This is a genomic window from Flavobacterium zubiriense, assembly GCF_041729725.1.
Lineage (GTDB): Bacteria > Bacteroidota > Bacteroidia > Flavobacteriales > Flavobacteriaceae > Flavobacterium > Flavobacterium zubiriense.
Genome location: NZ_JBCFQL010000013.1, coordinates 57,672 through 147,138 on the forward strand (window position 1 = coordinate 57,672; position 89,467 = coordinate 147,138).

At 34.5% G+C, this 89,467-nt stretch carries 88 protein-coding genes (1 of these 88 running past the window's edge); 43 read left to right on the forward strand and 45 right to left on the reverse strand.

What is annotated here, in order from left to right; all coding sequences use genetic code 11:
• The 20 genes from AAGV28_RS12580 to mobA all read right to left on the reverse strand — a co-directional run.
• A protein-coding gene (locus AAGV28_RS12580; RefSeq protein WP_103913867.1) for an efflux RND transporter permease subunit crosses the window boundary here: on the reverse strand, positions 1-2,831 show its 5' portion. Its footprint begins 346 nt before the window's first position; 2,831 of the gene's 3,177 nt are visible here — the first part of the coding sequence; the start codon lies at positions 2,829-2,831; its stop codon lies off the left edge, out of view.
• Positions 2,832-2,841: 10 nt separating this feature from the next.
• The gene (locus AAGV28_RS12585; protein ID WP_041516046.1) at positions 2,842-4,224 is read right to left on the reverse strand and encodes a TolC family protein; all 1,383 of its coding nucleotides are present in this window, start codon (positions 4,222-4,224) and stop codon (positions 2,842-2,844) included.
• A gap of 112 nt (positions 4,225-4,336) precedes the next feature.
• Entirely contained in the window at positions 4,337-4,756 is a 420-nt protein-coding gene (locus tag AAGV28_RS12590) for a hypothetical protein (RefSeq protein WP_041516045.1), read from the reverse strand.
• Between the two features lie 108 nt (positions 4,757-4,864).
• On the reverse strand, positions 4,865-6,340 hold the full coding sequence (locus AAGV28_RS12595; protein WP_041516143.1) for an MBL fold metallo-hydrolase: 1,476 nt from the start codon (positions 6,338-6,340) through the stop codon (positions 4,865-4,867).
• A 70-nt stretch (positions 6,341-6,410) separates the two neighbouring features.
• Entirely contained in the window at positions 6,411-7,139 is a 729-nt protein-coding gene (locus AAGV28_RS12600; protein WP_373407134.1) for a DUF2490 domain-containing protein, read from the reverse strand.
• A 27-nt stretch (positions 7,140-7,166) separates the two neighbouring features.
• Entirely contained in the window at positions 7,167-7,664 is a 498-nt protein-coding gene (locus AAGV28_RS12605) for a DUF6691 family protein (RefSeq protein WP_373407135.1), read from the reverse strand.
• Between the two features lie 12 nt (positions 7,665-7,676).
• On the reverse strand, positions 7,677-8,240 hold the full coding sequence (locus AAGV28_RS12610; RefSeq protein ID WP_041516042.1) for a YeeE/YedE family protein: 564 nt from the start codon (positions 8,238-8,240) through the stop codon (positions 7,677-7,679).
• A 181-nt stretch (positions 8,241-8,421) separates the two neighbouring features.
• Positions 8,422-9,039 carry a class I SAM-dependent methyltransferase gene (locus AAGV28_RS12615; protein WP_041516142.1) on the reverse strand — a complete coding sequence of 206 codons (618 nt, stop codon included), beginning with the start codon at positions 9,037-9,039 and terminating at the stop codon, positions 8,422-8,424.
• Between the two features lie 40 nt (positions 9,040-9,079).
• On the reverse strand, positions 9,080-9,313 hold the full coding sequence (locus tag AAGV28_RS12620) for a hypothetical protein (protein WP_041516041.1): 234 nt from the start codon (positions 9,311-9,313) through the stop codon (positions 9,080-9,082).
• Between the two features lie 2 nt (positions 9,314-9,315).
• The gene (locus AAGV28_RS12625; protein ID WP_084607907.1) at positions 9,316-9,573 is read right to left on the reverse strand and encodes a heavy-metal-associated domain-containing protein; all 258 of its coding nucleotides are present in this window, start codon (positions 9,571-9,573) and stop codon (positions 9,316-9,318) included.
• On the reverse strand, positions 9,570-9,779 hold the full coding sequence (locus AAGV28_RS12630) for a YgaP family membrane protein (protein ID WP_084607906.1): 210 nt from the start codon (positions 9,777-9,779) through the stop codon (positions 9,570-9,572). The genes AAGV28_RS12625 and AAGV28_RS12630 overlap by 4 nt, the downstream gene beginning before the upstream one ends.
• A 4-nt stretch (positions 9,780-9,783) precedes the next feature.
• A complete protein-coding gene (locus tag AAGV28_RS12635) occupies positions 9,784-10,413 on the reverse strand; it encodes a methyltransferase (protein WP_041516040.1) in 630 nt (209 codons plus the stop codon).
• A complete protein-coding gene (locus AAGV28_RS12640; protein WP_041516039.1) occupies positions 10,406-10,720 on the reverse strand; it encodes a rhodanese-like domain-containing protein in 315 nt (104 codons plus the stop codon). The genes AAGV28_RS12635 and AAGV28_RS12640 overlap by 8 nt, the downstream gene beginning before the upstream one ends.
• 11 nt (positions 10,721-10,731) lie before the next feature.
• Positions 10,732-12,150: an MBL fold metallo-hydrolase gene (locus AAGV28_RS12645; RefSeq protein ID WP_373407136.1), complete on the reverse strand. Its 1,419-nt coding sequence runs from the start codon at positions 12,148-12,150 to the stop codon at positions 10,732-10,734.
• 119 nt (positions 12,151-12,269) lie between these two features.
• On the reverse strand, positions 12,270-13,544 hold the full coding sequence (locus AAGV28_RS12650; RefSeq protein ID WP_045753430.1) for an NAD(P)/FAD-dependent oxidoreductase: 1,275 nt from the start codon (positions 13,542-13,544) through the stop codon (positions 12,270-12,272).
• 12 nt (positions 13,545-13,556) lie between these two features.
• On the reverse strand, positions 13,557-14,354 hold the full coding sequence (locus tag AAGV28_RS12655; RefSeq protein ID WP_045753429.1) for a sulfite exporter TauE/SafE family protein: 798 nt from the start codon (positions 14,352-14,354) through the stop codon (positions 13,557-13,559).
• Positions 14,355-14,414: 60 nt separating this feature from the next.
• Entirely contained in the window at positions 14,415-15,044 is a 630-nt protein-coding gene (locus tag AAGV28_RS12660) for a Crp/Fnr family transcriptional regulator (RefSeq protein ID WP_041516034.1), read from the reverse strand.
• A gap of 132 nt (positions 15,045-15,176) precedes the next feature.
• Positions 15,177-17,177 carry a conjugal transfer protein MobC gene (mobC, locus tag AAGV28_RS12665; protein WP_373407137.1) on the reverse strand — a complete coding sequence of 667 codons (2,001 nt, stop codon included), beginning with the start codon at positions 17,175-17,177 and terminating at the stop codon, positions 15,177-15,179.
• 105 nt (positions 17,178-17,282) lie between these two features.
• Positions 17,283-18,569, reverse strand: a complete 1,287-nt coding sequence (gene mobB, locus AAGV28_RS12670) for a conjugal transfer protein MobB (RefSeq protein ID WP_373407138.1) — start codon at positions 18,567-18,569, stop codon at positions 17,283-17,285.
• Positions 18,570-18,577: 8 nt separating this feature from the next.
• Positions 18,578-19,009 carry a conjugal transfer protein MobA gene (gene mobA / locus AAGV28_RS12675; RefSeq protein WP_041516032.1) on the reverse strand — a complete coding sequence of 144 codons (432 nt, stop codon included), beginning with the start codon at positions 19,007-19,009 and terminating at the stop codon, positions 18,578-18,580.
• A gap of 699 nt (positions 19,010-19,708) precedes the next feature.
• Here mobA and AAGV28_RS12680 point away from each other — a divergent pair.
• From AAGV28_RS12680 to AAGV28_RS12695, 4 genes are read left to right on the forward strand one after another with little or no spacing between them, the layout of a single operon-like run.
• Positions 19,709-20,476 carry a ParA family protein gene (locus AAGV28_RS12680; RefSeq protein WP_055133802.1) on the forward strand — a complete coding sequence of 256 codons (768 nt, stop codon included), beginning with the start codon at positions 19,709-19,711 and terminating at the stop codon, positions 20,474-20,476.
• A 12-nt stretch (positions 20,477-20,488) separates the two neighbouring features.
• Positions 20,489-20,893, forward strand: a complete 405-nt coding sequence (locus tag AAGV28_RS12685) for a DUF3408 domain-containing protein (RefSeq protein WP_373407139.1) — start codon at positions 20,489-20,491, stop codon at positions 20,891-20,893.
• Positions 20,893-21,198, forward strand: coding sequence for a DUF3408 domain-containing protein (locus AAGV28_RS12690; protein WP_373407140.1), 306 nt, complete (start codon positions 20,893-20,895; stop codon positions 21,196-21,198). Before AAGV28_RS12685 ends, AAGV28_RS12690 begins: the two co-directional genes overlap by 1 nt.
• Before the next feature lie 12 nt (positions 21,199-21,210).
• Positions 21,211-21,846: a conjugal transfer protein TraD gene (locus AAGV28_RS12695; RefSeq protein ID WP_373407141.1), complete on the forward strand. Its 636-nt coding sequence runs from the start codon at positions 21,211-21,213 to the stop codon at positions 21,844-21,846.
• Between the two features lie 30 nt (positions 21,847-21,876).
• On the opposite strand, the gene AAGV28_RS12700 is transcribed toward AAGV28_RS12695, so the two are convergent.
• The 5 genes from AAGV28_RS12700 to AAGV28_RS12720 are packed head-to-tail and all read right to left on the reverse strand — an operon-like array spanning position 21,877 to position 25,601.
• Positions 21,877-22,485, reverse strand: coding sequence for a toll/interleukin-1 receptor domain-containing protein (locus AAGV28_RS12700; RefSeq protein WP_094771423.1), 609 nt, complete (start codon positions 22,483-22,485; stop codon positions 21,877-21,879).
• A gap of 1 nt (position 22,486) precedes the next feature.
• Complete coding sequence (locus tag AAGV28_RS12705; protein WP_332656091.1) at positions 22,487-23,371, reverse strand: DUF4231 domain-containing protein; 885 nt, start codon at positions 23,369-23,371, stop codon at positions 22,487-22,489.
• Positions 23,371-23,955, reverse strand: a complete 585-nt coding sequence (locus tag AAGV28_RS12710; RefSeq protein WP_373407142.1) for a TIR domain-containing protein — start codon at positions 23,953-23,955, stop codon at positions 23,371-23,373. Before AAGV28_RS12710 ends, AAGV28_RS12705 begins: the two co-directional genes overlap by 1 nt.
• A 7-nt stretch (positions 23,956-23,962) precedes the next feature.
• Positions 23,963-24,367: a TIR domain-containing protein gene (locus AAGV28_RS12715; protein ID WP_373407143.1), complete on the reverse strand. Its 405-nt coding sequence runs from the start codon at positions 24,365-24,367 to the stop codon at positions 23,963-23,965.
• Between the two features lies 1 nt (position 24,368).
• Positions 24,369-25,601: a TRAFs-binding domain-containing protein gene (locus tag AAGV28_RS12720; RefSeq protein WP_373407144.1), complete on the reverse strand. Its 1,233-nt coding sequence runs from the start codon at positions 25,599-25,601 to the stop codon at positions 24,369-24,371.
• 233 nt (positions 25,602-25,834) lie between these two features.
• On the opposite strand from AAGV28_RS12720, the gene AAGV28_RS12725 reads away from it, so the two are divergent.
• The 17 genes from AAGV28_RS12725 (at position 25,835) to AAGV28_RS12805 (ending at position 39,284) form a co-directional block, all read left to right on the forward strand.
• Entirely contained in the window at positions 25,835-26,140 is a 306-nt protein-coding gene (locus AAGV28_RS12725) for a DUF4134 domain-containing protein (protein WP_373407145.1), read from the forward strand.
• 11 nt (positions 26,141-26,151) lie between these two features.
• Positions 26,152-26,484: a DUF4133 domain-containing protein gene (locus AAGV28_RS12730; RefSeq protein WP_113667130.1), complete on the forward strand. Its 333-nt coding sequence runs from the start codon at positions 26,152-26,154 to the stop codon at positions 26,482-26,484.
• The gene (locus tag AAGV28_RS12735) at positions 26,481-28,985 is read left to right on the forward strand and encodes a TraG family conjugative transposon ATPase (RefSeq protein WP_373407146.1); all 2,505 of its coding nucleotides are present in this window, start codon (positions 26,481-26,483) and stop codon (positions 28,983-28,985) included. The genes AAGV28_RS12730 and AAGV28_RS12735 overlap by 4 nt, the downstream gene beginning before the upstream one ends.
• A gap of 27 nt (positions 28,986-29,012) precedes the next feature.
• Positions 29,013-29,645, forward strand: coding sequence for a DUF4141 domain-containing protein (locus AAGV28_RS12740; RefSeq protein WP_131910543.1), 633 nt, complete (start codon positions 29,013-29,015; stop codon positions 29,643-29,645).
• Positions 29,646-29,647: 2 nt separating this feature from the next.
• Positions 29,648-30,643, forward strand: coding sequence for a conjugative transposon protein TraJ (traJ, locus tag AAGV28_RS12745; RefSeq protein WP_373407147.1), 996 nt, complete (start codon positions 29,648-29,650; stop codon positions 30,641-30,643).
• A gap of 21 nt (positions 30,644-30,664) precedes the next feature.
• Positions 30,665-31,288: a conjugative transposon protein TraK gene (gene traK / locus AAGV28_RS12750; RefSeq protein WP_131910545.1), complete on the forward strand. Its 624-nt coding sequence runs from the start codon at positions 30,665-30,667 to the stop codon at positions 31,286-31,288.
• An 11-nt stretch (positions 31,289-31,299) separates the two neighbouring features.
• The gene (locus AAGV28_RS12755) at positions 31,300-31,731 is read left to right on the forward strand and encodes a hypothetical protein (protein WP_131910546.1); all 432 of its coding nucleotides are present in this window, start codon (positions 31,300-31,302) and stop codon (positions 31,729-31,731) included.
• A 21-nt stretch (positions 31,732-31,752) separates the two neighbouring features.
• Entirely contained in the window at positions 31,753-32,040 is a 288-nt protein-coding gene (locus AAGV28_RS12760; protein ID WP_131910547.1) for a nitrogen regulatory IIA protein, read from the forward strand.
• Entirely contained in the window at positions 32,027-33,343 is a 1,317-nt protein-coding gene (gene traM, locus AAGV28_RS12765; protein WP_131910548.1) for a conjugative transposon protein TraM, read from the forward strand. Before AAGV28_RS12760 ends, traM begins: the two co-directional genes overlap by 14 nt.
• 24 nt (positions 33,344-33,367) lie before the next feature.
• Positions 33,368-34,261 carry a conjugative transposon protein TraN gene (traN, locus tag AAGV28_RS12770; protein WP_074590715.1) on the forward strand — a complete coding sequence of 298 codons (894 nt, stop codon included), beginning with the start codon at positions 33,368-33,370 and terminating at the stop codon, positions 34,259-34,261.
• Positions 34,262-34,282: 21 nt separating this feature from the next.
• Complete coding sequence (locus tag AAGV28_RS12775) at positions 34,283-34,843, forward strand: conjugal transfer protein TraO (protein WP_074590717.1); 561 nt, start codon at positions 34,283-34,285, stop codon at positions 34,841-34,843.
• A gap of 12 nt (positions 34,844-34,855) precedes the next feature.
• Positions 34,856-35,305, forward strand: a complete 450-nt coding sequence (locus AAGV28_RS12780; RefSeq protein WP_074590719.1) for a DUF3872 domain-containing protein — start codon at positions 34,856-34,858, stop codon at positions 35,303-35,305.
• Between the two features lie 125 nt (positions 35,306-35,430).
• Positions 35,431-35,703: a molybdenum ABC transporter permease gene (locus AAGV28_RS12785; RefSeq protein WP_373407148.1), complete on the forward strand. Its 273-nt coding sequence runs from the start codon at positions 35,431-35,433 to the stop codon at positions 35,701-35,703.
• A 96-nt stretch (positions 35,704-35,799) separates the two neighbouring features.
• Positions 35,800-37,848 (forward strand): ATP-binding protein, encoded by a 2,049-nt coding sequence (locus tag AAGV28_RS12790; RefSeq protein ID WP_373407149.1) that lies wholly within the window; start codon positions 35,800-35,802, stop codon positions 37,846-37,848.
• Positions 37,849-38,021: 173 nt separating this feature from the next.
• A complete protein-coding gene (locus tag AAGV28_RS12795) occupies positions 38,022-38,330 on the forward strand; it encodes a helix-turn-helix domain-containing protein (protein WP_373407150.1) in 309 nt (102 codons plus the stop codon).
• Positions 38,314-38,610: a helix-turn-helix domain-containing protein gene (locus tag AAGV28_RS12800; protein WP_373407151.1), complete on the forward strand. Its 297-nt coding sequence runs from the start codon at positions 38,314-38,316 to the stop codon at positions 38,608-38,610. Before AAGV28_RS12795 ends, AAGV28_RS12800 begins: the two co-directional genes overlap by 17 nt.
• Before the next feature lie 281 nt (positions 38,611-38,891).
• Positions 38,892-39,284 carry a DNA-binding response regulator gene (locus tag AAGV28_RS12805; RefSeq protein WP_229941484.1) on the forward strand — a complete coding sequence of 131 codons (393 nt, stop codon included), beginning with the start codon at positions 38,892-38,894 and terminating at the stop codon, positions 39,282-39,284.
• Positions 39,285-39,314: 30 nt separating this feature from the next.
• Here AAGV28_RS12805 and AAGV28_RS12810 read toward each other — a convergent pair whose 3' ends face one another.
• The 12 genes from AAGV28_RS12810 to AAGV28_RS12865 form a co-directional block, all read right to left on the reverse strand.
• A complete protein-coding gene (locus tag AAGV28_RS12810; RefSeq protein WP_229941483.1) occupies positions 39,315-40,364 on the reverse strand; it encodes a PIN domain-containing protein in 1,050 nt (349 codons plus the stop codon).
• Between the two features lie 369 nt (positions 40,365-40,733).
• Positions 40,734-41,540 (reverse strand): PRTRC system ThiF family protein, encoded by an 807-nt coding sequence (locus tag AAGV28_RS12815; RefSeq protein ID WP_132109799.1) that lies wholly within the window; start codon positions 41,538-41,540, stop codon positions 40,734-40,736.
• Positions 41,540-42,262 (reverse strand): PRTRC system protein B, encoded by a 723-nt coding sequence (locus AAGV28_RS12820; RefSeq protein WP_229941482.1) that lies wholly within the window; start codon positions 42,260-42,262, stop codon positions 41,540-41,542. Before AAGV28_RS12820 ends, AAGV28_RS12815 begins: the two co-directional genes overlap by 1 nt.
• The gene (locus AAGV28_RS12825; protein ID WP_229941481.1) at positions 42,259-43,434 is read right to left on the reverse strand and encodes a hypothetical protein; all 1,176 of its coding nucleotides are present in this window, start codon (positions 43,432-43,434) and stop codon (positions 42,259-42,261) included. Before AAGV28_RS12825 ends, AAGV28_RS12820 begins: the two co-directional genes overlap by 4 nt.
• A 16-nt stretch (positions 43,435-43,450) precedes the next feature.
• Complete coding sequence (locus AAGV28_RS12830) at positions 43,451-43,669, reverse strand: PRTRC system protein C (RefSeq protein WP_074590740.1); 219 nt, start codon at positions 43,667-43,669, stop codon at positions 43,451-43,453.
• A 17-nt stretch (positions 43,670-43,686) separates the two neighbouring features.
• Entirely contained in the window at positions 43,687-44,301 is a 615-nt protein-coding gene (locus tag AAGV28_RS12835) for a PRTRC system protein E (RefSeq protein ID WP_229941480.1), read from the reverse strand.
• A gap of 11 nt (positions 44,302-44,312) precedes the next feature.
• Complete coding sequence (locus AAGV28_RS12840; RefSeq protein WP_074590745.1) at positions 44,313-44,507, reverse strand: hypothetical protein; 195 nt, start codon at positions 44,505-44,507, stop codon at positions 44,313-44,315.
• 10 nt (positions 44,508-44,517) lie between these two features.
• Positions 44,518-44,853: a molybdenum ABC transporter ATP-binding protein gene (locus AAGV28_RS12845; RefSeq protein WP_229941479.1), complete on the reverse strand. Its 336-nt coding sequence runs from the start codon at positions 44,851-44,853 to the stop codon at positions 44,518-44,520.
• Positions 44,854-44,864: 11 nt separating this feature from the next.
• Complete coding sequence (locus AAGV28_RS12850) at positions 44,865-45,347, reverse strand: DUF1281 family ferredoxin-like fold protein (RefSeq protein WP_229941478.1); 483 nt, start codon at positions 45,345-45,347, stop codon at positions 44,865-44,867.
• 52 nt (positions 45,348-45,399) lie between these two features.
• Positions 45,400-46,473: a DUF932 domain-containing protein gene (locus tag AAGV28_RS12855; RefSeq protein WP_373407152.1), complete on the reverse strand. Its 1,074-nt coding sequence runs from the start codon at positions 46,471-46,473 to the stop codon at positions 45,400-45,402.
• Positions 46,474-46,508: 35 nt separating this feature from the next.
• Entirely contained in the window at positions 46,509-46,886 is a 378-nt protein-coding gene (locus AAGV28_RS12860; protein ID WP_373407153.1) for a single-stranded DNA-binding protein, read from the reverse strand.
• A gap of 674 nt (positions 46,887-47,560) precedes the next feature.
• The gene (locus AAGV28_RS12865; RefSeq protein ID WP_132109790.1) at positions 47,561-48,826 is read right to left on the reverse strand and encodes a site-specific integrase; all 1,266 of its coding nucleotides are present in this window, start codon (positions 48,824-48,826) and stop codon (positions 47,561-47,563) included.
• A 789-nt stretch (positions 48,827-49,615) separates the two neighbouring features.
• On the opposite strand from AAGV28_RS12865, the gene AAGV28_RS12870 reads away from it, so the two are divergent.
• Positions 49,616-50,878 carry a glycosyltransferase gene (locus tag AAGV28_RS12870; protein WP_373407154.1) on the forward strand — a complete coding sequence of 421 codons (1,263 nt, stop codon included), beginning with the start codon at positions 49,616-49,618 and terminating at the stop codon, positions 50,876-50,878.
• Here the strand turns inward: AAGV28_RS12870 and AAGV28_RS12875 are convergent.
• Together AAGV28_RS12875 and AAGV28_RS12880 are read right to left on the reverse strand one after the other, a co-directional pair.
• Positions 50,861-52,111, reverse strand: a complete 1,251-nt coding sequence (locus AAGV28_RS12875; RefSeq protein WP_373407155.1) for a glycosyltransferase family 4 protein — start codon at positions 52,109-52,111, stop codon at positions 50,861-50,863. The genes AAGV28_RS12870 and AAGV28_RS12875 overlap by 18 nt on opposite strands.
• Before the next feature lie 23 nt (positions 52,112-52,134).
• Complete coding sequence (locus AAGV28_RS12880; protein WP_373407156.1) at positions 52,135-53,967, reverse strand: ABC transporter ATP-binding protein; 1,833 nt, start codon at positions 53,965-53,967, stop codon at positions 52,135-52,137.
• Positions 53,968-54,246: 279 nt separating this feature from the next.
• Here AAGV28_RS12880 and AAGV28_RS12885 point away from each other — a divergent pair, with 279 nt between their 5' ends.
• The 7 genes from AAGV28_RS12885 to AAGV28_RS12915 all read left to right on the forward strand — a co-directional run bounded on the left by AAGV28_RS12885 (position 54,247) and on the right by AAGV28_RS12915 (position 59,194).
• The gene (locus AAGV28_RS12885) at positions 54,247-54,816 is read left to right on the forward strand and encodes an L-threonylcarbamoyladenylate synthase (protein WP_373407157.1); all 570 of its coding nucleotides are present in this window, start codon (positions 54,247-54,249) and stop codon (positions 54,814-54,816) included.
• 46 nt (positions 54,817-54,862) lie between these two features.
• Entirely contained in the window at positions 54,863-55,237 is a 375-nt protein-coding gene (locus AAGV28_RS12890) for a GxxExxY protein (protein ID WP_373407158.1), read from the forward strand.
• Between the two features lie 75 nt (positions 55,238-55,312).
• Positions 55,313-56,734 (forward strand): CCA tRNA nucleotidyltransferase, encoded by a 1,422-nt coding sequence (locus AAGV28_RS12895; RefSeq protein WP_373407159.1) that lies wholly within the window; start codon positions 55,313-55,315, stop codon positions 56,732-56,734.
• A gap of 58 nt (positions 56,735-56,792) precedes the next feature.
• Positions 56,793-57,059: a hypothetical protein gene (locus AAGV28_RS12900; RefSeq protein WP_373407160.1), complete on the forward strand. Its 267-nt coding sequence runs from the start codon at positions 56,793-56,795 to the stop codon at positions 57,057-57,059.
• A complete protein-coding gene (locus AAGV28_RS12905; RefSeq protein WP_373407161.1) occupies positions 57,044-57,337 on the forward strand; it encodes a type II toxin-antitoxin system RelE/ParE family toxin in 294 nt (97 codons plus the stop codon). Before AAGV28_RS12900 ends, AAGV28_RS12905 begins: the two co-directional genes overlap by 16 nt.
• 12 nt (positions 57,338-57,349) lie before the next feature.
• Positions 57,350-58,369 (forward strand): COX15/CtaA family protein, encoded by a 1,020-nt coding sequence (locus AAGV28_RS12910; protein WP_373407162.1) that lies wholly within the window; start codon positions 57,350-57,352, stop codon positions 58,367-58,369.
• 54 nt (positions 58,370-58,423) lie between these two features.
• The gene (locus AAGV28_RS12915; RefSeq protein ID WP_373407163.1) at positions 58,424-59,194 is read left to right on the forward strand and encodes a CDP-alcohol phosphatidyltransferase family protein; all 771 of its coding nucleotides are present in this window, start codon (positions 58,424-58,426) and stop codon (positions 59,192-59,194) included.
• A gap of 174 nt (positions 59,195-59,368) precedes the next feature.
• Here the strand turns inward: AAGV28_RS12915 and AAGV28_RS12920 are convergent, their stop codons facing one another.
• Both AAGV28_RS12920 and AAGV28_RS12925 read right to left on the reverse strand, forming a co-directional pair.
• Entirely contained in the window at positions 59,369-59,974 is a 606-nt protein-coding gene (locus AAGV28_RS12920) for a thioredoxin family protein (protein WP_373407164.1), read from the reverse strand.
• Positions 59,975-59,986: 12 nt separating this feature from the next.
• Positions 59,987-60,463, reverse strand: a complete 477-nt coding sequence (locus AAGV28_RS12925; RefSeq protein ID WP_373407165.1) for a TlpA family protein disulfide reductase — start codon at positions 60,461-60,463, stop codon at positions 59,987-59,989.
• Between the two features lie 1,147 nt (positions 60,464-61,610).
• On the opposite strand from AAGV28_RS12925, the gene AAGV28_RS12930 reads away from it, so the two are divergent.
• From AAGV28_RS12930 to AAGV28_RS12960, 7 genes are all read left to right on the forward strand, one after another.
• Positions 61,611-62,168, forward strand: a complete 558-nt coding sequence (locus AAGV28_RS12930; protein ID WP_373407166.1) for a sugar O-acetyltransferase — start codon at positions 61,611-61,613, stop codon at positions 62,166-62,168.
• Between the two features lie 19 nt (positions 62,169-62,187).
• Positions 62,188-62,577 carry an SMU1112c/YaeR family gloxylase I-like metalloprotein gene (gene gloA2, locus AAGV28_RS12935; protein ID WP_373407167.1) on the forward strand — a complete coding sequence of 130 codons (390 nt, stop codon included), beginning with the start codon at positions 62,188-62,190 and terminating at the stop codon, positions 62,575-62,577.
• Positions 62,578-62,689: 112 nt separating this feature from the next.
• Positions 62,690-63,967 (forward strand): chloride channel protein, encoded by a 1,278-nt coding sequence (locus AAGV28_RS12940; protein WP_373407168.1) that lies wholly within the window; start codon positions 62,690-62,692, stop codon positions 63,965-63,967.
• 10 nt (positions 63,968-63,977) lie between these two features.
• Positions 63,978-64,580 carry an HPP family protein gene (locus AAGV28_RS12945; protein ID WP_373407169.1) on the forward strand — a complete coding sequence of 201 codons (603 nt, stop codon included), beginning with the start codon at positions 63,978-63,980 and terminating at the stop codon, positions 64,578-64,580.
• Positions 64,581-64,683: 103 nt separating this feature from the next.
• The gene (locus tag AAGV28_RS12950; RefSeq protein WP_373407170.1) at positions 64,684-65,223 is read left to right on the forward strand and encodes an IS1096 element passenger TnpR family protein; all 540 of its coding nucleotides are present in this window, start codon (positions 64,684-64,686) and stop codon (positions 65,221-65,223) included.
• Positions 65,224-65,393: 170 nt separating this feature from the next.
• The gene (locus AAGV28_RS12955) at positions 65,394-66,452 is read left to right on the forward strand and encodes a nucleoid-associated protein (protein ID WP_373407171.1); all 1,059 of its coding nucleotides are present in this window, start codon (positions 65,394-65,396) and stop codon (positions 66,450-66,452) included.
• Between the two features lie 140 nt (positions 66,453-66,592).
• Positions 66,593-68,953: a GAF domain-containing protein gene (locus tag AAGV28_RS12960; RefSeq protein WP_373407172.1), complete on the forward strand. Its 2,361-nt coding sequence runs from the start codon at positions 66,593-66,595 to the stop codon at positions 68,951-68,953.
• On the opposite strand, the gene AAGV28_RS12965 is transcribed toward AAGV28_RS12960, so the two are convergent.
• Positions 68,950-70,140 carry a Pycsar system effector family protein gene (locus tag AAGV28_RS12965; RefSeq protein ID WP_373407173.1) on the reverse strand — a complete coding sequence of 397 codons (1,191 nt, stop codon included), beginning with the start codon at positions 70,138-70,140 and terminating at the stop codon, positions 68,950-68,952. The two genes, AAGV28_RS12960 and AAGV28_RS12965, sit on opposite strands and share 4 nt — an antisense overlap.
• A 25-nt stretch (positions 70,141-70,165) precedes the next feature.
• On the opposite strand from AAGV28_RS12965, the gene AAGV28_RS12970 reads away from it, so the two are divergent.
• Positions 70,166-73,891 (forward strand): metallophosphoesterase, encoded by a 3,726-nt coding sequence (locus AAGV28_RS12970; RefSeq protein WP_373407174.1) that lies wholly within the window; start codon positions 70,166-70,168, stop codon positions 73,889-73,891.
• On the opposite strand, the gene AAGV28_RS12975 is transcribed toward AAGV28_RS12970, so the two are convergent.
• Both AAGV28_RS12975 and AAGV28_RS12980 read right to left on the reverse strand, forming a co-directional pair.
• On the reverse strand, positions 73,888-74,760 hold the full coding sequence (locus AAGV28_RS12975; protein ID WP_373407175.1) for a hypothetical protein: 873 nt from the start codon (positions 74,758-74,760) through the stop codon (positions 73,888-73,890). The two genes, AAGV28_RS12970 and AAGV28_RS12975, sit on opposite strands and share 4 nt — an antisense overlap.
• Positions 74,761-74,769: 9 nt before the next feature.
• Positions 74,770-75,834: a hypothetical protein gene (locus tag AAGV28_RS12980; RefSeq protein WP_373407176.1), complete on the reverse strand. Its 1,065-nt coding sequence runs from the start codon at positions 75,832-75,834 to the stop codon at positions 74,770-74,772.
• 347 nt (positions 75,835-76,181) lie between these two features.
• Here AAGV28_RS12980 and AAGV28_RS12985 point away from each other — a divergent pair, with 347 nt between their 5' ends.
• From AAGV28_RS12985 to AAGV28_RS13000, 4 genes are read left to right on the forward strand one after another with little or no spacing between them, the layout of a single operon-like run.
• Positions 76,182-77,987: a PAS domain-containing sensor histidine kinase gene (locus tag AAGV28_RS12985; protein ID WP_373407177.1), complete on the forward strand. Its 1,806-nt coding sequence runs from the start codon at positions 76,182-76,184 to the stop codon at positions 77,985-77,987.
• Complete coding sequence (locus AAGV28_RS12990; RefSeq protein ID WP_373407178.1) at positions 77,977-78,381, forward strand: response regulator; 405 nt, start codon at positions 77,977-77,979, stop codon at positions 78,379-78,381. Before AAGV28_RS12985 ends, AAGV28_RS12990 begins: the two co-directional genes overlap by 11 nt.
• A 57-nt stretch (positions 78,382-78,438) precedes the next feature.
• The gene (locus AAGV28_RS12995; RefSeq protein WP_373407179.1) at positions 78,439-80,286 is read left to right on the forward strand and encodes a choice-of-anchor L domain-containing protein; all 1,848 of its coding nucleotides are present in this window, start codon (positions 78,439-78,441) and stop codon (positions 80,284-80,286) included.
• Positions 80,287-80,316: 30 nt separating this feature from the next.
• Positions 80,317-84,738, forward strand: coding sequence for a T9SS type B sorting domain-containing protein (locus tag AAGV28_RS13000; RefSeq protein ID WP_373407180.1), 4,422 nt, complete (start codon positions 80,317-80,319; stop codon positions 84,736-84,738).
• A gap of 112 nt (positions 84,739-84,850) precedes the next feature.
• On the opposite strand, the gene typA is transcribed toward AAGV28_RS13000, so the two are convergent.
• Positions 84,851-86,647, reverse strand: coding sequence for a translational GTPase TypA (gene typA / locus AAGV28_RS13005; protein ID WP_373407181.1), 1,797 nt, complete (start codon positions 86,645-86,647; stop codon positions 84,851-84,853).
• A gap of 166 nt (positions 86,648-86,813) precedes the next feature.
• On the opposite strand from typA, the gene AAGV28_RS13010 reads away from it, so the two are divergent.
• Together AAGV28_RS13010 and AAGV28_RS13015 are read left to right on the forward strand one after the other, a co-directional pair.
• Positions 86,814-88,526, forward strand: a complete 1,713-nt coding sequence (locus AAGV28_RS13010) for a PAS domain-containing protein (RefSeq protein WP_373407182.1) — start codon at positions 86,814-86,816, stop codon at positions 88,524-88,526.
• A gap of 1 nt (position 88,527) precedes the next feature.
• On the forward strand, positions 88,528-88,926 hold the full coding sequence (locus AAGV28_RS13015) for a response regulator (RefSeq protein ID WP_373407183.1): 399 nt from the start codon (positions 88,528-88,530) through the stop codon (positions 88,924-88,926).
• Positions 88,927-89,467 lie beyond the last annotated feature (541 nt).

An 89,467-nucleotide genomic window follows, 5' to 3' on the forward strand; every position in this document is an offset into this window, starting at 1 on the left:
AATAATACTGCATTAGAAACCGATACACCAAGCGACATAATAATACCCATATAGGATTGCAGGTTAAGCGTACTACCTGTGAGGAATAGAATGATAAGACTACCGGCAATCACGGCAGGTAATACCGATAGAATAATAAGCGGTACTTTGAACGATTGATAAAAAGCCGACAACATAAGGAATATAGCTATAATTGCCACACCTAAACCTGCCAAAAGACTACCCAAAGTATCATCTAAAAGCTGTAGTGTACCTTCTGTCCAAACAATAGTTCCACGAGGTGGCTCTCCAGCATTTTTGATAGCTTGTTTAACTGCTCGTGAAGCTGTACCTAAATCTTTTCCGTAAAGGTTAGCCACAATGGTAACGTAACGGTTAGGCCCCTTTCTGTTTACTTGTGCAGGAGAAGTAACCCTTCGTATGGTTGCTACATCTTCAAGTACCGGGCGAAGACTTCCAGCTTTCAAGGGAAGTGACCGAAGTCTTTCTTCCGACATAATGCCCTCTGGAATTTGTACTTGTGTTTGAAAAACCAGTCCTGATTTAGGATCAATCCATAGGTTCTTATCCGTAAAGCGTGTAGATGATGTAGCCGTAACAAGGCTACGTGTAATATCCTGCATCGTCAGTCCAAATTGTCCAGCAAGGTCACGGTTTACGTCAATTTCCATTGTTGGATAGGCAATAGGTTCGGCAATACGCACATCCCTCAGATATGGAACTTTTTTTAAATTGGCTTCAATTTTTGATGCATGGGCAAAAGCACCTTTTATCTGATTGGCTCCAACTTTAACTTCAATAGGCGTCATCGCTCCTTGACCCATAATCTTTTCGGTCAGTTCCATTGGTTCGAAATTAAATGCGACTTCGGGGTACTTCTCTATAATCTTTTTACGGACTTTCTCTTTGAATTCTTCCATTGATCCATCATACACTTCTTTATTGACAGATATTTGCAGTATAGCTTCGTGAGAAGAATTACTGAAAAGGAATATCGGATTTATCGGAGACCCTGCGGGGTGCATACCTACAAATGCAGAGGTAATATTTAAACCGTTGTCAGGCAGTTCTGCTTTGATATCTCCTGTAATATCTTTAACAATCTGTTCTGTTTTTTCTATTCTGCTTCCCTGTGGAGCCTGTATGCGTATCTGAAAATCTCCATTATTGGAAACTGGCATTACATCAGTGCCAACAACTGTTAATAAAACGCCAGCAATTACACTCGCTACCAGCACATACACAACAAAAAGTGGGATAGCCTTGGTTGACCATTTACGCATCCTGTAAGAATAGTTTACCCGGAATTTTTCAAAAAAAGCTCGCTTTCTTGGAGTATTGGCTGCTGTGTTGTGCTTGTTCTTCATCATCCAGTTGGCCAGTATCGGTACAAAGGTCTGTGAAGCCAAAAAGGATGCAATCATTGCAAAGGCAACCGCCATCGACAGAGGCATAAACATATCTCTAGGAATGCCTGTCATAATGAAAGCAGGGGTCAATACAGCAAGAATACATAGTAAGATCAATAATTTCGGTATAGAAATTTCGATTAAAGCATCTATAATTGCCCGTTGCTTGGGTTTACCCATTTCCATATGTTGGTGGATATTCTCTATGGTTACTGTGGCTTCATCAACGAGAATACCGATGGAAAGAGCAAGACCACTCAATGTCATGATATTTATGGTTTGCCCTAAGAGATATAAAACAGTAACTGCTGTAAGAATGGCAATTGGAATAGTCAATACCACAATGATAGCTCCACGTGTGTCTCCCAAGAACAATAGTATGACCAATCCCGTGAAAACAGCTCCTAAAATACCTTCGTGTATAAGGTTGGAAAGGGAACGTTCGATATAATTTGATTGGTCAAATTCATAACTGACTTTTACATCTTCAGGTAATTGGTCTTTCAGCATCGGAATGGCAGCTTTTAGGTTCTCCACGGCATCCAATGTGGAGGCATCTGCTTTTTTGATAATAGGCAGGTAAACAGAACGTTTTCCGTTTATCAAAGCGTAGCCTACTGTTTGATCTGCTCCGTCCTCCACACGGGCTACATCGCCAACATATATAGTACGGTTGTCGCTTGTTTTTACAGGGGTCTTCAATAGTTCTGCAGGTCCTTTAGCGATAGAGTTTATAGGAGCCATCAAGTTTTCATCTCCTATGCGAATACTTCCAGCAGGAGATGGAAGACTATTTTTAGTGATGGCAACGGTAATATCTTCGGGGCTTAATCCATTGGCTTGCATTGCGTCAGGATCGATATTGATCACAATGGAACGTACATTTCCGCCAAAAGGAGCGGGAGAAGTAATGCCTGGGATTTGTACGAACATTGGTCTGATTTTGGTCAATGCCAATGTCTGTATTTCATTTACGGAACGCTGGTCGCTTTCAAAAACAAGGTTACCTACTGGAAGCGAACTACCGTCAAATCTTACTACCATAGGTGGAACTGCTCCGGGCGGTAGGAAACCCATTGCCCTTGAGACCGATGTTGATACCTCTCCAGCAGCTTGTGCCATATCCGTTCCGGGATAAAAGGTCAGCTTCATCAGGGTTAGCCCCTGTACGCTTTTAAAATCAATGTTTTTTACTCCACTCACAAAAAGAAGTACCTTTTGGAACTCGTTAGCCATAAACCCGTCCATATAAGCTGGGGACAGTCCACCGTAAGGCATAGCAACATACATCGCAGGCAATTCCACTTCGGGAAAAATGTCTACGTTTATTTTTTTTACGGTATTATAGGAAAAGAAAGCTATTGCTAGTACGACAACCATAATCGCAATTGGTTTTCTTAACGCAAATCTTATAATGTTCATATACGATTATTTAAAGGTTGTTGAATAAAAAGTCGAAATCTGCAGTTAGCTCCGCTTCATAAGCTAGCAATCCCCAATATTCACGGGAAGCCTCGATATGTACATTCTCTGCCTGTTCAAGCAAAATGCGTATCTGTAAAAGTTCGCTTAGCGTAATTAAACCGCTTTTGTACCTTGCGAGGTACATATTGTACGCATCTTGCGACTGCTGTACGGCCAGCTTCGTTTTCTGAAGCTGTTGGTATTGCTGAACAATTTTTGCCTGCGAAGCAGATAAATCTGCTTGCATTGCCAGCTGGTACTGTGATTGAAGTAGCTTCGTACTTTCGGCTTCTTTAAACAGTTGTTCGCCTTTCATCCGGTTAGTATGCAGATTAGTCAAATTCCAGGTAATGCCGACACCTGCCAAAAAATTATTGGTGGTATTGCTGAACCCGTCTTTCCATGCTCCCGATACGTTTCCGTTAGGGCTGATGCCAGTGCCCCGATAAGCATAACCACCCAGCAAGTTGATCGAAGGCAGAGAAGCTCTTTTTTGTGCCTCACCACTTAAAGTATAATACTCCGACTGCTTGTCTAGCGCATCTAATATGGGGTGCGAAGGATTAATGGTATTTAATTTATTTAAACCATTTTCTGTGGGATTACCGAAACGGTCGATTGATGCTGTGAAATCTATGGTATCATTGGCATACAACTCCAATAGTTTAATATAAGAAGCATTTTTAAAGCCATACCATTTGTCATGCTCGCCCATTGCCTGCACATACGATGATGAAGCAAGCAAGCTGTCTGCCGCAGGTCTTAGGCCTGATGCTGACAATCCCGAAGTTATTTTCCGGATGTCGTCAAGACGTTCGGCATTCTTTTGGGTCCATTGCAGCTTAGCATTATTGTAAAGAAGAATGATGTACCTTTCAGATAATGTCTTTTTTAGGTTGAGCAGGTAAGCATCTTTATCGCTGACCGATTTGTTATATAAAGCACCCGCAGCCTCGTTCTGCTTACGGAGCTTTCCGAAAGAGAACATTTCAAAATTCACAATAGCGGAGCCAAAGGTATTGGCTGCGGTAGAACTACCATCTAATGGTACTGGGCCATTTACGTTAAAAAAACCAGGCTGTGGGAAAAAACCACCTGCACTACCTTCGTAAGTTCCATAAGTATTTTGTGCCTGTGCGTTAATTTGGGGAAGCATATTGCCCTTAACTGCCCGTTGGTTGAATTTTGCGGCATCAATCTCCGATGTTTTTGCACTAATACCCGGATAATTTTCTTCAACTTTAGGCCACAAACTGCCTAAGGTGTGTTCCTTGTGTTGCTGCGCATATAGCGGAAAAGCAACAACAACGGCTAGCCACAACAAAGTGACCGCCATAATATGTTTTATCATATTGATGTACGATTTTTAAAAGCCGTCATGACGACTTCAGTTTATTTTTTAAAAAGGGAAAAAATAGAAATACATCCTAAATGAGACATTGCGTTCAAATTAGGAAAAGAAACTAAAGGGAGAAATGAATGAGAAGTTTTCGGTATTCTAAAAAGATAGAGATAGAATTACGAATTTTTCCACTACCACCATAAAGTGGGTGTTTAGTTTCTTTTCTTTCTTGGCGGATACCAAAAAAGAAAATAGTAGTAACTGCAAGAAGAATTACTGGTAATAAATCGTGAGGACTATACGATGATTTATGATCAATTTGGCTATCGACAAAATCAATCTGTGAACATTTTTCAAATGTATTTACAGATAAATTATGGTTGCCTTTAGGTATACCTTGTTCAGTTTTTGGAGGGAAACCAGCAAGTGTTTTAATACTAGCCTTAACTGAGCAAGATGAAAGAAACATCACAAGAAATGCAGCGAATACAAAAAGGTATCGCTGAAAACTTTTTAGACTATGTGATATTTTATTATCCATCAATATGCTAAAATACTTTAATTAAACTAACAATCCAAACGAAAGCCTGTGTTTTAATATTTTTTAACATCCACTACTATTTTAATTTGACGCTTTAGATAGTTTAAATTACCTGGTTAATTCATTCTTTTGTTCTGTCCACTCGTTAATACCACCTAAATAAATACTTAGGTTTTTAATTCCGTTTCTTCTCAATATAGAGTATGCCATTGCAGCTCGCACTCCGCTTTGGCAATGAACAATGACAGGCTTATCTTTACTGATTTTTTGAATATTTTTTTCTAATGAAGTAAGAACAATATTTTCTACACCTTTGATATGTCCGTTGTCGTATTCGCTTTCGGTTCGCACATCTATGATTTGAACATCTTTCTTGTTCAAGTGCTTTTTCAGTTCCTCAATGTTAACGAGATCGGATTTTTCCAGTGCCACATTCATCTTATTTAAGCTGATCACAAACCCGTAGATGTTGTCCATCCCGATACGCATCATCTTACGTGTCAGATCCTCCATGTGGTTTTCATCAGTTATCAATACAATTTGATGTTGATAATCTATCAAAGAACCTACCCAAGTGGAAAATGATTTTCCGTTTTCTATATGCAGGCTTCCCGGAATGTGAGCTTTGGCAATCTCGTTTTTATTGCGGGTATCAATAATCAGTAATTTGTTATCTATTGCTTTTTGAAAAGAGGTCGGGTTAAGTGTTGGATGAATAGGAACCTGTATCAGCAACGGTCGATCTACTTTATTCAAGTGCTTCATCATAGCAAAATATTTTGGTGGTGTTGGCTGCCCGTTCAAGATGTAGTGCACAAACCCCTTTTCATCATTTTTAAATTGGAATGCTTTGCTGTTCTGCTTTTCTTCCCTTAGTGTAGAATGAGGAATGGTACTTAGGCTCTTACCGCAGAATGATCCAGCCCCGTGTCCAGCCCATATCTCCAAATCATCAGGCAATTTTGAAAACTTCTGTATGGAAGCATAAAGCTGTTTTGCGCCAAGCTCCTGTGAGCCTTCTTGCCCAGCTGCTTTTTCCAGTAGGTCAGGACGACCAACATCGCCCACGAAAATAAAATCTCCCGTAATGGCTCTTTGTGGTGTTACAGGAACTTTCGTATCTCTTACCAAAAAAGTGATGCTTTCAGGTGTATGTCCGGGTGTGTGCATTACGCTAATTTCTACCTGTCCAATGAAGATTATACTGCCTTCCTTCAATCCCGTATGTGGAAATTGATATTGCCAATCTGTTCCTCCCTCATCAGATAGTAACAACTCTGCACCTGTGGCAGCAGCCAATTCACGGGAGCCACTTAAAAAATCTGCATGGATGTGCGTTTCAGTTGCTTTAATTATTTTGAGATTGTTAATTTTGGCAATTTCCAAATAGGTATCTATGTCGCGTTTGGGGTCAATAACAATAGCTTCTTTGGTATTCAGATCACCGATGACAAAACTTGCCTGTGCAAGTGTTTCATCATATACCCGCTCAAAAAAATAGCTTTGGGCTTGTAATTTATTTCCGTGAAAGAACAAGATTATAAATACAACCATAATAGTCGTAAACTTTCCTTTGATTAGCATAATCAACATTATTTAGAAATTCTTAACTCGCAAAGTTAGGCTATCTGTTTTCATTACACTGTAACTTTTGTTACATTGGTGGAATTGATGTTTTGTTATTCTTCTTTTTTAGTTGATAGGTAAAATTGAGATAGAGATTATTTTCATGCAGTTTTGTTGTACTATTCAAAGGTAAGCGAGTAATGTGCATATAACCAATGTCAAATTTTACATTTGGTACAAGTTTGTATTCGATATTCAGCCCTAAACGATCGTGATCAAAGAAATGATGGTATGTTGTGCCAGAAAGATTAAAAAGCAATTCGTCAAAAACACCAATCTTTAGTCTTCCAGTAAAGTCGTAGCGAAAGCCAAAACGGTTTCGAAGCCGGATGATGTCTGCTTGATTGTTGTCAAATATTCGATATTCGGCAGCTGACCTATCTACTATATAAAATTTTTTCAGTATCTCGTGTTGTAATTCAACTGCCGCCGAAAAACGAATTTCACTGCTTGGTATAGTAGTTTCGTCTAAATGTTTTTGAATAATCTTGTAGTTCTTAAAATAAGCTAAGGGAGATAAGGAAAATTTCACATCTTGACTGTGTTGATAATGTAACCAATTCCTGAAAGCAAACATCAAGTTTTCACCTAACATATTCTCGTTTTCAAAGCCGTTTTGTCTCCTGTGCTGAAGCTCGTTATCTATTTTAAATTTTTCGCCGACTGGAATGCTCAAGGTACCTCGAAACCAAGCGTTGTAATGATCTTGTGCCTGTAAAGTTTGAGCAATAGATATCCATATCGCTGTTACCAGCAATCTTTTAAACCAATACATAAACGTTAATTAATGAGGTAGCTTATTTCTAAAATAACCATACACCCATGTGCCAACAATCGCAAAGAATAAAGTTATAATCATCACAGTCACTCCAGTTCCAATTTGTGCGAAAATAGATCCAGGACACGCACCTGTAATAGCCCAGCCTAAACCAAAAATAAGTCCACCAATGATCTGACCTTTATTAAATTTCTTATCATGAAACTCTATTTTTTCGCCATAAATGGTTTTTATATTAAGTTTTTTAATCATAAATACCGAAATTGCACCAACTATAACAGCACTACCAATAACACCGTACATATGAAAAGATTGAAAACGAAACATTTCTTGTATGCGGTACCAACTGATTATTTCGGCTTTTATAAATACTATTCCGAATAATAAACCTACTATTAAGTATTTGATATTGTGGTACCATTTGTGCTCTAAATGGCTTTCATTTATGCATACTGTGTCTAATGAGCGGGTTTCGAAATCTTTGTTTTTATCTATATTTTTCATTTGTATTATAATTTAAAGAGAGAGAATTATTGGAAGTATAATGTTTGCCATAATTAATCCGCCAATAAAAAAGCAGCAAGTAGCAATTAGCGATGGCAATTGCAGATTTGATAATCCAGAAATTGCATGTCCACTTGTGCAGCCACCTGCATAACGAGAACCAAAACCTATCATAAAACCACCGACAACCATCATTAAAAATCCTTTTATTGTAAAGAGATTTTCCCAAGAAAAAATTTCTTGTGGCAACATTCCGTTGATATTTTTTATACCGTAGCTTGCTAATTCAGTTCTCAAATTCTCATTAATGATTATAGGGTTTGGATTGGCTAAAAAACTAAAAGCGATTACACCTCCAATTAGTATTCCAACTACAAAAAATATATTCCAAATTTCTTTTTTCCAATCATATTTAAAAAAAGAAATATTAGCTGGCAAACAAGCTGCACAAGCATGACGTAAATTGGCACTAATGCCAAAATTTTTATTTCCTAAAATTAATAATGCTGGTACTGTAAGCCCCACTAACGGACCGGCTACGTACCAAGGCCAGGGTTGTTTCAAAAATTCTAACATTTATTTTTATATATTTTCGTTAATTAATCTTTCCAATTCGTTTAAGGGGACTATGCCCGACTGACGCCAAAGCTGTTTACCATTTTTAAATAATAATAAGTGGGTACACTTCGTACTTTATGTGTTGTTGCTGCTTGAGGTTAATTGTCAACATCAATATTAATAATGCTTGCATCATCTCCTACATATTTCTTTTGAAGCTGCAGAATAAAAAATCTTGAGTTGTATCGAAAGGTGTCGTATGGCTTTCTGAAATGCAAAGGATTTTGTCGAAGCCATTTTCAAGTGTTTTGGTTAAACTTTGTTCAGAATATTGTTCGATTTCAAGACCACTGCATTTTGTTGGTCCGCTTTCGGAAAAAGTTCCAATCATCATGAAGCCAGTTACAGACATCCTTGCTATGTGCAAATATTTTTCAATTTGTTCTGTTGTTGTTAGGAAGTGAAATGCTGCTCTATCATGCCAAATATCATATTGTGTATTGGGTTGAAATTCTGTAATATCACTAACTATCCAATTTACTTTTTTAGCTTTGTCTCCTAAGCGATTTTTAGCTTTTTCAAGTGCTTTTGCTGATATATCAAGAACACTAATGTTCTCATACCCCTGATTAAGTAAATGGTCAACTAATTTGCTGTCGCCACCTCCTATATCAATAATTTTTGCCTGTTTCTCCAATCTGAACGAAGAAATAAAATCAAGAGATGTTTTAGGCATTTCCTGTGTCCAGCTTACCTGGTTAGGGTTTTTAGTTTCGTAAACGTTTTCCCAATGCTGTTTTTTGTTATTTGTATCCATAATCACTAAATCTTTAATTTCCAACATTAAATTTGTTTAACTAACATACTTCTTCATAGGCTGTATTCTCCAATTTTTTGTTGTTTTTTGATATAGATGTATTGCAAGCCGAAACACCATAACATCCTATATTAAGTATAGGCATTAAAGAAAATAATCCACCCATTACCACAAACCACCATTCTTTTGACTGAATACCCTGTGCTATCACGAAAATGCCTAATGCCAATCGCAATACACGCATAAAATTCCAAGTTCTTAGATAGTTTTTCATAATCAATTTATTTTTCCAATAGCACAGCTCACATACGATTTTGCTTTTTTTAATAGGTCATTATTTCCTTTTTCGGGATAACCCATTTTTGAAAGAGCATTTATAAGAAATATTTTTTCAACCGTAGCATCAATAGTTACGGTTTCGGTGTCTTTGTCAATACTTACATTTTCAACACCATTTATTTTCATTAAAGCGGTTTTTATGCTGTTCATACAGCCACCACATTTAATGTTTTCTACTGCTATATTGTGTATCATCTTATTTTCTTTCTAAAAGTGCTAATGCCAAATGGCAAATACAAGGGGCAAAAACTAATGAATGATGTAAGCACAAATACTACTGCTAATATGCCTAATATGATTGCCAATGTTCCTGAAATGACATTTGTAAAGTACAAAACACCTATAACTACAGCAACTAGTATTCTGATTACTTTATCGACTGTTCCCATGTTCTTTTTCATTTCTCTATTTTTTTATGAGGTTAATAAACACTTCCGAGTTGGCTCTTGAAGGAATGCTGTTATAACATTCATCCATTGTTTTGATGAAATAATGCGGTTCAAAAACAGGTTTGTATTCGCAAGGGCAACCTCCAAAAGGTGGAAACGGTTGGTTAAATTGTTTGTCGAATAGCACACCTATTATTTTACCGTTTCCGTTGAGTATTGAAGCTGTTTTTTTTGAATATTCAATTCTTCTAGCAGGTGGAATGGCACAAAAAAATGTTTGCTCAATGATCAAATCGTAACTACCCTGATGATTGAAAAAGTCTTCGCACAAAACGTTTATCTGTGTTTTGTCAGCAAACTTTTCTTTTAACGCTTCAACTGCTTTTGGTGCAATATCTATTAGTGTAATGTTCGTAAATCCATTCGCTATCAAAAATTCTGCTTCATAGGCATTGCCACAACCCGGAATAAGAATAGCTGCATTTTTATCATGGTATTGTGTCATATACTCCGTAATAGCGGGCGAAGCCTGTCCCATATCCCATCCTGTTTCATTTTTCTGCCACCGTTCATTCCAATAGTTTTGGTCAAGTGGGTTTTCGCATTGTGTTACGCAACAGGCTATATTATTTTCTTCTTTACTCATTTATCAACTGATTTACATTTTCCCAAGTGCCACCGTTTATAACATTCTGAAAACCGCTCTGCTCCAAAATACTTTTTGCCTGTCCGCTTCTATTTCCACTTCTGCAAAAAACAACGATATTTTTCTTGCCCTTGAATTTTGGTAATTCCATTGGTACTTTATCCAATGGAATATTTACCGCTCCTTTTGCACTGCCTGCCGAAAACTCGTCAGGTGTGCGAACATCTACTAAAAACGCACCGTCTTTTATAGCTTCTGATAATTGACTGTTATCTGTTTTGCCAAATATTGCTGAAAAAAGTCCCATAGTTTTAAATTTTAAGCTTTTGTACAAGATGTTTCATTACATCCAATTGTTTTACCATTTTCTGCTAACCACTCTTTCATTCCTCCAGAAAAGTTTTTCACGTTTTTAAAGCCGTTTTTGGCAAGGATCGAATAGGCAATGGCTGATCGGTCGCCTGCCTGACAATGTATAACCACCTGTTTGTCTTTGCTGATTTTACCCAAGTTGTCCATTAATGTTCCAACAAAAACGTTTTCTGCACCTTGAACGTGTCCTGCTTCATATTCCGATGCACCACGAACATCTACTATCTGCACATTATCCTTTCCTATCTGGGTTTTAAATTCTTCCAAAGAAATGACATCTGAAGTATGGAGCTCAATTCCTGTAGCATTTACATCCGAAATGTATCCGAAAATGTTGTCCAAGCCGATACGCATCAATTTACGGGTCAAATCTTCCATCTGACTGTCTTCGGCTACCAAAATAAACTGCTCTTGGTAATTCAATAACCAACCGCACCAAGTAGCGAAAGAATTATTACCCTGAATGTTTAGCGAATTAGGAATAAAACCTTTGGCAAATTCTACTTTATTGCGGGTATCTATTACCTTCATGCCTTTTTCATAGGCAGAAATAAACTGCTCTTTGGTTAGCTCTGGATGTTTCGGAACATCTATAAGTAACGGACGATCAACTTTGTTTAAGTGCTTCATCATCGCAAAGTATTTCGGTGGTTCAGGCTGGTCGGCTAAAAGGTAGTCGATGAACCCTTTTTCATTTTCGCTGTATTGAAGCGCCCAGTTTCTAATTTTCTCATAGCCAACTGTAGAACTTGCTACGGCTCCTAAAGCCTTGCCACAAGCAGAACCTGCGCCATGTCCCGACCATACCTGCACATATTCTGGAAGTGCCGCAAACTTTTTCAAGGACTGGAACATTTGTTTGGCTCCATCTTCTTTTGTACCAGCAAGTCCAGCAGCTTTTTCGAGTAAGTCAGGACGGCCTATATCACCCACAAAAACAAAATCACCTGTTAGTACTATAACGGGCTTATCTGTCGCCGGATGATCAGTTAATAGAAAGCTTATACTTTCTGGCGTATGGCCTGGTGTATGTATTACTTCTAATGTGAGGTTGCCCACTCTGATAATATCCCCTTCTTTTAGCCCTTTGTGAGGGAACTGGTATTGCCAATCTTCGCCTCCTTCGTCTGAAAGGTACATTGTTGCGTTTGTTACTGCTGCAAGTTCCCTTGAACCACAAAGAAAGTCTGCATGAATGTGAGTTTCAGCTATGTGTGTAATACGGAGGTTATTTTGTTTTGCGATGTCGATGTATATATCAATATCACGTTGCGCGTCAATTACTATGGCTTCTCCAGTTTTTTGACAGCCAATAACATAACTGCCTTGTGCTAAACTTTTATCATAAACGTGTTGAAAAAACATATTCTTTAGTTTTATAGTTATTATTCTTTTTAATACTGCAAATTTGAACTAATTTTTCCGTCTGTACAGCTACTTTGGTTACACAAGAAAAATAATTTCAGGCGATACAACCTAAATAGCTAAGCTGTGCCTTTTAAAATTTTGTTCCAATACAACCATGGTAATACCTTTATTTTTAGTAACCACATTGTCCAACGCGGTTTTGCTTGGTCAAATGGGAATGTCATTTTGGGTTTGTTGTTATAGTCAAACTCTGCCAGCATTAATTTTCCGTATTGTGTAGGTATTGGGCAAGCACTGTAGCCATCATATTGAGCGGTTACTGGTTGTTTATCCATTACTTCTAATAAGTTCGTAACTACAACTGGCGCTTGTTTGCGTATTGCCGCTCCGGTTTTACTGCAGGGTGCATTGGTACAGTCTCCTAAAGCAAAAACATTGGGAAACCTTGAATGCTGCATTGTGTTCTTATTCACCTCTACATAACCATAAGGATTTGAAGCATCTGCTAAGGGGCTTTTTTTAATAAAATCTGGCGCAGATTGGGGAGGTACTGCATGGCATAAATTAAATGAAAGTGTAACTTTATTTGCTAAATCAGCTTGTGATGCCTCGTTAATACTATAACAACTAGCTGTAGTTTCTGATAATGACTGCTTTATTGTACTTGGACTGCTTTTGGTTTCAAACTCGATCGTTTTACTATTAGCATCAATTCCAATTGTATTAGCACTATAATGTACTTTAATATTACCTTTCTTTAATACTTCTTCTAATGTTACTTTATATTCAGGCACACCAAATATAACCGTTGCCCCAGAAATATAATGTATGTCACATTGATCTAAAATACCTTTCTTACGCCAATAGTCTACAGCCAGATACATGATTTTATGTGGGGCACCACCACATTTAATAGGCGTGGATGGGTTAGTAAAAACGGCTATCCCACCTTTGAAATTTTTAATCATTTCCCAGGTATATGGAGCTGAACTAAAATTATAATTACTGCTTACATTGTTTTTACCTAAAGTATCCTTTAATCCTTTTATTTTATTCCAATCTAATTGGATACCCGGACAAACAATTAAATAATCGTATAAAATTTCTTTTCCAGAACTGCAAATTACTTTGTTGGAAGTAGGATTAAATTCAGCAACTGCCTCTTTTATCCATGTCGCATTTTTTGGAATAAACTCCTTTTCATTACGGATAGTCTTTTTAATATCAAAAATTCCTGCACCAACTAATGTCCATGCAGGTTGATAATAATGATTTTCTGAGGGTTCGATAATACCAATATTTAATCCCTTTCTTTTGCGAAGTAATTGTGATGCAACAGATAATCCGGCATTTCCACCGCCAACGATAAGTATTTGATAATGCTTTTCCATATTATTATGATTTTAGTGTAATAAAGTTTCTTTTATGATAATGTAAATACCCATAAGTAGCACAAACCAGCCGAAAGCAGGCTTTAGTTTTTTACCATCTATTTTTTTAGAGAGATAGCTTCCGATAAGCACTCCCGTAATGGCTAGAGCTAAAATTTTGAAAAGAAATATCCAGTCTATTGTATAATGTGTAACGGAAATGACAAAGCCAAAAAGTGAATTAAGAGCAATGATAACTAGCGAAGTACCTATTGCTTTTTTAAATTCTAAACGCAATAAATTGACTAGGGCAGGAATGATTAAAAAGCCTCCGCCAGCGCCGATTAATCCGGTAACAAAGCCCACAAATATTCCCTGAATAACGATTAATAATGTACTTGCGGCGGGCGTGTCGGTAGGTAAACAATCTTCTCCTTTACATTTTTTTATCATGCTGTATGAAGCGAAAATCATCAGTACAGCAAAAAGCAACATCAAAAGAATGTTTTTGGTAACGGTAAAAGCTGCAATACTGAAAACTTCTTCAGGAATAGCAGGAACGATATAAGCTCTTGTTAGAAAAACGGCTACAATTGATGGAATACCAAAAATAATAGCTGTTTTGATGTTTACCAATCCTTTTTTGAAATAAGAAAAAGAGCCGACGACGCTTGTGGAGCCAACTATAAAAAGAGAATAAGCTGTAGCTAATAATGCATCAAGACCAAATAGATAAACAAGAACTGGAACAGTAAGGATGCTGCCTCCGCCGCCTATTAACCCTAAAGAGATACCTATAAAAATTGATGCTATATACCCTGTTATGTCCATAGATTTTTAAATTGTTACAACAAATTTGCATCAATTCAAAAACCTGCACAGCTACTTTTGTTACATAAGGGTTATTTTATTTCTACCTAGCCTAACCTTACCTATTTCTTCTAACTGTTTGAGTAACCTTGACACCACTACACGGGCAGTCCCAAGTTCATTAGCTAATTGTTCGTGGGTGATGTGCAGAATATTATTTTCAGTAAGTTCACGCTTTTTAATCAACAAATTCAATAAACGTTCATCTATTTTCTTAAAAGTGATGGCATTAACAATTTCCAATAATTCTTCAAAACGTTTATGGTATAAACGAAAAATATAATCTAGCCATTGCGGATATTCCTTGATGAATAAGGATACTTTATCCATGGGCAAAAAAAGTATTTCCGCATCTTCTTCCACTTCAGCTTTTACCTTACTTGTTTCATTGTGCATACCGCCTAAGAAAGACATGATACAGCTTTCACCAGCTTTGATATAGTAAAGCAAAATTTCTCTACCATCTTCTTCTGTCCGGATTACTTTCAGCGTACCTTTGGTTACAATTGGAATAGAACGGATGGAAGCATTTTCATCTAGTATAACACTTCCTGCTTCATATTCTTTTCTTATGCTATATTCATAAAGTTTGCCTATCAATTCAGGAGAGGTCTTAAATTCTGTTATTTGTTCTAATGGTTCCGTCTGCATTTGTTTAAGGCTTACTAATTAATAATATTTGTTGTTGCGGTGTTGATTTATTCTGTAATAGAAAAACGTAACCTACAAACTTACGTTATCTTCCTTTAATACTTTGTGACTTTTGTTACAAAGTTAATAGTTTCATCCCTTTTGTATCAAATGCTGCAAGTCGGGATCATTTTTAATTCGTTCCATTTCGTTTTCAACAATACTAAGAATATCTGATTTTATTTGACGGTAATTGCTTTCAATTTCTTGTTTCATTTTGTCCTCTCCTTGGTCATTGACAAAGGATAGGATTTCTGGTATCTTCTGATAGACTTTAGTTTCTGTGGCTACCTTTTCATTATCCACTACAATTTCAGCGTGGAAAATCTTTTGTTCGATACGCTCATCAAAATTATCCGAAACGGAACCCACAAACATACCCTGTGTAAGTGTTGAAATTTTGGAAGCCGGAATAAGGCTATCTAACTGTGTTGAAATAGAGGTAGATTTATCATTCCTGTTAATCGTCATACTCTGGCGTTTCTGTAAAACCTTCCCGAAACGTTCCGAAAGGCTTTTTGCCGTTTCACCAACTACCTGTCCACTGAAAATATTACCAACGGTATTTTGTATAACCTTAGCTTCTTTATCTCCGTAATCACGGATAAGCTGGGAAAAATCTTGAAAACCTAAGCACACGGCTACCTTATTACTTCTCGCCGTTGCAATCAAATTATCCAATCCCCTGAAGTAAATAGTGGGTAGCTCATCAATGATAACAGAACTCTTCAATTGTCCTTTTTTGTTGATGAGCTTTACAATTCTTGAATTATACAATCCCAACGCTGCTGAATAAATATTTTGACGGTCGGGATTATTACCAACACATAAAATTTTTGGCTCTTTTGGATTGTTGATGTCTAAAGAAAAATCATCGCCAGTCATTACCCAGTACAACTGCGGGCTAATCATTCTTGACAACGGAATTTTTGCAGATGCGATTTGTCCCTGTAATTGGTCTTGTGCTCCGCCTTGCCACGCATCCATAAAAGGCGATAAGTAATTTTCCAAATCAGGATATGAAGTTAAAATCGTGAATACGTCCGAATACTTTTTATTAAGCAATTCAATGGCGTGTGGGAAAGTACAATACTTACCGTCCTCATAGATTTTCAGATACCAAATAATGGCAGCCAATAAAATGATTGGACTTTCTACGAAAAAATCCCCTTGTTTCTGTATCCAGCTTCGATTGAGGTTCAACATTATGGTATAAGCCGCTTCGTAAGCATCTGAAATGTCCGTCATAAAATCGGGATTGAGTGGATTACAGCGGTGGCTTTTGCGTGGGTCATCGAAATTTATCACATAAAATTTCGGCTGTATCTTGTACTTATCCCTGTGCTTCAGCAAATGGTTATAGGCAATGGTAGAGAGATCGTCAAACTTGAAATCGTAGATGTACATTGAAAAGCCTTTCTCAATCTGCTGTTTGATGTAATTGTTGACGATGGCATAGGATTTACCAGAACCTGGCGTTCCTAAAACAATCGTTGCTCTGAAAGGATTGACGATGTTAATCCAACCGTCATTCCACTTGTTTTTATAATAAAACTTTGTGGGAAGATTGACAGAATATTCGTTTTCCATCAGCTTGGTTTCCTGCTGAAAACTCTCATTTTCATTATTGAAAACATCATCCATCAAATTGGTGCGAAGCAATCGGCTCATCCAAACTCCGGCTACCATTAAAGCAACATAACCTAAACCTGTGGTAAGAATATAAAGAAATGTAGCAGTAATTAGAGGTAACTTTAATAACGGAAAGTTCAGAAAGAACAACACAAAGCCAATGCCCAAAGCCACGTAAATTTTAGACCAGGTTATCTTCTCATTCTTTACGCCTTTCGTTCCTAAACAACTTAAAGCAAGCAATACCAAAGCAAAGGTTTTAGTATATAAGGTATGTGAAAACAAACCTGCTGTTTTATCGAAGTTGCCTAATATTTTGTTGATTACTTCCAACGTCCAGCCACGTTCCATAAAGAAACCGTAGCAGAACCAATAAAGGTGCATCAGTACCAAAAGAATACTTACTGCCCTCATAAAAGCCATTATTTTGGCTAAACCTCTTAAATCGTCTTCTCCCTGCATTATTTAAGTTTTAATGTTCGGGCGTGAATTTAAAGGCTTTTGCTATCGGCTCTTAAAATGTGGAAGTTATTGGCGGTATTTGGCGGTATTTGACTAACATGTTTATTACTGACTTCTTTTGCGTTTACGCTTCTTCTTCATTTTATTAGCAAAATCTTGTTCCTCATAATCTTCGCCCTGTGCTTCGTGAAGCAAACCTCCTAATGCTTCAATCAAACCGTCTTCGTGTTTTTCAATAGTATTTAGGAAGTCGAACAAGTGATGAGGTTTTTCCGCAAAAAGATCTGCATCATTTGGTCTTGATATTTTCGATTGTAATTCAACTGGCTCTTTTATCCCAGATTTGATATTATTATTCGAATAATCATTAAAGGTATTGGCAGAAAGTTCCTTGCCCAAACGTGAACCGTTCCAAACCGTTTTAGAATTGTGGTCTATAAAAGTTATACCATAAATTCGACCTGTGTCATTTCTACGAACCACAACGTTAATGCCCTGTTCGCTCAACTGATTTTTAAAAGCCTGTTCGTTATTTGTAGATTGCAGGGCAAAGGTAACGGCAGCTTTAATGGTTGGTTTTGTCGGGTGGTTTTTTAAAACCTCTTTGCTTTTGGCAAAATGCAATTCCAAAGCTGGAAGCCCTGCGTTTTTTCCGAATAAGGAAGCCTTGAATGGATGTCCGGCTCTTTCGCCTTTCTCATTTAACGGGATGTACAATAAACCCTGTCGTACCTGTCCCCGCAATTCGCCTTCCACTTTTTCGGTGGTAATATTAAACAGGGAAAGCAAAGCATTGTATTCGCCCAAAGTCTGAAATTTATAATAATTCGGTAGATGTCGAACCACTGAAGCTATCTGACTTTTTACATCTCCAGCTTTGTAATTTACAGGACAGAAAATCTTATCGTTCTGTTTATGTTCCTTATCCGTTGCAGGGATCAACCCGTGTTTTCTTTCCAGTTCACGGCAAATATTCATAGACCGCATTTTTTCGAATTTGTCCGAAATCTTTTTGCCCTCTTCGTCCACGCAAACCGATACGATATGAATGTGACTGCGGTCAATATCGGTATGTTTAAATACCACAAAAGGCTGTTCGCCGTAACCCATTTCCCGCATATACTGCTCTGCCATTACCCGATATTTATCATCGCTTACCTTATCTTTCGGGTCAGGATTGAGCGAAATATGCAACGTATGTTTTTCTGTATTTCGGTTCGCTATCAAATAAGGCGCAAAAGATTGGGCTAATTGTGCCACGGAATAATGCCCGTTAGCAGTTTCAATCATCTTATTGGCAAACAAAATTTTTCCATTTTCATTCTCCACTTTGAGCTGATTGTATGCCAATGCTCCGTATACATTTCCACTTCTGCCGATTTTTGCTATCATTTCTAAGACTATTTTTTCAAATGTTTTGCCTCAAATTCTTCAGTTATCTGAATGATTTTTTGGCATAGCATCGCCATTTCAGCCGTCTGTTTTTCTAATTTGTAAAGGAACGCTGCGGCTTTTTTCTCGGAAAAATTCTTGTACAATAGTTTTACAATCTGGTTATAATTTACTCCTACGGAGCGAAATTGACTGTGAAACGAGGTCAATCGCATATAAAAATCAACCGTTCCCTTGTCAATTTTAACCGATTTCATTTCCTTACTGAACAGCAGGGAAATGATAAACTTTGCTTTATTGGGCATTCCCGATGCTTCAAAAAGCGATAAAAGTTTGGCATTTTCTTCGTCTGTAAGACGGAAAACGTGGCGGTGGATGCTTGGATCGGTTTTCGGTGTCCGTCCGCCCTTATTCTGTTTTTTGTTACTGTTCTCGTTCATCACTAATCCATTTTTAATCCACACAAAACCTCGACTTCGGAGAGCGTTTTCTGCCCCCTGCTAAGGGCAAGTTGTTTTGAGGCACTAACTCGGTTTCGAGTGCCTCAAAACACAACTTGCCGTGTTCCGTTGAACACAAAAATCCGCCCTGCGGGACGGATTAAATGTAACAGGGAAAAACGGCTCGATGCCGTTCCCGTTACCCTCCGATTTGTCAAAAGAATTTTGCATAAATCCATTAATAAAAATCATTGTACAAAGTAAAGCCCTGTTTACGAAAGCATTGTATTGTATAGCAGTGCCAAACACTGCCTTTGAACGCCAAACACTGCCACACCGCAATCAGCGGGCAAATCAATCGCTTTATTTGCCGTATAATTTTAGTGCAGGTAGTAAAAAATGTATCTAAACAGAGAAGAAAATCAAGTTTGCAAACAAGCGGTTTGGAATAAAAGCATAGGGTTTTAAAAGCATAAAACAATAAAAGTGTAAAAGCATAAAAGCGGTAAAGCAATTTACCTGTTGCAAGGTTTGCCACTTACCAAAGAATGTACCTGACAAGGCAAAAATGAAAGCAGATACCTGTGCAGGAAAGTACCCAAAAGGGAATGCAGGAATATAGGAATGAGGTAATAATCAGATAAACCAATATTCAATCCTGCAAAACAAATAAAGTGTGTAACAATAAATTTTTAAATAATGGAAACAACAAAGAAAACTTTAAAAATCAGCTTCTCCACCCAAAAAGGCGGTGTGGGAAAATCTACAATGACCACTTTGCTGGCAAGTGTGCTTCACTACCGTTTAGGTTTTAATGTGCTGGTGATGGACTGCGACTTTCCGCAACACAGCCTGACCAATATGCGTGAACGGGATAAGAGAACCATAATGCAGAACGACTACCATAAAAAGGCGGCAATGAAGCAGTTTCAAGCCATCAACAAAAAAGCGTACCCGATTATTAAATGCAAAGCTGAAACAGCTTTGGAGAAAGCATCGGAATACAGAAGCCAGTCGGTGGTTGTACCGGATGTTATTTTCTTCGACCTGCCGGGAACAGCCAATACCAAAGGCGTACTGACTACCTTAAAAAAAATGGACTTCATCTTTTCGCCCATTACTGCCGACCGTTTGGTAGTGGAAAGTACATTGGGCTTTACCAAAGCCTTTCTCGGACTTCCCCAAACGGACGAGGGCAATCCCGAACAAGAGATGTGGCTATTTTGGAACCAAGTGGACGGCAGGGAAAAAACAGGTTTGTATGATGCGTATCAAAGTGTCATCAAAGAACTCAACCTGCCTATAATGGAAACAAGAATAATGGATAGCAAGCGTTTCCGAAAGGAAACAGACGATACAGGTAGTTATGTATTCCGGTCAAGTTTGCTGCCTGCCGAACCACAGTTAATGAAAGCAACTAAAATGGATTTGTTTGTCGAGGAATTTTTAAAAATCACTCATCTATAAAAATAGTAAACTATGGCTTCAGATAACAAAAACAATGATTTTGAAAAGCCCAATGTTGATGAGGAATACCTTATGAACGTCATAAGCGGCGATGAGCTTGTTGCTCCACTGAGCAATAACAAAAAGCAGGATGTACCAAAGGAAACAAAGCCCAGAGAAAAAGCCCGAAACAGTTCATCAAAGAAAGCGGACTACGAGGAAACATTTTTGGTCAATCGATTTCCATCGGGACGTAACGGCAAGGTCGTTTACATACGCCCTGAATACCACGAAAGATTACTCCGCATCGTTCAACTGACAAGGGAAGAAAGAACTACGCTCTACTCTTACATTGACAACATTCTTGAAAATCATTTCAGGGAGTACGGGGACGATATTACCGATTATTTCAATGAACATTTTAAACCCATTCTATAATGAAAAAAGAAAAAAAGTACAGGAAAGGCGTTGCATCTGGCAACAGCTCCGATACAGTTAGCAGTAAGGCTAAAACAACCTATGAACAAGCATTTATGCAAATGAATAGAATGCAGAAAAGAGGCAATAAAAGCATATACCTAAGCCCTGAACATCACGAGCGTTTAACCCGTATAGTCCAGATTATAGGCGATGATAAAATACCCTTGTTTGCCTATCTCAATAATATTCTTGAACATCATTTTAAAGTGTTTGAAGATATGATTACAAAAGAGTTCAACGAAAAGTATAAAGGCTTGTTTTAAAAACCCTACGTTATGGAAACAGTAATTGTGATATGCCTGCTGATTGTCATTGTCCTGCTTTTGCAGGATAAGATTGTCATTCATAAAAGGTCAAAGCAAGAACCTTCGCAGAAGAAAGTCAATCTGAACCTGCCCGATATTATGGGGCAACCTAAACCCGTAGAACGCCTTTCAGTGCCAAACACTGCCAATGAACGCCAAATTGAGGAACCGGAGATAAACCCTGCTAATTTAGACATTGAATACGACGAAAATGAAAACGTCGGCATTCAAATCCGCAAGGAAGAGCTGGACGAAGTTTTCAGAAATATGCCTGATTTGGAGGAAGAGGAAGAAGAATGGAACAGGTACGGAATATTTGGTGGCGATAACAGTCTTGCCCAAGGGGTTACCTATGAAGAACTAAGCTCCGTAGGTGTTTTGCTCCAAAAAGAAAATTTGGAACAATCTCAAAAGGAAACAGCGGTAGCGATAGTTCAAAGATTGCAGGGTACTGAATTATTCAGTTTACTGGAAAATTCCATCGAGGGTGCTTCCCAAAAAATTGCCGAGCTTTTGGATAGCACGCTCTCATCTGAAACGGAAGCCGGTTCTTCCATTTTGCGGAAAAATGATTTGAGTGATTTTGACATTGGGGAGTTTTTATAGACTTCCCAGTGTCAAAATTTTATGTACTTTTTAAAGTTGCCAATTTAAGACATTGTCTAACGGATGTTGTGCTTGGGAATTTGAAAAAACTCTATGCTCAATAATTAATGATTTCTCTAGTCTATCAGTAATCTTTGAAATGTATTCATTTAGACTTTTCGTGCCTTTTATTACGTAACCAACCTGTAAGTAATCGGGTAGACTTTTTTCAGCGATATCTTTTAAAGTCAACACCGACAATTTAATACGGTCTTCCTTAGATACTAATTTCTCTTGATCAAGAATTGAAGCATGACCATAACCAACTTCAAAAGGTACCCACTGAGATTTATATGTTTTGTCGGAAACAACTACCATCATATGAGTACTTTCTTTAATTCCATTTTTAATACTTTCAGTAATTTTAATGGGATCTCCTACTGATGAGGCATATTGTAATTTACTATCCTCTTCGTCAAGATAATAATCAATACCTGCATTTTTTAAATAATTCGCTATTTCTTTGCAAGCATATTTATCCTCTCTTTTATGGCTTAGAAACACACAAGGTCTTTTACTTAATGTATCATCCCTTAATGATTTTAATAGCCAAGAAATATTTTCATTTAAGTTTGCTTTATTAAATCCTTTTTCTAACATTTTACATCCTTTTTTGAGCTAACCACATAGTATGTTCCCTTGACATTGCATTTTCTGAATCCAAAACATATTCAGAAAATTCATTATCTGATAAATCTCTATTCCCTTCAGCCTTAATTAAATTCAATTCAGAGTTTGCAGTAGTATAAGCTTCTTTATTCTCTTGGTATTTTTTTACTTGTAACCAACTAAATCCACTTGCTGCTATAGTCGAGAATACTCCAACAAAATTAAAGTTGGAAGACGGAAATTTCACTAAAAAAGCTATAGAAATTAAGGCTAAAAATTGAAGAATAATTATTGCAAAAAACCAAATATCATATTTCAATTTACTGTCATCTGCCTTTGAAGAATACCAGTCAATCTGATTTTGAATTCTATTATCTAAATAATATTTCTTTTTGTCATTCAAAGACAAATTACGTATTCTCTTCATTTCACCAGTAATAATTGGTGAACTTAATTGTTTTGAACTTAATACGTTATTGAGGTCGCTAAACTCGTTGTTGATTTCTCTAATTCTTTGAATAAATCTTCTATCTGCTTCTTCGTCTGAAATATGATTTTCAAAATATTCAGAAGCCATAATAAATCTCCAAGTCAAAGTTTTACATGACTCAGCGAGTGCACGACCTCTATACCAAATATCTTCATATTTTCTTACTTTTAGGAAAATAGATATGAGCATTGCTCCAAGAAGTAATATTCCTGATATTATATAGATAATGGTTTTAGATTCATCAGTTTGATAATTGTAAACGGAGATAATAGCTGACAAAACCATTAGCAACAAATCCAATCCAAACAAACGGATATACCAAAATTGTGCTTTTTTAGAAGCATTGTCTCCTGCAACAAAATAATTGGGGTAGTTATTATCATTCATTATGGTTTTACTTTTGTTTTTTCTGAGATAGGTTGATTTCTTTTATTAAACGCTCTGTCTATATGCGTTTCTGGATTGGAGCAGAAATCATCCCATTTAACAAGAACACAGTATCTGTCATCTTCTCCCCAAGCACATTTATCGTTAGGAATATAGTAATTGTGCGAAAATTCTTTTATGACAGTATTTCCATTGATTCGAACAGTATTATGGTGACTTCCACACTTAGAGCACGAATAACTCCCTCCATATATCTTATCTGTCATTGAGGGCAGAACAACACCTAAAATGCCGTTTTTTGTGTTACCAACGCCATTGTATAAAGAAGCTTGTAATTCTCTTTTAAGGAAGTTTTGATTTTCATAAGGTAAGTTCTCTGCCGATTTTTCACCAATCAAAAAAATTGTAACAGTAGAATCAGATAAATAATTTTCACGAATTTTTCTCATTATGTAATCTTCATCTTCAGAATCGATAGGTTCATGCAAAGATTTATCAATCATATCTACATCTAGATGGTCGTGGATATACTTTTTATAAGGCATATCTTCAGTTTTAAACGAAATAAAGCATTTATGAGCCATAGAATATTTATTTAGCATGATTTCTAATTGCCTCAACTATGCTCTCGGTACTCCATTTTACATCCACGACAGATCTTGAATAAACCTCTTGGGATATTCTTTCCTGTCCTCTAGGTATAACTCCAATGATTGGGATACCCAAAGATTTTGCTGTGTCTAATTCCCAAGGCATCCAATCACTATGAGATGCATATATTCCTGCTAATGCTAGCACAACATCAGAAGTTGAAATTTTAGCTCTCAATTTAGCTTTTATATAGCTGGCATTTGTAGAATTTATTGGGACATCTTTTGATGCTTCAGTAAATTCAACATTAAAATAACCTCTAGAATTTAAGAGGTTTTGTAAATCTGTTAGGTCACTAGAATAAGACCAAGAATGACTGATGAAAATTTTGTAGTTTTTTGCCATATTAATTGTTTAAGTTTTGAATATGTTTTTTTGAATTATTATATGTTTCAAGTTCCCAGTCTAATGGGGATTTTTCCATAAACAATGCTTCATTCTCTTTAAATTCAGCATCATTATTTAGAGCTAGATGACAATTTGCAAGGGTCGCATAGATCCACTTTAAATCACTCCTAATTAAAAAATCTTCATCCAATTGTAAATTATCAATAATATCAATAATCTTTCGACGAGCTTTTTTAGCCTCTAACTTACAATATATTTTCTCTTCCTCATCAGCAATATAAGCTCCTTTTAAATCCAGACATAGTGCATAGTTTTCACCTGTATAATAATCTGAATTTATAGCAAATCCTTTATCATAATATTTTATTGCTCTGTCCAAATATTCAATTTCATTATTGTCAATTAACCACAATCTTTTGTAGATTGCACCTGTAATTCCTAATGTCTCAGGGTCATTTGTAGTTCTACCATCAGGTTCTAACTGGGTTATAATAGTTAGAGCATCTTGTAAAGCAATTTTTTCAGAGGGTACTTTACTCTTATAGGTACACAAAGCAAGTTGTTGAATAAAATACGAATCATTATTAATTTTATCACTTGCTTTTTTCCAATATTTAATAGCTTCAATAAAATTATTTTTTGCCATTTCAACCTTAGCTTGCTCAACTAATGCGAAAATTAATTTTTCCTTTTCAGCAAGCTCCTTGATCAATTGGATATACTCATCTTCAGGGAGTACATAAGGTTTGACAGATTGAATGTGTTGAAATAAAGGACTGTCAACTTCTTGTGACTTCTCAATACTCAAAATTAGTCCCGTAAGAGCTCCTTGACAGCGTGTTGCTTCAGTTGCAGAAATATCTTCTCCCATATGAGAATATGTAAAAGTCTTGTTGTGATTAATATCGAATGGAATATTTCCATCTTTTTCTTTCATAACAATTGTTGAAAAAGGTTTGGCTGCGTGTCTAATTCCTAATTCGTAGATAGCATTTGGATTAAACGTTGTTATATCGGCGATTACTAAGTCTGAATAGATTAGTAAGCCATACATACTCCTATCAATTAAACCAGATTCTTGGACTTCATCACCTCTTACACATTCATATCCCGCGGCAATAACGGCAGGTTTTATTATATTATGATAAGTCTTATCAAGATCAAAGGTCTTTCCTAGAGTGGGATCTGTTTTTTTTCCATAGCCCATTATTACAAAACATATTTTCTTCATTTGGTTTTGGTTTGTTTATATGTGATTTCTTATCAAAAAGATAACCAATGTTTTAACACTGTCATTATGTCGGTATTGAGGTTTTTGATGCAGATTTTTTGTCTGCAAAGCCACCCACCGCCAAACAATTCCTTTGACTGCCACTTTGTTATAACGCCCTGATTTATGAAACACCTTTGTCCCGAAAGTCCGCAAGGTGCGGGAAAATAGTAACAAAATAATGTGTTTCAATTATGAAAAAACAAAGAAGAAAAGTTTTGCTGGCAGCCGTGGCTATGCTGTCAGGAATTGGTGCGTTCGCACAGGGAAACGGTACAGCAGGTATCAACGAGGCTACCCAAATGGTAACCTCTTATTTCGATCCTGCCACACAACTCATCTACGCCATTGGTGCCGTAGTAGGTCTCATCGGAGGTGTTAAAGTGTACAACAAGTTCAGTTCGGGTGATCCTGATACGAGCAAAACGGCGGCTTCGTGGTTCGGTGCGTGTATTTTCCTCATCGTAGCGGCAACCGTCCTTCGTTCATTCTTTCTTTAATCCCTTGCCTTATGAGTAATTATAACATCAATAAGGGTATTGGAAGAACGGTGGAATTTAAAGGGTTGAAAGCACAATACTTGTTCATTTTCGCAGGTGGATTGCTCGGCACCCTAATCCTCGTGATGATATTATATATGATCGGGGTTAATTCTTATATCTGTCTTTTTCTTGGAGCAGGTGGTGCTTCGCTGATTGTGTGGCAAACCTTCTCACTAAACAGAAAATATGGCGAACACGGATTAATGAAAATAGCGGCTAATAAACGGCATCCTCGTTACATCATTTGTCGCAAGCCTGTACATCGTTATTTAAAGTTTACCACTAAATCCAATGTACGATGATAAATACAGCAAAATCAACAACACTGGAAAGCAAGTTTCCATTATTGGCGGTAGAGAACAATTGTATTCTGTCAAAGGATGCGGACATTACTGCCTGCTTTGAAGTACGTCTGCCGGAGCTGTTTACCGTGGCTTCTGCTGAATATGAAGCTATCCATTCCGCTTGGCATAAGGCTATCAAAACCTTGCCAGATTTCACGATAGTCCATAAACAGGATTGGTACATCAAAGAAAATTATGCGCCAGATCTGGCAAAAGATGACCAAAGTTTTCTAGCAAAATCCTACCAACGCCATTTCAATGAACGTCCTTTTCTGAACCATTATTGTTATCTATTTCTAACTAAAACGAGCAAAGAGCGTATGCGAATGCAGAGTAATTTCAGTTCGCTTTGCAAAGGAACGCTGATACCGAAGGAAATCAGGGATAAGGAAGTGATACATCGCTTTATGGAAGCCATTGCACAATTTGAACGTATCGTAAACGATAGCGGGTTTATCAAACTGCAACGGTTGACCGAAGACGAAATCATAGGTACAGATGGAAAGCAGGGATTATTGGAGCAATACCTAACATTATCAAGAGAAGTTGGAACACCGATGCAAGACATTGCATTGGGTGGCGAAGAAATTCGTATTGGTAACAAAAGATTGTGCCTGCACACTTTATCTGATACCGACGATTTACCCGGAACAGTATCTGCTGATACCCGTTTTGAAAAACTATCTACCGACCGAAGCGACTGCCGTTTGTCGTTTGCTGCACCTGTGGGATTGCTGTTAAGCTGTAATCATATTTACAACCAGTATTTGTTTTTGGATAATAGCGAAGCCAACCTGCAAAAGTTTGAAAAGTCTGCAAGAAATATGCACTCGTTGGCTCGCTACAGTCGGGCAAATCAAATCAACAAAGAGTGGATAGAAGAATACCTGAATGAGGCACATAGTTTTGGACTGTCATCCATCAGAGCGCATTTCAATATTATGGCTTGGTCAGATGATGCCAACGAACTAAAACAAATAAAAAATGATAGTGGTAGCGCTTTGGCATTAATGGAATGCAAACCACGCCACAACACTACGGATGTAGCAACACTATATTGGGCAGGAATGCCGGGTAATGCAGGCGATTTTCCGAGTGAGGAAAGTTTTTACACGTTCATTGAACCTGCTTTGTGTTTTTTTACAGAAGAAACCAATTACGACAATTCGCCATCGCCATTTGGCATTAAGATGGCTGACCGATTGACCGGAAAGCCTATTCATTTGGATATATCGGATTTACCGATGAAACGGGGTATCATCACGAACCGGAACAAGTTTATACTGGGTCCTTCGGGAAGTGGAAAATCGTTTTTCACTAACCATATGGTTCGCCAATATTATGAGCAAGGTACTCACGTTTTGTTGGTTGATACTGGCAATTCTTATCAGGGTTTATGCGAACTCATCAAAGGCAAAACCAAAGGCGAAGACGGCGTTTACTTTACTTATACCGAAGATAATCCTATTGCCTTTAATCCTTTCTACACCGATGATGGTGTGTTTGACATTGAAAAAAGAGAAAGTGTCAAAACCTTGATACTTACCCTTTGGAAACGTGATGATGAACCGCCGACCCGTTCGGAAGAAGTTGCATTATCAAATGCCGTAAGCGGTTACATCGAACGCATTAAACAAGATGATATTTTTCCATCCTTCAATGGTTTCTATGAATATGTGAAAGGCGATTATCGTAAGGTATTGGAAGAAAAACAAGTAAGGGAAAAAGACTTTGACATTGCCAATTTTCTCAATGTTTTGGAACCTTATTACAAAGGTGGCGAATATGATTATCTGTTGAATTCCGATAAACAATTAGATCTGCTTTCCAAACGCTTTATTGTGTTTGAGATTGATGCCATCAAAGACCATAAAATCCTCTTTCCAATTGTGACCATCATCATTATGGAAGTCTTCATCAACAAAATGAGAAGGCTAAAAGGTATCCGAAAACTCATCCTGATTGAAGAAGCCTGGAAAGCCATCGCCAAAGAAGGAATGGCTGAATACATCAAGTATTTATTCAAAACGGTAAGGAAGTTTTTTGGCGAAGCCATTGTGGTAACACAAGAAGTGGACGATATCATCCAATCGCCCATTGTAAAGGAAAGTATCATAAACAACAGCGATTGTAAAATCCTGCTCGACCAGCGAAAGTATATGAACAAGTTCGATGATATACAGGCAATGCTAGGACTTACAGATAAGGAAAAAGCGCAAGTACTTTCTATCAATATGAACAACGACCCATCACGACTTTACAAGGAAGTATGGATTGGCTTGGGTGGAACACACTCTGCGGTATATGCCACAGAAGTTAGTTTGGAGGAATATCTCGCATACACCACCGAAGAAACCGAAAAACTGGAAGTGATGCAACTCGCATCTGAACTGGATGGCAATGTAGAACTCGCCATTAAACACATCGCTATGCAACGGCGTGATAGTGCAAATCAATAATTCATTAACAATTTAAAATTTAAGAAAATGAAAAAAATCATTTCTATGGTGTGTATGGCATTAACGCTTGCCGTAGCACCGTCCGCAAAAGCACAATTCGTGGTTACAGATCCTGCAAATCTGGCTTCAGGCATCCTCAATAGTGCGAACGAAATTATACAGACTTCTTCCACTGTAAGCAATGTGGTTAAGAATTTTAAGGAAGTGGAAAAAGTGTATAAGCAAGGCAAAGAGTATTACGACAAACTACAGGCTATAAACAACCTTGTAAAAGATGCTCGTAAAGTGCAACAAACTGCTTTGTTGGTAGGTGATGTTTCGGAAATGTATGTGCAGAATTTTGGCAAGATGATGAACGATCCAAATTTTTCGCCACAGGAATTGGTAGCCATCGGCAACGGTTATTCTTCATTGCTAAATGAAAGTACGGAACTGCTAAAGGAATTGAAGCAGATTATAACGTCGTCCAGCCTTTCGCTAAATGACAAAGAGCGTATGGATGTTATCGACCGTGTGTACAAAGAGGTAAAGGATTATCACAGTCTTGTTCGCTATTACACCAACAAGAACATATCTGTAAGCTACCTGAGAGCGAAAAAGAAAAACGATGCCAAACGAGTGCTTGACTTGTATGGAACTTCTAACCAAAAATACTGGTAAAAATGGAATGGAATAATCTTCACGAAGAACTGCGTTCGCTGTACGATGATATGATGCCACTTGCCGGTGATATGGCAGGAGTAGCTAAAGGTGTGGCCGGATTAGGCGCTTTGTTCTATGTGGCATTAAAGGTTTGGCAGGCTTTAAGCCGAGCCGAACCAATTGATATGTTTCCATTGTTACGTCCGTTTGCTTTGGGACTTTGCATTATGTTTTTCCCAACAATCGTGTTGGGAACCATCAATGCAATTCTCAATCCGATAGTAACAGGAACCCATTCCATTCTCGAAGACCAGGTACTTGACCTCAATAAATTGCAACAGCAGAAAGACCAATTGGAATACGAAGCAATGGTAAGAAATCCCGAAACCGCATATATGGCATCGGATGAGGAATTCGATAAGAAATTGGAGGAATTGGGCTGGTCGCCTTCTGATGTGGGAACAATGGCAGGAATGTATATGGACAGGCAAGCCTACAAGATTGAGAAAGCAATAAAAGAATGGTTTCGCAATTTACTGGAAATACTTTTTCAGGCGGCAGCATTGGTTATTGATACTATAAGAACATTTTTTCTGATAGTGTTGTCCATACTCGGACCAATTGCCTTTGCTATTTCCGTGTGGGACGGTTTTCAATCCACGCTCTCGCAATGGTTTACAAGGTATATAAGTGTTTACCTCTGGCTTCCTGTTTCAGATTTGTTCAGTTCAATGTTGGCAAGGATACAATCGCTGATATTGGAACGGGACATCGAAATGCTTGCCGACCCAACCTATATACCCGATACTTCCAATACTGTGTATATCATTTTTATGATAATTGGTATCGTGGGGTATTTTACAATTCCAACGGTAACGGGCTGGATTATTCAGGCAGGGGGTGCCGGAAACTTTACCCGTAATGTTAACCAAGCTGCAATGAAATCGGGAAATCTTGCCGGAGCCGGAGCTGGTTCAGTTGCAGGAAATATTGGTGGCAGGCTAATCAATAAGTAAACAAAATTAATCATTTAAGAAATGGAATTTAAAACACTCAGAAATATCGAAAACAGCTTTAGACAGATAAGGTTGTATGCCATTGTGTTTGCCGTTCTATGCATTAGCGTTGTAGGATATGCCGTATGGCAGTCCTACAGCTTTGCAACAGAACAACGCCAAAAAATTTATGTACTGGACAATGGAAAATCATTGATGTTGGCTCTTTCGCAAGATGCGTCCATCAACCGCCCGGTTGAGGCAAGGGAACACGTAAGACGTTTTCACGAACTCTTTTTTACACTTGCACCCGACAAAAATGCCATTGAAAGCAATATGAAACGGGCGTTCAATCTTGCCGATAAAAGTGCCTTTGATTATTACAAAGATCTTTCCGAAAAAGGCTATTATAACCGTATCATATCGGGTAATGTACAGCAACGTATCGAGGTGGATAGTGTGGTCTGCAATTTCGACAATCATCCTTATGCAGTGCGTACTTACGCTAAGCAATTCATCATCCGTTCCAGCAATGTGACAAAGCGAAGCTTGGTAACGTCCTGTTTCCTTGTAAACTCTGTCCGTTCAGACAATAACCCGCAAGGTTTCAATATTGAAAAATTTGCCGTGGTAGAGAATAAGGACATTGAAGTTATTCAACGTTAAAATCAAAGATTATGAAACAGTTACTTGATTTAGACACATTCGTGAAAACACTGACAGATAAAGGATACAACGGTTACTTCCAAACGGAAGCATCTTATCCTGGCAAGTTAAAAGAAAGCATTAGTGAATACTTGGAAGCCTCTCACAACGGTACAAAAAAACCGAATAGACACGAACTTTTTTTATTATCGACTTACCTCCAATGGAATGGAGATGACAAGCCGAGGATTGAATGTAATATGTGGATAAGACATGAAAACGGCATTTTCGATGTACAAAAGATGGACATTGAAAGGACAGACCGCTACGGACAACTATTGAAGAAATCAGAACTAACAAATCTTTCAACAGGTTCGGTTCCTATATTAAAGGAAGCCGTAGCCGAAGTGTCTGAAGATCCTAAACAACACATTTCTTCCCAAAAAAGAGGGTTTAAAATGTGATAGCCAATAATAATTTAAGACATGAAAAAATTAAGAGCAAATATGGATAGGTATTTTAACAAGTTGGACGAACGATGGCTGGCATTACCCGTTGGAAAACAGCATAAATACACCTTATACTTTTTTATAGGCTATCTACTTCTTACCGCAGGAGTTATTTTAAAAGTATGGTATGATGCAGGCAAAGCCGATAACAATTTGGTCATTGAGCATATCGAAAATCCTGTTCTCAAAAAGAAAGAAAGTCCTGAAAAACTGAAGGACACATTGACAACAATTTTTAAAAATAAATTTTATGAAAGAAAATGAAAAAAGGGTCAGCATTCTGGTTGAGGAAGGCGACCAAAACAAAGTATCCAACCTTACGGAGGATAAAAAGAGTGCCATTGAACGATTTAAAAAACCACTCATTTTTGGTTTAATGGGGATTGTTTTTATTGGTTGTTTATACCTGATATTTAAACCCTCGGCAGATAAAAAAGAAATGGAAAACATCGGACTAAACGATGCTTTTCCACAGGCTACCGAAGCAGGAATGCAGGATGATAAACAAAAAGCTTATGAGCAAGATATGCTGGAACAGAAAGACCAGGAAAGCCGAAATGCCCTAACTACGCTATCGGATTATTGGAATACCGATAGCACACAGCAGACTAAAGAAGAATTGCCCGAAGAAGACCAAAACAATGGTATGATGACTGGAAAATCGGGCACTTCTACACTAAACAGTTACCGAAATGCACAAAGCACATTAGGTTCATTTTATCAGGATAATAACAGCGAAACACAAGAACTACGCAGGCAATTGGACGAACTAAAAGAAAAATTGGCTGAAAAAGATATACCTGTCGGTGTAACTGTAAATGACCAATTGACGTTGATGGAAAAATCGTATCAGATGGCTTCAAAGTATCTGCCTTCGGGAGGAAATACCGAAAAACCTGTAAGCACCGACAGTGCTAGCCGAGGTTCTTCTTCAAATTCTCAGAAAGAATATTTTGTAGCATTCACACCTACAAGAAAGAAAGCTGTATCGGCTTTGTACAGAGAACCTACGGATAGTGCTTTTTTAGCCGACTGGAGCGAAAAAAAAAACCGAGGTTTCTATACTGCTGGAACAGTAGAGCAAGTCGCTCAACCAAAAAATAGCGTAAAAGCCAGCATACAGGAAACACAGACCATTATTGGCGAAAGCGGTGTACGACTGCGTTTGTTAGAACCTGCACAAACGCCAAACCGTACCATTCCGCAGGGAACAATTTTAACGGCAATCGGAAAGTTTCAAGGTGGCAGGTTACAGTTAAAAGTTACATCTATTGAGCTTGAGGGCAATATTATCCCAGTAGATATAACCATCTACGACCTCGATGGTCAGCAGGGTTTGTACGTTCCCTATTCGCCAGAACGTAATGCAGTTACCGACATCGTAGCCAATATGGGAAATGCCACAGGTTCAAGCTTCAGTATGAACTCGTCAACAGGACAACAGATTGGTTCCGACCTCAGTAAAAGTGCCGTACAAGGTATTTCGGGTTATTTCGCCAAAAAAATACGAACACCAAAAGTTACGCTAAAAGCAGGACATCAAGTTTTCCTTGTTTCTAAAAAATAATATTGAACTCAAATAATTAAGAAAATGAAAAATCATATAAAAACTTTTTGGGCTTTTGCCCTTATCATCGGCTTTGCCGTAAACACTTTTGCACAAGACAGTATAAAAGCACCGCTAAATTTAGGCAAGATAGAACCGTACCAAATGCAAGTAACTTATGACAAGACTACTCATTTGATTTTCCCAACCGCCATACGTTATGTGGATTTGGGAAGCGAATACCTGATTGCAGGAAAAGCAGAAGATGCGGAAAACGTACTTCGTGTAAAAGCATCGGTAAAAGATTTCGAAACGGAAACCAATTTTTCGGTAATTACCAATGACGGTCGATTTTACAGCTTCAATGTATATTATAGTGCTTATCCGGAAGCGTTGAGTTACGATCTGCTGACAATGCAAAAAGCAGTGGATAAGGAAAATGGAAATGATGTGCTTTTTGAAGAATTGGGTAACAATTCGCCATCATTGTCAGGTTTGCTTTTGGAAACGATTTACAAAAAAGACCAGCGAATTGTAAAGCATATCGGTGCTAAAAGTTTCGGTATTCAGTTTATCCTAAAAGGAATTTACATACACAATGGCAAATACTATTTCCATACAGAATTGAGAAACCGTACCAATGTGCCTTTCGGAATTGATTTTATCAATTTCAAAGTAGTAGATAAAAAAGTAGCCAAGCGTACCGTAGTGCAGGAAAGACCAATGATACCATTACGTACTTATAAGCCATTGAATGAGATTGGCGGGAAAGCAATCGAACAAAACGTATTCCTTTTAGACCAGTTTACCATTGCCGATGACAAGGTTTTGCTGATTGAAATCTTTGAGAAAAACGGTGGCAGACACCAAACGCTTCAGGTAGAGAATTCAGATTTAATCAAGGCTCGACTAATTAATGATATGCACCTGAAATTTTAATAACCCTTTTAAAGTAATAATATGAGAAAGTATATCTATACCGTAATGTTCGTATTAATGGGCATTACGATTGCACAAGCACAACGAATGTTACCTAAGCAAAAAGGCTTGGAAGTAAGTGCCGGTGTATTATCTGGCGATAAAATCGGAAACGATTATTATATCAATTTAGCAATGACTATAAATGGCAAAAACGGCAATTACCAATTTTGGGCATTGGAATATACGCACCAATACCATTCTTATAAAGACTTGCATATTCCGCAAGAAACTTACACAGCCGAAGGCGGTTACAGTTTATTCCTCTTGGGTGATGCCCGAAAAAACATAACGCTAAATGCCGGAATAACTGGCGTAATCGGTTATGAAGCCATCAACCGTGGCGAAGCAATGTTGGATGACGGAGCGAAAATAGTGAGTGAGGACAATTTCATTTACGGAGCTGGTGGTCGGCTGACTTTTGAAACGTATCTATCCGACCGATTTGTGTTAGTCCTGCAAGGACGTACAAAGGTTTTATGGGGTACAGATATGAAACAATTCCGTCCGTCCGCAGGTGTGGCATTAAGATTTAACTTTTAAAAACGTATAATAATGACAGCATTTTTCAATCAATTCAAAATAGGATTACTGCCACTATATGTATTGTTGGCAATCCTCACAAGTTCGGTTACTTTGGTATCTTGTAGCAAAGATGACGAACTCGAAATACGGAACGATTTTCCTTTTGAAGTACAGGTTATGCCTGTTCCCAAAGACGTATCGAATGGGCAAACCGTAGAAATAAGGATGACAATAAAACGAAGCGGTAATTACAGCAATACACAATATTTTATCCGTTACTTTCAGTTTGATGGACAGGGAACTTTAAGATATTATAATGAACCTGCGTATCTACCAAACGATTTATATCCTTTACCAACAGAGCAGTTTCGATTGTATTATACTTCTACGTCCACTGTGTCGCAATCATTTGATGTATGGATTTCTGATAGTTTTGGAAATGAAAAGAAACTGAATTTTCAGTTCAATAGTAGTGATTAATAAATAAAATCCTGTCCGCAAGGCAGGATTTTTTTATGCTACCACGCTCACATTTTATATTTTTGTGATGTAGTGAAACAAATATTTTTTGTAAATTCATATGTAGAAATGTAATAGCTATTATTATGGTTGCATCATTAGTTATAGGGATACTATTTTTGGTTTTAGGCATGGCGCTTCGCTACTGGATTAATCGTAGAAAGTTTTACAGGCGAAGCCCTATAGGTGCTGAAAGCTTTTCCTCTTATGAAAAATCGGTTGGCATTAAGTTTATTGAGCGTGTTGGCAAGTGGATAGCTTATGCTCTGATTATCTTCGGACTATTGTCATTATGGGTTTATTCCCGGGAGAAAAACGATAATGAAAAACAGACGAAAGCAGTGGAAAGTACGCGATAAGAAAACAATTAATCATACCTAAACGATGGTTATTTGCCTAACTTTGGCAAATCTAAACTAGATCTATACCTTATCTTTATCAAATATTCGTAATCAATGAAGTCAACAACTAAAAAGATAACTACTAATACGAGGGTAATAAAAGACCTCTTGACTAAGTATAGAGATACATTTCAGGCATTCCGTGAATTAATTAACAATTCATTGCAAGCGGAATCGAAAAATATTAAAATTAACATTGAATACGTAAATGAAGCAAATATTAAGTCGCCAATTAAGAGTATTGAAATAGTAGATGACGGATTTGGAGTTCCGTTCAATGAATTTGATAAAAGGATTTTAGAAATTGGAACTACCTCAAAAGCAAGTGGTCAAGGAATTGGGAGATTTAGTTCTTTGCAGATTGGAGAATTGATGCACATTGAAACCGTTGGATTTGACAAAACCAAAAAACAGTTCTCTAAGACTAAATTCAGTATGGACACACTAGACTTTAATGACGCCCAGTTGGAAGAAACTGAATTTAAAGTTGACTATGAATATCTTGAAGGAGAACACAATCCATATTACAAAGTTAAGATTGAACAACTTCATCATAACAAACAGGAAAAGCTCGCTAAAAGAAATAAAATACACGAACACTTTTTATCCCAAAATATTGATCAAGCAATATTCGAACATTACCCATTTGAGATTTTTCACAATACCGTAAACTTCATAATAAATGGGAATGCTTTAAAAAGAGAACATTTCGTAATAGATAAGCCCTCAAAAAAAACGATTAACTACGTCGATAAAAAAGGTAAAACCCATGAACTAAATTTTTACTTCTATAATATCAATTCAACTTTAAACAAAGTAAAAGTCTTTTTCCAAACTGATAACGCAGGATTAAAGAGTGTCGCACACGAATATACTTATTCTTCTGATTGGTATACGTCAGATTTGGGCACTTGGTTCATTTATATTGAATCCCCAATGTTGAATGCTGATTTGTTTAGGAATTTGGATTTAGAAGCATTAGGAGAGGCAGAAATAAACAACCTGAAAAACACTATTAAGGAAACGATTAATGATTTTTTCAAAGCTAAAAACAAAAGGTTCGAAAAATTTCTAAATTCTTTAGAAAATGACAAGTACTATCCTTATCAAAACAACGAGCAGCCTGCTTCGAAATCTCAAGAAGTCCTATTTAAAAAAGTCGCTTATTTATTAGAAGATGAACATCAACTTATCCAAAAGGATGATAAAATAAGAAACTTCTTGTATCCATTACTCGACAAAGCAATCAGCAATGGAAATATTCAATATATTTTCAATAAGGTATTAAAGCTTTCGGAAGAGAGTTTAGAGAAATTCCAAAATCTATTAGAGAAAACTGATTTAGAAGATGTGGTTCATTTTGCAAGTGTTGTGGCTGATAAAACAGAATTTTTAGAATTTCTCCATGAGTTAACTTATGGTGAACTATCAAAACACTTAAAGGAAAGAAGTCAACTACACAAAATAGTTGAAGATGAACTGTGGCTATTTGGAGAAAACTATAATGGAACACCTAAATTATGGTCAGACAAAAAGATTGGCAATATCTTAAAGGAATTAAGGATAAAATATTTCAATTATGAACCAACAAAAGACGATGAAAATTTAATTGAATTTGATGAAAGCGGATTAAACGACATCACTGATTTATTCTTTTTCAATGAAAAGATAACTGACACTGATGTCAAGGAAATAATGGTTGTTGAATTGAAATCGCCCAAATGTGCAATTAGCAAAAAAGAATTGAATCAAATTGATGATTATGCTTTTACAATTGAACAACATTCTGCATTACCAAACGAAAAAGTAAAATACAAACTGATTTTAATTTCATCTCGTCTAACAAAATATGCTAAATCACAAGTGAAATCTCGAAGATTGAACTTTCCTGACAATCCATTTATGTACGATAAAAAAACTGAAAAGAACATTGAGGTTTATGTAATGGAATGGTCAGAACTGATAGAACAGAATAAACGAAAATTGAGTTATTTAGCGAATAAATTAGAGGTAAAAGATAAATCCGTAAAAACGAAATTTGAAAAAGAGTATGCTGAATTAGTTGATGAAAAAATATCAGCTCAATTAAGACTTGTAAAATAAGTACATTCATAGAACAACAGATAAAAAATCGGATGACCCAAAAGGTTATTCGATTTTTTGTTTATAGCAAAAGTAAACTGCCAAATACTTCCTTTCAACGCCAATCAACTCCAGCTTTTCCAATCCCTTTAAAAGCCTCTGTAAATTCAACTTCCACAGAAAATTGAGAAGAAATGGAAGTGATCGCAATACAAAAATCCGCATTCGATGGAATGAAAAATGAGCTGAAGGATCTTTTGGAAATGACCAAAGATGCTACCGAAAAATATGCCTCTATTTTCAATAAAGAAAAGTGGTTAGATAACCAGGAAGTGTGTTTGATGATGAACATTACCAAACGGACTTTACAGACTTATAAGGATAAGGGTATATTATCATATTCCAGATTAAACCGCAAAAATTATTATAAACTCTCGGATGTAAAGGCTTTGCTCGAAGCCGGACAGCCGTCTAATACCGACACCGATGGATTTAATGACTAATGAAGCAGAAGAGATTATAGACCATCACGAAATGATAATCTTATTGAAAACCCGTATTGAGAAAATACTGAAATATTACCGTCCTGTAATGAACGGTGAGATATACCTGTCAGGTCAGGATGTATGTGAAATGTTGTACATCAGCAAACGTACATTACAGCAATATAGGGATGACAAAATACTGCCCTTTATCCAAATAGGGGGCAAAATCATTTTTAAACAATCAGATATACTCGCTGAACTAGAGCAGAATTATGTAACCAATAAAGCCAGTTATTAATTATTTTTTTGACCCAATTGGCTTTAAAGGTATGGTGAGTATCAAAAGCAGTTTAGTATCTTTGTAACGAAATATAGAAAATCTTAAAGTGTTTTTACTTTAAGTCCCACATTGAAAACTGGTAATTTTTAGACAACGGGACAATAAGAAAGAACACCTATGCCATAGGCGTAGGTGCTCGCTTATTCGTTGTCGGGTATACCAGTACCTCAATGTGCGGTAAGTGTAGTGGCCTGCGCCTTATTTTTTTGCAGGTGTCCACTAACAATAAAATTGATGTTATGGAAACAGATGCCCACCAAAAAGAAATTAGCGTAGCATTTATCAATGATATAAGCCCGGTGCTGGATGAGATTTGCAAAAGTCTTGCTACTTCAGGAATTAAAATAGTTTTTCGTTCAGAGCATATTAAAGACGGATTATTTCAATTATCAGCATTGAAAACACTTCCCAAAGTTTGCGTGATTGACCTTGATTTTTACAGTAAGGAAATCATCCAACAACTTATAGAAATTAGGACACAATATCCTTCCATAAAACTTATTGCCTATAGTGATATTGATGAAGAAAACATAGTATCTTCTCTTGTTAAACTTGGCTTTTCAAGCTATTTACTTGTCGGTAGCGATACAGACGATTTAAAAAAAGCTTTCAAAAGGATATATAATGAATGATATACTTAGTTTTAGTAAACAGTTAAGTTTTTAATCTATATCACCAACTTCAACATCAGTAATTTCAAAATCAGAACATATCTCATCCTTTTTTAGATCAAAATTGAAAAACACCTTAAAAGTTACATTTTTTTCACCAACATTCGAGTATCTATCTTCTCCAGGGTCACGTACTGCATTATATTGTAAAATCTCAACTTCACAACTAGCATAAACTACACCTGAAATAAGAGCTGTGTCACCAAGAATTTCATGTTCAATCTCTTCGCAGTCTAAAATTTCGCATCCATACGCTACCATCTGCCCATCAAAAAAATAATCATCAGAAAGTATATCGGAAGGATGGAGATTATCTATTTTCTTGTGTATTTCGTCTTCAATTGCCTTTTCGAAATTCTCTTTTAGGATATTCAAAACAAATTCTTGGTCAATATCAATTTGATTAATGTATGCTTGGAATTTGTTCTCAGGACCTTCGAGAACAGTTGCATTAGTTTTAATAAATTCGAAAGACTTATTGATTACTGAAAATCTGGTCGTATCTAATTCTAAATCTGGATGGATTTTTGATTTGTCTTGTTTTGAGCAAAAATCCGAAGTATTATTTGTTAACAGGATACAATCCGAAGTATCATTGCTTTCAACATAGTGAGAATATGTTTTCCAAATTATAGCATCTTTCAATTCTGATTTTTCTTCAGTAAATGGTTTCTTTCTATAAATTGCTCTTTCTACAAGATCCGGTAAAAAGTCGTTATAATATGGTAATAAAAAAAAATTATCATTGTAAGTTAGTCTTTTATAGAAAGTGTCAAATTTTTCTAACTGTTCGGAAATAGATATTTCTGTTATTTCTGCCTCAATTTTAAGTCGAATAGCATCTTTAATTATTTTTTTTATTTCCCTATTTTTATCCTCAAGTTCTCTTTGAAACTGTCTTCGCAATTCCAAACGAACAATTTCAGACATATACAGGTTCAACAGACCTTCTTTACAATAATCAAGTATTTTCTTATTTGACTTATTATCAAAAAAATAGTCTTGAAATAGTATATTTGAATCTAGGAAAATATTCATCATAGTGGTAATATTTGATATAGCAAATTGCAAAAATACTTTAAAAGATAATGTAATAGAGTTTGTATGTTGTACTTTTTTATTATCTCACAAATTTGAGAGAGGGAAGTGTTAGTCAAAATCATTCTAAAAAAGCGACGTTCTTTTGCTTCTTTTCTTTGGTCGCAGATATGAAAAGAAAAGAAGTTCGCTAAAAGCAAAAATGGGATAATGAGTATCCCACGCAAATAATAACGCAACCTGTTTGGCAAAATGTAGGGGAAGGGAATTGTGGAGCAGTGCATTTTGACAAAGGGGTTGCACCTAATTAAATGCAAAAATGCGTTTCCGACCGTAGCGAGGAATTGCATTTTTGCCGCCCGATTTTTCGGGTCAGGTGACTTTTATCGGGTGGGTATTAAAATCTTTCAGATTATGAAAAAATCCTCTGTATTCCGTCATTCCATTGCGGAACAAGCCCCAAAGCAAAGAACAACCCATTTGTACCAATGACGAATTAATAAATAAATCCTGCTTTTCTAATGCTTCAGCTAAACTGCAACTTGGCGTGTCGTCCTGCTCTTCAGACTGTTTTAAAAGTTCGCCAAATTCATCAGTAATAAATGGCAGGCTTGCCACCGTTTCGTATTTCTCGGAATTGGGTTGTTTAATTCTTCCTATTGTAGATAGTAGCACTTGTCCTGTGTGCTGGCTGTTACCGAAATCTAACCAATAACGTGGGCGGTTGGAATAGGCTTTACCGTTGTTCAGAATATTCAAAATATCCGCAATCCCAAACCTTGCTTTTACGCTGTCCACGCAAGAAATATAAATACTTGCTCCTGCATTTTCGGGCAATTTATCCAAACGGTCTTTTTCAAATTTTACCGTTTCGGCTTTCCAATTTGTTCCCGAAAATCGGTTGGCTCTGTTAATTAGTGCAACGGATTTGTACAATCCAATTTCACATTCTGCAAAACGCTGTCTGCCCAAATTTGCTTGGGTAATTACATCATCATCCCAAAGGCGGATTTGTAGTCCTGCGTGTCCCAACTCAGTTAAACTGTGGTTCATTTCCATTAAGGCGGTCAAAACCTTTGAACCTGTTCCACCTGCACCGATTACATTTATCAAAATCGGATTGGTAGGATTGATTAAATCTCTGTCTGTAAAATGTATTTTTTGTTTAGCTGTATTCATCACAATAGGTTTTTAAGTGTTTTGTTATTTGGTTTCAATACTTCTTTTGGAAAGGGGGTGTCTGTACCAATTAGGTCTTTCCAAATGGTTACACAATTTCCTTTTATCGGATTGTAATTCCCCAATAAATGGCTGAAATAACTGTTGAAAAAATAGCTTTCCCACGCTTGTATAAATTCTTCCACCGAAGCCGAATTTTGAATATCAATATTTACTGTTCCCATACATACGTTGCCATTTTCGTACACATTAAAAAATGGAGCGTAATGCAAAGGCGTTTTTTCTATGGGTCTTCTATCGCTTGACAAAGCAAATACAGAAAGGCTATTTTTATTTGCAAACCAAAGCATTGGCGGTACTTTAGCCTTGCCGTTGGGAATGCCCAAACCATTTACAAAATACAGTTGTCTTTGCTGTGCTTTGGTGTACCAAAGTACTGTACCTTTTTCACTCGGATTGATGTGTAAAATGTTGGTAGACAAAATTCTCTTTGGCTTTAAAAAGGCTTTGTTCTTTTCTTCATCGGTATGTAATGATTTTGCCAATACATTGGCTTCTTTTACGGTCAAAGGGTGTGCATTGATAGGGTTTCCGTTTCTATCCATATCAAAATGCTCCACATACATATCTATATTTATACCTTTGGTTTCATAAAAAACCAAAGCAGATTTTGGAAAATATAATGTTCCAAAATTCTCGGTGATGTCGTTTAAATTGTTCATTTTGTCGTCATTTTATATTCATCTAATAAACCGCATAAATGGTTCAGTAACGGAAACAAGCGGTTCTCAAAATCAAGGTTGGTTGCGGTTATTTCACTTCCGTCAAAGTGTTTGCTAATGGTGGGTTCTGCCATTGCTCCGTACTCATTAAATTCATTGTTAATGCTATCCGAAAGATTTTCATACAGCCAACCTTTGGTATCTGCTACAAATGAAATGTACTTTTCCATTCCAATGGTTTCATTGTCATAATCATCATTGTAAGGGTCTTGTTCGGAAATGGGTGCGTTTTTGAAAATACTTGTTTTTGGATATTCCGTAAAAAGTTCAAAAACTTTACAAGCCAATTGCCAACATTCTTGGTCAAATTCATCAAGGCTTTTAAAGATGTTTAAACGCTGTTTAAATAGTTGTAAATTGATACGATTGAATAGTTTCTGTTCCATTTTGTCGCCAATTTGTTCGGCTTGCTTCAACTCGCTTTTGTATCTTTCTGTTTCGTCTGTTTCATCGTCCTGTTCCACCCAATCGGTCATCATTTCATACATCCAAAACAGGTAGCTATTTTCTTGTCTGTAATACGGAATATCAGCAATGTGATACAGATAACTGCATACGCAAACCAATAACTGAGCGGTCTTTTTACGCCTTTTGTCGTTGAGCATTTTAAAGAGCGGAACCATAGGAATATAATACAAGGTCGTTCTTGTATCGTACCGTTCCTCACTTACAAAAAAGGTTTTCTTACTATTCTGTACCAATTGCAAACTATCCCAATTTAAATGGATACGTTTTAACTTGGTTTTTATATCCCACATCGCCAAAGCTATATTGTAGGGATAGCCATAAATTTGTGTTTGCATTGGTTCAATACTGTAATGCTCTGCGAGGTTGGAAAGGGATTGATAAAAATTCCGCTCTGTTTTTGCGGTTTCCTTACAAGCCTGTACGGATTGTTCCGTTTTCAGTTTAGGCAGGAATACCGACTTTAGAAAACCATTGGCAACATCGCTATTGGTACTGCTTTCCGCTTGTCTTTCTGCACTTGGTTTGCATCTTTTGGTCTTTGCATCCATTGTGCGAACTCGTTTAGCTGTCGGTGCAATTGCCGTTGTCGTTTCTGTTCGGGTATGCTGATAATTCCCGATAGGATATGTGGTTGCATAATTCATCGTTTTGATTTTTGGTTTAACCCTTTGTACCCATTACGCTTTCAAATTTGTACTCAACTGCATCGTCTTTTATTTGCGGTGCTGATACTTTTGCCGTTGTCAAAATAGGGTACATATTGGCATAAAAATTCATTACGGCTTCCACGCTCCAACGTGGTTCGGGGTCGGTCAGTTTGATGTCCTGTCCTTTATCTTTGAGTATAAAAACTCGCTCTAATTGCGTTGCTAATAACATAAATCTGATTTTTTGGGTTAATACTCTTGTTCTTCTTCTTCGTCCGTTTCATCAGTAGGATAATCTACTGTAACTTTTTCCTCTTGTTGCAGTTCGGGTTTTGTTTCTTCCATTGCTCCAAAAAGGCTCGGTGTTGCAAACTTGTCAGACAATGCTATTTTACGTTTGCGTATCTCGTCCGCTTTTTCGGGAAACTCCGTTATCTCGGGTACTTTCATCCACGCTTCACGGAATTTTCCCTCTTTTTCTAACTCATCCGCCTTTGCCATTCCGTCTTTAAATTTCTTGTCTTTGGCTTCCTGTTCTTTCTTCTGTTTGTCGGCTTTTTCTTTCTCCATAGCCGATTGTTTTTTGACTTCTTCTAATTGTTTTAGAAATTTTTCCATGTCCACCATTAAACCCGAAACGGTTTTGATGGGTGCGGTTATCTGCTCAAAAAAACCATCGTCAAACTCTTGGGGTGTTGCGTTAAATATTAGTGGCGGAATTAGGTTTTTGGCGTTATCTCCGCATTGTTCGTTATTGAGGATAACCGAAACGATTAGGTTATTTTCTGCTCTTTTTGAAATGTTCAGTTGTAATACCCCTGTAAAGTCCAACTGTGCTATCTGATTGAAAAAATTAGTATTCATTGCTGTAAAATTTAAGATGTTGTTAATTGTGCTTTGATTGCTCTTAGTTTCTCGTACATATCCGACCAATAGGTTTTCTGTCTTTTGTCAAACTCCGAAAAATTGCTGTCCTCGTGGCGATATTCTTTATATCGTCTTGCTATTTTTATGGCTTCCTTTAAATCTGTTACTTCGATTTGGCAACCATTTATGTCTGTTATTTTCATAGCTGTTGGATTAATTAATTTGTGCTATTTGTTCAATCCTACCATATACAATGCTTCTAAGGCTTGTCTTGTCGGGTGCATTGTATTCTGACCAATTGCCGTATTGCTTCACTACATAGTTTTTCAAAACATCTTCAAAACCAAACCGATAGCCGTGCAAGGGAACTGCTTTTTTGAAATAGGCATTTCGGTTTACTGCGTCTGCAAGCCAATTCTTTTCGGCTCGGTTCATTTTTTCGCCTTTGTTCAGTTTTTCCCTCAATAGATAAACCTTTGCAAATTGTAGGGTTTCCAATTCGGGTACATCATAGCGGACAAACTTGGTGGCTATTACTTTCGTTTCCATTATTCTTGTTTTTAAGGTTGATGATTGGCTATTTTCTGCTCTAACAAGGTTTCTAATATTTCCCATTCGCTGTCGTATTCTTTACCCTCAAAATGATAAGTATCGGTTTCTTGGTCAAATTGAAATTTTTCAAAATCTTCGTCTTCCAAATAAATATCTGTGAGTAGCTTGTCAGCAAATGTTGCTCTGCCATATATCAAGCAACCCAATTCCTCATAATCCTGTATGAAATTCACTTTATAGTGTTCTGCTATTTTTTGTACCACTTCCATATTAGGCGACCATTTTGTTTCGTATTGAAATACGTCTGTATCGCCTTCATACTGGTAGGTAGCAAAGAAATAACCTCCGTTATCTTCCGAAATAAAGTCGGGTAACTGTCCACATTTTTCTTTTAGTTCCTGTTCTGCCATTAACTTGAATAGCTTCTGTATCTGTTCGATTGCTTTGGGTTTACCCTCGAAAACAACCGTATTACTACACCAATTTGCCATAATGTTTGTTATTAGTAGACTACCACCGATTAAGGCGGTAGCCTGTGGTTATTTAGTTAGGGTTTAAGATTTCCGCACCATCCGTTGCAAAAGAGGTACACAAGTCAAATGCTTTCTGTGATTTGAGTTGGGCAGTACCACCCAATACAATACTCTGCAACTTGGCTTCATCATTTTTGTAATTGCGTACATTCTGATAATAGCCTGTAACGGCATTGTACGCTCCGAACAATGTGCCTTTAGTAGTATCCATTTGTTGCGTGTCGCTTATCATCGCGTAAGAAAAAGCATCATCAACGGTGTTTTTAAACAAGGTTGAAATTTCATCTTCTGCACCTTTTTTAATTAAGTCAAACGTTTCTTTATTCGGGCAAAGTGCCAATTGGATTAGCTTTCTTACTTCTCGGTCTGTTACTTTTACGCTTGCCCATTCATTAAAAATGTCCTCTAATTGGTTGCTCAAAGTGTTCGCCAGTCCCATAATTTTATGGGCGTTTTCGATACGTTGTTTTGCTCCCGAAGTATGTTTGATACGAACTACATTGGTCATACTGCGTAGCGAAGCATTTAGCGTATTTTGGCAAACAATTCTGACAGGTGTAAATGCGGCTGTGATACTTCCGCTACCATCGTGCGAAGTAGTTAGGAAAATGTATTTTTCTGTTACATCATCACCATTACCTACACGGATATAGTCGGGCAATTTGGCTGTGATAAATATGCGCTCTCCGTTGCCTAACGCTCCTGCGGTTTCATACAGAATACCCTCGCCACCGCCTACAATAGCATCAAAGAAATTAAAGGCTTCACGGTTTTGTACGATGTGGTAATCCTTACCAACTACACCTAATACTACATTGTTATCGGTGCGTATGTTGGCGAAATAGTTAGGTACTTCCAATTCACTACTGCCTATCTCTATGCCGTTTGCCGTTTCGATAATACCCGAACTTTTGGTAAATAGTGGTGATTTTACAACTTCGTAATCTAACCCTGCGTGTTTGATAGCTTCTTCGCTTGTTGGGTATTGCTCCACGATTTGCCCTAAACCGTGCCACGCTTTTTGTTGTACGCTAAAGAATGAATAACGTCCTGTTCTCTCGTTAAAATTGATATTATGTGCCATGATAAAATGATTTAAAATTGTTTGAATACTTGTTGTTAAAATGGGAGGTCGTCCTCTGTTTTTTTAGTGGCTGTTTCTACGGTAGCTTGTACAGTTTCTGATTTTTTACCACCTCCGTGCAGTTTGATTTGGGAGGTGTGAAAATTCAGTCCTGCGTGTGCTTCTCCGTCATTGCCTGTCCACGCTCTTGCAGTTACCCTGCCTGATAATTCCACCAACGAGCCTTTTGTTAGGATTTTGGCAACATTGGGCGTTATCCAATAGGAGCAATCAAAATAGGTCGTCTGTTCTATGCGTTCGCCCTGTTTGTTACGGTAGCTGTCGTTGATTGCTACCGAAAAGTTTACTACTTGTTTTTGCTGTGACGTTGTGCGTACCTCTGCATCTCTCGTCAATCTTCCTGTGATGTTCATAATTTCTATTTTTTGCGTTATTGATTTTGTTCTGATTTTATTCTGATTTTATTTTTTTTGATTTATTCGGTAATGAGAGGAGGTGCTGAAGTTTCGTTTCTCTTTTACCATTTCTAATGCTGTATTTTTTCATTTCTGACATTTTTTTTATTCGTTTAAAGAGCCGGAGTATGCTTTGTTTCGTTTCACGAGCATAAAAGGTTCGTGTTTAGCAACAGCAAGGTTTTGACAAAAAATACGACCCGAATGGGTGGAGATTTTTTGGCAAACCCGCAGGGCTTGACCTTGATGCTGCGTTAAGAACACGGAAATACCTTTGCTCTTGAAATGGGACAAAACAGCATACTGGCTCTTGGATAAAAGCCTATGTGGAAGCCAATGGAAAAGGCATTAAGAAATGGTCTATGTGATTACAAAACCAGCATTTATCTGGCAGAATTTTTAACCATTTTTAAGTGTTTGTGGCTATGAAAGCCACCAAAAGGATATTGAAAAATATTGCTTGGAATTTGGCCAGAATTTTTCGATATGTTTTTCAGTATATCCAACCAAAGCTCTTTTATGCGATGGGGTTGAGGAAAGAAAATAAATGTGCTTTGGGGATAAAATATGGGCACAAAAAAAGCAGGATCGTTAAATCCTGCTTCTAAATCTTACCTAAAGGATTATAAAATCTATCCAACAACAAGCTCTTCCTTAGTAGCTAAAAATGCACGTTCCATAGATTGGAATTTATCTGAAACCAAATCCATATCCTTACTGATTTTTTGGCTGGTAATTTTAGCATAAATCTGTGTGGTAGAAATGTTTTTATGCCCCATCATTTTGCTAAGGCTTTCAAGTGGAACACCTTCGGTCAGAAACATTGTTCCGAAAGTATGCCTGGCTGTATGAAAACCAATTTTATGCTCTGGAAAAACCTCTGCCTGCCCTGCAACCTTGCGGATATGGGTGTTGCAAGTAGCATTAGATGGTATAGGGAAAACAAGTTCATTCCTCATAACACCCACGTATTTATTAATTATTCTTTTAGGTATTTCAAGCAAACGCACATTTGATGCAATGTCTGATTTTTTACGCCTGCTTATGATCCATTGATGCCCGTCAAAGAATGATTGGATATTGCTTCGCTTTAACTTCTTAATATCGGCATAAGATAAACCTGTAAAGCAACTGAATACAAATAAATCCCGGACTAAGTCAAACCTTGCATCTACTTTATGAACCATAATCTTCTCCACATCTTCTTTCAGCAGATAACCCCGATCTTTCTCGTTCATCGTAATCTCGTAATCTTCGAAAGGATTTTTTCTGATTAGTCCTTTTTTAATAGCAAGCTCTACCATTCGGATGACAGGCATCGTATAAACCCATACGGTATTATGCGTACATTCCTTATCTACACGCAGAAAGAAGTCGAACTCACGAATAAAATCTGGTGTAAGTTCTCTGAAAGCCATATCGGGTCTGTAATAACGCAATTGGATAAACTCAGCTAAGTGTCTATAAACAATATCATATTTCGCATAAGTGCTTGCAGAACGTTGTTCTTTATCGACCATTTTTTTAAAGTCGCCATTGTGATCTGCAAAAACAGTAAGAATTGTATCGGCCATAACACCGATACCTAAAAAGGAAATCTTTAGTTTTTGTGCTGTAACGAAACCTTCATCTTTAAACATTTCATCATAATGCTGGTCTATGCGCAATCTTATTTTATCCAATTTAAGGTTGATTGCCAATGCTTGGGTACTCTTGCCTAAAACCCTACCGTGTTTTAAATCCCATATTTTAGGATCTATTTCTAATTTTGTACTGAAAGATGTTGGTTTACCATCAACGGTAATACGCCCCATAATTGCAACTGTACCATTCTTCTTCGGTTCATTTTTCTTTAGGTAGAAAAGTAGTTTGAACGTGGATTTTTTTGTCTTCTCCATAACTCAAAAATTTAATGTTTAAAATTAACTTTCATTGAGTTACAAGTAAATATGAAAAATGATGCAAATAACTGAAGTATAAATGGTTATAGTATTTTATTTAGGTATTAACCAGTAACGATTTAGTAACCTAACCTTGTCATTTCAAGCCCAAAAACTAAAGTACACAGTCTTCCAACTTTGTACTACCACTTTATAAACCACTATATAGTAACGGTTTTCGCCGTTTTGCTTACTTTTGCTTTTTATTAATTCTTTTTACAAAAAAACACTGAAAAAACGCATTCAATTATGTTGTTTGAAAACCAGTAGCTGTTCATTGTTAAATTAGTCAAAATTTAGAATTGAGTTTAAAACTCAATGAAAGAATCCGTTTTAATATGCTGAAATTTTATTTAGTCCAGGATTTATTTTTTGCTGTCTTTTTACAATCAAGATTTTTTTTTAACATTCATCTAAGAAATTTAAATTCAATTACATAAAACATAATTAACTAAATAATTTGAATTTAATCAATATCAAACGCAACTATTTTTTTTTTCTCCATCTTTTAATAAATAATCATCTTAAAGTTTTTTTTTACAAACTGAAAATTTTTCTATATGAATTTATTTTAGAAATTAATTAAATAATCTTTGGGATGTAATTAGCTTTTGGCAGTTACATCCCATAGATTACCTAAAATTTATTTGTGTACAGATCTATTTTCTTGATTATATAATATTCTGAAACAGTAAGAATTTTTACAGCATTTTATTTTTTAAATAACCATTAAAGACATATACAAACATGGAAAACACCATTGTCAATTACCATGCTACCTTTTCAAAAACTTCTGGTATTTCTGAGGCTGCTAGAGCAAATTTTACAGCACTAAAAAGCAGTCGTTTTACAGTTAATCAAATTAATTATATTGAGAACAAGCGTCAATTAATTAGAGAACATAATAATGTACTAATTGATATTGACCAAAAAACAATCAACATCTATCATATCAATATTAATGATATTCCCTCTTATATTTTAAACAACAAAATACGTACATTACCAAACACTTACAACATTGCTTATTGGGCCTGGGAATTCAACAAACTTCCAGAAGAGTTTGTTTCATTAATTTCCCTTTTTGATGAAATATGGGTTCCTAGTAGCTTTTGTCAAAATATTTTTACCTCATATTCTTTCAAACCTGTTGTAAAAATCCCTCATTTGATAGAATCAATAGAGATTGAAGAAAGCAAACCTAAAATAGAATTACAAAATAAATTTGTTTTTTTATCCATATTCGATTCACTGAGCACTCCCGAAAGAAAAAACACAGATGGCCTTATCCAATGCTTTTTAGACACTTTTTCTACTAATCCTGACGTTGTACTAATATTAAAAACAGTTAATTTAGAAAAAAACAAACGATTATATAAGAAACTTACTGAAAAGGCAAATCACCATAATTCGATTATACTTATTAACGAGAACTATACTAAAAAAGAAATCATACAGCTCATTGATTCCTGTCATTCTTATGTTTCCTTACATCGATCCGAAGGTTTTGGATTGACTCTTGCCGAGGCTATGTTAAGAAACAAAATCGTAATAGGAACTGGCTATTCGGGAAACTTAGAGTTCATGAATGCCCAAAATAGTTTCTTAGTTCCTTATCAGTTAATCACAAAAGATGAAGATGCTGGTTTTATAAAAAAAGGGTATCAATATGCTGAACCTGATATCGATAATTCAAAGAAGATTTTAAAATTCGTTTATGCTAATTACAATAATCTCGAAGACATAAAACTAAATGCTAAACAATCCATAGAAAACTCATTTAGCAAAAAAGCCATTGGCGATTTGATGAATTCCAGATTAGCTAAAATAAGTTCTTTTATGAAAGAAAGAAGCAATGTCAATTTAGCTAAAAACAGCGAGTTAATCACTGAAAACATACGATTAAAACACGATATTAAGAAATATGAAGGAAATATAATTATAAAATTTAAAACTATTTTAAAATCAAAAACACAAAAAATGGTAGCTTATCTATTTTTTATATTTTGATTTTATGGTTCGTAGTGCTTTCTTGCAACTTAAAACACAGCTAATTAACTTGCTTTTTTGCATTTTTCTTAACTCTGCTTCTAATTCTTTCACTCTACTTTTATAATTGATTAAAAGTATCATGCTTTCATTTGCATTTTTAAAATTACGTTTAATAGATTCTGCTCTAGTAAGCATTTTAGAACCAATGCTTTTATATGATAATTTATTTTGAGTATCAATTTGAGCTTTTTTAGCTTTTTCCTTTGCTAAATTTCTATCATTGTAAGCTAATCTCATTTTTTCAACACTATCTACTAACAAAGGATCAGCCCAAATGGTATTGTTACAAAAATTAACATCAGGGTTTTCTATAGAATTAATTACATAGTCTACAAGAAAACTATTTCCCTTATTCATAAATTCTAAATTTCCTGAATAATTTGTAGCAATTGTCGGTTTCCCTAAACACATTGCTTCTGCAAGTGTTAACCCAAAACCTTCTGAATGATGCAACGAAACATAACAATCACATTGATTTATAAAATGATTTAAATCGTTTTTTTCTAAATCAATGTCAACAATCTTGATATTAGATTTATCTCTAATTTCATTTAGTACTAAAGCATAATCTTTAGGATTGTTTTTTGCATTAGAACATTTGATAATTAACTCAACGTCAGTCTCAACTGGAAAAGCTTCAATAAAAGACTGAATTAAAAACAAGGTATTTTTCCTTTTTATGGAGCTTCCAAAATTAAAGATAAACAAGAAACTGTATTTTTGATTATCGTATATATCTAGAAAGCCTTTTTTTGCCAAAGGAGTTAAATCAACTTCAACAGGATGCGGAACCGTCATAATTGGCCCCAAGAAATGTTGCCTGAAAATATCCCTGCAATACGTTGATGGAGTCCATATTTCATGAAATAAGTGAAGTGTTTTTTGTATTTCCTCAGGAACATATTCTGATTCCCAAACAAGAAACAAAATATTATATCTATTTAAAAAGGAAGTAGTTTGAATTCCTGAAAAAAAATCAGAAATATCATTAAGTGATAATTGAATTAAGTTGATACTATATTTAAAGCTATCTTCATTAATAGTTCCTTTTTTTAATTTCAAATAATCAATCTTAGCACAAGATAAGCCGACTGATTCCATTGCTTTTAGGTTCAATCGAACGGCTTCCCCTAAACCAAATTCTCCATCAATATAACCAACAACATTAACACCTAAATCTAACTTATTCATTTTTAATTTTCAAATATTAAACTCTAATTCACCTCCAAAGACTGTAAACTAACCAAGTTCGCATAATTCCCTTTCATGTTCAATAATTCCTCGTGAGTACCTTGTTCAACAATTCTTCCTTTACTCATTACCACAATTAAATCGGCATTTTGAATCGTTGACAAACGGTGAGCAATAACAATAGAAGTTCTATTCTCCATCATGTTTTCTAATCCCACTTGTACTAATTTTTCCGATTCGGTATCCAATGCAGATGTGGCTTCATCCAAAATCATAATGGGAGGATTTTTCATTACTGCTCTTGCAATCGCCACACGCTGACGCTGTCCTCCAGATAACATTCCACCTCCATCGCCCACAGGACTATTGTATTGCTCTGGAAATTCGGAAATAAAATTATGAGCATTCGCCACTTTAGCAGCACTTACAATCGCTTCTATGTTAGGATTATCAATACTTAACGAAATATTATTAGCAATAGTATCATTAAATAAAATAGAATCCTGAGCCACAATTCCCATTTGTTTCCTTAGCGAATCTGTTGTAACCTCCTTGATATTGACACCATCAAAAGTGATACTTCCTTCGGTAACATCATACAATCGAGTAACTAAATTGGCCAAAGTCGATTTCCCACTACCCGATTCTCCTACTAATGCCACTCTTTTTCCTTTTGGTACCGTTAGATTAAAATCTCTTAAAACATATTCCGAATCGTACTTAAACGAAACATTAGTAAACTTAATTTCATTTTTAAATTCGGTAATCGCTATAGCATCAAGATTGTCTTTTAGCGGATTGGTTGCGTCTAAAATAAAAGCAACTCTCTCATAAGCGGCATTTCCTCCCATTAAAGCTTGGTTTGCCTTTGTAATTGCCTTAGCTGGTGTCAAAATTTGGTAGGCTAATCCCATATAAGCAATAAAAGCACTTCCACTCATAGAACCATCAATTAACACCAAAGATCCTCCATAAACTAACAAAATAGAGATTACAAAAATCCCTAAAAATTCACTCATTGGACCTGCCAAACTCATTCGGACTCCAATTTTATTGTTCAAATTATTTATGTATTCTGTGGAATTAAAATAACGACGTATAAAAAATTGCTCCGAAGTAAAATTTTTAATCACTTTTATTCCTCCAAGAGTTTCTTCAATATCGGATAATAAATGCCCCTCTAATGAAAAAATATCACCCGATTGGCTTTTGATGGATTTACTCATTCTCGATATCAAAAATCCAGAAATAGGTAAAAACAAAAACACGAATATGGTCAATTTCCAACTGATAAAAAACATGGATGCCAAAGTAAAAACAATCGTTAGTGGTTCGCTTACCATCATTAAAATACTTAAAAAAGCACTTTTAATCGTGTTAATATCCGAAGTCATTCTCGAAATTAAATCTCCCTTTCTTTCATTCGAAAAGAAAGAAACTGGCAAACTGATTACTTTTTGATACACATCATTTCTCAAATCTTTTAATATTCCATTATTCAAATACGTCATATAAACTATCGAAATGAAATTGAAAAGATTTTTCAATAAAAAAGTAGTTAAGACAAACACTACCATCCATATTAAAGTACTCAAAGCGCCATTGGTTTCAGTATTATGAGTAATAAAATAGTTTAATGAATTTTCTAAATAGCTTTTATCCAAACTTTTAAAACCTTCATAAACGGGTTTAACATGCACTTTTTCTCCATCAGAAAACAAAACTTTCATTAATGGAAAAAGTGAAAGCATCGAAATAGCCGAAAAAAAGGCATATAAAACATTAAAAATGATACTGATTATTAAATTTCTCTTATGAGGTACTAAATACTTTAAAAAGCGTTTGAAATTTTTCATTGAATGATTTTAGATTAAAGACTAACCTAATTATTTTTGAGGTCAATAATTTTTGTGCAAAGATAAAATTAAAATAGTTTTAAAACTAACAAACCAAAAATGAATAAACTTACAAAAAGCAATGTTTTTAACTCGCTAAATTTCATCTTATCGTAACCAAGACTCATTACCCACACCTAAATTACCCATACAATTACAAGCCCTTTAATAATACAATTTCTAGAAAATTTTTTCGTTCCTTTGCAAGCATCAATTTGTCACTTGAATTTTAAATAAAAAATGGAAAATCTTAACGAAGAAGTCCACAAAGCTTACGAAATAATCCAACAAGGTGGAATCATCCTTTATCCTACCGATACGGTTTGGGGAATTGGTTGCGATGCCACTAATCCTGAAGCGGTAGCCAAAATTTATGCTTTAAAACAACGAGAAGAAACCAAAAGCATGATTGTTTTAATGAATGGCGAAAAAATGATGTACAACGTTTTCAAAGAGATTCCAGAAGTTGCCTGGCAGATTCTAGATTTATCTGAAAAACCAACGACACTAATTCTGGACAATCCTAGAAATGTAGCTCCTAATCTAGTTGCATCAGACAAAACCCTAGGAATTCGATTAATTAAAGAACCTTTTTGTTTTAAATTATTGGAACGAATGAAAAAACCTTTAGTGTCAACTTCTGCTAATATTTCAGGTCAGCCCACTCCAAAAAGTTTCAAAGAAATTAGTCCCGAAATTATAAAAGGCGTGGACTATGTTGTAAATTTGCATCGCGAAAAAATTTGCCAGAATCCGTCAACAATTATAAAATTGACTAATGATTCTCAGGTAAAAGTGATTAGGAAGTAGAAAAGAGCCACGAATTCACTAATTTTATTTTTTAAATGACTCTTCAATGGCACAAATTATTCACAAAGACGAGAGCTTTCAAATTATGGGAATTCTGTTTGATGTTCATAATAATTTAGGAGGAGGTTTTTCTGAAATAGTATACAAAGATGCTTTAGAATATGAGTTTAAAAAACTTAACATTCCTTTCGAAAGAGAAAAAGAATACAATGTCAAATACAAAGACATTATTTTGAATCATAAATTTTATGCAGATTTTGTAGTATTTGATTCAATTATTTTAGAACTAAAATCATGCGAAAAACTAGATTCGAAACATATTGCTCAGTGTATTAATTACCTAAAAGTTTCGTCAAACAAACTGGCTATTTTAGCTAATTTTAATAACAAGTCGCTTGAATATAAAAGAATCGTTTTATAAAAATCAATAAAAAATTTGTGCCATTAAAACCGATAAAAAATATTTTTTAATTCGTGAATTCGTGGCAAACCTAATATGAACTACAAAGACTCCTTACATAATCCCATTTTTGAAGTTATTTCTCAAGCATCCAAAGCACTCAACGTTGAAAGCTATGTTATTGGAGGTTTTGTACGTGATTTAATTTTAAAAAGAGACTTTAAAAAAGACATCGATATTGTTGCGGTAGGCAGCGGAATCAAATTAGCTTTGAAAGTCTCTGAATTACTTCCAAAAAAACCAAAAGTCCAAGTTTTTAAAACTTACGGAACTGCTATGTTGCGTTTTGAAGATACCGAAATCGAATTTGTAGGAGCAAGAAAAGAATCTTACACGCACGACAGCCGTAATCCTATTGTGGAAAACGGAACACTGGAAGATGACCAAAACCGTCGTGATTTTACGATTAACGCATTGGCATTATCATTAAGTGAAAGCAATTTTGGAGAACTATTAGATCCTTTTGGAGGTTTAGTAGATATCGAAAACAAGATTCTAAAAACACCTTTAGATCCAGACATTACCTTTTCTGATGATCCATTGCGAATGTTAAGAGCCATTCGTTTTGCCACGCAACTGAATTTCGAAATTGAAGTAAATTCTTTTCAATCCATCACCAATAATGCTGAAAGAATCAAAATCATTTCTGGAGAACGCATTGTAGATGAATTGAATAAAATCCTTTCTGCAGCAAAACCGTCTATTGGATTTTTATTACTTTATAAAACGGGGCTTTTAGACATCATTTTACCCGAATTAACTGCTTTAAATCAGGTAGAAGAAATTGAAGGACATACCCATAAAAACAATTTTTATCACACTTTAGAGGTGGTTGATAATATTTGTCCCAATACGGATGATGTTTGGTTGCGATGGGCTGCTTTATTGCACGATATTGGAAAAGCACCAACCAAAAAATTCAATAAAAAACAAGGTTGGACTTTTCACGGACATGAATTTTTAGGCGGAAAAATGGTCAAAAAACTTTTTGAACGCTTGCACATGCCATTGAACCAAAAGATGAAATTCGTGCAAAAAATGGTTATGATGAGTTCCCGACCAATTGTTTTATCACAAGATATTGTTACGGATTCGGCAGTGCGAAGACTAGTTTTTGATGCTGGTGAAGATGTAGAAGATTTGATGACACTTTGCGAAGCTGACATCACGACTAAAAATCCAAATAAGTTCAAAAAATACCACCATAATTTTGTCATTGTACGCAAAAAAATAGTTGAAGTGGAGGAACGTGATAGTGTTCGTAATTTCCAACCACCAATTTCTGGCGAACAAATTATGACTATTTTCAACTTGAAACCTTCGCGCGAAATTGGTATTCTCAAAGAAGCGGTAAAAGAAGCTATTTTAGAAGGAGAAATTCCAAATGAATATGAAGCTGCCTATAATTTTGTATTGAAACGAGCCGAAAAATTAGGATTAAATCCAATTGAAAATTAACGTTTGTTTGCTATACCTTAAGCTTAAAAATTCTTAATTTTATAAAAATTTAAGGGAGATGGATATAGCCGAATTAAAATTAGAACTAATAGCAAAAATTATTGCTACCAATGATGTCGTTCTTTTGAATAGAGTTAAAGAAATCATGGATTCTTATGAGCCAAATACTGCGGTTAATGAACCAACATTAGCTTATGAAAAAACAAGATTTTTTTCTACAGAAGAACAGCGAAGAATAAATCTTGCCGTCCAACAATATGAAAATGGTGAATGCATTTCGGATGAAGAAGCTCAAAAAGAAATTCAAGAATGGCTAGAAGATTAATATGTTCTGTAGAAGCCCGGAATTCTAGAAAAAGCATTTTTGACTACTGGAATAATCGAAATAAATCAAAAGTTTATAGCAGAAAACTAAACTTACTTTTCAATACTAACTTAAAAATTGTAATCCAACTTCCTGAATCTGGAAAACCTACTTTTAGAGAAGATGTAAAATTCATAATTGTAAGTCATTTTGAAATTATTCATAAAATAACCCCAAATGAAATTGTCGTTTTAGACATCTGGGACACCAGACAAAATCCCGAAAATTTCCCTATTTAAATAAATAACCCCTTGAAAAAACACTTTTTAAAATCAGCCAAAATAGCTTTAATTCTTGTATATCTTGTCATTTTTGCGGGCGCTTTTGTCCGATTAACTGGTTCTGGAATGGGTTGTCCTGATTGGCCAAAATGTTTTGGATATTACATTCCGCCAACAGAGGAAAAAGAATTACTTTTTACCGCTGGAAAAGAATACAATAAAGGACAAGTAATTATAAAAGACCAATCATTATTGGTAGCTAAAAGCAGTTTTACTTCAAAAACCACCTTTGATTCCTCCAATTGGGAAAAATATACCAAACACGATTATGCGGTTTTCAATCCATTACACACTTGGATAGAATACATTAACCGATTGTTTGGCGCATTAGCTGGAATAGCTTGTATTGTTTCGTTTATCCTTTCTTTTGGCTTTTGGAAAGACAATAAAAAACTCATTTTACTTACTTTCTTGGTTTGTATATTAATGGGATTTCAAGCGTGGTTAGGAAAAACAGTTGTGGATTCAGTTTTGAACCCTGTCAAAATTACTACCCACATGTTAGCTGCTTTACTGATTGTTGCTTTTCAATTAATCACTATTTATGCCGTTCAATACAACCGAAAATCATTAATTTTTGATACTAAATTTCATTGGTTCTTAGTTATTTCATTGATTTTAACGTTAATTCAAGTTGTTTTAGGAACAAGTGTGAGAGAAGAAATTGATACGATTTCTAAAACTGGTGCTCCTGAAATATTATGGCTTCAAAATCCGAGTGTATCGTTTTACATACATCGCACTTTTTCAATAATAGTTTTGTTAACCAATTTGTATTTATTTTCTAGAAACAGAAAACTCAATTTAGGTTTTTCAAAAATGAATTGGGTGATAATTTTACTTTTTATGGAAATCATTTCCGGAATTGCAATGTATTATTTTCATTTTCCTTTTGGTACACAGACCATTCATATTGTACTGGCAGCCTTACTTTTTGGAGTTCAATTTTATATGATTTTAGAATCAAACCGCAAGAAAACAAATTTATAAACTATATTTGCATCTGACTATATTGTCGCAATATATTGTTTTGATACATTTTGAATGTCTAAACTTGCTGCTGAAGATAAATTTCTGGATTTATCAGATTACGGAAGACCTTTTGGTAAATTAATTGCCAATTCATTAAAAAATACACGATTCACTCCAATTCACGTTACGCTACTTTTTGGTTTTTCTGGTATTATGGGCATTTATTGTATTTTGACCAATCACTTCGTTTGGGCTGGACTTTTTATCCTTTTAAAATCAATTATAGATGCCGCCGATGGAGAATTGGCTAGAATAAAAAACACACCGTCTTACACTGGAAGATATTTGGATAGTATTTTTGATATTATCCTTAATTTTTTGTTTTTTCTAACGATTTGCTATGTATCTACAACATCGCTTTGGTTAACGCTATTGTCGTTTTGTTGTATTCAATTGCAAGGTACTTTGTATAACTATTATTATGTTATTTTAAGAACAAAGTCTGTGGGAGGAGATGCTACCAGTAAGATTTTCGAATATAAATCTCCAAAAGCACTTCCTGGAGAAAGTCAAAAATCAGTTGATTTTCTATTCCAAATTTACACGATTGTTTATGGAATTTTCGACAAAATCATTCACACTTTAGATCCCGAAGCTTATAAGGTAAAAACATTTCCTAATTGGTTTATGACCTTTGTTTCTTTGTACGGATTGGGTTTTCAATTATTATTAATTGCCGTTTTATTACCTCTGGGTTGGATTGAAATGATTGTTCCTTTTTTTATTGGTTATTCGCTCTTAATTTTTGTTTTAATAGGAATTCGAAGAGTTTATATCAAATAACTGATTCTATTTTAGTACAATCATTCTGGTATAATGCTCTCTTCTTTTGGACGAGATATATTTCATTTAGTCCTCCCGAAATTTCGGGATTATTGGACTATTTTGAAATAACAAACGGTATAAAAAAGAGTAAAAACGAATGTCTTTACTCTTTTTTCGAATGATTTTGGAATGTTATTTTTTAGTTTTAATCGAACAACCAATTGCTTTAGTTGTTTCTGGCGAAGGCGTTTTACCACTTTCTAAAGCTGCAATAGCGTTTTCAAGGTACTTTTCTTTTACATCAGCAGCGCTATCCACATTATCATCAATAGCTCCAATGTACTTTACCACACGATTTTTATCTAATAAAAAGACATGAGGTGTTTTTGTAGCACCATACTGAGGATAAATCTTTTGCCCTTCATCAAATAAATAAGGAAAAGCAAAACCTTTTTCTTTGGCTCTAACTTTCATTAATTCAAAGCTATCTTGGGCTTGAACCGCTGGATCATTTGGATTTATTGCCAATAAAATATACCCTTTTGATTTGTATTTTTTAGCCAAATCATTGATTCTATCTTCATACTTTACAGCAAAAGGACAATGATTACACGTAAAAACAACAATAAAGCCTTTTGCGCTCTTGTAATCAGACATTCCATACATTTTCCCATCAACCGATTTTAATTTAAAATCAGTCGCTGTATCGCCAATTTTGTAAGGCGTTGGCACATTGGAAATAAAAGCTGTCCCTAAAAAGACAGAAACAAATACTAAAAGAGTTGGTAAAATTTTCATGGTCTAAAATTGTTAGTTAATATTGGAATTCACATATTCATCTAATTCTTCATAGCTGGCAAACATCTTTTCTACAAAAACTTTTTTACCATCTTTAATGATTAAAGTTGCCGGAATGGAGCCCGACCAATCTTTATCTACAGCCGGAAGCCAAGTATTATAATCCTTATCAGTTAGCAAAACCACTTCTGATTTTATGGCTTTCTTTTTCAAAAAAGGCAATAATTTTGCTTCGTATTGGTTCTTAAAATCCAAACTTACAAGCACTACTTTTACGTTTTTATTTTCGGAATTGAGTTGTTCGAAATGGGGTAATTCCTTCACACAAGGAGCGCACCAAGTTGCCCAAAAGTTGACTACATAAGTTGTATTAGCATCACTTAAAACCGCTTTTTCCAGAGCAGTATAATTATCATAAACAGCTATTTTTTGAGCTTGAATTTGAAGCGAAAAAAGAAACATCACGGCAAACAAAATATAATATTTCATATCTATTTTTTAAAAAATTTAATCGAACGAATTTACAATCTTTATGTTGTTTTTGGTGCAGCATTAACAAAAAATTATTAGTGTCAATTTCTCAATATTAAGACCTCAACTATACGTTTTCATAGTCCTAATTGAGTAAAAAAAAAGACACCTTTTGCAACTAAAAATGAGTATCGATTTGGTAATAATTTAACACTAAAAAAAATGATTTTTCAGAGTGGTTTTAAGTTTATTTTGAACAGCTATTTTTAAGCCAAAAAACGAACTTAAAACACCTAAAAAAGCAACATTTTTTTTCCTTTTTTACTCTAAAAAAAGCAACTATAAAAAAGATAAAAGTACAGCTCAAAAAAACAGTTCAAAAATTTACCTAAAAAATTAGCCCTAAAAAACACACTCTTGATTAAAAGAAAAACACAACAACAAAAAGTATTTAAAAGTCACTTATTGCTAATAGCAAAACGCATAATAAAATTGTCAAAAATGCTTTTTTTACTAAATAAAAAATATACTTTTACAAAACCATAACTTTAAAAAATAACTTTGCATTTTTTTGAACAAAGAGTGTAAATTTCGAAATGTAATCTCGTAAAACTGAGCAAAATAGCTAAAAACCCCATAGATAATGACTATAGAGATAATCTATAGTATATTTTAAAAATTTAAATTCCAGTATTTTAAACACAATTACTTAAACTATAAAATGAATATAATAAATTTACTCAAAATAAAACATTGACAAGCCACACAAAACTAACTTATACCAATAACAACAGTCAAATATAAAAACTAAATTATATTACTTAAAGTAAAAATTTAAGTGAAAAACAACCAAAACACAACTCCTTTAATATCCAAAAAAACATCAATTACAACCTACTCAAAACACCTTTAATCAGGAGATCTAGTCAAGACAAAACCAACATACAGTACTCCATCACCCACTATTTTTTCTTTACAATTTTTTAAAAAGCTAAAATCTAAAACTAGCAACTTTACTTTTTTAAACTATATTTACAAGAAGTAATCACCAACTTAAAAAGGTTCTTTTTTTGAGACCAAAATCAAGTCGATTTTCGCTTCAAAATCAAGCCCTTTTTTCATCTAAAAAAACAACAAAAAACACTACATAAAAAACTCAAAAAAAATGAAGTCAGAAAAAGAAAAAATGATTGATGGAGAACAGTATTTAGCAGGCGATCCAACCCTGATAAAAGAGCGAAGAAAAGCTAAAAATTTATTACATAGATTGAACGTAACCGAATACCGACTAACTAAAAAAGCAAGAGAAATTTTAAAAGAATTAATTCCAAATGCTGGACCTAATTTATATATCGAACCCCCTTTTCATTGTGACTACGGATACAATATTATTTGCGGAGAAAATGTATACTTCAATGTCAATTGTGTGGTGCTCGATTGCACTAAAGTGACTATTGGTTCCAACGTGTTTTTTGCTCCCAGCGTTCAATTGTACACCGCCACTCACCCGCTCGATGCTGAACTTAGAAAGACACTTGAAAATGCCTTACCGATAACTATTGGAGACGATTGTTGGATAGGTGGAAATTCGGTAATTTGTCCTGGAGTAACAATTGGAAATGGATGTGTAATTGGAGCTGGTTCAGTAGTAACGAAAAACATTCCTAACAATTCATTGGCGGTTGGCAATCCTGCCAAAGTAATTCGAAAACTAAATCAATAAAACGCAACTTTAATAAAAAATGCTTCAACTAAAACACATCCATCATATCGCCATTATTTGTTCTGACTACGAAAAATCAAAACAGTTTTACACTGAGATTCTCGGACTAGAAATTGTTCGTGAAGTATATCGCGAAGAACGAAAGTCCTACAAACTCGATTTAGCATTGAACGGGAATTATTGTATCGAATTATTCTCTTTCCCTAATCCTCCCGCAAGACCTTCAACTCCCGAAGCGCAAGGATTACGTCATTTGGCTTTTGCTGTCGAAAACTTAGACCAGACGGTCATTTTTATAAATTCTAAAAACATTTATGTCGAACCCATTCGCGTTGACGAGTTCACCCAAAAACGATTTACTTTCATAGCCGATCCTGACCGTTTACCTATTGAATTCTACGAACTTTAATTTTTTCAACTAAATTACATTATAACAAAACACGAGCTGTTTTTTAAATTTCGATTCCTTTTAACTAAATTCGCAGTTCTTATAACATTTTGTCACACAAAATTAAACTCTGATGAATAAAATAGCTCTAATTAAAAAGAATCATCAATTTATTAAAATTCGAAAACTAATCATCGTTTCTTTATTAATTGGCTTTCTTTCTGCTTTTTTAGGGCTTAGTTTAAAAAAAATAACAGAATACTATGAAGAAATATTCTTTCATCAAGCCAATGTAAATCCGTTTTTATATATTTTATTTCCTGTTTTTGGTTTGTCAGTAATTTATTTTTTACGCGAATATCTTTTTAAGAAAAAAGAAAACAAAGGCATTAAAGAAGTTTTTGAAAGCACCAATTCTAAAACAAAAAACCTTCCTTCTTATAAAATTCCATCCCATACCATCAACGGATTACTAACGGTTATTTTTGGAGGTTCTACGGGAATCGAAGTTTCTACAGTTGTAGCAACAGCTACCATTGGATCTGTGGCACATCAAAAAGAAAACATCTTTCGCCAATACAAAACCGAACTAATTTGTGCCGGAGTAGCAGCTGGAATTACCGCTTTATTTAGCAGCCCCATTGCTGGTATTCTATTTGCCCATGAAGTAATTTCGAGAAAAATAACCCGTGCTTTTATCCTCACAAATCTAATAGCGGTATCGATTGCTTTTGGTCTATTGACTTTATTAAAAGAAGAGCCTTTGTTTGCCGTTTCTATTACTACCTGGCATTTAAGAGCGATTCCATACTTTATTTTACTAGGAATTTTGGCCGGAATAAATTCGGTTTATTTAACCAAATGTGTGTTGTTTTTCAAATCAAGATTTTCAAAAATCTCAACTCACTATCACAAAATCATTTTAGGTTCTGCAATTTTGAGTATCTCACTTTTTATCTTTCCACAATTGTATGGAGAAGGATATCATGCTATCAAAACCATCATTATCAGTAGCGACAGCAAAATACCTTTAACGCTCACTTTAGCTTTTACCTTCATAGGGATTTTAATTTTGAAACCTATTGTAACTTCCGTGACTCTTGCTTCTGGAGGCGATGGTGGCGTTTTTGCACCTAGCCTGTTTATTGGTGCATTCTTGGGCTTATTAGTTGCATCTGTACTCAATACTTTTTTTGATATACAAATCATCCCTATTAACTTTATGGTTATTGGTATGGCTGCGGTTTTGAGTGCGAGTATCCACGCTCCATTTACTGCTATCTTTTTAGTTTGCGGACTGACTAACAATTACACTTTGTTTATTCCCATATTAGGTGCTTGCCTTATTTCTAAATATACCGCAAAAATGATCTACCCTAACACGGTTTACACCTTTGTTCCAAGTATTTAAATTTAAAATTATGCCGACTTCTAAAATCAAACGCAGTTATCGTAAAACCCGCTACATTCTTTACAAAGAGACTTTAATTGATTATAAAGAGCAATTTTGGTCTTTTTTAGGTTCATTTGTTGGAATTGGGCTCATTGCCTTTTTCCAAAGTCGCCAATTTTCACATCAGGATGCGGTGTATCTTATTGGTTCATTTGGCGCTTCTAGCGTATTAGTTTATGGAATCATCGAAAGTCCATTCTCACAACCCCGAAATCTTATTGGAGGACATTTAATTTCTGCTTTTATTGGAGTAAGTATCAATTATTTACTACCTCATACTATGTACATTGCAGCACCGTTAGCGGTTTCATTGTCGATAGTTTTTATGCAAATAACAAAAACCTTGCATCCTCCTGGGGGAGCAACTGCCTTGATAGCCATTATTGGTACACCAAGAATTAAAGACTTAGGATATTGGTATGTATTATCTCCTGTGCTAACCGGAGTATTAATCTTGTTTTTTACTGCTTTAATTTTTAACAACATGACCTCCAGCCGTAAATATCCTGCACATAGTACTTACAGCAAACGCTACCATAAAATCATAAAACGGTTCAAACGTAACAACTAATTCATTATCAAAACTATCGTGGTTTGTTTATAAAAATACACAAATCGCATTGGGATTAAAAAGGATTAAATGTACCTTTGACTTTTTTATAAAAACAACGATTATGGTTTATAAATTTAGAGTAATCTTAGACACAGAAGAAGATATTTTTAGAGATATCGCTATACTAGATGACGATACTTTAGAAGATTTACACAATGCTATCTTCAACTCTTTTGGATTTGATGGTATGGAAGTCGCTTCTTTTTACACCTGCGATGAAACCTGGAATCAAGAAGATGAAATTTCGCTTTTTGACACTGGAGACGTTCCTGGCGAACAAAAAATCATGAGCGATTATAAACTTTCGGACATTCTTGATCAGGAAAACACTAAAATCATTTATGTTTATGATTTTATCAATATGTGGACTTTTTTAGTGGAACTAGCTGCAGTTGAAGAACAAACTGCTGGAGCTATCTACCCTGAAACGTTGTTCTCTCACGGCGAAATGCCTGATGAAGCTTTAGAAAAAAACTTTGAAGCGGATAATGCTGATGATTTTTATGACGAATTTGAAGACGGTCTGGACGAAGACGACATGGATATGTTTGAAGGCGACGACAGCTATGAAGATTACGGCTTTGAAGAAAATTGGAATTAGTCCTCACCCCAACCCTCTCCAAAGGGGAGGGAGCAAAAACTGGATTAAAATTAAATGAGAAAATCCATTTTCATTTCAAACTAAAACCTTCTAAAATATAAACCCAAATAACTCACTATACGTCTACCTCTCCTTTGGAGGGGTTGGGGTGAGGAAAATCTTCAAAAAAAATGATCAACTTATTCAACACACACATCGACACCCTTTCTATTCACAGAGTAGGAAATAAAAGCCGAAATGAATCTATTTTTTTATCAGAGCAACCTTTTAATTTACAAGATGAAATTGTGCCGCTTATTAAAGAATTCTTTTTTAAACCTTTTAGAGAAAAAGAAGAAAACTATTTTCAATTTGCCCACGAAGTTGATTTAGATTATAATGACATGTACAAGTATGCGACAGCGATTTTTGAAAACCCAAGCACTTTACACGAAGGTTCAAAAAAAATCACCCAGCACTTATTCGAACAATCGAATCATCCGCACATTAAAAACGGAGAAGTTTATGTGACTTATTTAACAAACATCAACATCGACAACAATGTAGTTGACGCTATTGGGATTTTTAAAAGTGAGTTGCAAAGTGACTTTTTACAATTTGAAGAAAAAGAATCTAATCTAGAAATGATTTTGCAACAAGGAATCAACTTGAGCAAATTAGATAAAGGTTGTTTGATATTTAATCATAAAAAAGAAGAAGGGTACAAAATCCTAACAGTAGACAGCAACCGCTACGATGCACGTTATTGGTTAGAGCATTTCTTATCTGTAGATGCTTTTGAAGACGAGAATTTCATCACAAAAAAATATTTGAAATTTTGCCAAGGTTTTGCCAAGGACGTTGTTTTTCCTGCCGAAGACAAAAAAGAAGAAGTAATGTTCATGAACCGTTCCGTAAATTATTTTGCAAAGAACGATCAGTTTGAAGAACAAAATTTTCTAAACGAAGTATTAGACAACCCTGATTTAATTCCAGAGTTTAAAAACTATAAAGTTGATAAAGGAGAGAAATACAGTATCGAAGATATTACTTCGTTCCCAATTGCAAATGCAGCAGTAAGCGATGCCAGAAAATCAATCAAAAACGTAATTAATTTGGATACCCATATCCAAATTAAAATGGATTTTATTAATCCTGAAAGTGCAGAAAAATATGTTGAAAAAGGCTGGGACGAAGAAAAACAAATGTACTACTACCTTGTCTATTTTAATAAAGAACAAAAATCTTAAATCTTTTCAGAATTCAATTCATCTCCAATTGCTCAACAGTTGGAGTTTTTTTTTATTAAAAAACCTCTTAAAACTAGATTTCAAAATAAAATAATAGAACAGGATAATTCACTATTTTTGTATTGTAAATAAAACAGCAAATGAATCATCTTTTATTTAAAGGAAGTCCTTTTAAAACTTTAATTTCTTTTCATAAACTCATAGAGTCATTAGAAGAAATCTCCTTATCTAATGTTGATTACCGCTCCAATTACGCCAAATCACTATTAAAAGAAATCGAGTCAGTTCCTGAATTAAGGACTGGAATTGAAGACTTTTCTATTATTGAAAATAATAAAAAAATTATTAGAAACCTGCTTTCTGATTTATTTCCTACAGCACTCACTAATAATGAAATCAAAGCAGTTACTATCCCGTTTCAAAACATTACTTTTAATTATACCAAACGATTCAAACAAATTATAAAAAATGCTGGCGATCTGGATTTAACCATTCGTGATTTTAACGAAGATCAATTTTATGTTCTTAGTTGTATTTTAATTTTGAATGGGTATTACAAACAAAAATTTGATTACAATAAACCGTTGTTTTATGATATTCCAGATGCTGATGGAATTATAAACCATTATCGCATTCTCTACAATGCCGATTTTATAGAAATATATCCTTCTGAAAACGCTATAAGCTTAAGTACAGAAGATATTGATGAACTAATGGATAATTTTGAAGATGTAGCTTTGTGGAAAGAAAAATTTCCATTAGAAAGCTGGGTTTTAAAAGGTTTTGGAATCATTAGTTTATTTGATGCAACTAAAGAAAGTGCTATTTCTAACTTAAAAAGTACCCTTTTAAGAAGAGATAAAAAAACAACGGATGACAGTAAAATTTCCGAAAATATTTTTAAATCTTTTTTTAAAATTCCTGATTTGAGAATTGGAATAAGCATTTACAATGACGAAGAAAAAAAGTTTGTCAAATTGCCTTTTGACGAAAGCAGCATTGGAAGTTTTATTATTCAAAACAACGAAGTAGATTGCTGTAATGCATTTCATGGATGCTCTTTAAATGCTCTTTTAGAAGCAAAAGAATCTATTTCTATTTCTAATGTAGAAACCTTTGCAACAATTCCTGGAAATGAAAAATTTGGACAATTATTATTAAGCCAAAATATAAAAAGCTGTATTTTTAGTCCTATTGTAAAAGACAATAAATTACTTGGAATTATCGAAATGGTTTCGGCTATACCAAGGCAATTAAACAGTATAAATGCAAACAACTTAAAGTTAATTTTACCCAACATAGTTGACACATTAGAACGTCATGAAACTGATTTACAGAATCAAATTGAAGCTATAATTCAACGTGAATACACTGCAATACATTCTAGCGTTTACTGGAAATTCAAAGCTGAAGCCCAGAAAAACTTGCAAACCAAAACTTCTGGAAATGAAGCTGTATTTAAAGAAATTGTGTTTAGAGAAGTCTATCCGCTTTATGGTCAAATTGATATTAATGGTTCTTCGGAACATCGAAACAATACGGTAAAAGAAGACTTAAAAAATCAATTACAAAATATTCTATCCATTTTCAAAAATTCGAAATCAATACAAAAACTACCTTTAGTAGAACAACGAAATTTTGAATTGTATTCTTTCCTACAAGAACTTGAAAAAGAATTAAAAGCGGATACGGAACAACAAATTCAAAATTACATTGACAGAGAAATTCATCCCTTGTTACGTAATGCTATAATAGATAAAGAAGAAAAATTGCCCATCGATATTTATTTTGAAAATTTAGATCCTAAAACCCAACTTTTTTACCATGCTCGTAAAAATTTTGACGAAGCCATGGCAGTTATAAACAAAAAAATGGCTCTGGTTTTAGACAAAGAACAAAATGAAGCACAAAGCATATTTCCTCACTACTATGAACGTTTTAAAACCGATGGTATAGAACATAATTTGTACATTGGTGCTTCTATTACTCCCACACAATCTTTTGATTTAATGTACTTAAGTAACCTTAGATTATGGCAGTTACAAACCTTATGCAAAATGGAACTGGAGCATCATCGGTTGAAACAAATTTTACCTTATACCTTAGATGTAAGTTCGTTAATACTTGTTTTTAGTTCGCCTATTTCCATCCGTTTTAGAATGGATGAAAAACGTTTTGATGTTGATGGTACTTACAATGCACGTTACGAAGTGGTAAAAAAACGTATCGATAAAGCACATATAAAAGGTACAAATGAAAGAATTACTCAAAAAGAAAAAATCACTATTGTTTATTCTCATCAATACGAAGAAGTGGAATACTTGAAATACATTCAGTTTTTACAGTTCAAAAAAATACTGGAACCTACCATTGAACAGTTTGAAGTGGAGGAACTACAAGGTGTTTATGGTCTAAAAGCCATTCGAATAAAAGTACTCAATACTGAAGGAAATTTTGATGAAAAATATACATATCAGGAATTATTAGCCACTTTACACTAAACTCTGGTGGACTGAAAAGCCAAGATAAAAGCGATAAATGAAACAATAATTCCGACCATAAAAATATTATAGGTAATACGTAATAATTTATATTTTCTTTCTAGAACAATTCCTAAAAAGTACAAATCCTTAATCATAGAGTTGTATAGATAACTGTTGTCTTTCATCATTTCGTTCATTGCCCATTCATATTCGTCTAAAGGCATTTTGTAAAAATTACCAAAGAACAATAAATTCACTTTTCTATCCTCGATGTCTTTTTTTGTAAAAATACCTGTTGTAACCTTTGGACGAGTAGAAAGAATTGCGAAAACTATTGAAACTACACTAAACATCAACATAATAAAGGTTGGAATAACCAAATGTGCATTACTCGGACTATCTAATTTGGGCACAATTGAAGACAAAGCAATCGAAATAATAATCGCATTTACAGATAGTAAAATATTAGCTTTACTATCAGCAATTCCACTTAAACGAGTGTGATTGCTTAACGTAACTCTAAACAAAGTATCAATACCGCGATCTGGTTTAGGTACTTTGAATGGCTTTTCAGCCTTATTTTTTTTCTCTTTTTTTATTTCTTTATCCTCTTCCATTCGTTTGATTTTTTCTTGAATAATGCTAATATTTTTTTCTTTTAGCCGCTGCCAATTAGCGATTGCATAATCCGTATAATAATGATGGTATTGAGTTAATACCTTTAAATTTTCCTGTGCCCACTCAAAATCAGATGTCTGTTTTTGTTTGACACATTCCCATTCTCTTCTTAAAAGTTCGCATCGTTCACAATAATTAGCTACTGTAAAATGATAAAAATCGGCATCCTTTATTATTTTTTCAAGAATAGTTTGTGGTATATATTGAAATTCTGTTGCCCGAATCAAAGCATTCACTTGGTCAATATATTCCGATGTTTTTTCATTTTGAGTCAAAAATTCAGTTGCGATTTTCACACTTCTTTCTTCATGATTTTCAAAACCATGAATATAACCTGTATCATGAAACCATGCTGCAACCACCAGTATTTCATGTTCTAACGGATTAATTTTTTCTTGTTCCGAAAGTATTTTCACAGCCTTGACAACATCCGAGGTATGATTAAAATTGTGGTAAATAAATGAACTAGAAAGTTTATCTTTGAGTAAATTATAGACAAAATCTTGTACTTGATCTGTAAAGTTCATAAGTGAATTTTTATACTACTAAATTATGAAATTGTTTCCGGTTATGCGATTCATCAAAATTAAAATATTTGTTTGTTCCCTTATTGCATTTTTAATCATTACTTCTTGCGCAACTTACCATTCCCAATTGGGAAGAGAGTCAAAAAAAATCACACTAATAAACGACAAGGATACAACAAAAATTGCTCATCGTTTTTTTTTAATTGGCGATGCTGGAAATGCTGATAAAGAAAATGCTAAAAAAATCCTGAATTCGTTACAAGAACAACTAAAACAATCTGATAAAAACGCTACGTTATTATTCCTTGGAGACAATATTTATCCAAAAGGAGTGCCGGATAAAACAGATACCAAAAATTACAATATTGCTTTAGAAAAAATTACAACCCAATTAGCTATTTCTAAAAATTTTAAAGGAAAAACTATTTTTATTCCTGGAAATCATGATTGGTATTCGGGGATTAATGGTTTAAAACAGCAAGAAAAAATAGTCAACACTTATCTTAACGAAAAAAAAGCATTTCTTCCTGCTAACAGCTGCCCTATTGACGACAAGAAGATAAACGACCAAGTGTGTTTAATTACCATTGATAGTCAGTGGTTTATAGAAGATTGGAACAAAACACCAACTATGAATGATGATTGTTCTATTAAAACACGTGAAGCTTTTTTTGAAGAATTAGAAAGCATTTTGAATAAAAATCAGGACAAAACTATAATTCTAGCACTTCATCATCCGCTTATGAGTAACGGGACACACGGAGGACAATTTTCGTTAGAAAAACAATTATTCCCATTAGAGCAAAAAATTCCGTTACCAGTGCTGGGTTCTTTCATCAATTTCTTAAGAAAAACATCTGGAATTAGTCCACAAGACATTCAGAATAAGCAATACCAATTGCTTATAAAACGAATTAAAACACTGTTGCAACAGCAAGATAATGTAATTGTAGTTTCGGGACACGACCACAATTTGCAATACATCGAAAATGAAAAAATCAAACAAATCATTAGCGGTGCGGGATCAAAATCAGAAGCAGCAAGAGCAACATATCCCAATGATTTTTCTTATGGAAAAAATGGTTTTGCTACCTTAACCACTTACACAAATGGAAAATCGGTTGTTGAATTCTACGGAATTGAAAACAATCAAATTACAGTATTGTTTCAAAAAACACTTTTAGAACCTAAAAAGGTAGATGCCAATAATTATGCTGATTCTTTTCCTTCTACTACAAAAGCAACCATTTACACGCCCGAAATGACGTCAAAAAGTGGATTTCATAATTTCCTTTTTGGTAAACATTATCGAAAATATTACAGTACTTCTATCGAAGTACCAAGTGTTACATTAGATAAACTTCATGGCGGTGTTACACCACTAAGAGCTGGCGGTGGACATCAATCTAAATCCCTACGTCTGGATGATACTCAAGGCAAAGAATATGTGATGCGTGCTTTAAAGAAAAGCGTGAGCCGATTTTTACAAAGTGTGGCTTTCAAAGATCAATATGTTGAAAACGAATTTCAAAATACGTATGCTGAAAATTTTCTATATGATTTCTATACTACATCTCATCCTTATGCTCCTTTAGCAGTGGGGAATTTAGCTGATCAAATTGGCGTTTTTCATAGCAATCCAAAACTTTTTTATATTCCAAAACAAAAAGCTTTGGGCGAATTCAATGTGAATTTTGGAGATGAATTATATCTAGTTGAAGAAAGACCGTCTGATAGTCAAAAAGAATTGGCCAGTTTTGGTAAATCTGAAGCCATTATTGGAACCGATGATTTGCTCGCCAACTTACAAAAAGACGAAAAATATGCTGTTGACGAAAACGAATACATTAAAGCCAGATTATTTGACATGCTTATTGGCGATTGGGACAGGCATTATGACCAATGGCGCTGGGCTGAATACAAAATAGGCGATAAAGTAATCTACAAACCAATTCCTCGTGATCGCGATCAGGCATTTTCAAAATATGATGGAACATTATTATCATTATTGATGAATATTCCGGCGCTTCGCCACATGCAAAGCTTCAAAAATGATATTAAAAATGTAAAATGGTTCAATCGTGAGCCGTATCCTTTGGACTTGGCTTTTCTAAAAAAATCTGGAGAAAAGGAATGGATTGCACAAGCTAAATATATTGAAGAAAACTTAAGCAACGAAGGTATTGATGCTGCTTTTAATAATTTGCCTACCGAAGTTCTAGATGAAACGATAACTTCGATAAAACAAAAATTAAAACACCGTAAAAAACAATTGACAACTTATGCCAGTCAATACAGCCGAGTTTTAGAAAAAATAGCCATTATGGTTGGTACCAATAAAAGAGACTTATTCCGCATAAAACCTATCTCTAAAAACAAAGTGGAAATTACTGTTTCTCGAATTAAAAAAGAAGGAGAAGAACTGGTTTACAGCAAAACATTCGACAAGCATTCCACAAAAAATATTTGGATTTACGGCTTAGACGATGATGATATTTTTGATTTGCAAGGCGCTCAAAAATCAGCAATAAAAATAAAATTGATCGGAGGTCAAAATCACGACAATTATACTATTCGTAACGGAAAAAACATTAAAATCATCGATTTCAAGTCGAAAAAGAACACTTTTGAAACCGATTCCAGAACAAAAACTTTCTTGACTGATGATTATGAAACGAATTATTACAATTATCAAAAACCAAAATACAATGCTTTTTCAGGCTTACCTTCCATTGGATTTAATCCAGATGACGGCGCGAAATTAGGAATTATTGCAAACTATACAGTTAATCATTTCAAGCAAAATCCATATACTTTAAAGCATATATTAAAAGCGAATTATTATTTTGCTACCGATGGTTTTGAATTAAACTATCATTTGGATGTTCCTAAAATAACAGGAAAATGGAATTTTGATTTTGACATGCAATTTACCAGTCCCAATTTCGCCATCAATTATTTTGGTTATGGAAATAATAGTGTAAATACGGATGAAATAAACGGAATGGACTACAACCGTGTACGTATTAGTATGCTAAAATTTGCACCACAAATAGAAAGAATTGGAAGATTAGGAAGCAAACTTAATTTTCAAGTTAGTTATGAAAATTATGAAGTAGAAAATGATGCTAACCGTTTTATTTCCGTTACATCAATTGTAAATCCTGATATTTTTGAACATCAACAATTTGCTGGAGCTGGAGTAAAATATAGTTTTGAGAATTACGATAATACTTCTCTTCCTACCATGGGAATGGGATTTATGGTTGCTGCCAATTGGAAAATGAATCTCAATAACAGTAAACAAAATTTCCCTACATTAGAATCTAAAATCAATTTTAATCATAAAATAGACCGTCAAGGAAAAATTGTTTTGGCTACATTATTAAAAGCAAAAGCGATTTTAAATAATAATTTCGAATTTTATCAAGGCGCTACTTTAGGTGGTGATTATGATTTGAGAGGTTTTAGAAACCAGCGTTTTCTGGGTAATCAATCTTTTTTTCAAAGTAGTGATGTTCGTTTTGCTATTGGAAAAATCAAAAGCAGTATTATTCCAATGTCCTACGGGATTTTCGGTGGATATGATTATGGAAGAGTTTGGCTAGACGGTGAGACTTCTAACAAATGGCATCAATCTGTAGGTGGCGGTTTATGGCTTAACGGACTTAATATTGTTACGGCGAGATTGACTTATTTTAAAAGCGATGATGATGTTCGAATTGCTTTTGGACTCGGATTTGGCTTTTAATCTATGTTGTTTAAATCCAATAAATAAACCTTTCCTCCTGTTTTTTTTGTCTTTTCGTCAGCAATTAAAAGGGTAGAATTGTCTTTAAAACCAATGGCTTCTTTTTGAGAAAAATGATCTAAACCAACTCTTTTTACTTTTCCTGATAAAAAATTATCAGAACTAAAATTCTCAAAAATCCATACTTGACTGTGACTTAGCAAAATTACTTTTTTTTCATCAGGACTGATGCTTGCACCGGTAATGGCAGCATTTTGATAATCACCTTCGGCTTTAAATTGACCTAATAATTGTGCTTGATGAAGTCCAGCCTGATTAGGAACTTTGTATAAAAAAGTCGTTCCGTCAAAATCCTTACTTCTGTTTTTAGTAAAAAGATAAAAGCTATTTTTATATTCGACAAAAGCCTCAACATCATAAAACAGTTTTGTTTTCTTAGGCGGAAATTCGGTTTGTTCAGGATAAGAAAAACTAATTTTATACGACGGAACTGCCGATGAAATGTTCAAAGCCTCTTTGTCAATTTTATAAATAGCCAAATCTTTTCTGGTATTGTCATTATTTCCAAAATCGCCAATGTAGAGATTTTCTTGGCTATCCTTAGTAATATCTTCCCAATCTATATTTTCGGTTTGAACAATGGTTATGGTTTTTTCAAGCCTTCCTTCGTTGTTTAATCCATAAATTTTATTCGCATTGCCACTATCTTCCAGAACCCAAGCTAACTGAGTGCTGTTGCTATAAACAATTCCAGATACTTCTTTTAGTTGTTTTGGTAAAGCATACAATTCGGTTACAATAGAAGAATCTCCTTGACAAAAACTCAACAAAGAAGATAATAAAACGATAGGAAAAATCTTTTTTAGCATAAAATAATTTTAAGAACCAGGTTTAAACAAGTCAGGGTGTTTGAAATTTCGGGTAACAAATTTAAAAGCTGCACTTAATACATAACCCATAGAAGTTGCATTTTTAAAATTCAAATCATTAGTATAACGGTACAACTCTGACTTTAATTGTTTTAGATGTGCTTCGGGAGCAATAGCATCATTAGACATAATGCGAAGTATTTTTTGGATTCGGGTTTCGGCCGAAAGAATTCTTTTGGCTAATGCAGCACGTTCTTCATTTTTGTATTGTTCAATCGAACTGTCTTGCAATTTTTCTTTTATTAATTTCATCATCGGAAAATTTTCTTTAAAAAACTGTGGACGATAAATCTTGAAATTCCCTTCGTAACATTGCTGATCAAAATCGATTGCCCGGATTTTGTAAACTACCTGGTCAAAATCATGAATAGGTACAATCACGTAATTATAGGCTCGCATATCGCCTAAAAGCCTAATCATACAACGTTCGTTGAATTTCACGAACTCTTTGGCTATTTGAGATTTTTCCATTTCTGAACAATTTTCGAGTAAATTTTCCATAAAAACATCGCCTGGAATCCCAATAATGTGTTCTTCTATCAAAGTATCTTGATAAACTAAAAAATTAATTTTATCCGGCGATAAAATGTGTTCTAATTCCAATCCGTAAATACGGGAAGCATCAGCTTTTTTTACGTAAAAATGAACGTAATTATCGTTCAACACATTTCGCATTTTTATTCGAAAAGGTTTCGAATTACCAAAAGTACAGTAGTCAATTGCATCGACATTCAAAAACTTGATGATTTCTGAATTTCCATCTGAATGCAATAAAGAGTAGACTTTTTTTAAATTCAAATCAATTTCTGCTCTTTCATATTCATTATAAAAAACGCGTACCCATAAAGTATCTTTGTCAAATTTATCATAAACGTTTATGGAACCTGAAAATCGGAGCAAATCATGATAGGAAATGGCTACTTTAGAAATTCTATCAAAACGTTCTAAATAATCAAAAAGAATTGGATTTATAGGATAGCTTGGTTTTTTAAACAATGGAGAAATAGCGCTCATTAATGAATTTGTTTATGCAAATTTACACTAATTATTTTGAAAGCTAATTTTTGAAATCAAAGCCTTTTAAACTATTAACACAATAATACTTCTATAAATTAAAATTCACTTAATAACTGATTACCAATAGCTAAGAACAACTGATTTTCATAGCTCTAAAATACTTTAAAAAAAAAGATGTTGTTCATCGATTTTATTTGTATCCTGCTACATAGTTAAGTATTTTTAATTTTTAGGAGACTTTATCTAAGTATAAATACTAGTAAAAAAATAAATTTTCTTTATTTTCTAACGAAAACCTAACCCGAAAAATCTAAAATCAATGTAATGCTTTATTATAATTATTTATGAAAACGAATCAGGAATTTTGTATTAAAGAAACTTTTGAAATTGGAATTTGGGATGTCAATCTAAAAACAAATACTATATTTTGGGATAGTAAAACCAAAGAAATATTTGAGGTATCAGACTCTTTTATTCCTGATTTTAAAAACACCTCCGCTTTTATAAACAGGAAAAATCTAATTCAATTAAAAACACTTATTCAAAAAGCTGCAAAAAACAGAATACCTATCCATGGTAAATTTCAAATAACTACAGCTAAAAAAGCAATTAAATTTATAGAATGTATTTGCCAAGTTGATTTAATTGATAATAAACATAATCGAATTTATGGTACTATAAGTGATATTAGTATAGAGGAAGAACGGATTATAGATATGCAATTGGCAGCCGAGAAATTCTCTTCCGTTTTTTCAAGTGCGAATGATGCCATTATCATTATTGATACTAAAACTGGATATATTACGGATTGTAATAATCGTACTTATGAACTTACTGGGTTTAATGACACGGAGTTAATAGGTTCACACAATTCCATTTTATTTCCCGAAGACAAAAGAAAAGAAATCCAGTATTACTTAAAAAACAAAATAAAACTGAATGCCTATTTTGTCAAGGAAACGGCTATTAAAACCAAGGATGAAACCGTAGTTCCTGTTCAAGTTGCCACCGGAAAAAAATTCATCATTGATAAGAAAAGCTATCTGGTTTGCTTTTTCAGGAATATAACGAAGAAAAAACAAATTGAAGAAAACTTAGCATTATTATCACAAGTGGCCTCTGAAACTACCGATAGCATCATCATAACTAATTGCCAAGGAGAAACTATCTGGGCAAATCAAGCTTATATAAAACTCACAGGTTCCACACTAGAAGAAATTATTGGTAACAAACCTAATTATCTTTCTTTTGAACCTGAAGCCAATTGTGAAACCTTAAAAAAAATCACTCAGGCTATAAAAGATAAAGCAGAAATTAAAGTTGTTTTTCAACATTACAACAAACAAAAAGAAAAACATTGGCTCGAATTAAGTATTACTCCAGTATTTGACAACGAAGGAAATTGTACTAAATTTATTGGTATCGAAAGAGATGTTACGTTGACAATAGAGAAAGAAATTGAACTTAAACACATATTAGAAGTTACTAGCCAGCAAAATGATAAGCTTTTAAATTTTGCTCATATTGTATCTCATAACATTCGTTCACATACCAGTAATTTATTAATGGTTTTAGATGTAATTGAAAACACCAATAACACCGCTGAAAAATTAGCTTTCATTGAAATGTTTAAAGAAGGAACGGAAAAATTATCCGAAACTATAGAAAATCTCAATGAAGTAATTACCATCCAAAAAAGTATCAATATCAAAAAGACTACTATTAATCTAAAGTCTCAAATAGAAAAATTCACTTCCCCTTTTAAGAATAAAATTGAAATAACTGAAAGTATTCCCGCTGATTTAGTTCTAAATGTAATTCCTGCATACTTAGAAAATATTCTACAAAATCTTTTGACCAATGTGGTGAAATACCAATCACTAGAACGAAATCCAAGATTAGAAATAAGTCATGAAATTCAAGAAAATTTTCACATCATATCATTTAAAGACAATGGATTAGGAATCAACATCGAAAAAAACAAACATAAATTATTTGGTATGTACAAAACATTCCATGGTAATGAAGATGCAAAAGGAATTGGTTTATTTATTGTGAAAAATCAAATTGAAGCCATGAAAGGAAAAATTGAGGTAGAAAGTAAAGAAGGATTAGGGAGTACTTTTAAACTGTTTTTTAATGAAAAATAAAATTACTTACGTTATCGATGATGATAAATTGTCTATAAAATTAATGAGTATGCTTATCTCAAAAAATAATTTTTGCGAAGAAATTATCTCATTTTACAACCCTCAAAATGCTTTGGATGAGCTTAAAAACAATGCTGCTAATTCATCAAAACTTCCCGATGTTATTTTATTAGATTTGAATATGCCAGTACTTGACGGTTGGCAGTTTTTAGATGAATTTATCTTAATTGAATTTGCAAAAAAAATTGTCGTTTTTATTGTCTCTTCTTCTATTGATCCCTCTGATTTAGAAATGGCAAAAAACTATCCAATAATAAAAGATTACATCATAAAACCGCTTAGTTCAGAAAAGCTAAAAGAGGCTTCTTTATTGATTGAAGTTGAGTTGAGGTAAACTAAACAAAAAATCAAGCCATTATAAAACAGAGAAATATAGTAACTTTGTAAGATTATGAAAATCTTAAGAACTATTTTGTGCTGTTTTGTACTTTATCTAATTAGTTGGCCATTGCAGGCACAAAGCATTAGTGTAAACGACACTAAAAACGCTATAGAACTAGTTAACTTACTTAGTAACAACAGTCCTTGTGTAACTATATCTAATGAGACCGTTTCTGGAGATAATTTTAGTCCAGGAAAAAATAGTTACGGATCTTTTACAAATACTTCCCCTAACTTTCCGTTTCAATCAGGTGTTGTTTTAAGTACTTGGAGTAGTACTCAATCTACAGGTCCATTTGTCAGAAACCGAGGTGATAACAGCAATTTATGGTTAGGAGATGCCGATTTAAACCAAGCTTTAAACATTAACTCTATAAATGCCACAGTCCTTGAATTTGATTTTACTCCACTAACTAATACTGTTAGTTTTAATTATTTTTTTGCTTCGAATGAATACCAAGATAATTTTCCTTGTGACTACTCCGATGGTTTTGCTTTTTTAATCAAAGAAAAAGGAAGTACAACTGCTTATCAAAATTTAGCAGTAATCCCCAATACTACAACAGCTGTTTCATCAACAAATATTCATCCAGCTATTAATTTTAACGATGATGGAGTTCTTAAAAGCTGTGCAGCAAGTAATGAATCCTATTTTGGACAATTCAACAATAGTCCTACTAATACAAGCCCTATTAATTATGCGGGACAAACTAAAGTTTTGAATGCAACAGCTAATGTTATAGCTGGAAATACGTACCACATCAAATTAGTAATTGGAGATGATGGAAATACTTATTATGATTCGGCTATTTTTATTGAAGCTGCCAGTTTTAATTCGGTTATAGATTTAGGAACCGATAGATTATTAGCCACTAATAATGCAATTTGTTTTGGTCAAGACTACACATTAGACACCAAATTATCAACAAATAACACCTACAAATGGTACAAAGACGGGGTTTTATTAGCCTTAGAAACCAGTCCTTCTTACAGCGTAAAAAGTCCTGGAAACTATAAAGTTGAAGTCACACTAAATACTTCTGCTTGTATGCTTAGCAATGATATAAAAATTGAATACACCCCTGAAATTGTTTTAAAAAACAGCCGCTTAATTCAATGTGATATTGACGAAGATGGAAAATCCTTTTTTGATTTAACTCAAGCTGATTCTGAAATAAAAAACAACAATGCTGGTTTGAGCGATGTTACTTATTACGAAAATTTAACTGATGCAATAACGGATAACAATCCTATACTAAATAGCAGTAATTATATTAACTCATCAAATCCTCAAACTTTATTTGCTAAAGTTACAAATTCGTACAACTGCTTTAATTATGCCGAATTAACTTTGGAACTTTCAAATGACATTATTCCAAGTCGGGCAGCAATTATAACAGGAGTTAAAACCACTGATTTTGCTGGAAATAAAAACACTGTAACTATTGAATATACTGGATCTAGTGATTACGAATTTTCCATTGATGGAGTATATTATCAAGATAGCTCTGAATTTTTAAATATTTCAGCTGGAAATTATACAGCTTATGCTAACGATAAAAACGGTTGTGGTGTCTCCAATCCTTTTTCTTTTACTATCTTAGATTATCCAAGATATTTTACGCCAAATGGAGATGGGTTTAATGACACTTGGACTATTAAAAATTTAAATTTGTTGCCCCAAGCTACGATACATATTTTTGATCGTTACGGTAAATTCTTAAAACAATTCAACACCTCAAATTTGAATTGGAACGGAACTCTGAACGGTCATTTACTACCTGCTGATGATTATTGGTTCAATCTAATTTTTGAAGATGGCAAGCACATCAAAGGTCATTTTTCATTAAAAAGATAGATAATAATTTAAAATTAATACATTTATCAAATGAGAAAATTACTTTTAGTAAGCATTATACTAATTGCTGCAAACTGTTGGGCACAGTTTAGTAAAACTCATTATATCCCGCCATTAACCAGCCAATCAGAAAATATAACTGCTGAGGATCATTACTTGTATATTTCTACACCCAGTACTAAAAATGTTGCTTTAAAAATCATGCCAATTGGTGGCCAAATTATTAATGCTACAGTAAACAATAATACCCCTTATACCTATTTTATCGGAAGAGGAAGTGACACCCAATTATTGACTCCAAAAACAGTTCTTGGTAAATTATCTGACAAAGGATACATTATCGAAGCTGATGATTTAATATATGTGAGTGTAAGACTCAACGCTTCACCCAATCAAAACAATAGCTACAATCATGCAGGTGGCATTGTTTCTAAAGGAAATAGTGCTCTTGGAACTACATTTAGACTTGGAGCTATGCTCAATCCTTTATACGACCAAACATTACTCAATTTCGCCTCTATACTTGCAACCGAAAACAATACAACAATTACTATCGAACTTCCAGTTGGAACAATATTAGCCGATAATTCTGTTATAAATAGCCCCATTGTAATTAATTTAAACAAAAATGAAAGTTATGTAATTGCTTTAGAAAACGTTCAAAATACACCTTTTAATAGTGCTAAAATTATAGGTGCATTAGTACAATCAGACAAAGCTATAGTAGTTAATTCTGGATCTTTTGGCGGAAGCAATAGTACTGCGCTCTCAGGAAATGAAAATGAATTAAGACCTGAGGGAAGAGATCTTGGCTTTGACCAAATTGTCCCTTTTGAAAAAACAGGAAAAGAATACATTTTTGTAAAAGGCGAAGGTCCAGATGAAATAGAGCGTGTAGTATTAGTTGCTCATCAGCCTCAAACAGCAATTTATTTAAACGGAAATACAATACCTAGTTACATCCTTCAACCTGGAGAATATGCCGCCATAGATGGTTTTCAATTCATCAATAATAATTTGTACATTCAAACAACCGAAAAGGTATTTGCATACCAATGTATTGGTGGGTTAGCACAAAACCCTCCTCCCTACAACAGGGAAAACCCAAGAAATAATCCTATTGCCAATCAAAATATGTTTTTTGTTCCCCCTATAAATTGTGCAACTCCTAACATTGTTGATAATATTCCCCAAATACAGTTTATAGGAAATACAATTTATTCAGGAAAATTAAATATTGTAACCGAAAAAGGAGCTTTGGTACTGGTAAACAATAGTCCAATTAATTCTACCCCTATAGAAATTACTGGAAATACTAATTATGAACGCTACACAATAAATGATCTTTCTGGAAATATTAGTGTAAAATCTACAAAACAGGTGTATGTTTCTTATTTTGGTACAAATGCTGCAGCAACCTATGGAGGTTATTACTCAGGATTTGATTCCAAACCCGAAATAACTTCTGCTAAAATTAATGTAGGAACGCCGGCTTGTATTCCAAATTTAGTTTTACAAGTAAGTACCATTTTGAACTACGATACTTTTGAATGGTATTTTAACGGTAACCCCATTGTTGATCCCAATTCAAATTTAAATTCATACTCTCCTACTCAACCTGGATTTTATCAGGTAAAAGGAAGTATCTCTGGCTGTGGTACAACAATATTCTCAGATATTATTCCTGTAAGCAATTGCCCAACTGATATTGACAACGATACCGTAAATGATAATATTGACCTTGACAACGATAATGACGGAATTACAAATTGTACCGAATCTTATGGCGATCAAAACATTAATATTTCCAATATAAATTCAGGAAATATAATTATTGGAAATTACTCTAATTCATTCACAGGAAGTGTAACAACTTCAACAATTTCGAATCCAACTCCTTTTACAGGAAACTCCGATGGTAGTTTTATATCTGATATTCCTGCTGGGAAAGGAAATTTCGCAAAATACAATTTGACTTTTACTCAACCAATAAGTGTTGGCATAGAATATGTTCCTACTGCAAGTCCAACCGATTTATTAAATGCAAATGCCGAATATAGTGTTACTACTGATGTGGATAAAACCATTACGGTTCTCAACCCAAACAATCAATTGTTGATTGATACAAATTATGATGGAATTTATGAAAGTGGCGTCACTGAATATTCATCTTTCGAAATCCGATTTCAATTAAACGGAATTACACCATTGCCAGCTGGGACAGGACGTTTTAAATTTTTAACTCATTTAGTCAATTCCATCAGTTTTACACACAAAAACACCTCAGAAACCGAGGCTAATAAAACTACACTTCAATTTTTTGCCATTTGTGTACCAAAAGACTCTGATGGTGACGGAATTCCAGACCAATTAGATCTCGATAGCGACAATGATGGCATTCCTGATGCAATAGAAAGCCAAGACAATAATTTTGCATTAAGTTCAACTGCCGATAGTAATCGCAATGGTATATTTGATATTTTCGAATCAAGACTTGCTCCAATAGATACAGATAGTGATGGTGTTCCTGATTATCTCGATTTAGACAGTGATAATGACGGAATTTATGATGCTGTAGAAACGGGAAGCAACAACACCGATACTGATAATGACGGAATCAAAAACTACAGAGACTTTGATAGCGATAACGATTTATGTTATGATGTTATTGAAGCTGGTTTTTTAGATTCAAATGGAGATGGAATGCTTGGAGCAATAGCACCACCTGCAGTAGATACAAATGGATTAGTGACCAGTGGAACTGCTTACACAACTCCAAATTCTAATTATATTACAGCCGTACCAATCTTAATTACAACTCAACCTCTTGCCCCTCCCACTTGCGACCTACAAAACACCTCTATTTCAATTGTAGCAAATGGAGACAGTTATCAATGGCAACTTTCTACTAACGGTACAACTTGGAGCAATCTCACCAATAATAGTATTTATACTGGAACTTCTTCCAATACTTTAAATATCAACTCGGTTAACCAAATGATGAATGGATACCAATACCGCGTATTTATTAATCGAATTGGAAATTCCTGTGGTTTAATTTCGAATGAAACTACTTTGTCTATTTTAAATTTACCAGTTGTCAACGCTACCACTATCAAGCAATGTGATGATGATTTAGATGCCAGAACCACTTTCAATTTAACGGTAAAAAACAATGAAATTTCAAATAATTATGCAATTGAAACATTTAGTTATTTCACCACTTTAGCAGCTGCAAATGCGAATGATTCAGCTCAAAAAATCACAAATCCATTAGCTTATGTAGCTAATAATGGAACAACTATTTGGACACGAGTAGAAAATGCAAATGCTTGTTTTACGGTAGCACAAATTAATTTAGTAGTTTCAACAACCCAAATTCCTGCCAATTTTAATATTTTATTCGAAAATTGTGATGATTACATTGATGTTGTAAATGATGATTATGATGGTATTTCAGCATTTGATTTCAGTAGTGCTCAAAATACTATTTTAGCACTTCTCCCCCAGCCTACCAATAATTACTCCGTAAAATACTATGAAACACAAGCGGATGCTTTATCAGAAACAAATGAAATAATTAATACAACTTCCTATCGTAATACTCTTTCTCCTAATGAACAAAAAATATGGGTTAGAGTTGACAATGATTCAGACAATAGTTGTTTCGGCATTGGTGAACACATCACACTAAGAGTAAATCCAAAACCTAATATCGACATTAATTCGAATCATCTTGCTGATGTCTATGTTTGCGAAAACCTACCTGATTTTTATGTTACTCTAGAAGCAGGAATACTCGATGGCAGTCCAACAACTGATTATACATATATTTGGTCTAAAGACAATCAAGTTATAATTGATCAAACAAATGCCACTTTAGAAGTAAATATAGCAGGTATATATAATGTAATAGTAACTTCTCAGTATGGCTGTAGCCGAACAAGAACAATTACAGTTAACACTTCAGATATTTCTAAAATTACTACAATCGAAGTAAATGAATTAAGTAATAACAATACTATTCTAGTTGTCGTCGAGGGTATAGGAAATTATGAATACAGTTTAGATGATCCTAATGGCTCTTATCAAGATGCTAATTTACTGGAAAATGTTCCCGCAGGCATCCATGAAATATACGTAAGAGATAAAAATGGTTGTGGTGTTGCCAATGAGTCTATTGCTATTTTAGGAGCTCCAAAATATTTCACACCTAATAATGATGGTTTTAATGACTATTGGAACATTAAAGGAATCAATACTGATTTTAATTCAAAAACGGTTATCCGTATTTTTGATCGCTATGGGAAATTCTTAAAAGACATCAATCCTCAAGGTCAGGGTTGGGATGGAACTTTTAATGGACATTTACTCCCGTCAGATGATTATTGGTACACTGCCAAGCTGGAAAATGGCAAGGAAATTAAAGGCCACTTTAGTTTGAAAAGATAATTTAAAAATTTCAAACTCGAAAATCCAAATTCCAAATCTATTAAATTTAGAACAAAAAAAGTCCCAAATTCCTATTGGAATTTGGGACTTAAAATATTGGAATTTAATAAAATTAGATTTTAAATCTTTTTCTATCTGTTTCAGTCAAATATATTTTTCTCAAACGAATCGATTTTGGTGTAACCTCTACATATTCATCTTTTTGAATGTATTCTAAAGCTTCTTCTAATGAGAAAATAATTGGAGGAATGATTCTTGCTTTTTCATCATTTCCAGATGAACGAACGTTAGATTGTTTTTTCTCTTTCGTTACGTTTACACACATATCATCGCCACGAGAGTTTTCACCAATAACCTGACCTTCGTAAATTTCAGCATTTGGTTCAACGAAAAACTTACCACGATCTTGTAATTTATCGATAGAGTAAGGAATAGCTTTTCCTTTTTCCATAGAAATCAAAGAACCTTTGTTACGTCCAGCAATTTCTCCTTTGTAAGGCTCATATCCTATAAAACGGTGTGCCATAATAGCCTCACCAGCAGTTGCAGTTAACAATTGATTACGTAAACCAATGATTCCACGAGATGGAATATTGAATTTAACAATCATACGCTCCCCTTTTGTTTCCATACTTAGCATTTCGCCTTTACGCATAGTTACAAATTCAACCGCTCTACCTGAAAGTGACTCAGGTAAATCAATAGTTAATTCCTCAATTGGCTCACATTTTTTACCATCAATTTCTTTGATAATAACCTGTGGTTGACCAATTTGTAATTCGTACCCTTCTCTTCTCATGGTTTCAATAAGAACAGATAAGTGAAGTACTCCACGGCCAAAAACCATGAATTTATCAGCAGAATCAGTTTCACCTAACTTCATAGCTAAGTTTTTCTCTAATTCTTTTGTCAAACGCTCTCTAATGTGTCTAGAAGTTACAAATTTACCCTCTTTACCAAAGAAAGGAGAGTCATTAATTGTAAACAACATACTCATTGTAGGCTCATCGATATCAATCGTTTTTAAACCTTCTGGGTTTTCAAAATCAGCAATAGTATCACCAATTTCAAAACCTTCAACACCAATGATAGCGCAAATATCTCCAGCGATAACTTGTTCTACTTTTTTACGTCCAAGACCTTCAAAAGTATGTAGTTCTTTGATACGTGATTTAGAAACAGTACCATCTCTTTTTACTAATGAGATTGGCATTCCTTCTTTTAAAACACCTCTTTCCAAACGACCAATAGCGATACGACCTGTAAAAGCTGAGAAATCTAGAGATGTAATCAACATTTGTGGTGTTCCCTCAGATACTTTAGGAGCCGGTACATTATCAATTACCATGTCTAATAAAGCTTCAACATTATCCGTTACATTTTCCCAGTGGTCAGACATCCAGTTGTTTTTAGCTGAACCGTACACTGTTGGGAAATCCAACTGCCATTCTTGAGCACCTAATTCGAACATTAAGTCAAAAACTTTTTCATGAACTTCTTCAGGAGTACAGTTTTCTTTATCAACTTTATTGATAACTACACAAGGCTTAAGACCTAAGTCAATCGCTTTTTGTAATACAAAACGAGTTTGTGGCATCGGACCTTCAAAAGCATCCACTAACAAACATACACCATCGGCCATGTTCAATACACGTTCTACTTCTCCTCCAAAATCGGCGTGACCAGGAGTATCGATAATATTGATTTTTGTTCCTTTATATTGAACAGATACGTTCTTTGAAGTAATAGTAATACCTCTTTCACGTTCTAAATCGTTGTTATCAAGAATTAAATCACCTGTATTTTCGTTGTCACGAAATAATTGACAGTGATACATAATTTTATCAACCAAAGTGGTTTTACCGTGATCGACGTGGGCAATAATTGCAATGTTTCTAATAGATTCCATCTGAGATTTTTAATGGGTGCAAAGGTACACTTTATTTTGATATAAAAAATATTTCTCAAATACTTTACAATTAATAAACGTTTAACACATATACTAATCATAATATAATAAAAAATAAGTTTCTATAGATATTTTGCTATTAAAAATTATTAATTATATTTGATTGATGAAAAGTAAAACCGATCAAATAACAATAACATATCTTCTTATTGCCGTTGTTTTGGCGACTTTTCTTTACAAAATTACCTCCCTGTACCTAAAACCCGAAAACTACCTCCTTTTCAATTTTTTAAAAGATATTATTTTTATTACTTTAAGTGGATTAGCATTTAGATACATTTTATCTAAAAATGAAAATAAAAATAAAATTATTTTTGAAAGATTAGAAAACACTAATAGCAAAATTAAAGAATCTAATGATAAGTATGACATTGTAGCTAAGGCAACAAGTGATACCATTTGGGACTGGAAAATCCAAGAAGACAAGCTATATTGGAGTAAAGGAATTAAAGCAGTTTTTGGATACGAAGAAGAAAAAGTGGGGCAGAGTTCTAACTGGTGGTTTGACAATATCCATCCTGAGGACAGTATAAAAATGTCAATAAAATTATATTCCTTTATTGAGCAAAAAACTGAAAAATGGCAAGATGAATACCGATTTAAATGCGCAGACAATACGTATAAATATGTACTTGACCGAGGTTTTCTTCTAAAAGATAAAAACGGAAAAGCCGTTAGGATGATTGGGGCCCTTCAGGACATTACTAAACAAAAAGAAGAAGAATTACGTTTAAAACTACTTGAAACTGTAATTTTACAAACAAAAGAAGCTATAGTAATTACAGAAGCTAACTCAAACAATAATCTTTTACCTAAAATTATTTATACAAATCCTGCTTTTACTAATATGACAGGATACAAGTCAGAAGAAATTATAAACAATTCTCTTAGCTTATTAAGAGGTCAGAACACTGAAATCACTGTCATAAAAAGGATTTCTGAGATTATAAAAAACAAAGAAGAAGGTTTACTCGAAATTAAATGTTACAAAAAAGATAAAACGGAATTTTGGTTGCGTTTTACTATGATTCCCATTTACAATTCTGAAAACGAATTATCCAATTGGGTATCTATACAAAGAGACGTAACAGAAGAAAAAAATCAAGAAAAAGAAAAAGAACAACTTATTAAAGAATTAACACGAAACAATAAAGATTTAAAACAATTCTCATACATTACATCACACAATTTAAGAGCACCGATATCAAACTTAACAGGTATACTTAACCTCATTGAAGACATTACAATCGAAGATCCTGAATTAAATGAGATTATCAATGGTTTCAGTAAATCTACACATCTATTAAACGAAACTATAGAAGATTTAACAAAAATCATGATAATAAAAGACAATACTTCTTTTCAAAAAGAAAACATCTCATTAAAAGAAATTTTTGAAAATGTATTCAGTCAACTAAACAATCAAATAGAAACACAAAAACCTATTTTAAAATTAGACATAGAAAATGTAAGTCTCCTTAATACTAACAAAGCTTACATGGAGAGTATTTTATTAAACCTACTCACAAACTCACTAAAATACAAATCCAATGATCGAATATTAAAAATAACAATAATAGCTCAACAAATTGGAAATACAGTAGAACTTAGTTTTGAAGACAACGGCATAGGTATTGACCTGAATAAAAATAAAGATAAAATTTTCGGATTATATCAAAGGTTCCATGATTATCCTGACAGCAAAGGATTAGGTTTATACTTAGTAAAATCACAAGTAGAAGCCATGAATGGCAGTATTGGTATAAAAAGTCAAGTAAACAAAGGAACCACAATTACATTAACATTTAAAAACAAATAACATGTTAGATTTAATTCTATGTGTCGATGATGATCCTATAACACTTATGTTGTGTAAAAAAGTAATCATAAAAGCCTCTTTTTCAAATACCATAATAACAGCTAAAAATGGAGAAGAAGCACTAGAATATTTCAACTCAATTATAAATAAAAAAGAAATAAATAATCTGCCAAATTTGATTTTTTTAGACTTAAATATGCCAGTGATGGATGGATGGGAATTCCTTGAAAATTTTAGTACAAATAAATATTCAGAAGTAAATACTATTAAAATTGTCGTACTATCATCAACAATTGATCCCGAAGATCTCCAAAAGTCAAAAAAATACCCAATGGTTATTGATTTTCTTTCAAAACCAATTACAACCAGTATGTTGAACTACCTAGAATCCAAAATTTAAATTAAACAGTACTAGAAGAAGCCGATGTTGAAAAACTAATCGAGAAAAATTGAAGAAGATGATGACATCATGAATATAAGAAGCAAAAACTATATATTGTTCTATTTTGATACGATATAATATAGTTTAAAAATAGTAACTTGTAATTATTTAACCCAATAAAGCTTCTTTTGATTTTACTACTTTAAAAATTTCTACTTACTTAAATCACCCCATAGAAGAAAAAAAGAAGCATAATCACCAACAAAATACGCGAATAAAAAAGAGTTTAACTTCAATTTAAGCTCTTTTTTTATGGCGTTTCCTTGTTGCGGAACTTTCTAGTAAACATTCCTTTTCTTCAGCAACAAGGCCGGGCTGTACGCTGTATCTTTTGTTCGACTACCTCTACACTAATCCAGATTAATTTTACTCTCACAAAAGGATGCCGCTTCCATCCCTAACGCAAACCCAAACCCATTATAATCAAAAAAGCTTCAATTAGCCATAGCCAATTGAAGCTTTTTAGTACTCAGAGCGGGCTTGAACCCGCACGAACATA

What these genes read in the sequence shown, in the direction of transcription:
- AAGV28_RS12850 (WP_229941478.1), bottom strand. Translation starts at nt 45,347, where the DNA reads ATGGCAAATTGGTGTAGTAATACGGTTGTTTTCGAGGGTAAACCCAAA.
- AAGV28_RS12715 (WP_373407143.1), bottom strand. Translation starts at nt 24,367, where the DNA reads ATGGCAAAAAACTACAAAATTTTCATCAGTCATTCTTGGTCTTATTCT.
- AAGV28_RS12805 (WP_229941484.1), top strand. Translation starts at nt 38,892, where the DNA reads ATGGAAACAGATGCCCACCAAAAAGAAATTAGCGTAGCATTTATCAAT.
- AAGV28_RS12730 (WP_113667130.1), top strand. Translation starts at nt 26,152, where the DNA reads ATGAGTAATTATAACATCAATAAGGGTATTGGAAGAACGGTGGAATTT.
- AAGV28_RS12945 (WP_373407169.1), top strand. Translation starts at nt 63,978, where the DNA reads ATGCCGACTTCTAAAATCAAACGCAGTTATCGTAAAACCCGCTACATT.
- AAGV28_RS12635 (WP_041516040.1), bottom strand. Translation starts at nt 10,413, where the DNA reads ATGAGTAAAGAAGAAAATAATATAGCCTGTTGCGTAACACAATGCGAA.
- AAGV28_RS12980 (WP_373407176.1), bottom strand. Translation starts at nt 75,834, where the DNA reads ATGAGCGCTATTTCTCCATTGTTTAAAAAACCAAGCTATCCTATAAAT.
- AAGV28_RS12900 (WP_373407160.1), top strand. Translation starts at nt 56,793, where the DNA reads ATGGATATAGCCGAATTAAAATTAGAACTAATAGCAAAAATTATTGCT.
- AAGV28_RS12620 (WP_041516041.1), bottom strand. Translation starts at nt 9,313, where the DNA reads ATGAAAAACTATCTAAGAACTTGGAATTTTATGCGTGTATTGCGATTG.
- AAGV28_RS12820 (WP_229941482.1), bottom strand. Translation starts at nt 42,262, where the DNA reads ATGAACAATTTAAACGACATCACCGAGAATTTTGGAACATTATATTTT.
- AAGV28_RS12860 (WP_373407153.1), bottom strand. Translation starts at nt 46,886, where the DNA reads ATGAACATCACAGGAAGATTGACGAGAGATGCAGAGGTACGCACAACG.
- traN (WP_074590715.1), top strand. Translation starts at nt 33,368, where the DNA reads ATGAAAAATCATATAAAAACTTTTTGGGCTTTTGCCCTTATCATCGGC.
- AAGV28_RS12685 (WP_373407139.1), top strand. Translation starts at nt 20,489, where the DNA reads ATGGCTTCAGATAACAAAAACAATGATTTTGAAAAGCCCAATGTTGAT.
- AAGV28_RS12905 (WP_373407161.1), top strand. Translation starts at nt 57,044, where the DNA reads ATGGCTAGAAGATTAATATGTTCTGTAGAAGCCCGGAATTCTAGAAAA.
- AAGV28_RS12975 (WP_373407175.1), bottom strand. Translation starts at nt 74,760, where the DNA reads ATGCTAAAAAAGATTTTTCCTATCGTTTTATTATCTTCTTTGTTGAGT.
- AAGV28_RS12865 (WP_132109790.1), bottom strand. Translation starts at nt 48,826, where the DNA reads ATGGAGAAGACAAAAAAATCCACGTTCAAACTACTTTTCTACCTAAAG.
- mobC (WP_373407137.1), bottom strand. Translation starts at nt 17,177, where the DNA reads ATGCAGGGAGAAGACGATTTAAGAGGTTTAGCCAAAATAATGGCTTTT.
- AAGV28_RS12920 (WP_373407164.1), bottom strand. Translation starts at nt 59,974, where the DNA reads ATGAAAATTTTACCAACTCTTTTAGTATTTGTTTCTGTCTTTTTAGGG.
- AAGV28_RS12965 (WP_373407173.1), bottom strand. Translation starts at nt 70,140, where the DNA reads ATGAACTTTACAGATCAAGTACAAGATTTTGTCTATAATTTACTCAAA.
- AAGV28_RS12595 (WP_041516143.1), bottom strand. Translation starts at nt 6,340, where the DNA reads ATGCTAATCAAAGGAAAGTTTACGACTATTATGGTTGTATTTATAATC.
- AAGV28_RS12825 (WP_229941481.1), bottom strand. Translation starts at nt 43,434, where the DNA reads ATGAATTATGCAACCACATATCCTATCGGGAATTATCAGCATACCCGA.
- AAGV28_RS12995 (WP_373407179.1), top strand. Translation starts at nt 78,439, where the DNA reads ATGAAAATCTTAAGAACTATTTTGTGCTGTTTTGTACTTTATCTAATT.
- AAGV28_RS12810 (WP_229941483.1), bottom strand. Translation starts at nt 40,364, where the DNA reads ATGATGAATATTTTCCTAGATTCAAATATACTATTTCAAGACTATTTT.
- AAGV28_RS12760 (WP_131910547.1), top strand. Translation starts at nt 31,753, where the DNA reads ATGAAAAAATTAAGAGCAAATATGGATAGGTATTTTAACAAGTTGGAC.
- AAGV28_RS12735 (WP_373407146.1), top strand. Translation starts at nt 26,481, where the DNA reads ATGATAAATACAGCAAAATCAACAACACTGGAAAGCAAGTTTCCATTA.
- AAGV28_RS12840 (WP_074590745.1), bottom strand. Translation starts at nt 44,507, where the DNA reads ATGAAAATAACAGACATAAATGGTTGCCAAATCGAAGTAACAGATTTA.
- AAGV28_RS12815 (WP_132109799.1), bottom strand. Translation starts at nt 41,540, where the DNA reads ATGAATACAGCTAAACAAAAAATACATTTTACAGACAGAGATTTAATC.
- mobA (WP_041516032.1), bottom strand. Translation starts at nt 19,009, where the DNA reads ATGAACGAGAACAGTAACAAAAAACAGAATAAGGGCGGACGGACACCG.
- AAGV28_RS12680 (WP_055133802.1), top strand. Translation starts at nt 19,709, where the DNA reads ATGGAAACAACAAAGAAAACTTTAAAAATCAGCTTCTCCACCCAAAAA.
- AAGV28_RS12925 (WP_373407165.1), bottom strand. Translation starts at nt 60,463, where the DNA reads ATGAAATATTATATTTTGTTTGCCGTGATGTTTCTTTTTTCGCTTCAA.
- AAGV28_RS12930 (WP_373407166.1), top strand. Translation starts at nt 61,611, where the DNA reads ATGAAGTCAGAAAAAGAAAAAATGATTGATGGAGAACAGTATTTAGCA.
- AAGV28_RS12950 (WP_373407170.1), top strand. Translation starts at nt 64,684, where the DNA reads ATGGTTTATAAATTTAGAGTAATCTTAGACACAGAAGAAGATATTTTT.
- AAGV28_RS12655 (WP_045753429.1), bottom strand. Translation starts at nt 14,354, where the DNA reads ATGGACATAACAGGGTATATAGCATCAATTTTTATAGGTATCTCTTTA.
- AAGV28_RS12690 (WP_373407140.1), top strand. Translation starts at nt 20,893, where the DNA reads ATGAAAAAAGAAAAAAAGTACAGGAAAGGCGTTGCATCTGGCAACAGC.
- AAGV28_RS12775 (WP_074590717.1), top strand. Translation starts at nt 34,283, where the DNA reads ATGAGAAAGTATATCTATACCGTAATGTTCGTATTAATGGGCATTACG.
- AAGV28_RS12585 (WP_041516046.1), bottom strand. Translation starts at nt 4,224, where the DNA reads ATGATAAAACATATTATGGCGGTCACTTTGTTGTGGCTAGCCGTTGTT.
- AAGV28_RS12985 (WP_373407177.1), top strand. Translation starts at nt 76,182, where the DNA reads ATGAAAACGAATCAGGAATTTTGTATTAAAGAAACTTTTGAAATTGGA.
- AAGV28_RS13010 (WP_373407182.1), top strand. Translation starts at nt 86,814, where the DNA reads ATGAAAAGTAAAACCGATCAAATAACAATAACATATCTTCTTATTGCC.
- traK (WP_131910545.1), top strand. Translation starts at nt 30,665, where the DNA reads ATGGAATTTAAAACACTCAGAAATATCGAAAACAGCTTTAGACAGATA.
- mobB (WP_373407138.1), bottom strand. Translation starts at nt 18,569, where the DNA reads ATGATAGCAAAAATCGGCAGAAGTGGAAATGTATACGGAGCATTGGCA.
- AAGV28_RS12990 (WP_373407178.1), top strand. Translation starts at nt 77,977, where the DNA reads ATGAAAAATAAAATTACTTACGTTATCGATGATGATAAATTGTCTATA.
- AAGV28_RS12780 (WP_074590719.1), top strand. Translation starts at nt 34,856, where the DNA reads ATGACAGCATTTTTCAATCAATTCAAAATAGGATTACTGCCACTATAT.
- AAGV28_RS12755 (WP_131910546.1), top strand. Translation starts at nt 31,300, where the DNA reads ATGAAACAGTTACTTGATTTAGACACATTCGTGAAAACACTGACAGAT.
- AAGV28_RS12835 (WP_229941480.1), bottom strand. Translation starts at nt 44,301, where the DNA reads ATGAATACTAATTTTTTCAATCAGATAGCACAGTTGGACTTTACAGGG.
- typA (WP_373407181.1), bottom strand. Translation starts at nt 86,647, where the DNA reads ATGGAATCTATTAGAAACATTGCAATTATTGCCCACGTCGATCACGGT.
- AAGV28_RS12590 (WP_041516045.1), bottom strand. Translation starts at nt 4,756, where the DNA reads ATGGATAATAAAATATCACATAGTCTAAAAAGTTTTCAGCGATACCTT.
- AAGV28_RS13000 (WP_373407180.1), top strand. Translation starts at nt 80,317, where the DNA reads ATGAGAAAATTACTTTTAGTAAGCATTATACTAATTGCTGCAAACTGT.
- AAGV28_RS12725 (WP_373407145.1), top strand. Translation starts at nt 25,835, where the DNA reads ATGAAAAAACAAAGAAGAAAAGTTTTGCTGGCAGCCGTGGCTATGCTG.
- AAGV28_RS12830 (WP_074590740.1), bottom strand. Translation starts at nt 43,669, where the DNA reads ATGTTATTAGCAACGCAATTAGAGCGAGTTTTTATACTCAAAGATAAA.
- AAGV28_RS12660 (WP_041516034.1), bottom strand. Translation starts at nt 15,044, where the DNA reads ATGCAGACGGAACCATTAGAACAAATAACAGAATTTAAGACCTCTCCT.
- AAGV28_RS12615 (WP_041516142.1), bottom strand. Translation starts at nt 9,039, where the DNA reads ATGGATACAAATAACAAAAAACAGCATTGGGAAAACGTTTACGAAACT.
- AAGV28_RS12940 (WP_373407168.1), top strand. Translation starts at nt 62,690, where the DNA reads ATGAATAAAATAGCTCTAATTAAAAAGAATCATCAATTTATTAAAATT.
- AAGV28_RS12610 (WP_041516042.1), bottom strand. Translation starts at nt 8,240, where the DNA reads ATGTTAGAATTTTTGAAACAACCCTGGCCTTGGTACGTAGCCGGTCCG.
- AAGV28_RS13015 (WP_373407183.1), top strand. Translation starts at nt 88,528, where the DNA reads ATGTTAGATTTAATTCTATGTGTCGATGATGATCCTATAACACTTATG.
- gloA2 (WP_373407167.1), top strand. Translation starts at nt 62,188, where the DNA reads ATGCTTCAACTAAAACACATCCATCATATCGCCATTATTTGTTCTGAC.
- AAGV28_RS12705 (WP_332656091.1), bottom strand. Translation starts at nt 23,371, where the DNA reads ATGAATGATAATAACTACCCCAATTATTTTGTTGCAGGAGACAATGCT.
- AAGV28_RS12800 (WP_373407151.1), top strand. Translation starts at nt 38,314, where the DNA reads ATGGATTTAATGACTAATGAAGCAGAAGAGATTATAGACCATCACGAA.
- AAGV28_RS12700 (WP_094771423.1), bottom strand. Translation starts at nt 22,485, where the DNA reads ATGTTAGAAAAAGGATTTAATAAAGCAAACTTAAATGAAAATATTTCT.
- AAGV28_RS12710 (WP_373407142.1), bottom strand. Translation starts at nt 23,955, where the DNA reads ATGGCTCATAAATGCTTTATTTCGTTTAAAACTGAAGATATGCCTTAT.
- AAGV28_RS12875 (WP_373407155.1), bottom strand. Translation starts at nt 52,111, where the DNA reads ATGAATAAGTTAGATTTAGGTGTTAATGTTGTTGGTTATATTGATGGA.
- AAGV28_RS12790 (WP_373407149.1), top strand. Translation starts at nt 35,800, where the DNA reads ATGAAGTCAACAACTAAAAAGATAACTACTAATACGAGGGTAATAAAA.
- AAGV28_RS12895 (WP_373407159.1), top strand. Translation starts at nt 55,313, where the DNA reads ATGAACTACAAAGACTCCTTACATAATCCCATTTTTGAAGTTATTTCT.
- AAGV28_RS12855 (WP_373407152.1), bottom strand. Translation starts at nt 46,473, where the DNA reads ATGGCACATAATATCAATTTTAACGAGAGAACAGGACGTTATTCATTC.
- AAGV28_RS12605 (WP_373407135.1), bottom strand. Translation starts at nt 7,664, where the DNA reads ATGAAAAATATAGATAAAAACAAAGATTTCGAAACCCGCTCATTAGAC.
- AAGV28_RS12955 (WP_373407171.1), top strand. Translation starts at nt 65,394, where the DNA reads ATGATCAACTTATTCAACACACACATCGACACCCTTTCTATTCACAGA.
- traJ (WP_373407147.1), top strand. Translation starts at nt 29,648, where the DNA reads ATGGAATGGAATAATCTTCACGAAGAACTGCGTTCGCTGTACGATGAT.
- traM (WP_131910548.1), top strand. Translation starts at nt 32,027, where the DNA reads ATGAAAGAAAATGAAAAAAGGGTCAGCATTCTGGTTGAGGAAGGCGAC.
- AAGV28_RS12785 (WP_373407148.1), top strand. Translation starts at nt 35,431, where the DNA reads ATGGTTGCATCATTAGTTATAGGGATACTATTTTTGGTTTTAGGCATG.
- AAGV28_RS12645 (WP_373407136.1), bottom strand. Translation starts at nt 12,150, where the DNA reads ATGTTTTTTCAACACGTTTATGATAAAAGTTTAGCACAAGGCAGTTAT.
- AAGV28_RS12625 (WP_084607907.1), bottom strand. Translation starts at nt 9,573, where the DNA reads ATGATACACAATATAGCAGTAGAAAACATTAAATGTGGTGGCTGTATG.
- AAGV28_RS12720 (WP_373407144.1), bottom strand. Translation starts at nt 25,601, where the DNA reads ATGAAGAAAATATGTTTTGTAATAATGGGCTATGGAAAAAAAACAGAT.
- AAGV28_RS12960 (WP_373407172.1), top strand. Translation starts at nt 66,593, where the DNA reads ATGAATCATCTTTTATTTAAAGGAAGTCCTTTTAAAACTTTAATTTCT.
- AAGV28_RS12630 (WP_084607906.1), bottom strand. Translation starts at nt 9,779, where the DNA reads ATGAAAAAGAACATGGGAACAGTCGATAAAGTAATCAGAATACTAGTT.
- AAGV28_RS12740 (WP_131910543.1), top strand. Translation starts at nt 29,013, where the DNA reads ATGAAAAAAATCATTTCTATGGTGTGTATGGCATTAACGCTTGCCGTA.
- AAGV28_RS12880 (WP_373407156.1), bottom strand. Translation starts at nt 53,967, where the DNA reads ATGAAAAATTTCAAACGCTTTTTAAAGTATTTAGTACCTCATAAGAGA.
- AAGV28_RS12795 (WP_373407150.1), top strand. Translation starts at nt 38,022, where the DNA reads ATGGAAGTGATCGCAATACAAAAATCCGCATTCGATGGAATGAAAAAT.
- AAGV28_RS12640 (WP_041516039.1), bottom strand. Translation starts at nt 10,720, where the DNA reads ATGGGACTTTTTTCAGCAATATTTGGCAAAACAGATAACAGTCAATTA.
- AAGV28_RS12970 (WP_373407174.1), top strand. Translation starts at nt 70,166, where the DNA reads ATGAAATTGTTTCCGGTTATGCGATTCATCAAAATTAAAATATTTGTT.
- AAGV28_RS12890 (WP_373407158.1), top strand. Translation starts at nt 54,863, where the DNA reads ATGGCACAAATTATTCACAAAGACGAGAGCTTTCAAATTATGGGAATT.
- AAGV28_RS12870 (WP_373407154.1), top strand. Translation starts at nt 49,616, where the DNA reads ATGGAAAACACCATTGTCAATTACCATGCTACCTTTTCAAAAACTTCT.
- AAGV28_RS12845 (WP_229941479.1), bottom strand. Translation starts at nt 44,853, where the DNA reads ATGGAAACGAAAGTAATAGCCACCAAGTTTGTCCGCTATGATGTACCC.
- AAGV28_RS12885 (WP_373407157.1), top strand. Translation starts at nt 54,247, where the DNA reads ATGGAAAATCTTAACGAAGAAGTCCACAAAGCTTACGAAATAATCCAA.
- AAGV28_RS12915 (WP_373407163.1), top strand. Translation starts at nt 58,424, where the DNA reads ATGTCTAAACTTGCTGCTGAAGATAAATTTCTGGATTTATCAGATTAC.
- AAGV28_RS12650 (WP_045753430.1), bottom strand. Translation starts at nt 13,544, where the DNA reads ATGGAAAAGCATTATCAAATACTTATCGTTGGCGGTGGAAATGCCGGA.
- AAGV28_RS12695 (WP_373407141.1), top strand. Translation starts at nt 21,211, where the DNA reads ATGGAAACAGTAATTGTGATATGCCTGCTGATTGTCATTGTCCTGCTT.